This is a genomic window from Enterobacter cloacae complex sp. HYC042_NIDB (genome assembly GCF_056673315.1).
Genome location: NZ_CP109650.1, coordinates 4293122 through 4406248, shown reverse-complemented (window position 1 = coordinate 4406248; position 113127 = coordinate 4293122). Strand labels below are relative to the sequence as shown.

The 113127-nt window shown below is 55.6% G+C and carries 112 protein-coding genes, 2 tRNA genes and 1 other RNA gene (1 of these 115 running past the window's edge); 61 read left to right on the top strand and 54 right to left on the bottom strand.

Annotated features, from left to right (window positions below):
- The 5 genes from zapE to sspB all read left to right on the top strand — a co-directional run.
- Nucleotides 1–947: the 3' portion of a cell division protein ZapE gene (zapE, locus tag OKF39_RS21055; RefSeq protein WP_041907841.1), read on the top strand. The gene continues 178 nt to the left of window position 1, outside the view; only the last 947 of its 1125 coding nucleotides appear in the window; its start codon lies beyond the left edge, outside the window; the stop codon is at nucleotides 945–947.
- 292 nt (nucleotides 948–1239) lie between these two features.
- Nucleotides 1240–1668 carry a 50S ribosomal protein L13 gene (gene rplM, locus OKF39_RS21050; RefSeq protein WP_006178824.1) on the top strand — a complete coding sequence of 143 codons (429 nt, stop codon included), beginning with the start codon at nucleotides 1240–1242 and terminating at the stop codon, nucleotides 1666–1668.
- A 15-nt stretch (nucleotides 1669–1683) separates the two neighbouring features.
- On the top strand, nucleotides 1684–2076 hold the full coding sequence (gene rpsI, locus OKF39_RS21045; protein WP_003860436.1) for a 30S ribosomal protein S9: 393 nt from the start codon (nucleotides 1684–1686) through the stop codon (nucleotides 2074–2076).
- Nucleotides 2077–2383: 307 nt separating this feature from the next.
- Complete coding sequence (gene sspA, locus OKF39_RS21040) at nucleotides 2384–3022, top strand: stringent starvation protein SspA (RefSeq protein ID WP_028014589.1); 639 nt, start codon at nucleotides 2384–2386, stop codon at nucleotides 3020–3022.
- Between the two features lie 5 nt (nucleotides 3023–3027).
- Nucleotides 3028–3528 carry a ClpXP protease specificity-enhancing factor gene (sspB, locus tag OKF39_RS21035; RefSeq protein WP_028014588.1) on the top strand — a complete coding sequence of 167 codons (501 nt, stop codon included), beginning with the start codon at nucleotides 3028–3030 and terminating at the stop codon, nucleotides 3526–3528.
- 44 nt (nucleotides 3529–3572) lie between these two features.
- On the opposite strand, the gene OKF39_RS21030 is transcribed toward sspB, so the two are convergent.
- The 4 genes from OKF39_RS21030 to gltB all read right to left on the bottom strand — a co-directional run bounded on the left by OKF39_RS21030 (nucleotide 3573) and on the right by gltB (nucleotide 10569).
- Nucleotides 3573–3866 (bottom strand): hypothetical protein, encoded by a 294-nt coding sequence (locus tag OKF39_RS21030; RefSeq protein WP_032644923.1) that lies wholly within the window; start codon nucleotides 3864–3866, stop codon nucleotides 3573–3575.
- Nucleotides 3867–4186: 320 nt separating this feature from the next.
- Complete coding sequence (locus OKF39_RS21025) at nucleotides 4187–4441, bottom strand: hypothetical protein (protein ID WP_226837577.1); 255 nt, start codon at nucleotides 4439–4441, stop codon at nucleotides 4187–4189.
- 239 nt (nucleotides 4442–4680) lie between these two features.
- On the bottom strand, nucleotides 4681–6099 hold the full coding sequence (gene gltD, locus OKF39_RS21020) for a glutamate synthase subunit GltD (protein ID WP_063451012.1): 1419 nt from the start codon (nucleotides 6097–6099) through the stop codon (nucleotides 4681–4683).
- A 9-nt stretch (nucleotides 6100–6108) separates the two neighbouring features.
- On the bottom strand, nucleotides 6109–10569 hold the full coding sequence (gltB, locus tag OKF39_RS21015) for a glutamate synthase large subunit (protein WP_248070977.1): 4461 nt from the start codon (nucleotides 10567–10569) through the stop codon (nucleotides 6109–6111).
- Nucleotides 10570–11256: 687 nt separating this feature from the next.
- On the opposite strand from gltB, the gene mnmL reads away from it, so the two are divergent.
- Nucleotides 11257–12198 (top strand): tRNA modification radical SAM protein MnmL/YtqA, encoded by a 942-nt coding sequence (mnmL, locus tag OKF39_RS21010; RefSeq protein WP_102863688.1) that lies wholly within the window; start codon nucleotides 11257–11259, stop codon nucleotides 12196–12198.
- On the opposite strand, the gene OKF39_RS21005 is transcribed toward mnmL, so the two are convergent.
- A complete protein-coding gene (locus tag OKF39_RS21005) occupies nucleotides 12178–13680 on the bottom strand; it encodes a helicase HerA-like C-terminal domain-containing protein (protein ID WP_479983330.1) in 1503 nt (500 codons plus the stop codon). The genes mnmL and OKF39_RS21005 overlap by 21 nt on opposite strands.
- Nucleotides 13681–13817: 137 nt before the next feature.
- Here OKF39_RS21005 and OKF39_RS21000 point away from each other — a divergent pair, with 137 nt between their 5' ends.
- Nucleotides 13818–15455, top strand: coding sequence for a dihydroxyacetone kinase subunit DhaK (locus OKF39_RS21000; RefSeq protein ID WP_479983329.1), 1638 nt, complete (start codon nucleotides 13818–13820; stop codon nucleotides 15453–15455).
- Nucleotides 15456–15501: 46 nt separating this feature from the next.
- Here OKF39_RS21000 and ahr read toward each other — a convergent pair whose 3' ends face one another.
- From ahr to pepA, 5 genes are all read right to left on the bottom strand, one after another.
- A complete protein-coding gene (gene ahr / locus OKF39_RS20995) occupies nucleotides 15502–16521 on the bottom strand; it encodes an NADPH-dependent aldehyde reductase Ahr (protein ID WP_028014580.1) in 1020 nt (339 codons plus the stop codon).
- Between the two features lie 83 nt (nucleotides 16522–16604).
- Nucleotides 16605–17108 (bottom strand): GNAT family N-acetyltransferase, encoded by a 504-nt coding sequence (locus OKF39_RS20990; protein ID WP_063943739.1) that lies wholly within the window; start codon nucleotides 17106–17108, stop codon nucleotides 16605–16607.
- 123 nt (nucleotides 17109–17231) lie between these two features.
- Nucleotides 17232–20087, bottom strand: coding sequence for a valine--tRNA ligase (locus OKF39_RS20985; RefSeq protein ID WP_045630735.1), 2856 nt, complete (start codon nucleotides 20085–20087; stop codon nucleotides 17232–17234).
- The gene (gene holC / locus OKF39_RS20980; protein ID WP_003861884.1) at nucleotides 20087–20530 is read right to left on the bottom strand and encodes a DNA polymerase III subunit chi; all 444 of its coding nucleotides are present in this window, start codon (nucleotides 20528–20530) and stop codon (nucleotides 20087–20089) included. The genes OKF39_RS20985 and holC overlap by 1 nt, the downstream gene beginning before the upstream one ends.
- A 117-nt stretch (nucleotides 20531–20647) precedes the next feature.
- Nucleotides 20648–22159 (bottom strand): leucyl aminopeptidase, encoded by a 1512-nt coding sequence (gene pepA / locus OKF39_RS20975; RefSeq protein WP_028014577.1) that lies wholly within the window; start codon nucleotides 22157–22159, stop codon nucleotides 20648–20650.
- A 143-nt stretch (nucleotides 22160–22302) separates the two neighbouring features.
- Here pepA and OKF39_RS20970 point away from each other — a divergent pair, with 143 nt between their 5' ends.
- From OKF39_RS20970 to mtgA, 6 genes are all read left to right on the top strand, one after another.
- Nucleotides 22303–22362, top strand: coding sequence for a hypothetical protein (locus OKF39_RS20970; protein ID WP_213743486.1), 60 nt, complete (start codon nucleotides 22303–22305; stop codon nucleotides 22360–22362).
- 63 nt (nucleotides 22363–22425) lie between these two features.
- A complete protein-coding gene (gene lptF, locus OKF39_RS20965; RefSeq protein WP_479983328.1) occupies nucleotides 22426–23526 on the top strand; it encodes an LPS export ABC transporter permease LptF in 1101 nt (366 codons plus the stop codon).
- Nucleotides 23526–24608 carry an LPS export ABC transporter permease LptG gene (gene lptG, locus OKF39_RS20960; RefSeq protein ID WP_047367047.1) on the top strand — a complete coding sequence of 361 codons (1083 nt, stop codon included), beginning with the start codon at nucleotides 23526–23528 and terminating at the stop codon, nucleotides 24606–24608. Before lptF ends, lptG begins: the two co-directional genes overlap by 1 nt.
- A 135-nt stretch (nucleotides 24609–24743) precedes the next feature.
- Complete coding sequence (gene arcB, locus OKF39_RS20955) at nucleotides 24744–27077, top strand: aerobic respiration two-component sensor histidine kinase ArcB (protein WP_045260464.1); 2334 nt, start codon at nucleotides 24744–24746, stop codon at nucleotides 27075–27077.
- 232 nt (nucleotides 27078–27309) lie between these two features.
- The gene (gene elbB, locus OKF39_RS20950) at nucleotides 27310–27963 is read left to right on the top strand and encodes an isoprenoid biosynthesis glyoxalase ElbB (protein WP_049136844.1); all 654 of its coding nucleotides are present in this window, start codon (nucleotides 27310–27312) and stop codon (nucleotides 27961–27963) included.
- Nucleotides 27960–28685: a monofunctional biosynthetic peptidoglycan transglycosylase gene (gene mtgA, locus OKF39_RS20945; protein WP_126817009.1), complete on the top strand. Its 726-nt coding sequence runs from the start codon at nucleotides 27960–27962 to the stop codon at nucleotides 28683–28685. The genes elbB and mtgA overlap by 4 nt, the downstream gene beginning before the upstream one ends.
- Before the next feature lie 38 nt (nucleotides 28686–28723).
- On the opposite strand, the gene npr is transcribed toward mtgA, so the two are convergent.
- The 11 genes from npr to OKF39_RS20890 all read right to left on the bottom strand — a co-directional run bounded on the left by npr (nucleotide 28724) and on the right by OKF39_RS20890 (nucleotide 36643).
- On the bottom strand, nucleotides 28724–28996 hold the full coding sequence (gene npr / locus OKF39_RS20940) for a PTS phosphocarrier protein NPr (protein ID WP_025756690.1): 273 nt from the start codon (nucleotides 28994–28996) through the stop codon (nucleotides 28724–28726).
- Nucleotides 28993–29847 carry an RNase adapter RapZ gene (rapZ, locus tag OKF39_RS20935; protein WP_014885397.1) on the bottom strand — a complete coding sequence of 285 codons (855 nt, stop codon included), beginning with the start codon at nucleotides 29845–29847 and terminating at the stop codon, nucleotides 28993–28995. The genes npr and rapZ overlap by 4 nt, the downstream gene beginning before the upstream one ends.
- A 45-nt stretch (nucleotides 29848–29892) precedes the next feature.
- Complete coding sequence (gene ptsN / locus OKF39_RS20930; protein ID WP_008501443.1) at nucleotides 29893–30384, bottom strand: PTS IIA-like nitrogen regulatory protein PtsN; 492 nt, start codon at nucleotides 30382–30384, stop codon at nucleotides 29893–29895.
- Nucleotides 30385–30466: 82 nt separating this feature from the next.
- On the bottom strand, nucleotides 30467–30754 hold the full coding sequence (gene hpf, locus OKF39_RS20925; protein ID WP_014171818.1) for a ribosome hibernation promoting factor: 288 nt from the start codon (nucleotides 30752–30754) through the stop codon (nucleotides 30467–30469).
- Nucleotides 30755–30776: 22 nt separating this feature from the next.
- The gene (gene rpoN, locus OKF39_RS20920; protein ID WP_028014571.1) at nucleotides 30777–32210 is read right to left on the bottom strand and encodes an RNA polymerase factor sigma-54; all 1434 of its coding nucleotides are present in this window, start codon (nucleotides 32208–32210) and stop codon (nucleotides 30777–30779) included.
- Nucleotides 32211–32257: 47 nt separating this feature from the next.
- Nucleotides 32258–32983 (bottom strand): LPS export ABC transporter ATP-binding protein, encoded by a 726-nt coding sequence (gene lptB / locus OKF39_RS20915; RefSeq protein ID WP_028014570.1) that lies wholly within the window; start codon nucleotides 32981–32983, stop codon nucleotides 32258–32260.
- Between the two features lie 6 nt (nucleotides 32984–32989).
- On the bottom strand, nucleotides 32990–33544 hold the full coding sequence (gene lptA, locus OKF39_RS20910; RefSeq protein WP_028014569.1) for a lipopolysaccharide ABC transporter substrate-binding protein LptA: 555 nt from the start codon (nucleotides 33542–33544) through the stop codon (nucleotides 32990–32992).
- On the bottom strand, nucleotides 33513–34088 hold the full coding sequence (lptC, locus tag OKF39_RS20905) for an LPS export ABC transporter periplasmic protein LptC (RefSeq protein WP_028014568.1): 576 nt from the start codon (nucleotides 34086–34088) through the stop codon (nucleotides 33513–33515). The genes lptA and lptC overlap by 32 nt, the downstream gene beginning before the upstream one ends.
- Entirely contained in the window at nucleotides 34085–34651 is a 567-nt protein-coding gene (kdsC, locus tag OKF39_RS20900; RefSeq protein WP_025756695.1) for a 3-deoxy-manno-octulosonate-8-phosphatase KdsC, read from the bottom strand. The genes lptC and kdsC overlap by 4 nt, the downstream gene beginning before the upstream one ends.
- A 14-nt stretch (nucleotides 34652–34665) precedes the next feature.
- The gene (gene kdsD, locus OKF39_RS20895) at nucleotides 34666–35652 is read right to left on the bottom strand and encodes an arabinose-5-phosphate isomerase KdsD (protein WP_028014567.1); all 987 of its coding nucleotides are present in this window, start codon (nucleotides 35650–35652) and stop codon (nucleotides 34666–34668) included.
- A 13-nt stretch (nucleotides 35653–35665) separates the two neighbouring features.
- Nucleotides 35666–36643 (bottom strand): calcium/sodium antiporter, encoded by a 978-nt coding sequence (locus OKF39_RS20890; protein WP_028014566.1) that lies wholly within the window; start codon nucleotides 36641–36643, stop codon nucleotides 35666–35668.
- Between the two features lie 227 nt (nucleotides 36644–36870).
- Between OKF39_RS20890 and mlaF the strand changes: the two genes are divergently transcribed.
- The 7 genes from mlaF to murA all read left to right on the top strand — a co-directional run bounded on the left by mlaF (nucleotide 36871) and on the right by murA (nucleotide 41663).
- Nucleotides 36871–37683: a phospholipid ABC transporter ATP-binding protein MlaF gene (mlaF, locus tag OKF39_RS20885; protein ID WP_028014565.1), complete on the top strand. Its 813-nt coding sequence runs from the start codon at nucleotides 36871–36873 to the stop codon at nucleotides 37681–37683.
- Between the two features lie 7 nt (nucleotides 37684–37690).
- A complete protein-coding gene (gene mlaE, locus OKF39_RS20880; RefSeq protein ID WP_028014564.1) occupies nucleotides 37691–38473 on the top strand; it encodes a lipid asymmetry maintenance ABC transporter permease subunit MlaE in 783 nt (260 codons plus the stop codon).
- A 4-nt stretch (nucleotides 38474–38477) separates the two neighbouring features.
- Nucleotides 38478–39026, top strand: coding sequence for an outer membrane lipid asymmetry maintenance protein MlaD (gene mlaD / locus OKF39_RS20875; RefSeq protein ID WP_041911946.1), 549 nt, complete (start codon nucleotides 38478–38480; stop codon nucleotides 39024–39026).
- 17 nt (nucleotides 39027–39043) lie between these two features.
- Nucleotides 39044–39679, top strand: a complete 636-nt coding sequence (gene mlaC / locus OKF39_RS20870) for a phospholipid-binding protein MlaC (protein WP_049136841.1) — start codon at nucleotides 39044–39046, stop codon at nucleotides 39677–39679.
- A complete protein-coding gene (gene mlaB / locus OKF39_RS20865) occupies nucleotides 39679–39972 on the top strand; it encodes a lipid asymmetry maintenance protein MlaB (RefSeq protein ID WP_028014561.1) in 294 nt (97 codons plus the stop codon). The genes mlaC and mlaB overlap by 1 nt, the downstream gene beginning before the upstream one ends.
- 126 nt (nucleotides 39973–40098) lie before the next feature.
- Entirely contained in the window at nucleotides 40099–40353 is a 255-nt protein-coding gene (ibaG, locus tag OKF39_RS20860) for a BolA family iron metabolism protein IbaG (RefSeq protein ID WP_008501458.1), read from the top strand.
- Nucleotides 40354–40403: 50 nt separating this feature from the next.
- On the top strand, nucleotides 40404–41663 hold the full coding sequence (gene murA, locus OKF39_RS20855) for a UDP-N-acetylglucosamine 1-carboxyvinyltransferase (protein ID WP_028014560.1): 1260 nt from the start codon (nucleotides 40404–40406) through the stop codon (nucleotides 41661–41663).
- A 61-nt stretch (nucleotides 41664–41724) separates the two neighbouring features.
- On the opposite strand, the gene sfsB is transcribed toward murA, so the two are convergent.
- Entirely contained in the window at nucleotides 41725–42012 is a 288-nt protein-coding gene (sfsB, locus tag OKF39_RS20850) for a DNA-binding transcriptional regulator SfsB (protein WP_028014559.1), read from the bottom strand.
- A gap of 230 nt (nucleotides 42013–42242) precedes the next feature.
- On the bottom strand, nucleotides 42243–43214 hold the full coding sequence (ispB, locus tag OKF39_RS20845; protein WP_028014558.1) for an octaprenyl diphosphate synthase: 972 nt from the start codon (nucleotides 43212–43214) through the stop codon (nucleotides 42243–42245).
- Nucleotides 43215–43471: 257 nt separating this feature from the next.
- On the opposite strand from ispB, the gene rplU reads away from it, so the two are divergent.
- The 4 genes from rplU (at nucleotide 43472) to cgtA (ending at nucleotide 46309) form a co-directional block, all read left to right on the top strand.
- Nucleotides 43472–43783, top strand: coding sequence for a 50S ribosomal protein L21 (gene rplU, locus OKF39_RS20840; RefSeq protein WP_003025032.1), 312 nt, complete (start codon nucleotides 43472–43474; stop codon nucleotides 43781–43783).
- 19 nt (nucleotides 43784–43802) lie between these two features.
- Nucleotides 43803–44060 carry a 50S ribosomal protein L27 gene (rpmA, locus tag OKF39_RS20835; protein ID WP_004385076.1) on the top strand — a complete coding sequence of 86 codons (258 nt, stop codon included), beginning with the start codon at nucleotides 43803–43805 and terminating at the stop codon, nucleotides 44058–44060.
- A 95-nt stretch (nucleotides 44061–44155) separates the two neighbouring features.
- On the top strand, nucleotides 44156–45121 hold the full coding sequence (locus OKF39_RS20830) for a DMT family transporter (protein ID WP_479983327.1): 966 nt from the start codon (nucleotides 44156–44158) through the stop codon (nucleotides 45119–45121).
- 15 nt (nucleotides 45122–45136) lie between these two features.
- Complete coding sequence (gene cgtA, locus OKF39_RS20825; protein WP_479983326.1) at nucleotides 45137–46309, top strand: Obg family GTPase CgtA; 1173 nt, start codon at nucleotides 45137–45139, stop codon at nucleotides 46307–46309.
- A gap of 33 nt (nucleotides 46310–46342) precedes the next feature.
- Here the strand turns inward: cgtA and pmrB are convergent, their stop codons facing one another.
- From pmrB to dacB, 3 genes are read right to left on the bottom strand one after another with little or no spacing between them, the layout of a single operon-like run.
- Nucleotides 46343–47386, bottom strand: a complete 1044-nt coding sequence (gene pmrB / locus OKF39_RS20820) for a two-component system sensor histidine kinase PmrB (protein ID WP_041907874.1) — start codon at nucleotides 47384–47386, stop codon at nucleotides 46343–46345.
- Nucleotides 47383–48045 (bottom strand): two-component system response regulator PmrA, encoded by a 663-nt coding sequence (gene pmrA, locus OKF39_RS20815; RefSeq protein WP_028014555.1) that lies wholly within the window; start codon nucleotides 48043–48045, stop codon nucleotides 47383–47385. Before pmrA ends, pmrB begins: the two co-directional genes overlap by 4 nt.
- A gap of 2 nt (nucleotides 48046–48047) precedes the next feature.
- Nucleotides 48048–49481 carry a serine-type D-Ala-D-Ala carboxypeptidase gene (gene dacB / locus OKF39_RS20810; protein ID WP_479983325.1) on the bottom strand — a complete coding sequence of 478 codons (1434 nt, stop codon included), beginning with the start codon at nucleotides 49479–49481 and terminating at the stop codon, nucleotides 48048–48050.
- A gap of 228 nt (nucleotides 49482–49709) precedes the next feature.
- Between dacB and greA the strand changes: the two genes are divergently transcribed.
- On the top strand, nucleotides 49710–50186 hold the full coding sequence (greA, locus tag OKF39_RS20805; protein ID WP_006812122.1) for a transcription elongation factor GreA: 477 nt from the start codon (nucleotides 49710–49712) through the stop codon (nucleotides 50184–50186).
- Nucleotides 50187–50338: 152 nt separating this feature from the next.
- On the opposite strand, the gene yhbY is transcribed toward greA, so the two are convergent.
- Complete coding sequence (gene yhbY / locus OKF39_RS20800) at nucleotides 50339–50632, bottom strand: ribosome assembly RNA-binding protein YhbY (protein ID WP_003861814.1); 294 nt, start codon at nucleotides 50630–50632, stop codon at nucleotides 50339–50341.
- A gap of 127 nt (nucleotides 50633–50759) precedes the next feature.
- Here yhbY and rlmE point away from each other — a divergent pair, with 127 nt between their 5' ends.
- From rlmE to OKF39_RS20770, 6 genes are all read left to right on the top strand, one after another.
- Nucleotides 50760–51386 (top strand): 23S rRNA (uridine(2552)-2'-O)-methyltransferase RlmE, encoded by a 627-nt coding sequence (rlmE, locus tag OKF39_RS20795; protein ID WP_003861812.1) that lies wholly within the window; start codon nucleotides 50760–50762, stop codon nucleotides 51384–51386.
- A 102-nt stretch (nucleotides 51387–51488) separates the two neighbouring features.
- Nucleotides 51489–53423: an ATP-dependent zinc metalloprotease FtsH gene (ftsH, locus tag OKF39_RS20790; protein ID WP_013098921.1), complete on the top strand. Its 1935-nt coding sequence runs from the start codon at nucleotides 51489–51491 to the stop codon at nucleotides 53421–53423.
- Nucleotides 53424–53521: 98 nt separating this feature from the next.
- Nucleotides 53522–54370 (top strand): dihydropteroate synthase, encoded by an 849-nt coding sequence (gene folP / locus OKF39_RS20785; protein WP_014885377.1) that lies wholly within the window; start codon nucleotides 53522–53524, stop codon nucleotides 54368–54370.
- Nucleotides 54363–55700 (top strand): phosphoglucosamine mutase, encoded by a 1338-nt coding sequence (glmM, locus tag OKF39_RS20780; protein ID WP_041907881.1) that lies wholly within the window; start codon nucleotides 54363–54365, stop codon nucleotides 55698–55700. Before folP ends, glmM begins: the two co-directional genes overlap by 8 nt.
- Nucleotides 55701–55923: 223 nt before the next feature.
- Nucleotides 55924–56256 (top strand): preprotein translocase subunit SecG, encoded by a 333-nt coding sequence (gene secG / locus OKF39_RS20775; RefSeq protein WP_479983324.1) that lies wholly within the window; start codon nucleotides 55924–55926, stop codon nucleotides 56254–56256.
- A 9-nt stretch (nucleotides 56257–56265) separates the two neighbouring features.
- Nucleotides 56266–56352 (top strand) — tRNA-Leu (locus OKF39_RS20770).
- A 148-nt stretch (nucleotides 56353–56500) separates the two neighbouring features.
- On the opposite strand, the gene argG is transcribed toward OKF39_RS20770, so the two are convergent.
- Entirely contained in the window at nucleotides 56501–57847 is a 1347-nt protein-coding gene (gene argG / locus OKF39_RS20765; RefSeq protein ID WP_479983323.1) for an argininosuccinate synthase, read from the bottom strand.
- 287 nt (nucleotides 57848–58134) lie between these two features.
- On the opposite strand from argG, the gene OKF39_RS20760 reads away from it, so the two are divergent.
- The 12 genes from OKF39_RS20760 to mtr all read left to right on the top strand — a co-directional run bounded on the left by OKF39_RS20760 (nucleotide 58135) and on the right by mtr (nucleotide 71831).
- A tRNA-Met gene (locus OKF39_RS20760) sits at nucleotides 58135–58211 on the top strand.
- A 207-nt stretch (nucleotides 58212–58418) separates the two neighbouring features.
- Nucleotides 58419–58871, top strand: a complete 453-nt coding sequence (gene rimP, locus OKF39_RS20755; protein WP_014833432.1) for a ribosome maturation factor RimP — start codon at nucleotides 58419–58421, stop codon at nucleotides 58869–58871.
- Between the two features lie 28 nt (nucleotides 58872–58899).
- A complete protein-coding gene (gene nusA / locus OKF39_RS20750; protein WP_014885374.1) occupies nucleotides 58900–60402 on the top strand; it encodes a transcription termination factor NusA in 1503 nt (500 codons plus the stop codon).
- 24 nt (nucleotides 60403–60426) lie between these two features.
- Nucleotides 60427–63114 carry a translation initiation factor IF-2 gene (gene infB, locus OKF39_RS20745; RefSeq protein ID WP_041907885.1) on the top strand — a complete coding sequence of 896 codons (2688 nt, stop codon included), beginning with the start codon at nucleotides 60427–60429 and terminating at the stop codon, nucleotides 63112–63114.
- Nucleotides 63115–63215: 101 nt separating this feature from the next.
- Nucleotides 63216–63620 (top strand): 30S ribosome-binding factor RbfA, encoded by a 405-nt coding sequence (gene rbfA / locus OKF39_RS20740; RefSeq protein WP_041907887.1) that lies wholly within the window; start codon nucleotides 63216–63218, stop codon nucleotides 63618–63620.
- Nucleotides 63620–64570: a tRNA pseudouridine(55) synthase TruB gene (gene truB / locus OKF39_RS20735; RefSeq protein WP_136484917.1), complete on the top strand. Its 951-nt coding sequence runs from the start codon at nucleotides 63620–63622 to the stop codon at nucleotides 64568–64570. Before rbfA ends, truB begins: the two co-directional genes overlap by 1 nt.
- 154 nt (nucleotides 64571–64724) lie before the next feature.
- Nucleotides 64725–64994, top strand: coding sequence for a 30S ribosomal protein S15 (gene rpsO / locus OKF39_RS20730; RefSeq protein WP_003861789.1), 270 nt, complete (start codon nucleotides 64725–64727; stop codon nucleotides 64992–64994).
- Between the two features lie 242 nt (nucleotides 64995–65236).
- The gene (pnp, locus tag OKF39_RS20725) at nucleotides 65237–67375 is read left to right on the top strand and encodes a polyribonucleotide nucleotidyltransferase (RefSeq protein ID WP_418721941.1); all 2139 of its coding nucleotides are present in this window, start codon (nucleotides 65237–65239) and stop codon (nucleotides 67373–67375) included.
- A 108-nt stretch (nucleotides 67376–67483) separates the two neighbouring features.
- Entirely contained in the window at nucleotides 67484–68368 is an 885-nt protein-coding gene (gene nlpI / locus OKF39_RS20720; protein ID WP_028014546.1) for a lipoprotein NlpI, read from the top strand.
- Between the two features lie 107 nt (nucleotides 68369–68475).
- On the top strand, nucleotides 68476–68556 hold the full coding sequence (gene yrbN, locus OKF39_RS20715; RefSeq protein WP_100122156.1) for a protein YrbN: 81 nt from the start codon (nucleotides 68476–68478) through the stop codon (nucleotides 68554–68556).
- Complete coding sequence (locus OKF39_RS20710; RefSeq protein ID WP_041907893.1) at nucleotides 68549–70444, top strand: DEAD/DEAH family ATP-dependent RNA helicase; 1896 nt, start codon at nucleotides 68549–68551, stop codon at nucleotides 70442–70444. Before yrbN ends, OKF39_RS20710 begins: the two co-directional genes overlap by 8 nt.
- Nucleotides 70445–70586: 142 nt before the next feature.
- Nucleotides 70587–71831 carry a tryptophan permease gene (mtr, locus tag OKF39_RS20705; protein WP_063943767.1) on the top strand — a complete coding sequence of 415 codons (1245 nt, stop codon included), beginning with the start codon at nucleotides 70587–70589 and terminating at the stop codon, nucleotides 71829–71831.
- An 84-nt stretch (nucleotides 71832–71915) separates the two neighbouring features.
- On the opposite strand, the gene OKF39_RS20700 is transcribed toward mtr, so the two are convergent.
- The 3 genes from OKF39_RS20700 to ubiU all read right to left on the bottom strand — a co-directional run bounded on the left by OKF39_RS20700 (nucleotide 71916) and on the right by ubiU (nucleotide 74883).
- Entirely contained in the window at nucleotides 71916–72923 is a 1008-nt protein-coding gene (locus tag OKF39_RS20700; protein ID WP_047367057.1) for a luciferase-like monooxygenase, read from the bottom strand.
- Between the two features lie 78 nt (nucleotides 72924–73001).
- Nucleotides 73002–73880, bottom strand: coding sequence for a U32 family peptidase (locus tag OKF39_RS20695; protein ID WP_028014542.1), 879 nt, complete (start codon nucleotides 73878–73880; stop codon nucleotides 73002–73004).
- Nucleotides 73881–73887: 7 nt separating this feature from the next.
- Nucleotides 73888–74883, bottom strand: coding sequence for a ubiquinone anaerobic biosynthesis protein UbiU (gene ubiU / locus OKF39_RS20690; protein ID WP_014885366.1), 996 nt, complete (start codon nucleotides 74881–74883; stop codon nucleotides 73888–73890).
- A gap of 211 nt (nucleotides 74884–75094) precedes the next feature.
- On the opposite strand from ubiU, the gene ubiT reads away from it, so the two are divergent.
- On the top strand, nucleotides 75095–75619 hold the full coding sequence (gene ubiT / locus OKF39_RS20685) for a ubiquinone anaerobic biosynthesis accessory factor UbiT (RefSeq protein ID WP_028014541.1): 525 nt from the start codon (nucleotides 75095–75097) through the stop codon (nucleotides 75617–75619).
- The gene (locus tag OKF39_RS20680; protein ID WP_041907900.1) at nucleotides 75613–76116 is read left to right on the top strand and encodes a GNAT family N-acetyltransferase; all 504 of its coding nucleotides are present in this window, start codon (nucleotides 75613–75615) and stop codon (nucleotides 76114–76116) included. The genes ubiT and OKF39_RS20680 overlap by 7 nt, the downstream gene beginning before the upstream one ends.
- Here OKF39_RS20680 and OKF39_RS20675 read toward each other — a convergent pair.
- Entirely contained in the window at nucleotides 76103–76432 is a 330-nt protein-coding gene (locus OKF39_RS20675) for a GIY-YIG nuclease family protein (protein ID WP_045260079.1), read from the bottom strand. The two genes, OKF39_RS20680 and OKF39_RS20675, sit on opposite strands and share 14 nt — an antisense overlap.
- A gap of 14 nt (nucleotides 76433–76446) precedes the next feature.
- Between OKF39_RS20675 and OKF39_RS20670 the strand changes: the two genes are divergently transcribed.
- Nucleotides 76447–76881 carry a YhbP family protein gene (locus OKF39_RS20670; RefSeq protein ID WP_047364709.1) on the top strand — a complete coding sequence of 145 codons (435 nt, stop codon included), beginning with the start codon at nucleotides 76447–76449 and terminating at the stop codon, nucleotides 76879–76881.
- Here the strand turns inward: OKF39_RS20670 and OKF39_RS20665 are convergent.
- Nucleotides 76861–77379 carry a type 1 glutamine amidotransferase domain-containing protein gene (locus OKF39_RS20665; RefSeq protein WP_028014537.1) on the bottom strand — a complete coding sequence of 173 codons (519 nt, stop codon included), beginning with the start codon at nucleotides 77377–77379 and terminating at the stop codon, nucleotides 76861–76863. The two genes, OKF39_RS20670 and OKF39_RS20665, sit on opposite strands and share 21 nt — an antisense overlap.
- A 128-nt stretch (nucleotides 77380–77507) precedes the next feature.
- On the opposite strand from OKF39_RS20665, the gene OKF39_RS20660 reads away from it, so the two are divergent.
- Nucleotides 77508–78152 carry an NAD(P)H-binding protein gene (locus OKF39_RS20660; RefSeq protein ID WP_032644919.1) on the top strand — a complete coding sequence of 215 codons (645 nt, stop codon included), beginning with the start codon at nucleotides 77508–77510 and terminating at the stop codon, nucleotides 78150–78152.
- A gap of 40 nt (nucleotides 78153–78192) precedes the next feature.
- Nucleotides 78193–79230 (top strand): permease, encoded by a 1038-nt coding sequence (locus tag OKF39_RS20655; RefSeq protein WP_479983322.1) that lies wholly within the window; start codon nucleotides 78193–78195, stop codon nucleotides 79228–79230.
- 49 nt (nucleotides 79231–79279) lie between these two features.
- Here the strand turns inward: OKF39_RS20655 and dolP are convergent, their stop codons facing one another.
- The 4 genes from dolP to OKF39_RS20635 are packed head-to-tail and all read right to left on the bottom strand — an operon-like array spanning nucleotide 79280 to nucleotide 82977.
- Entirely contained in the window at nucleotides 79280–79855 is a 576-nt protein-coding gene (gene dolP, locus OKF39_RS20650; RefSeq protein WP_028014534.1) for a division/outer membrane stress-associated lipid-binding lipoprotein, read from the bottom strand.
- Between the two features lie 9 nt (nucleotides 79856–79864).
- Nucleotides 79865–80455: a DnaA initiator-associating protein DiaA gene (diaA, locus tag OKF39_RS20645; RefSeq protein ID WP_003861754.1), complete on the bottom strand. Its 591-nt coding sequence runs from the start codon at nucleotides 80453–80455 to the stop codon at nucleotides 79865–79867.
- 21 nt (nucleotides 80456–80476) lie between these two features.
- The gene (locus tag OKF39_RS20640) at nucleotides 80477–80872 is read right to left on the bottom strand and encodes a YraN family protein (RefSeq protein ID WP_028014533.1); all 396 of its coding nucleotides are present in this window, start codon (nucleotides 80870–80872) and stop codon (nucleotides 80477–80479) included.
- Complete coding sequence (locus OKF39_RS20635) at nucleotides 80830–82977, bottom strand: penicillin-binding protein activator (RefSeq protein WP_069732650.1); 2148 nt, start codon at nucleotides 82975–82977, stop codon at nucleotides 80830–80832. The genes OKF39_RS20640 and OKF39_RS20635 overlap by 43 nt, the downstream gene beginning before the upstream one ends.
- Before the next feature lie 61 nt (nucleotides 82978–83038).
- Here OKF39_RS20635 and rsmI point away from each other — a divergent pair, with 61 nt between their 5' ends.
- Nucleotides 83039–83902 (top strand): 16S rRNA (cytidine(1402)-2'-O)-methyltransferase, encoded by an 864-nt coding sequence (rsmI, locus tag OKF39_RS20630; RefSeq protein WP_047364705.1) that lies wholly within the window; start codon nucleotides 83039–83041, stop codon nucleotides 83900–83902.
- Nucleotides 83903–83966: 64 nt separating this feature from the next.
- On the opposite strand, the gene OKF39_RS20625 is transcribed toward rsmI, so the two are convergent.
- The 8 genes from OKF39_RS20625 to kbaZ all read right to left on the bottom strand — a co-directional run bounded on the left by OKF39_RS20625 (nucleotide 83967) and on the right by kbaZ (nucleotide 92092).
- Nucleotides 83967–85856, bottom strand: coding sequence for an alpha-galactosidase (locus tag OKF39_RS20625; RefSeq protein ID WP_479983321.1), 1890 nt, complete (start codon nucleotides 85854–85856; stop codon nucleotides 83967–83969).
- A gap of 19 nt (nucleotides 85857–85875) precedes the next feature.
- Entirely contained in the window at nucleotides 85876–86748 is an 873-nt protein-coding gene (gene kbaY / locus OKF39_RS20620; protein ID WP_063155282.1) for a tagatose-bisphosphate aldolase subunit KbaY, read from the bottom strand.
- A 12-nt stretch (nucleotides 86749–86760) separates the two neighbouring features.
- A complete protein-coding gene (locus tag OKF39_RS20615) occupies nucleotides 86761–87906 on the bottom strand; it encodes an SIS domain-containing protein (protein WP_479983320.1) in 1146 nt (381 codons plus the stop codon).
- A gap of 276 nt (nucleotides 87907–88182) precedes the next feature.
- A complete protein-coding gene (gene agaF, locus OKF39_RS20610; protein ID WP_047367065.1) occupies nucleotides 88183–88617 on the bottom strand; it encodes a PTS galactosamine/N-acetylgalactosamine transporter subunit IIA in 435 nt (144 codons plus the stop codon).
- Between the two features lie 16 nt (nucleotides 88618–88633).
- Complete coding sequence (agaE, locus tag OKF39_RS20605; RefSeq protein ID WP_047367066.1) at nucleotides 88634–89512, bottom strand: PTS N-acetylgalactosamine transporter subunit IID; 879 nt, start codon at nucleotides 89510–89512, stop codon at nucleotides 88634–88636.
- On the bottom strand, nucleotides 89502–90281 hold the full coding sequence (agaW, locus tag OKF39_RS20600; RefSeq protein ID WP_028014525.1) for a PTS N-acetylgalactosamine transporter subunit IIC: 780 nt from the start codon (nucleotides 90279–90281) through the stop codon (nucleotides 89502–89504). The genes agaE and agaW overlap by 11 nt, the downstream gene beginning before the upstream one ends.
- Nucleotides 90282–90291: 10 nt before the next feature.
- Nucleotides 90292–90765, bottom strand: a complete 474-nt coding sequence (gene agaV / locus OKF39_RS20595) for a PTS N-acetylgalactosamine transporter subunit IIB (protein ID WP_028014524.1) — start codon at nucleotides 90763–90765, stop codon at nucleotides 90292–90294.
- Between the two features lie 19 nt (nucleotides 90766–90784).
- The gene (kbaZ, locus tag OKF39_RS20590) at nucleotides 90785–92092 is read right to left on the bottom strand and encodes a tagatose-bisphosphate aldolase subunit KbaZ (protein ID WP_048960553.1); all 1308 of its coding nucleotides are present in this window, start codon (nucleotides 92090–92092) and stop codon (nucleotides 90785–90787) included.
- Between the two features lie 239 nt (nucleotides 92093–92331).
- Between kbaZ and OKF39_RS20585 the strand changes: the two genes are divergently transcribed.
- The gene (locus tag OKF39_RS20585) at nucleotides 92332–93135 is read left to right on the top strand and encodes a DeoR family transcriptional regulator (protein ID WP_479983319.1); all 804 of its coding nucleotides are present in this window, start codon (nucleotides 92332–92334) and stop codon (nucleotides 93133–93135) included.
- Nucleotides 93136–93182: 47 nt separating this feature from the next.
- On the opposite strand, the gene garD is transcribed toward OKF39_RS20585, so the two are convergent.
- Nucleotides 93183–94754: a galactarate dehydratase gene (gene garD / locus OKF39_RS20580; protein WP_047367069.1), complete on the bottom strand. Its 1572-nt coding sequence runs from the start codon at nucleotides 94752–94754 to the stop codon at nucleotides 93183–93185.
- A 358-nt stretch (nucleotides 94755–95112) separates the two neighbouring features.
- Here garD and garL point away from each other — a divergent pair, with 358 nt between their 5' ends.
- From garL to OKF39_RS20530, 10 genes are all read left to right on the top strand, one after another.
- The gene (garL, locus tag OKF39_RS20575) at nucleotides 95113–95883 is read left to right on the top strand and encodes a 2-dehydro-3-deoxyglucarate aldolase (RefSeq protein ID WP_028014520.1); all 771 of its coding nucleotides are present in this window, start codon (nucleotides 95113–95115) and stop codon (nucleotides 95881–95883) included.
- A 21-nt stretch (nucleotides 95884–95904) separates the two neighbouring features.
- The gene (gene garR / locus OKF39_RS20570) at nucleotides 95905–96795 is read left to right on the top strand and encodes a 2-hydroxy-3-oxopropionate reductase (RefSeq protein WP_047367070.1); all 891 of its coding nucleotides are present in this window, start codon (nucleotides 95905–95907) and stop codon (nucleotides 96793–96795) included.
- Between the two features lie 59 nt (nucleotides 96796–96854).
- Nucleotides 96855–97231, top strand: an RNA gene (gene rnpB / locus OKF39_RS20565) — RNase P RNA component class A.
- 688 nt (nucleotides 97232–97919) lie between these two features.
- Nucleotides 97920–98840 carry a transcriptional regulator TdcA gene (tdcA, locus tag OKF39_RS20560; protein ID WP_045260099.1) on the top strand — a complete coding sequence of 307 codons (921 nt, stop codon included), beginning with the start codon at nucleotides 97920–97922 and terminating at the stop codon, nucleotides 98838–98840.
- Between the two features lie 96 nt (nucleotides 98841–98936).
- Entirely contained in the window at nucleotides 98937–99926 is a 990-nt protein-coding gene (gene tdcB / locus OKF39_RS20555; protein ID WP_100170952.1) for a bifunctional threonine ammonia-lyase/L-serine ammonia-lyase TdcB, read from the top strand.
- A 9-nt stretch (nucleotides 99927–99935) separates the two neighbouring features.
- The gene (tdcC, locus tag OKF39_RS20550) at nucleotides 99936–101267 is read left to right on the top strand and encodes a threonine/serine transporter TdcC (protein WP_047367071.1); all 1332 of its coding nucleotides are present in this window, start codon (nucleotides 99936–99938) and stop codon (nucleotides 101265–101267) included.
- Between the two features lie 29 nt (nucleotides 101268–101296).
- Entirely contained in the window at nucleotides 101297–102505 is a 1209-nt protein-coding gene (gene tdcD, locus OKF39_RS20545) for a propionate kinase (RefSeq protein ID WP_047367072.1), read from the top strand.
- Nucleotides 102506–102520: 15 nt separating this feature from the next.
- Entirely contained in the window at nucleotides 102521–104815 is a 2295-nt protein-coding gene (gene pflB, locus OKF39_RS20540) for a formate C-acetyltransferase (RefSeq protein ID WP_047367073.1), read from the top strand.
- A gap of 273 nt (nucleotides 104816–105088) precedes the next feature.
- The gene (locus OKF39_RS20535; protein ID WP_479983318.1) at nucleotides 105089–106420 is read left to right on the top strand and encodes an SLC5/6 family protein; all 1332 of its coding nucleotides are present in this window, start codon (nucleotides 105089–105091) and stop codon (nucleotides 106418–106420) included.
- Nucleotides 106421–106440: 20 nt separating this feature from the next.
- Nucleotides 106441–107742 (top strand): L-cysteine desulfidase family protein, encoded by a 1302-nt coding sequence (locus OKF39_RS20530; RefSeq protein ID WP_479983317.1) that lies wholly within the window; start codon nucleotides 106441–106443, stop codon nucleotides 107740–107742.
- 53 nt (nucleotides 107743–107795) lie between these two features.
- Here OKF39_RS20530 and OKF39_RS20525 read toward each other — a convergent pair whose 3' ends face one another.
- Complete coding sequence (locus tag OKF39_RS20525) at nucleotides 107796–108497, bottom strand: pirin family protein (protein ID WP_028014512.1); 702 nt, start codon at nucleotides 108495–108497, stop codon at nucleotides 107796–107798.
- Nucleotides 108498–108601: 104 nt separating this feature from the next.
- Here OKF39_RS20525 and yhaJ point away from each other — a divergent pair, with 104 nt between their 5' ends.
- The gene (gene yhaJ, locus OKF39_RS20520; RefSeq protein WP_041907956.1) at nucleotides 108602–109504 is read left to right on the top strand and encodes a DNA-binding transcriptional regulator YhaJ; all 903 of its coding nucleotides are present in this window, start codon (nucleotides 108602–108604) and stop codon (nucleotides 109502–109504) included.
- A gap of 41 nt (nucleotides 109505–109545) precedes the next feature.
- Here the strand turns inward: yhaJ and OKF39_RS20515 are convergent, their stop codons facing one another.
- The 7 genes from OKF39_RS20515 to OKF39_RS20485 form a co-directional block, all read right to left on the bottom strand.
- Nucleotides 109546–109911 carry a DUF805 domain-containing protein gene (locus OKF39_RS20515; RefSeq protein ID WP_028014511.1) on the bottom strand — a complete coding sequence of 122 codons (366 nt, stop codon included), beginning with the start codon at nucleotides 109909–109911 and terminating at the stop codon, nucleotides 109546–109548.
- Between the two features lie 105 nt (nucleotides 109912–110016).
- On the bottom strand, nucleotides 110017–111003 hold the full coding sequence (locus OKF39_RS20510; RefSeq protein WP_048999509.1) for a glutathione S-transferase family protein: 987 nt from the start codon (nucleotides 111001–111003) through the stop codon (nucleotides 110017–110019).
- A 72-nt stretch (nucleotides 111004–111075) separates the two neighbouring features.
- A complete protein-coding gene (locus tag OKF39_RS20505) occupies nucleotides 111076–111468 on the bottom strand; it encodes a DoxX family protein (protein ID WP_042716298.1) in 393 nt (130 codons plus the stop codon).
- A gap of 241 nt (nucleotides 111469–111709) precedes the next feature.
- The gene (locus OKF39_RS20500) at nucleotides 111710–112006 is read right to left on the bottom strand and encodes a YqjK-like family protein (RefSeq protein ID WP_014885330.1); all 297 of its coding nucleotides are present in this window, start codon (nucleotides 112004–112006) and stop codon (nucleotides 111710–111712) included.
- A complete protein-coding gene (locus tag OKF39_RS20495) occupies nucleotides 112003–112401 on the bottom strand; it encodes a phage holin family protein (RefSeq protein ID WP_041907961.1) in 399 nt (132 codons plus the stop codon). The genes OKF39_RS20500 and OKF39_RS20495 overlap by 4 nt, the downstream gene beginning before the upstream one ends.
- 1 nt (nucleotide 112402) lies before the next feature.
- Complete coding sequence (locus OKF39_RS20490) at nucleotides 112403–112708, bottom strand: ElaB/YgaM/YqjD family protein (protein ID WP_008503141.1); 306 nt, start codon at nucleotides 112706–112708, stop codon at nucleotides 112403–112405.
- A 29-nt stretch (nucleotides 112709–112737) separates the two neighbouring features.
- Nucleotides 112738–113106, bottom strand: coding sequence for a DUF1090 domain-containing protein (locus OKF39_RS20485; RefSeq protein ID WP_028014508.1), 369 nt, complete (start codon nucleotides 113104–113106; stop codon nucleotides 112738–112740).
- Nucleotides 113107–113127: the final 21 nt, after the last annotated feature.

Below are 113127 nucleotides of genomic sequence, written 5' to 3'. Positions count from 1 at the left end.
TCGGCAAAAAAGCGCCGCAGGCTCAGGCTCCGGTGCGCGGTTTATATATGTGGGGCGGCGTCGGTCGCGGAAAAACCTGGCTGATGGATCTGTTTTATCTCAGCCTGCCGGGGGAGCGTAAACAGCGCCTCCACTTCCATCGCTTTATGCTGCGGGTGCATGAAGAGCTTACAGCGCTGCAGGGCAAAAGCGATCCGCTGGAGATTGTGGCTGACAGGTTCAAGGCGGAAACGGACGTGCTCTGCTTCGATGAGTTTTTTGTTTCTGACATTACCGACGCCATGCTGTTAGGCGGGCTGATGAAAGCGCTGTTTGCCCGCGGGATCACGCTCGTTGCCACGTCGAATATCCCGCCGGATGAACTCTATCGCAACGGCCTGCAGCGGGCGCGTTTCCTGCCGGCTATTGATGCTATCAAACAGCATTGCGACATCATGAATGTCGATGCCGGTGTCGATTATCGTCTGCGCACGTTAACGCAGGCGCACCTGTGGCTTTCGCCGTTAAACGCCGATACCGCTCGCGAGATGGATAAACTCTGGCTGGCGCTGGCGGGCGCAAAACGCGAAAACGCACCGACGCTAGAGATTAACCATCGCCCGTTACCTACCCTTGGCGTAGAAAACCAGACGCTGGCGGTCTCTTTTGCGACGCTCTGCGTGGATGCCCGCAGCCAGCATGACTATATTGCGCTTTCGCGCCTGTTCCACACCGTGATGATGCTGGATGTGCCGGTGATGACGCGGCTGATGGAGAGCGAAGCGCGGCGCTTCATTGCGCTGGTGGACGAGTTTTACGAGCGCCACGTCAAGCTTGTCGTCAGCGCCGAGGTGCCTTTATATGAGATCTACCAGGGCGAGCGGCTGAAGTTTGAGTTCCAGCGCTGCCTCTCGCGCCTGCAAGAGATGCAGAGCGAAGAGTATCTCAAGCGTGAGCATATGCCCTAATAAATGCTCCCCTCTCCCACTGGGAGAGGGGCTGGGAGTGAGGGCACCAGACCGCACAAACGCGCCCCCCGAAAAACCCATTCCAAATCACATTTAAGGGTCGATCTTTGACCTCAACTTCTCTATAATCTTGCGACCCCACGTTACGAGAAGGTTTTTTTCCCGAAACTTTCTATGTGTCGGCATGTGCTATTCGAAGGGGTAGGTTTGCCGGACTTTGTCGTGTGAACCTCAACTGACTAAACGTTTGGGTGTTCACCAACGTGTAACTTATTATTTGGGTAAGCTTTTAATGAAAACTTTTACAGCTAAACCAGAAACCGTACAGCGCGACTGGTATGTTGTTGACGCGACCGGTAAAACTCTGGGCCGTCTGGCTACTGAACTGGCTCGTCGCCTGCGCGGTAAGCATAAAGCGGAATACACTCCGCACGTTGATACCGGTGATTACATCATCGTTCTGAACGCTGACAAAGTTGCTGTTACCGGCAACAAGCGTACTGACAAAGTGTACTACCACCACACCGGCCACATCGGTGGTATCAAAGAAGCGACCTTTGAAGAGATGATTGCCCGCCGTCCTGAGCGTGTGATTGAAATCGCGGTTAAAGGCATGCTGCCAAAAGGCCCGCTGGGTCGTGCTATGTTCCGTAAACTGAAAGTTTACGCAGGCAACGAGCACAACCACGCGGCACAGCAACCGCAAGTTCTTGACATCTAATCGGGATTATAGGCAATGGCTGAAAATCAATACTACGGCACTGGTCGCCGCAAAAGTTCCGCAGCTCGCGTTTTCATCAAACCGGGCAGTGGTAAAATCGTAATCAACCAGCGTTCTCTGGAACAGTACTTCGGTCGCGAAACTGCCCGCATGGTAGTTCGCCAGCCGCTGGAACTGGTTGATATGGTAGAAAAACTGGATCTGTACATCACCGTTAAAGGTGGTGGTATCTCCGGTCAGGCAGGTGCGATCCGTCACGGTATCACCCGCGCTCTGATGGAGTACGACGAATCCCTGCGTTCTGAACTGCGTAAAGCTGGCTTCGTTACTCGTGACGCTCGTCAGGTTGAACGTAAGAAAGTGGGTCTGCGTAAAGCACGTCGTCGTCCACAGTTCTCCAAACGTTAATCCATTCTGCTTACGCAGAACGATTGGCGAAAAACCCGCTTCGGCGGGTTTTTTTATGGATAATGCGCAGGTTATCCACAGTAACATTTCATATATCTTCTCTTTTTCCACATTTCCGGCATCCCCTCACCACAAAGCCATCAAAATCTGGTAAACTATCATCCAATTTTCTGCCCAAATATCGGTGAATACTCGATTTTTGTTCGATTCTTGAACAATGTGTCTTCTCTGGGATGGGCGATACTTCATCTGGCTGGCCCCGTTGGGCTGGTAGCAGTAAAAATTCTGAATATACCTGGAGGTTTTCATGGCTGTCGCTGCCAACAAACGTTCGGTAATGACGCTGTTTTCTGGTCCTACTGACATTTATAGCCATCAGGTTCGTATCGTGCTGGCCGAGAAGGGTGTCAGTTTTGAGATCGAGCATGTGGAAAAGGATAACCCGCCTCAGGATCTGATCGATCTCAACCCGAGCCAAAGCGTACCGACGCTGGTGGATCGCGAGCTGACCCTGTGGGAATCCCGTATCATTATGGAATATCTGGATGAGCGTTTCCCGCATCCGCCGCTGATGCCTGTTTACCCTGTTGCACGTGGTGAAAGCCGCCTGTACATGCAGCGTATCGAAAAAGACTGGTACTCGCTGATGAACGTCATTACCAGCGGCTCCGCTTCTGAAGCCGACGCTGCGCGTAAGCAACTGCGTGAAGAGCTGCTGGCAATTGCCCCTGTGTTTGGTCAGAAACCGTTCTTCCTGAGCGACGAGTTCAGCCTGGTGGATTGCTATCTGGCCCCGCTGCTGTGGCGTCTGCCAATTCTGGGCGTTGAGTTCAGCGGCCCTGGCGCAAAAGAGCTGAAAGGCTATATGACTCGCGTATTTGAGCGCGACTCTTTCCTGGCATCTTTAACTGAACCGGAACGTGAAATGCGTCTCGGCCGAGGCTAATGACTGTGGAAATGTCACAACTTACCCCACGCCGTCCGTATCTGCTGCGCGCCTTCTATGAATGGCTGCTGGATAACCAGCTCACGCCGCACCTGGTTGTGGATGTGACGTTGCCGGGCGTGCAGGTTCCAATGGAATACGCACGCGACGGACAGATTGTACTGAATATCGCGCCACGTGCAGTGGGTAACCTGGAGCTGGCAAACGACGAAGTGCGCTTTAATGCGCGTTTCGGCGGCGTGCCGCGTCAGGTTTCCGTTCCGCTGGCTGCGGTTCTGGCTATCTACGCCCGTGAAAACGGTGCAGGCACCATGTTCGAGCCGGAAGCGGCGTATGATGAAGAGGTTGCCAGCCTGAATGACGATGAGGCATCCGATGAACGCGAAAGCGACCCGGTAATGTCTGTGATTGATGGCGACAAGCCCGATCGTCAGGACGACGACGAGGGTCCCGATGATGAACCGCCACCGCGCGGTGGTCGTCCCGCACTGCGCGTTGTGAAATAAACAAACAGGCCTGACGGGCCTGTTTTGCTTTCTGCCTATAGCGGTTAGCTGTTACGTTCCCGCCACTCTTTTATCATTTCAGCGGTGACTTCATTCTGGTAACAAATTGGGGAATAGCCACCAGCCTTACTCCATGCACTGCGACGCCCGCATGAACTGCCATTTCGGGCCTGATTAAAAGGGCAAGCACATACGCCGGGATAATCAGCGATAGACTCCGCAATAATTTCGTTTTTAACCTGAGAATCGGAGAGCGCGTTGGCTTTGGCGACAGCATTACCGACGCTGAAAAACAAAATGGCAAAGAGTAGCCCGGTGACGATTTTATCGAATTTCATATCTTCATTTCCGTATGTAGTAGCAATATATCAGCGGCAAAGAGGTGCCGTCCCAGGATCAGACAAGTTATTTAGATGACACTAGTTGTCGTTTCATATTTGAGAATGCAATGATATTAGCTGTGAATGTTAATTCAGATATCTATGCTGTTAGTGAATGTTATTATCGAAATGTCCGGACATAAATGTCACATTTTCGATTGTGTTTGCCCCTAAGAATCACTCCGGTTAAAGACATAATAAAAAGCCCCGAAGGGCTTTTAAATAGCGCATATTTAGGCTTTAATCCCTTGGTGTATTACAAGGAACATCTAATTGCCCTAGGGGTATACACGGAACAAAGGCGGTTGATCTAAGTCCTTAAGATGGCGCTCGCGGGCGACATGAACCGCATAACCCTTTTCCAAAGCCCAATCAGCAGCCTTTTCCTGCGTTTTCTCTGTATGTATCTCTTTGCCGTCAACAATCACCACATGATGGATAACGTCTTCATCCTCACTCGTTGATTTAGGGCGATATTCTACATAGGCATGTTTTTTGACCATTATTTCAAATCCCTTTTGTTTACGGCGCAAATATTACGCCGCTCTTCTATTACTGCGTTATATGAACTTCTGCTTCAACACTTAACCATTTATTTGTTGTGGATATACGATTGCGTTCACGATTTAAAGAAAGTTACGGACCGTTGATAAAGGTTCGTCATGTCATGGTTCGTAATAAATCTCAGGCAGAAGGAATAAGCCTGGAATTGAAGGGGGGAAAGAAGGGGGGGCGAACATGCGGTGATGATAAACCGCATGTTCAACCGGTATTACACTTCCAGGAAGTTCATGATCCCGTCAGCCGCTTTACGCCCTTCGGCAATCGCGGTAACCACCAGGTCTGAACCGCGAACGATATCGCCACCGGCGAAGATTTTCGGGTTGCTGGTCTGGAAGGCGTTGTCGCTGCCTTCCGGCGCAATCACGCGGCCCTGTGAGTCCAGCTCTACGCTGTGCTTCGCCAGCCACTCCATGCTGTGAGGGCGGAAACCAAACGCCATCACCACGGCGTCGGCCGGGATCACGTGCTCAGAGCCAGCCACGATCTCCGCGCGACGACGGCCTTTCGCATCCGGCGCACCCATCTCCGTGCGCGCCATCTTCACGCCGCTCACCTTACCGTTGGCGTTCACTTCAATGCCCAGAGGCTGGATGTTGAACTGGAACTCTACGCCCTCTTCACGCGCGTTTTTCACTTCGCGCTTAGAGCCCGGCATGTTCTCTTCGTCACGACGGTAAGCACAGATGACGTGCGCCGCGTTCTGACGAATGGACGTACGCACGCAGTCCATCGCGGTATCACCGCCGCCCAGCACGACAACGCGTTTACCTTCCATGCTGACAAACGGCTCGTCGGCAGTTTCGCCGTAGCCCATCAGCTGTTTGGTGTTAGCAATCAGGAACGGCAGCGCGTCGTACACGCCTGGCGCATCTTCGTTCTCCAGACCACCGCGCATGGACTGATAGGTACCCACGCCCAGGAACACGGCGTCGTAATCCTTCAGCAGATCGTCGAGCTGCACGTCGCGGCCCACTTCGGTGTTGAGTTTGAACTCAATGCCCATGCCGGTGAAGATTTCACGGCGGCGGGTCATCACCTCTTTTTCCAGCTTGAAGGCCGGGATACCGAAGGTCAGCAGACCGCCGATTTCCGGGTGACGGTCAAAAACCACCGCCTTCACGCCGTTGCGTGTCAGCACGTCCGCACAGGCCAGGCCTGCCGGACCCGCGCCGACGATCGCCACGCGCTTGTCGGTTTGACGCACGCCGGTCATATCCGGACGCCAGCCCATCTCGAACGCTTTATCGTTGATATAGCGTTCAATGTTGCCGATGGTCACCGCGCCAAACTCGTCGTTCAGCGTACAGGAGCCTTCGCACAGGCGATCCTGAGGACACACGCGGCCGCACACTTCCGGCAGGGTGTTGGTCTGGTGAGACAGCTCGGCGGCTTCAAAAATACGCCCTTCGTTGGCCAGCTTCAGCCAGTTCGGAATGTAGTTATGGACCGGACATTTCCATTCGCAGTAAGGGTTACCGCAGGACAGGCAGCGGTCTGCCTGTGCTTTGGCCTGGCCTTCTGAAAACGGCTCATAGATTTCAACAAATTCAATTTTACGGATCTTCAGCGGTTTCTTTGGCGGATCAACACGCTGCAGGTCGATAAACTGGTAAACGTTCTGGCTCATCTGAATTCCTTACTGCGCCTGCACGCGCAGCTCTGCTGCGCTACGACTACGGTGACCCAACAGGGCTTTAACATCGCTGGACTTCGGCTTAACCAGCGCGAATTTCGCAGAGAACGCTGGCCAGTTCGCCAGGATCTCTTCGCCGCGCGAAGAACCGGTATGCTGCACGTGTTCGGTAATTAAACCGCGCAGGTGTTCTTCGTGAATGGCCAGCGAATCAACGTCCAGCACTTCCACCAGTTCCGGGTTCACGCGTTTGCGGAACTCACCGTCTTCATCCAGCACGTAGGCAAAACCGCCCGTCATGCCGGCGCCAAAGTTCACGCCGGTTTTACCCAGGACGCACACAATTCCGCCCGTCATGTATTCGCAGCCGTTATCGCCGATGCCTTCCACCACGGTGATGGCACCGGAGTTACGCACCGCAAAACGCTCGCCCGCACGGCCCGCGGCAAACAGACGACCGCCGGTCGCACCGTACAGACAGGTGTTGCCGATGATGCTGGCTTCATGACTGCGGAAGGCTGAACCGACCGGAGGACGCACCGCCAGCAGACCGCCCGCCATGCCTTTGCCGACGTAGTCGTTGGCATCGCCGGTCAGGTATAACTCAACGCCGCCGGCATTCCACACGCCGAAGCTCTGGCCCGCGGTACCGCTGAAGTGCGCGGTAATCGGATCCGACGCCAGCCCCTGGTCACCGTGCGTTTGCGCGATGTAGCCGGAGAGGGACGCGCCGACAGAACGGTCGGTGTTGCGGATATCAAACCAGAACGTTTTGCTCTGCTTCTCGTCCACGTACGGCTTCGCCTGTTGCAGTAGCTGCGCGTTCAGCACGCCGTTGTCGAACGGCGGGTTGTTCTCGGTGCAGTAAACCGCTTTGCCAGGATGCGGCTCAGCCGTTTCCAGCAGCTTAGACAGCTCCAGCTTCTGCTGCTTGGCGGTGAAGCCTTCCAGCTCTTTCAGCAGGTCGGTACGGCCAATCAGATCCACCAGACGCTTCACGCCCAGCTGCGCCATCAGCTCGCGGGTTTCACGGGCGATGAAGTCAAAGTAGTTGGTCACCTTGAACGGCAGGCCGTGATAGTGATTCTTACGCAGCTTCTCGTCCTGGGTTGCAACGCCGGTTGCGCAGTTGTTCAGGTGGCAAATACGCAGGTATTTACAGCCGAGCGCAACCATCGGGCCGGTACCGAAGCCGAAGCTTTCCGCACCCAGAATCGCCGCTTTGATGATGTCGAGGCCGGTTTTCAGACCGCCGTCCACCTGCAAACGGATCTTGTGACGCAGACCGTTAGCCACCAGCGCCTGCTGGGTTTCCACCAGGCCAAGCTCCCACGGGCAGCCCGCGTATTTCACGGAGGAGAGCGGGCTTGCGCCGGTGCCGCCGTCATAGCCGGCAATGGTGATCAGGTCCGCATAGGCTTTCGCCACGCCGGTGGCGATGGTGCCGACGCCCGGCTCGGAAACCAGCTTCACGGAGATCATCGCTTTCGGGTTGACCTGCTTCAGGTCAAAAATGAGCTGCGCCAGATCCTCGATAGAGTAGATATCGTGGTGCGGCGGCGGGGAAATCAGCGTCACGCCCGGCACCGAGTAGCGCAGTTTGGCGATGTACGGGGTGACTTTATCACCCGGCAGCTGACCGCCTTCGCCCGGTTTTGCACCCTGAGCGACCTTAATCTGGATCACGTCGGCGTTAACCAGGTAGGCAGGGGTTACGCCAAAGCGGCCGGACGCCACCTGCTTGATGCGCGACACTTTGTTGGTGCCGTAACGGGCCGGATCTTCACCGCCCTCGCCGGAGTTGGAGTTGCCGCCGATGCTGTTCATGGCTTCCGCCAGCGCTTCGTGCGCTTCCGGGCTCAGCGCGCCGATGGACATCGCCGCGGTATCGAAGCGTTTGAACAGTTCGGATGCAGGCTCAACTTCTTCAACGCTGACCGCTTCATCGCCCGGATTGAGGGCAATAAGGTCGCGCAGCGTCGCTGCCGGACGGTTGTTCACCAGCTCGGCATACTGCTGATAATCGCTGTATTCGCCGCTCTGTACCGCCTGTTGCAGCGTGCGCACCACGTCCGGGTTGTAGGCGTGATATTCGCCGCCGTGAACGTATTTCAGCAGGCCGCCCTGTTCCAGCGGCTTACGTGCCAGCCAGGCGCGCTTCGACAGGTTCACCAGATCCTGCTGGAAGTCAGCAAAACCGGCCCCGCCGATGCGGCTGACCACGCCCTGGAAGCAGAGGTTGGCGACGTCGTCGTGCAGGCCGACTGCTTCAAACAGCTTCGAGCAGCGGTAAGAGGCAATAGTCGAGATGCCCATTTTGGACATGATCTTGTACAGACCTTTGTTAATGCCGTTACGGTAGTTCAGCATCACCGTGCGGTAGTCTTTGTCGATGGCGCGTGTGTCTACCAGGCGAGCCAGCGTTTCGTAGGCCAGGTATGGATAGATCGCCGTCGCACCAAAGCCTAACAGCACGGCAAAGTGGTGCGGATCGCGGGCGCTCGCGGTTTCCACAATGATGTTGGCGTCGCAGCGCAGGCTCTTGTCGACCAGACGCGTCTGGATAGCTCCCACCGCCATTGGCGCAGGCACCGGCAGACGGTTTTTCGCAATGTTACGGTCAGACAGCACCAGCAGAACGGTGCCGTTACGCACCATCTGCTCGGCTTTGTCACACAGCGCATTCACCGTCTCTTCGAGGCTCGTTTCGGTCACGTCGAAGGTGATATCGAGCGTGTCGGCGCGGTAGTGCTCCTCGGTCATGGTGGTGAGCTGTTTAAAATCAGAGTACAGCAGGATCGGCGATTTAAAGGTCAGACGGTGCGCCTGGCCTTCGGCTTCGCAGAAGACATTCATCTCACGGCCGATGCTGGTGGCCAGCGACATCACGTGGGCTTCACGCAGCGGATCGATTGGCGGGTTGGTCACCTGCGCAAACTGCTGACGGAAGTAGTCGTAAATAATGCGCGGCTGGCTGGAGAGCACGGCGAACGGGGTATCGTCCCCCATCGAGCCGACCGCTTCCTGGCCGTTTTCGCCGAGCACGCGAATAACCGAGTCCAGCTCTTCCGCGCTGTAGTTAAACTGCTTCTGGAAGCTCGCGAGGGTATCGTCGTCCATCTCGCGGCTGCCCACTTCGTCGTCAGACAGATCTTCGAACGGCACCAGGCGACGGACGTTTTTCGCCATCCACTCTTTATACGGATGGCGGCTTTTCAGATCGTTATCGGTTTCCGCAGAGTGCAGAATACGGCCGCCGCGGGTATCGATCACCATCAGCTCGCCCGGACCGACGCGGCCTTTCTCGACCACTTCGTCAGGCTGGTAATCCCAGATCCCCACTTCAGAGGCGCAGGTGATGAGCTTGTCTTTGGTGATGACGTAGCGCGCCGGACGCAGACCGTTACGGTCCAGGTTACAGGCAGCGAAGCGACCGTCGGACATCACGATACCTGCCGGACCGTCCCACGGCTCCATGTGCATGGAGTTAAAGTCGAAGAACGCGCGCAGCTCCGGATCCATATCCGGGTTGTTTTGCCAGGCCGGCGGCACGAGCAGACGCATGGCGCGCACGATATCCATCCCGCCCGCCAGCAGCAGTTCCAGCATGTTGTCCATGGAGCTGGAGTCAGAGCCGGTTTCGTTCACGAACGGCGCGGCATCGTGCAGGTCAGGGATCAGCGGGGTCTGGAACTTATAGGTACGAGCACGCGCCCACTGGCGGTTACCGGTGATGGTGTTGATCTCGCCGTTGTGCGCCAGGTAGCGGAACGGCTGAGCCAGCGGCCAGCGTGGTACGGTGTTGGTAGAGAAGCGCTGGTGGAACAGGCAAATGGCCGATTCCAGACGCAGGTCCGCCAGGTCCAGGTAGAAGCGCGGCAGGTCAGCCGGCATACACAGACCTTTATAGATGTTCACCAGGTTAGAGAGGCTACAGACGTAGAACTCTTTATCGTCCTGGAGACGTTTTTCAATGCGGCGACGGGCGATAAACAGACGGCGTTCCATATCGCGCGGACGCCAGCCCGCAGGCGCGTTAACGAAAATCTGCTCAATACGAGGCAGCGAGGAGAGGGCGATTTCACCGAGTACCCCTTCGTTGGTTGGCACATCGCGCCAGCCGACAATCGACAGGGTTTCGCGCTGAAGTTCTTCTTCAACGATGCGGCGTGAGGCGGCAGCCTTTTCAGGATCCTGATTCAGGAACAGCATGCCGACAGCGTAGTTTTTGGCTAAACGCCAGCCGCGCTCTTCCGCCACGATGCGGAAGAAACGATCCGGTTTTTGCAGCAGCAGGCCGCAACCGTCGCCGGTTTTACCATCGGCCAGGATGGCGCCACGGTGCTGCATACGGGCCAGTGCGTGAATAGCGGTACGCACTACCTTGTGGCTAGGTTCGCCTTCTATGTGGGCGATCAGGCCGAAACCACAGTTATCCTTCTCAAGGGATTTATCGTACAACATATCAGTGAACCTCCCCAGGCTCGTCGGGCTTCCCACTGAACTTTACCGTGGCGCACAGGCGCAGAAAGAGCATGGCGACGGGGTTAGCGTTTCATACGCGGACCTCGCATTCGCCCTCTTTTTCATCCTTTCGCGCAGGTAAACAAGTTTGAGGACTTGCTTCAGAGGGAATCTCAATTACTGCATAAATATGATGAGCAGGCCGCTCATCCAGAAAGCTTCCAGCGGATTTCCAACTTATCGGGAATTGGTACACAGGTCAAATGGCAATCTTATTTATACAAAAATGTGCTAAAGCGTAATTATCATTTTGTTTTTATTGGTTATTTGGCTAATTTTACAACCACTGAAAGCGCCAGGAAGGCGCAGGGGAGTGTGATCTGACTCACTATATGAAAGCGGTATTATTGATGCAGCATGCTGAAATGCGGATTTATGGCAGAATAATAATCTGGCGCAGTCTTCGAACCCGCATAAAATCACTGTTTTTAAGTCCTGGCGCTATAAATGAAAAAAACCATCAGAACATAAGGAAAAGTAATTACGTGGCGGGTGAATGAAATCTCGGTAATCTTGATTATTTATTCAAATGGATAAAGGCCGTCCAGGGCGATTGATCCAGGTCATCGCCGACAGAGGCTAAAAATGGCAGGCTTGTCCCCTTTCTTCGGGACGGTCTATCAGATTATGCAGTTACAGAAATTAGTCAATATGTTTGGTGGGGATCTTTTGCAGCGGTACGGTCAAAAGGTGCATAAGCTGACGCTGCACGGCGGCTTTAGCTGCCCGAACCGCGACGGCACCATCGGGCGCGGCGGCTGCACCTTCTGTAACGTTGCGTCGTTTGCTGACGAAGCCCAGCAGCATAAATCCATCGCGGAACAGCTCGCCCATCAGGCCAGCCTGGTGAACCGCGCGAAGCAGTATCTGGCCTATTTCCAGGCCTACACCAGCACGTGGGCGGAGGTGCAGGTGCTGCGTTCCATGTACCAGCAGGCGGTTGCTCAGGCGAACATTGTCGGGCTGTGCGTGGGGACGCGCCCAGACTGCGTACCGGAGGCGGTGCTGGATTTACTTAGCGAGTACAGAGAGAAGGGCTATGAGATCTGGCTGGAGCTGGGCCTGCAGACCGCGCACGATAAAACCCTGCACCGTATCAATCGTGGGCATGATTTCGCCTGCTACCAGCGCACCACGCGTCTCGCCCGCGAGCGTGGCCTGAAAGTCTGTTCGCATTTGATTGTCGGCTTGCCCGGAGAAGGGCAGCAGCATGGCCTGGAGACGCTGGAAAAAGTCGTGGAAACCGGCGTAGACGGCATTAAGCTGCACCCGCTGCATATCGTGAAGGGAAGCATAATGGCGAAAGCCTGGGAAGCCGGGCGGTTAAGCAGTATCGAGCTCGACGACTATACGGTGACGGCGGGAGAGATGATTCGCCACACGCCGCCGGAGATTGTCTACCACCGCATCTCCGCCAGCGCCCGCCGTCCAACGCTTCTGGCGCCGCTCTGGTGCGAGAACCGGTGGACGGGGATGGTGGAAATCGACCGCTATCTTCAGGAAAACGGCGTACAGGGTTCGGCGCTGGGCCGCCCGTGGGTTCCCCGTCTATCGACGGCGGCCGCCTAGCAGACTCCCCAGCATGCCGCGCACAATCTGATTGGTGACCTGCCGCGCGGCGCTTTTCGCCATAGTCTGTACCACGCCGTCGCGCTTGCCGCCGCGCGGTCCGGTTGTGCCAAACAAAATGTCTTTTAGCCTGCCGAGAATGCCGTCATCCACTGCGACTGACTGGCCCTTAGCGGGTGGAGCATCCTGCGATTCGGTGGTTGCCTGTACCCCTTTTTGCAGCATCTCGAACGCAGACTCCCGATCCACTTCGTCTTCATACTTGCCGTACACCGGGGAGTGATTAATCAGGCTGTTACGTTCATCGTCGGTAACCGGCCCCATGCGCGAGCAGGGCGCGATCACCATTGCGCGTTCCACCACGGACGGGCTGCCCTTGGCATCCAGGAACGAAATCAGCGCTTCACCGGTGCCCAGCGCCTGAATCGCGGCTTCGGTATCAAAGGCCGGATTGGCACGCATGGTTTGCGCGGCGGCTTTCACCGCTTTCTGATCCTTCGGCGTAAAGGCGCGCAGGGCGTGCTGCACGCGGTTACCCAGCTGGCCCAGCACATTGTCAGGAATATCCGACGGGTTTTGCGACACAAACCAGACGCCGACCCCTTTGGAGCGGATCAGGCGGATAACCTGTTCAATTTTATCCAGCAGCACCTGCGGCGCGTCGTTAAACAGCAGGTGTGCTTCGTCAAAGAAGAAGACCAGTTTGGGTTTTTCCAGATCGCCCGCTTCCGGTAACTGCTCGTACAGTTCGGAGAGCATCCACAACAGGCTGGCGGCGTAAAGCTTTGGCATCTGGTAGAGCTTCTCTGAACTCAGAATGTTGATGATGCCTTTGCCACTGCTGTCGGTGCGCATCCAGTCTTTAATATCTAGCATCGGCTCGCCGAAGAAGTGTTCGGCGCCCTGCTGCTCCAGCGTCAGTAGCCCACGCTGAATGGCACCGACAGAGGCGCTGCTGATATTGCCGTACTGGTTCTGGAAAGATTTGGCGTTATCGCCGATGTACTGGGTAATGGCGCGCAGATCTTTGAAATCGAGCAGCAGCAGCCCCTGATCGTCAGCGATACGGAAGATAATATTCAGCACGCCGGACTGCACGTCGTTGAGGTTGAGCAGGCGGGCCAGCAGCAGCGGGCCGAGATCGGAAACGGTGGCGCGTACCGGGTGGCCTTTCTCACCGAAGATGTCCCAGACCACCACCGGGTTGCCGTGCGGCGTCCAGTCCGTAATGCCAATATTCTTCAGTCGTTCGAGCAGTTTCTCTGACGCTGTACCTTCCTGAGCCACCCCGGTTAAATCGCCCTTCACGTCAGCCATAAAGACCGGCACGCCAATCTCTGAAAGTGACTCCGCCAGCTTCTGGAGAGTGACTGTTTTCCCTGTGCCGGTGGCGCCGGTAATCAGACCGTGGCGGTTCGCCATTGCGGGCAGTAGATACAGCTCTTTTTCCAGCGTCCGGGCAATTAACAATGGTGTACTCATGATGCGCTTCCTCTCTTAGTCCTGGGTGGAGTATAGGCAACCTGACGGCAAAATGGTTGAGTAAATTGCTGACTTTGCGGCGCATTGTCCAGCGCGGACTATGCTTTTGCATACGGTTCATAAAATAGTGGAAAACAATGTCCAGATTCTTCTTTAACGATCGCAAACAGCTGGTCAATGACGCCATTGAAGGCATACTGCTTTCTGCGCCACATGCGAATCTCGTCAAACTTGATATCGATCCAGCTATCAGGGTTGTCGCCCGCGGCGACTGGGATAAAAGCCGCGTGGCGGTGATCTCCGGCGGTGGCTCCGGGCACGAACCGGCGCACGCCGGATTTGTCGGTAAAGGCATGCTGACGGCGGCAGTGTGTGGCGATCTGTTCGCCTCCCCGAGCGTGGATGCGGTGCTGAACGCTATTGTGGCGGTGACGGGCGATCGCGGCTGCCTGCTGATCGTCAAAAACTATACCGGTGACCGGCTTAACTTTGGCCTGGCGGCAGAAAAGGCCAAACGCTACGGCCTGAAGGTCGAGATGGTGATTGTGGCAGACGATATCGCGCTGCCCGACAACAAGCAGCCGCGCGGCATTGCCGGCACGGCGCTGGTGCACAAGATTGCGGGCTATGCAGCGGAGCAAGGAAAATCGCTGAGCGAGGTGCGGGATATTGCGCAGCAGGCCTGCGATAACCTCTGGAGCCTGGGCGTTGCGATGCAAACCTGCAACCTGCCGGGCAGCGACGATGAAGAGGGGCGCATCAAGCAGGGCCATGTCGAGCTGGGGCTGGGGATCCACGGGGAGCCGGGTGCCTCGGTGGTTGATACGCAAAACAGCAAAGCGATTATCGACACGCTGGTGACGCCGCTCAAAGCGCAGGCGGGCGAGGGGCGTTTCGCGGTACTGATCAACAACCTCGGCGGCGTGTCCGCGCTGGAGATGGCTCTGCTCACCAAAGAGCTGGCACATTCAGCGCTGAAAGAGAATATTGCGTACCTGATTGGCCCTGCGCCGCTGGTGAGCGCGCTGGATATGAAGGGCTTTTCTCTGACGCTGTTAAAGCTCAACGATTACTTTGAAAAGGCGATTCACGCCGAGGTCGAGACGCTGGGCTGGCAGAAGCCTGTGGCGTTTGCCCCTCTGCGTACCGTTCCGCAAAGCGCTATTCACGATAGCGTGGAATATGACGCGTCCGACAATCCGCAGGTGAAGGAGTCTGTTTCACAGGTGACGAAGACGCTCATACAGCTTGAAAACCGCCTGAATGCGCTGGATGCCAAAGTGGGCGATGGCGATACCGGCTCTACGTTTGCGCAAGGTGCTCGGGATATTGCGCAGCGCCTGGAAGAAAACACTCTCCCGCTGAATGACGTGCCTAAGCTGCTGTTGCTGGTGGGGGAACGACTGGCCACGGTGATGGGCGGATCGAGCGGTGTACTCATGTCGATCTTCTTCACGGCGGCGGGGCAAAAGCTTCACGATGGACAGCCGCTACCTGAAGCATTGCTGAGCGGACTGGCGCAGATGAAGCAGTATGGCGGGGCAGATCTCGGCGATCGTACGCTGATCGATGCGCTGCAACCGGCGCTGGAAGCCTTGAAGAAAAAAGATCTTCAGGCGGCAGCGCAGGCTGCGCAGCAGGGAGCGGAGGCAACGGCGAAAATGGCGAAAGCCGGAGCAGGGCGCTCATCGTATGTGAATAAAGAGAATCTGGATGGGGTAATGGACCCGGGGGCGGTCGCGGTGGCGGAAGTGTTTAATACATTGGCGCAGTAGCAAAAGTAGGCCGGGTCAGGCGAAGCCGCCACCCGGCAAACTCACATCAGAAATCCGCTTTCAACACCACGCGATAACGGGCTTTGCCGTCGCGCACGTGCTGGATGGCTTCGTTAATTTTCGACATTGGATACAGCTCGGTGGTCGGCGTCACTTTGGTGCGGCCGGCAAACTTCATCAGCTTGCGCAGCTCGTATGGCGTACCGGTCGCGGAGCCTGACACGCTGCGATCCCCGCCGATCAGGGTAAAGGCCGGAACCGGCAGCGGCTTCATCACCGCACCCACGGTGTGGAAGTTACCGCCGTAGGCCAGCGCTTCAAAGTACGGCTGCCAGTTGAGATCGACGTTCACGGTGTTGATGATCAGGTCAAACTGCCCAGCCAGCGCGTTCAGCGCGTCCGGATCGCGGCTGTTCACGACTTTGTCCGCGCCCATTGCCAGCACTTCTTTCTCCTTCGCCGGATTCGAGCTAAACGCCGTCACTTCACAGCCCATCGCGTGCAGCAGCTTGATGGCGATGTGGCCCAGACCACCGATACCGATCACGCCCACGCGGCTGGTGGCGGTGACGTGGTGCATCAGCAGCGGTTTAAAGACGGTGATCCCGCCGCACAGCAGTGGACCAGCAGATTCAATATCAATGCTGTCCGGCAGCGGGATGACCCATTGCCAGTCGGCGCGCAGCTTATCGGCGAAACCGCCCTTGTTCAGGATGGTGGGCACTGCGCCTTCAAGGCAGTTGATCTGGTTGCCGCTGATACAGGCGTCGCAGTGGCCGCAACTGCGTGCTGTCCAGCCAATGCCCACGCGCTGGCCAACCTTCAGCCCTTTGTCCTGCGCGGCGCTGCCGAGCGCGACGACGCGGCCAATCACTTCGTGCCCGGCAACCAGCGGATAGCTGGAGAAGCCCCATTCGTTGTCGATCATCGAGAGATCTGAGTGGCAGACCCCGCAGTAATCAACCTGTACTTCGACGTCTTCTGCTTTTAGTTCGCCCGCATCGTACTCGTACAGCTCAAGTTCTGCACCCGCCTGCGGTGCGGCGTAGCTTTTTATCTTCGACATCGTGTTTCCCCCGTTGTGGTGTGAACTGAGAGTGTAGAGCATTCAGTTTACAGCCGCTTAACAGAAGGGGGCAGGAACGAAACTTACAGACTTTTCAGCATTCTGACTTCGCAGTCAACGTGGCCCGTGCAGCCCAGCGGCGCATCGATATGCTCAAAGCCCAGATGTTCATACAGGCCGATGGCCTCTTTGAGGAAGGCGGTGGTTTCGAGGTAGCAGCGTTTAAAACCCTGATTGCGCGCGTGCTCCAGGGCGACCAGCGCCAGCTTCTTCGCCAGACCCTGTCCACGAACCGACGGCAGGAAATACATTTTCTGCAGCTCACAGATATCCGGCTCGCTGCAGCTCAGCGGTGCAACACCGCCGCCGCCCACAACCTGGCCGTCCTGCTCAATGACCCAGTAGGCGTGGCCCGGCTGGCTGTACAGCTTAAACAGTTCGTCAAGATTCGGGTCGGCAACGGTGTAGCCTTTATCAGCCGTCAGGCCATATTCGGCAGAAACCGTACGGATAACGGCGGCGATAGCCGGATTGTCCTGCTCAGTGATCCGACGCATCGTCGTCGCGACGGGGGTAATCACGCTCATAGCATTACTCATTACAAAAATTGACACACAGTTGCTGTTAATAGCACCGCAGAAAAGGGAGTGCAAGCGAGGAGTTTTCAGGAAGGTTACCCCTTACGCCCTGAAGCGTAAGGGGTAAAAGCATTACAGGGCCGCGATAACGGCCTGCTGCTCGATCAGTTTGGTCTTCGCATCGGCGAAGGCAACCAGACGCTCACGCTCTTTGGCAATGACCGCTTCCGGCGCGCGGGCCACAAAGCCTTCGTTCGCCAGCTTGCTTTCGATTTTGCCAATTTCCACGTCGACTTTCGCCACTTCTTTCGCCAGACGCGCCAGCTCTGCGTCTTTGTCGACCAGGCCCGCCATCGGGATCAGCAGCTCCGCACCGTCGATGATTTTAGTCACGGAAACCGGACCTTTGTCATCGGCAGGCAGCACGGTGATGCTTTCCAGACGCGCCATGGTTTTCAGGAAGGTGTTGTTCTCGGTGACGCGACGAACGGCAGCGTCGCTGCAACCGCGCAGCAGCAGCTCCAGTGGTTTACCCGGGGCGATGTTCATTTCGGCACGGATGTTACGTACCGCAACGATCGCCTGCTTCAGCCACTCGGTATCCGCAGACGCGGCTTCATCAACCTTAGCCGCATCGAATTCCGGGAACGGCTGCAGCATGATGGTATCGGCGTTGATGCCCGCAATGACCTTCACGCGCTGCCAGATGGTCTCGGTGATGAATGGAATAACCGGATGCGCCAGGCGCAGCAGGCCTTCCAGAACGGTAATCAGCGTGTTGCGCGTGCCGCGCAGCTCTGCTTCAGAACCGCCGTTCATGACCGGCTTCGCCAGCTCCAGATACCAGTCGCAGAACTGGTTCCAGGTGAATTCGTACAGAATGCCCGCCGCGATGTCGAAGCGGTAGCTGTCCAGCGCCTCGCGGAAGGCTTTCACCGTCTGGTTAAATTCCGCCAGGATCCAGCGGTCCGCCAGAGACAGGGTCATCTCGCCGCCGTTGAAGCCGCAGTCCTGATCTTCGGTGTTCATCAGCACGAAGCGGCTGGCGTTCCACAGCTTGTTACAGAAGTTACGGTAACCTTCAAGACGTTTCATGTCCCAGTTGATGTCGCGGCCGGTAGAGGCCAGCGCCGCCAGGGTGAAGCGCAGGGCGTCGGTACCGTGAGATTCGATCCCGTTCGGGAACTGCTTCTCGGTACGCTTGCGGATTTTCTCAGCCAACTGCGGCTGCATCATGTTGCCGGTACGTTTTTCCAGCAGGTCTTCCAGGGAGATCCCGTCAACCATGTCCAGCGGGTCAATCACGTTGCCCTTGGACTTGGACATCTTCTGCCCTTCGTCGTCGCGGATAAGGCCGGTCATGTAGACGGTATGGAACGGAACCTGCGGCTTGCCGTCTTCGTCTTTGATGAAGTGCATGGTCATCATGATCATGCGGGCAATCCAGAAGAAGATGATGTCGAAGCCGGACACCATTACGCTGGTTGGATGGAACTGACGCAGCGCGTCGGTGTTTTCCGGCCAGCCGAGGGTAGAGAAGGTCCACAGCGCGGAGGAGAACCAGGTATCCAGAACGTCTTCATCCTGGCGCAGGGCCACGTCAGCGCTCAGGTTGTTTTCCTGACGCACTTCGTCTTCGCTACGGCCAACGTAGACGTTGCCTTCGTTGTCGTACCATGCCGGGATGCGGTGACCCCACCACAGCTGACGGGAGATACACCAGTCCTGAATGTCGCGCATCCAGGAGAAGTACATGTTTTCGTACTGCTTCGGCACGAACTGAATGCTGCCGTTCTCAACCGCTTCCACAGCCGGTTTTGCCAGCACGTCGGCACGGACGTACCACTGGTCGGTCAGCATTGGCTCAATAACCACGCCGCCACGGTCGCCGTACGGCACGGTCAGATCGTGAGGCTTAATCTCTTCCAGCAAGCCGAGGGCATCAACGGCGGCTACGATGGCTTTACGTGCGGCAAAGCGCTCAAGCTTCTGGAACTCCGCCGGGATCTCGCTGGAGTAAACGTCGGATTCGTTGCCTTTGGTGTCGTACACCTCTGCGCTTTCGCGGATATCGCCGTCGAAGGTCAGAATGTTGATCATCGGCAGGGCGTGACGACGACCCACTTCATAGTCGTTGAAGTCGTGCGCCGGGGTGATTTTCACGCAGCCGGTGCCTTTTTCCATGTCGGCGTGTTCGTCGCCCACAATCGGAATGCGGCGGTTCACCAGCGGCAGCACCACAAATTTGCCGATCAGATCTTTATAGCGCGGATCTTCCGGGTTAACGGCCACGCCGGTATCGCCCAGCAGGGTTTCCGGACGGGTGGTCGCCACCACCAGGTAATCTTTACCGTCTGCAGTTTTTGCGCCGTCGGCCAGCGGATAGCGGATGTGCCACATGGAGCCTTTGGACTCGCGGTTTTCCACTTCCAGGTCAGAAATTGCGGTGCGCAGTTTCGGGTCCCAGTTTACCAGGCGTTTGCCGCGGTAAATCAGGTCTTCTTTGTACAGACGGACGAACACTTCTTTTACGGCGTTGGACAGGCCTTCGTCCATGGTGAAGCGCTCGCGCTCCCAGTCCACGGAGTTGCCGAGACGGCGCATCTGACGGGTAATGGTGCCGCCGGATTCTGCCTTCCACTGCCAGATTTTGTCGATGAACGCATCGCGACCATAGTCGTGACGAGTTTTACCTTCTTCAGCGGCAATTTTACGCTCAACCACCATCTGGGTCGCGATACCCGCGTGGTCAGTCCCCGCCTGCCACAGGGTGTTTTTGCCCTGCATGCGCTGGTAGCGGATCATGGTGTCCATGATGGTCTGCTGGAAAGCATGCCCCATATGCAAACTGCCGGTGACGTTCGGCGGCGGGATCATGATGCAGAAGGACTCTTTGCTTTCGTCGCCGTTAGGCTTGAAATAGCCCTGCTGTTCCCAGTGCTCGTAAAGCGGCTGTTCGATATCGCGTGGGTTATATGTCTTTTCCATTATTTCCAGGTTGCCGTATTCAGGTTAAAACCGGCCAGGCGGTACGCTTTATAGCGTTCGCGCGCCAGTTGTTTCAAGGATTCTTCGTAAGGGACAAAGTCTACCACTTCTGTGAAAGCGGTGGCAAAATCTGCAAAGTCTGTCCGCAGGCTAATGAGAATATCGCGCGCGCTGCTGTTGCGCTTTTGCGGCCAGGCTATTTCGACCGGAGCCCCGCCGCGTGGACCTTCGCCCGACAGGTTATGCGGAACAAAACTTTCCGGCGGGCGCGCCCATAGCGCCTCATCCAGGCGAATCGCCTGCTGCTCATCTTCACAGGCAATCAGTACGCGTTTACCTGCGCGCCAACGTTCTGCGGCAATTTCACACACCAGCTGTTCAACGGCGCTGAGGCCATCCTGATGGGTGTCGTTGTCCAGAAGGTAGAACGTTGCATTCTTCATATATGGGGCTTCTTGTCGTGGATTTAAATGCAAAGCCGGGTGGCGCTTCGCTTACCCGGCCTACGGTTGAGCGGCGTGTAGGCCGGGTAAGGCGAAGCCGCCACCCGGCACATTACATCACTCGTCGCCGTTAAAACCCGCACGATTAAGCAGGAACTGCGACAGCAGGGCCACCGGACGTCCGGTAGCGCCTTTGGCTTTACCGGAGCGCCATGCGGTACCCGCGATATCCAGGTGCGCCCAGTTATATTTACGGGTGAAGCGCGCCAGGAAGCAGCCTGCGGTAATTGCGCCGCCAGGACGACCGCCGATGTTAGCCATGTCCGCAAAGTTAGACTCCAGCTGTTCCTGATACTCGTCACCCAGCGGCAGACGCCATGCACGGTCACCGGCCTGCTCGGACGCGCCGATAAGCTCGTGCGCCAGCGGGTTGTGGTTCGACATCAGGCCGGTGATGTGATGGCCCAGGGCAATCACGCAGGCACCGGTCAGGGTGGCCACGTCGATAACCGCTTCAGGTTCGAAGCGCTCAACGTAGGTCAACACGTCACAGAGTACCAGACGGCCTTCGGCGTCGGTATTCAGCACTTCAACGGTCTGGCCGGACATGGTGGTCAGGACGTCGCCCGGGCGATACGCGCGACCGCCAGGCATGTTTTCGCAGCCTGCCAGCACGCCGATTACGTTGATGGGCAGCTGAAGCTCCGCAACCATGCGCATGACGCCGTAAACCGCCGCCGCGCCGCACATGTCGTACTTCATCTCGTCCATGCCTTCTGAAGGCTTGATGGAGATACCGCCGGAGTCAAAGGTCAGCCCTTTACCGACGAGCACGATCGGACGCGCGTCTTCAGACGGATTGCCTTTGTATTCGATGACTGACATCAGGGATTCGTTCTGCGAGCCGTTACCCACCGCCAGATAAGAGTGCATCCCCAGCTCTTTCATCTGCTGTTCGCCGATGACGCGGGTGATGACGTTTTTGCTGTAGGAGTCAGCCAGCTGGCGCGCCTGAGAGGCGAGGTAGGCGGCGTTACAGATGTTTGGCGGCATGTTGCCGAGATCTTTTGCCGCTTTGATACCGGCGGCAATCGCCAGACCATGCTGGATGGCGCGCTCGCCGCTGGTCAGTTCGCGACGGGTTGGCACGTTAAAGACCATTTTGCGCAGCGGGCGACGCGGCTCGCTTTTGTTGGTCTTAAGCTGATCGAAGCTGTAAAGGCTCTCTTTTGCCGTTTCGACGGCCTGACGCACTTTCCAGTAGGTGTTACGGCCTTTGACGTGCAGCTCGGTCAGGAAGCAGACGGCTTCCATTGAACCGGTGTCATTCAGCGTATTAATGGTTTTCTGAATAACCTGCTTATACTGACGTTCATCCAGCTCGCGCTCTTTGCCGCAGCCAATCAGCAGAATACGCTCTGACAGGACGTTCGGAACATGGTGCAGTAACAGCGTCTGCCCAGGTTTGCCTTCCAGTTCGCCACGGCGCAGCAGGGCGCTGATATAGCCGTCACTGATTTTATCGAGTTGCTCGGCGATCGGGGAGAGTCGGCGCGGTTCAAAGACGCCCACAACGATGCAGGCACTCCGCTGTTTCTCCGGGCTACCGCTTTTTACACTGAACTCCATGCACTACGCTCCTGAATCTTAAAGACAACGGCGGCTGCTACGGATAGAATTGAAACCTTTCGTAACTCATGTCCGCTGTTGTGGTGACTTCGTGTTAATCTTACGTTACTACGGTTTCGACACGTCAGAAAAAGTCCTGAAGCGTGAATCCGCCGGATGTTTTAATCTTAGCGACGATTTCGACGACTCAAGAGAATAAATGACGTTTAAGCCATGAAACAAGCGATTTTCCAGCAAAGAGACGGGTTTTTACGGGCGTATTTAAAGTGATAATCATAAGATATCTGGTGCGGGAGACGCTCAAAAGCCAACTGGCGATCCTCTTCATCCTGCTGCTGATTTTTTTCTGTCAGAAGCTGGTGAAGATCCTCGGTGCGGCCGTTGACGGCGAAATTCCAACGAATCTGGTGCTTTCCCTGCTTGGGCTGGGGATCCCGGAAATGGCGCAGCTTATTCTGCCGCTGAGTCTATTCCTCGGCCTGCTCATGACCCTCGGTAAGCTGTACACCGAGAGTGAAATTACGGTGATGCATGCCTGCGGCCTGAGTAAAGCCGTACTGGTGAAAGCGGCGATGATACTGGCGCTGTTCACGGGCATTGTTGCGGCGGTGAATGTGATGTGGGCGGGCCCTATGTCTTCCCGTCATCAGGACGAAGTGCTGGCCGAGGCGAAAGCAAACCCCGGCATGGCGGCGCTCGCGCAGGGGCAGTTCCAGCAGGCGACTGACGGAAACTCCGTGCTGTTTATTGAGAGCGTTGACGGCAGTAAATTCAACGATGTATTTCTGGCGCAGCTGCGTCCTAAAGGTAACGCGCGTCCGTCCGTGGTGGTTGCCGATTCTGGCCAACTTTCTCAGCGCAAAGACGGTTCTCAGGTCGTCACGCTGAATAAAGGCACCCGTTTCGAAGGCACCGCGATGCTGCGTGACTTCCGTATTACGGATTTCCAGAACTATCAGGCCATTATTGGTCATCAGGCGGTGGCGCTCGATCCGACAGATACCGAGCAAATGGATATGCGCACGCTGTGGAATACCGATACCGACAGAGCGCGGGCTGAGTTCCACTGGCGTATTACGCTCGTATTCACCGTGTTTATGATGGCACTGATTGTCGTGCCGCTGAGCGTGGTGAACCCGCGCCAGGGCCGCGTGCTCTCTATGCTGCCAGCGATGCTGCTTTACCTGATCTACTTCCTGATGCAAACCTCGATTCGCTCTAACGGCGCGAAGGGTAAACTGGATCCGATGGTCTGGACGTGGTTCGTTAACAGCCTGTACATCTTACTGGCGCTGGGATTAAACCTGTGGGATACGGTGCCTGTGCGCCGCATACGTGCCCGATTCTCGCGTAAAGGAGCCATCTAATGCAGGCGTTTGGCGTTCTTGATCGCTATATCGGTAAAACCATTTTCACCACCATCATGATGACGTTGTTCATGCTGGTGTCGCTCTCCGGCATTATCAAATTTGTCGATCAGCTGAAAAAAGCCGGGCAGGGCAGCTATGACGCGATGGGTGCGGGGATGTACACCCTGCTCAGCGTGCCAAAAGATGTGCAGATCTTCTTCCCGATGGCGGCTCTGCTGGGCGCGCTGCTGGGGCTGGGGATGCTGGCTCAGCGCAGCGAGCTGGTGGTGATGCAGGCCTCAGGCTTTACCCGTATGCAGGTTGCGCTGTCGGTAATGAAAACCGCAATCCCGCTGGTGCTGTTGACCATGGCGATTGGCGAGTGGGTGGCACCGCAGGGCGAGCAGATGGCGCGTAACTATCGTGCTCAGGCAATGTACGGTGGTTCACTGCTCTCGACTCAGCAAGGTTTATGGGCGAAAGACGGGAAAAACTTCGTCTACATCGAACGGGTAAAGGGTGATGATGAACTGGGCGGGGTGAGCATCTACGCGTTCAACGACCAGCGCCGTCTGGAGTCTGTCCGACACGCCTCTTCCGCGAAGTTTGACGCTGAACATAAGCAGTGGCGTTTGTCGCAGGTTGATGAATCTGACCTGACCGATCCAAAACAGATTACCGGGTCACAGACGGTGACCGGCACCTGGAAGACCAACCTCACGCCGGATAAGCTCGGAGTTGTTGCGCTGGATCCTGACGCGCTCTCTATCAGCGGCTTGCACAACTATGTGAAGTACCTGAAGTCGAGCGGGCAGGATGCCGGACGCTATCAGCTCAACATGTGGAGCAAAATCTTCCAGCCGATGTCCGTGGCGGTGATGATGCTGATGGCGCTGTCGTTTATCTTCGGCCCGCTGCGTAGCGTGCCGATGGGCGTGCGCGTCGTGACCGGTATTAGCTTCGGCTTTGTCTTCTATGTACTCGATCAGATCTTCGGTCCGCTGACGCTGGTTTATGGCATCCCGCCGATTATCGGTGCGCTGCTGCCGAGCGCCAGCTTCTTCCTGATCAGCCTCTGGCTGCTGCTGAAACGCTCCTGATTGACCTCTCCTCGCTTCCGGTGAACCGGAGGCGAGGCTAATCTCCTGTTTCACCCCGCACTTTTTCTCACAACCTTCAACGTCCCGCCTCGAATTTGAGTATTATTGAGCGATAAAGTCGTGAAGGGATCCTCTATGAAGCAAATTCGAATGCTAGCCCAGTACTACGTCGACCTGATGATGAAGCTTGGGCTGGTGCGTTTCTCCATGCTGCTGGCGCTGGCGCTGGTCGTTCTGGCGATTGTCGTGCAGATGGCCGTTACGATGGTTCTGCATGGTCAGGTCGAGAGTATCGACGTTATCCGCTCTATCTTCTTCGGCCTGCTCATTACCCCCTGGGCGGTCTATTTCCTTTCCGTGGTGGTCGAGCAGCTGGAGGAGTCCCGTCAGCGCTTATCAAAACTGGTCGATAAGCTGGAGGAGATGCGCGAGCGCGACCTGAAGCTCAACGTTCAGCTTAAAGACAACATTGCTCAGTTGAATCAGGAAATTTCAGATCGTGAGAAGGCGGAGGCAGAGCGTCAGGCCACGCTGGAACAGCTGAAAATCGAAATGAAAGAGCGCGAGGTGACGCAGATCCAGCTTGAGCAGCAATCCTCCTTCCTGCGTTCGTTCCTGGACGCTTCGCCGGATCTGGTATTCTACCGTAACGAAGATAAAGAATTTTCAGGCTGTAACCGCGCGATGGAGCTCCTGACCGGGAAAAGCGAGAAGCAGCTGATTCACCTCAAGCCGCAGGACGTTTACTCCGAAGAGGCGGCCGCCAAGGTCATGGAAACGGACGAAAAAGTGTTCCGCCATAACGTCTCGCTGACCTACGAACAGTGGCTGGATTACCCGGACGGGCGCAAAGCCTGCTTTGAGATCCGTAAGGTGCCGTACTATGACCGCGTCGGGAAGCGCCACGGCCTGATGGGCTTCGGCCGTGATATTACCGAGCGTAAGCGTTATCAGGATGCGCTGGAGCGCGCCAGCCGCGACAAGACCACCTTCATCTCCACCATCAGCCATGAGCTTCGTACGCCGCTTAATGGCATTGTGGGGCTGAGCCGCATTCTGCTGGATACCGACCTGACCGCAGAGCAGGAAAAATACCTCAAAACGATTCACGTCTCGGCGGTCACGCTGGGTAATATCTTCAACGATATTATTGACATGGATAAGATGGAGCGCCGAAAGGTTCAGCTTGATAATCAGCCGGTTGATTTCACCAGCTTCCTTGCCGATCTGGAAAACTTGTCTGGTCTGCAGGCCCAGCAGAAGGGGCTGAATTTTGTCATGGATCCCACCCTGCCGCTGCCGCATAAAGTGATTACCGACGGCACGCGGCTGCGTCAGATTCTGTGGAACCTCATCAGCAACGCGGTGAAATTTACCCAGAAGGGGCAGGTGGCGGTGCGTATTCGCTATGACGACGGGGACATGCTGCACTTCGAGGTGGAGGACTCCGGGATTGGTATTCCGCAGGAGGAGCAGGACAAGATTTTCGCGATGTACTACCAGGTGAAGGACAGCAACGGTGGAAAACCGGCCACTGGTACCGGAATCGGCCTGGCGGTGTCTAAGCGGCTGGCGAAGAGCATGGGGGGTGACATCACCGTTGCCAGCCAGGCGGGCAAAGGGTCAACCTTCACGCTGACGGTGCATGCGCCGGCGGTGGCGGAAGAGGTAGAGGATACCTTTGAAAACGACGATATGCCGCTGCCTGCGCTGCACGTCCTGCTGGTGGAGGATATTGAGCTTAACGTGATTGTAGCGCGCTCGGTGCTGGAAAAACTGGGCAACAGCGTGGATGTCGCGATGACCGGTAAAGCCGCGCTGGAGATGTTTACACCGGGTGAATATGACCTCGTTCTGCTGGATATTCAGTTGCCGGATATGACCGGGCTGGATATCTCGCGTGAACTGACGCGTCAGTACGCGGCTGATGAACTGCCGCCGCTGGTGGCGCTGACGGCGAACGTGCTGAAAGATAAAAAAGAGTACCTCGACGCCGGTATGGACGATGTACTCAGCAAGCCTCTGGCGGTGCCTGCTCTGACCGCCATGATCAAGAAGTTCTGGGATACCCACGATGAAGAGGAGAGCACCATGACGTCTGTTGATAGCGCAAAAGCCCAAACGATACTCGATACCGCGATGCTGGAGCAGTATATCGATCTGGTCGGCCCGAAACTGATTACCGACGGCCTGGCGGTGTTTGAAAAAATGATGCCGGGTTATCTGAGCGTGCTGGAGTCAAACCTGACGGCGCGTGACCAGAAGGGCATCGTGGAAGAAGGGCATAAAATCAAAGGCGCAGCCGGCTCGGTCGGGTTACGCCACCTGCAGCAGCTGGGTCAACAGATTCAGTCGCCTGATTTACCAGCCTGGGAAGATAACGTTGGTGATTGGGTTGAAGAGATGAAACAAGAGTGGCAGAACGATGTTGCGGTGCTTAAAGCCTGGGTGGATGCCAGAAAAAAATGACCCCGGCTAGACCGGGGTGCGCGAATACTGCGCCAACACCAGGGAAATCGTGGCTGCGCCTGTTTTTTAAAGTAATTTTCTAATGGGCGCCGCCGTAAAAATTTAGGCCGCACGCAGATAAGATAGCAAATCTTAAATGGTTTGTTACATGAATCAGTGAAATGTGTGAAGCATAGCGTTTTAATCAAAATTATTAATGTGCTTCAGCGAGTTGCAAAGAAGGATCGTCAAGATGAAAAAAATTGGTGTTGTCCTGAGCGGATGCGGTGTTTTTGATGGTTCAGAAATACATGAAGCCGTAATCACGCTGCTGGCCCTGACAAAACAGGGAGCAGAGGTTATCTGTTTTGCGCCCGACAAAAATCAGTCGGATGTGATTAACCATCTGACCGGCGAGCCGATGGCCGAAACGCGTAACGTGCTGATTGAAGCCGCGCGTATTACCCGGGGAGAGATTCATCCGCTGGCGCAGGCAGATGCCGCTGAACTGGATGCGCTCATTGTGCCGGGCGGCTTCGGCGCCGCGAAAAATCTCAGCACCTTTGCTGCCGAGGGTGCCGCATGCACGGTGGACCCTGATCTCAAAGCGCTGACGCTGGCGATGCATGCCGCGGGCAAGCCGCTGGGCTTTATCTGTATTGCACCGGCCATGCTGCCAAATATTTTCGATTTTCCGTTACGGCTGACGATCGGAACCGATATTGATACTGCAGAGGTCGTCGAGGATATGGGGGGTGAACACGTTCCGTGTCCGGTCGATGACATTGTGGTGGATGAAGACAACAAAATTGTCACCACGCCCGCGTATATGCTGGCGAAGAATATTGCGGAAGCCGCCGTGGGCATTGAAAAGCTGGTCGCCCGGGTGCTGGTGCTGACGGAATGAGGCGTCAGTCTTCCGCAGGCGCATGGGTGAAACGCCTTCTTTTACGCATCGTTCTCGTCCTGGCGGTGTTCTGGGGGGGCGGCCTGGCCGTGTTCAGCATTTTGCCGGTACCGTTTTCAGCGGTCATGGTTGAGCGCCAGCTTAGCGCGTGGTTCTCCGGTGATTTCGGCTATGTTGCCCATTCTGACTGGGTGAGCATGGATGAAATTTCTCCGTTCATGGGGCTGGCGGTTATCGCGGCGGAAGATCAAAAATTCCCGGAGCACTGGGGGTTCGATGTGGCTGCGATTGAAAAGGCGCTGGCCCATAACGAACGTCACGAAAACCGCGTGCGCGGTGCGTCAACGCTGTCGCAGCAGACGGCTAAAAACCTGTTCCTGTGGGATGGCCGAAGCTGGGTGCGAAAAGGGCTGGAAGCGGGTCTGACCCTGGGAATGGAAACGGTCTGGAGCAAAAAGCGTATTCTGACCGTTTACCTTAATATCGCCGAGTTCGGCGACGGGGTATTTGGTGTCGAAGCTGCATCACAACGCTATTTTAATAAACCTGCCAGCAGGCTGAGCATGTCGGAGGCGGCGCTGCTCGCGGCTGTTCTGCCTAATCCTGTCCGCTTCAAGGCCAGCGCCCCGTCAGGGTACGTGCGAAGCCGTCAGGCGTGGATCATGCGCCAGATGCGCCAGCTGGGTGGGGAAGGGTTTATGGAGAGAAATGCGTTAATGTAGGGCGGGTAAGCGCAGCGCCACCCGCCAGAATAGCAGGCCTAATCTTCGTCGAACCCGGCGTTAAACAGCGCAACTACCGCTGCCAGAGCTTCCTCTTCCTGAGGACCGGTGGCTTCAACCTCAATCTGACGCCCTTTGGCGGAGTCCAGCATCAGCAGCGCAATCACGCTGTTGGCTTCCGCTTCGGTGCCTTCGTCATTACGCAGCAGCACTTCTGCATCGAAACCCTGCATCAGCTCAAACAGCTTCATCGCCGGGCGTGCATGCATGCCCAGCTTATTGGTGATCTCAACGGTTTGTTTTACGGTCATGTTTTACGTTTTTCCAGCGTGCGATGACGGGACTGAACGTTCTTACCGCGCGAGCGGAAATAGTCGGCCAGCTGTTCGGCGATGTAGACCGAACGATGTTTACCGCCGGTACAGCCAATCGCCACCGTCAGGTAGCTACGATTGTTTGTCTCCAGCATAGGTAACCATAGCTCAAGGTAGCTTCGCGTCTGGTAGATAAAATTGTGAACTTCTGTGTGTCGGTCGAGGAACGCCGCCACGGGCTTATCCAGACCGGTCATTGGACGCAGTTTGGGATCCCAGTGCGGGTTCGGCAGGAAGCGCACGTCGAAAACATAGTCCGCATCAATCGGAATACCGTGCTTAAAGCCGAAGGATTCGAACACCATCGTCAGCTCGCGCTCGCGTTTACCCAGCAGCCGGGTTCGCAGCATTTCCGCCAGCTCGTGAACGGACATCTCTGAGGTGTCGACAATCAGATCGGCACGAGAGCGCAGCGGCTCAAGCAGATCGCTCTCTTCGTCGATGGCGCTCTCCAGCGAGAGATTCTTGCTGGAAAGCGGGTGCAGACGACGGGTGTCGCTGTAGCGGCGGATCAGGGTATTGCGGTCGGCATCAAGGAACAGCAGCTGAGGCGAGAACGCGTCAGGCAGGTTACTCATTGCCTGTTCGAAGATCTCTGGCGATTCCGGCATGTTACGAACGTCGATACTGACGGCGGCGGAGGTTTGTCTCTCCGCTAATGTGCGTGCCAGATCGGGCAATAACACGACCGGCAGGTTATCGACGCAGTAAAAACCCATGTCTTCCAGCGCGCGCAGGGCAACGGATTTCCCCGACCCTGAACGACCGCTGACAATCATCAGCACCATGTTCCGTTTCTCCTCAGGACAACAGATGTGAAGGCCATCACCTGGTTATGCGTCATCCTGATTGCCTTCTGCTTCAGTGATAATTTGATAAAGCTCTTCATCACTTTGGGCTGAGCGCAGTCGACGGCAGATGGTTTTATCCGCCAGACGTTTAGCAACCAGCGAAAGCGTATGCAGGTGGGTCTTGGTCTGGTCTGCAGGCACCAGCAGTGCGAAGAGGAGATCGACGGGCTGGTTATCAATGGCGTCAAAAGCGATTGGGGTTTCCAGTTGCACAAACACACCGACGGCACGCAGGGTGTCCTCTTCCAGCTTGCCGTGCGGGATCGCGATGCCGTTGCCGATACCGGTACTGCCCATCTTTTCACGGGTCAGAATGGCTTCGAACACCACCTGCGGCGGCAGGCCCAGCTGTTTTGCAGCCAATTCACTGATGATCTCCAGCGCACGTTTTTTGCTCTGGCAGTGAACGGCACTGCGGGTACATTCCTGGTTAAGGACATTGCTCAGTTGAAGAGCGGAATCGTTGTTCATCATAATTTCACCTAAGCGCTAACTGTACAAATGGCCCGTTGTGTTTCACAACAGGCCGTCCTGCACCCGTTAACTGCCCGGACAATTAGTGTTGTTTCAGTTTATCTTTATGTTTATTGAGCTGTCGCGCAAGCTTGTCAATCAAGCCGTCGATAGCCGCGTACATGTCTTGCCCTTCCGCACTGGCATGGAGTTCACCCCCGTTAACATGCAGGGTTGCATCCGAGATATGAGTCACTTTCTCCACTTTTAACACAACGTAGACCTGATTGATCCTTTCGAAATACTGCTCGAGTTTCGCGAACTTAGCGTTCACGAAGTCACGTAAAGCCTCAGTAATCTCGACGTTATGTCCTGTGATATTGAGCTGCATAGTGTCTTCCTTATCGGTTGTGTCAGACCAGCTGTTTACGCTGGTTAGACGGCGGAATGGATAAAGACTCTCGATACTTCGCAACAGTACGACGTGCCACCATAATACCCTGATCGGACAGCATGGTGGTCAACTTACTGTCACTTAGTGGCTTCGCGGGGTTCTCCGCGGCGATCAACTTCTTCACCAGGGCGCGAATCGCCGTTGAGGAGGCTTCGCCGCCACCCTCGGTGTTCACGTGGCTGGAGAAGAAATACTTAAGCTCAAAAATACCGCGCGGACTGTGCAGATACTTCTGCGTAGTAACGCGGGAAATAGTGGATTCATGCATCTCGACGGCCTGGGCGATATCCGCCAGCACCATCGGCTTCATATACTCTTCGCCCTGCTCAAAGAAGGCCTGCTGCTGTTCGACGATGCAGCGGCTCACGCGAAGCAGGGTATCATTCCGGCTCTCCAGGCTCTTGATCAGCCATCGCGCTTCCTGAAGATTGCTGCGAATGTATTGATTGTCGGAGTCGTTGCGCGCGCTGGTACACATGGAGGCGTACTGCTGGTTGATTTGCAGGCGAGGGATGCTGTCAGAGTTCAGTTCAACGACCCAGCGGTCATTGTGTTTTCTGACCAGCACGTCCGGGATAACGTACTCGGGTTCGCTGGTCTGGATCGACTGACCGGGACGCGGATCGAGGGACTGGATCAGATTTACCGCCTCTTTCAGCACCTCTTCCTTCAGGCGCGTGACGCGCATCAGGGTGCGGAAATCGTGGTTAGCCAGAAGATCCAGATGATCGCTGATGATTAAGCGTGCCTCGTCGAGCCACGGCGTCTCTTTACTGAACTGAGAAAGCTGAATCAGCAGACAGTCGCGCAGGTCCTTCGCGGCCACCCCGACCGGATCGAAGCGCTGAATGCGTTTCAGTACCGCTTCAATCTCCTCAATCTCAATCTCTTCATCGCCCATGCTTTCCAGAATGTCGTCCAGCGTGACGGTCAAATAACCGGTGTCATCAACGGCGTCGACAATCGAGGTGGCAATGGCGCGGTCGGTATCGGAGAAGGGGGTAAGCTCTACCTGCCACATCAGGTAATCCTGCAGCGACTGGGTGGTTTCGCCCTGGTAGACCGGTAGCTCGTCGTCCTGGTAGTCTGCACGCGTGCCGGAAGGGGTCCCGGCGGTATAGATTTCATCCCAGCTGGCATCCAGCGGAAGCTCGTCCGGCATCTCTTTTTGTTCGAGTGCATCCGCGGTGTCGAGCGCTTCTGTGTCCTGTGACTGCTGGGTATCTACCTCGTCATGAAGATCGGCTTGCTCCAGCAGGGGATTGCTGTCCAGCGCCTGCTGGAGCTCCTGCTGGAGTTCTAAGGTGGACAGTTGCAACAGACGAATTGCCTGCTGTAACTGCGGCGTCATCGCCAGCTGTTGGCTGAGCCTTAATTGCAAACCTTGCTTCATGTTCAGAGCATTTTTCTCCGGTTCGGCGTTACGTTACCTCTACCCTATCAGAGTCTGAAGTCTTCCCCAAGATAGACGCGCTTAACATGATCGTCTTCGAGGATCTGCTGCGGCGTACCGTGAGCGATCAGATTGCCCTGGCTCACGATATACGCGCGTTCACATACCGCCAGCGTTTCACGAACGTTGTGGTCTGTGATCAGCACGCCAAGTCCGCTGTCACGCAGATGCTCGATAATGCGTTTAATGTCGATAACGGAGATCGGGTCAACGCCCGCAAACGGTTCATCCAGAAGGATAAACTTCGGATTGGCGGCCAGCGCGCGCGCAATCTCAACACGACGGCGTTCCCCCCCGGACAAGGCCTGGCCCAGGCTGTCGCGCAGGTGTTCGATATGAAACTCTTCCATCAGCTCGTTGGCGCGATCCTGACGCTGTTCGTTGGTCAGGTCGTCGCGAATTTGCAGGACCGCCATCAGGTTATCAAAGACGCTCAGACGACGAAAAATAGAGGCTTCCTGCGGCAGATAGCCGATGCCACGGCGCGCGCGCGCGTGCAGCGGCAGCAGGCTGATATCTTCATCGTCAATAATAATGTTGCCGGCATCGCGCGGCACAATACCCACCACCATGTAGAAGGTGGTGGTTTTACCCGCACCGTTCGGGCCAAGCAGGCCCACAATTTCGCCGGAGTTGACGGTCAGACTGACATCTTCTACGACACGACGGCCCTTATAGGCCTTCGCGAGATTTTTTGCAGTTAATGTTGCCATAGCGAATTAGTTACTCTTCTTCTGTGCCGGGGCCTGGCCCTTGCCTTTGTCCTGCAGCTGCGACGGAACCAGCACGGTGGTTACGCGTTTGCCTTTCTCGCTGGAGGCCTGCATTTTTTGCTCTTTCACCAGATAGGTAATCTGGTCACCGGTAATATTGCTGTCCAGCTGTTCCAGATACGCGTTTCCGGTCAGGATGACCAGGTCCTTCGCCAGCTCATAGTGCATATGCGAGGCGTGGCCCTTCACCGGCTTGCCGTTGTCCTGCATCTGGTAGAAGGTGGCCGGGTTGCCGTAACCATCAATGATCTCTTTGCCCTGCTCGCCGCCCGGACGGGTAACGACCACTTTATCGGCGTTAATTTTGATGGTCCCCTGAGTCATGACGACGTTACCCGTGAAGGTGACGACGTTACCCTGCATATCGAGAGACTGAGTGTCGGACTCGATATGGATCGGCTGGTCGGTATCGCCCGTTACAGCAAGCGCGGGGAGACTGGCCGCCAGCATCGCGCTGGCGATAATTACTTTAAGGCTGAGTTTGTTTGTTTTGAATTTCATAGGAGGTTCTAACCTTTTCAATCAGCTCGGCGTTCTTGCTGCGTAAGTTCCCGCGCATTCTTAAACCGCTGGAATTAAATGTTGTGCCATACAGTGTGACCAGATCCTGCGACGTCACGTCCTGGGTTACCAGGTTGATCTGGGCATTATCCGTCGTAATTTTTCGCAGTTGCGAGTCAGCGGTCAGGGCGTTGACTTCAACGTGGCCATACAGATAAAGCATACGGTCATTTGTCAGTTTGGCCCGATCTGACTTAATTGACCACGTCGGCACTTTGTCTTTATCGAAAGTGGTCATGACAGGTTGGGTAAACCACGAAACGCCGTCATCGGAAAAGTATTCAACGTGCTGGGCAATCAGGCGATAATTCAGCGCACCTTCCGGGCTATAGACCACGGTGTCGCTGTGATCGCTTTTATAGGTTGGATCGTTATTGTTGACGACTTCCGTTTGCGTATCGTCGCGATCGGCAAGGTTCACGCCAATCAATACCAGTGCGACAAGCGAAAGCAGAATGATAACCCAACGTCTGGTTTTACTCATATCGATTGCCCTTTGGCTTCATCAAGCTTGCCCTGCGCCAGCAGAAGCAGATCGCAGACTTCACGGACGGCACCCCGGCCACCGTTGATGTGGGTAACGTAGTCAGCGCGCGGGATCAACAGCGGATGAGCATCAGCAACCGCGATGCTGAGACCGACTTCAGCCATCACCGGCCAGTCAATCAGGTCGTCCCCGACGTAGGCCACGTTTTCCGGTGCGATAGCCAGTTTACCCAGTAAATCATTGAACGCTGCCATCTTATCGGATTGACCCTGGTAAAGATGGGTAATGCCTAAGGTTTCACAGCGGTCTTCTACCAGTTTAGCTTTTCGTCCGGTGATGATAGCAACCTCAATACCCGAGGTGAGCGCACAGCGGATACCGTAGCCGTCGCGAACGTTAAACGCTTTCAGCTCTTCACCATTATTGCCCATGTAAATCAGGCCATCGGAAAGTACGCCATCCACATCCAGAATGAGCAGACGAATATTTTCCGCCTTTGCCATCATCTGGGTACTGACCGGACCATAACAGGTTGCAAGGGATGCACCCGCATTACTCATTGTCTTATCCTTTATTACACTACGCCAGCGCGCAGCAGATCATGCATATGTACCACACCCAGCAACTGGTCGCCATCGGCAACCATAACGGAGGTGATATGGCGGGACTGCATCAGGTTCAGCACATCCACGGCCAGCGTTCCCGGACGCACGCGAATGCCGCCTGGCGTCATCACATCGGCAATGCCGAGCGTGCGGACATCTACACCCATGTCGAACACGCGACGCAGGTCGCCATCGGTGAAGATCCCCTGAATTTTCATCAGATCGTCGCACACGACCGTCATACCCAGATTCTTACGGGTGATTTCCAGCAGCGCATCACGCAGGGAGGCTTCTTTGCTGACGTGAGGGATCTCATCCCCGGTGTGCATAATATCGTTTACCCGCAGCAGCAGCTTGCGCCCCAGCGCGCCGCCCGGATGGGAGAGCGCGAAATCTTCCGGCGTAAAACCGCGGGCTTCAAGCAGCGCGACGGCAAGCGCATCGCCCATGACCAGCGCGGCGGTGGTGCTGGACGTTGGTGCCAGGCCGAGCGGGCAGGCCTCTTTCGGTACTTTAACGCACAGATGAATATCGGCTGCACGCGCCATGCTACTTTCCGGACGGCTGGTCATGCAAATCAGCGGCACCTGCAGACGCTTCAGTACGGGGATCAATGCCAGAATTTCATTGGACTCACCGGAGTTGGACAGCGCGATAACGACATCCTGCGGCGTGACCATCCCCAGGTCGCCGTGCGCGGCTTCCCCCGGGTGTACAAAGAAGGACGAGGTTCCGGTGCTGGCAAACGTTGCCGCCATTTTGCGCCCAATGTGGCCGGACTTGCCCATCCCCATCACCACGACTTTCCCGGCACAGTAGAATATCTTCTCACATGCCAGACTAAAATCCTGATTAATGTACTGATCTAACTGCGCCAGACCTTCACGTTCAATCTCCAGAACCTCTTTGCCTGCTTTCTGAAAGTCAAAACCCGGCTGCAATTCTATTTGCGACATAATGCGTTTCCGTTTACCCAGAGAGAAGAGGCGAGAGCCAGTACAGCATCGCCATCCATACGATAAATCCACCCGTCAGCAGCGCGCCTGCGCCTTTGCCGATCTGGCGTTGCCGCCGCCAGCAGAGCAGGGCAAATATCACGCTGACCAGCAACATCACCCCGTAATCGCGTGAAAACGCCAGAGGATTAAACGGCCCCGGCGTAATCAGAGCCGGCAGGCCCATGACAATCGCGATATTAAATATATTGGAGCCGATGATATTACCAATGGCGATGTCATCTTCCCCTTTACGCGCCCCCGCAATGGCGGTGGCCAGCTCCGGCAGGCTGGTGCCGATAGCAATAACCGTCAGGCCAATCGTCAGTTCGCTCATGGCAAAATAGTTCGCCAGTACCGTCGCGTTATCCACGACCATGCGCGTTGCCATCGGCATGATAATCAGCGCAACGCCAAGCCAGAGGAGGGCGACCGGCAGCGTGCCTTCCCGCGGGAGTTCGGCAACCTGTTCACGCGTCAGGCTATCCTGACCCTGTTTTTCCGCCTGGCGGGCAATTTTAACACTATACAGTAACCAGATGACGGCCAACGCCAGCAGGAAAATGCCGTCGCTATAGCTCAATACGCCATCATAAAATACGCACCCTGCCAGCAGGCTTACGACTAACATTAGCGGCAATTCACGGCGCAGAACATCAGAATGCACGCGAAATGGATGGAGCAGTGCCGCAAGGCCCAAAATCAGTAATATATTGACGATGTTAGAGCCAATCGCGGTGCCAATTGCCAGGTCTAACTGACCATGCAGCGACGCCGAGACGGAGACGATGATTTCAGGAAGTGACGTGCCAACGCTGACCACGGTCATCCCGATGACTACAGGCGGTACACCCGTCAGGCGACACAGGATAGATGCAGCAAAGACTAAACGGTCAGCACTGTAGACCACTAACAGTAAACCAATGATTAACAGTGCTGTTGCTAAAAGCATCAAAAGTCCTTTCTTCAGGTATACTTGTCGGTCCATCGCGCGGGAATGGCTGGACTGCATACGGTCTGAGGCGTAACGAATTCCTAATTTTGACTTTATGCGCCGGAAAAGTAAAACAAATGCCAGCTTTCGCTAACCTCAACGGCTAATATTCTGTAAAAATGCGGGGTTAAGGGCTGATTCAGGCTGCACGTCTTAACGTGAGCAGGGTAAGAAAGGAACTATAAATGAGCCAAACGATGGCGAATATCGTAGATGTCCGCGGTGTGAGTTTTTCTCGCGGCAATCGACTGATATTCGATGATATTTCGTTGACCGTACCGCGTGGCAAAATCACCGCCATCATGGGGCCGTCCGGGATCGGTAAAACGACCCTCCTGCGCCTTATTGGTGGTCAGATTCCACCGGATAGCGGTGAAATCCTCTTCGATGGCGAAAACGTCCCGGAGATGTCGCGCTCGCGCCTGTATACTGTCCGCAAACGTATGAGTATGCTCTTTCAGTCGGGGGCGTTGTTCACCGACATGAACGTCTTTGATAACGTGGCCTATCCGCTGCGCGAGCATACCAGCCTGCCGCCTGAGCTGCTGAAAAGCACGGTGATGATGAAGCTTGAAGCTGTGGGGTTGCGGGGAGCCGCGAAGCTAATGCCTTCGGAGCTGTCCGGCGGGATGGCGCGCCGCGCCGCGCTGGCGCGAGCCATTGCATTAGAGCCCGATTTAATCATGTTCGACGAACCGTTCGTCGGGCAGGATCCCATCACGATGGGCGTGCTGGTAAAGCTCATCTCTGAACTGAACAGCGCGCTCGGCGTCACCTGTATCGTGGTGTCTCACGATGTACCGGAAGTGTTGAGCATTGCCGATTACGCCTATATCGTGGCGGACAAAAAGATCGTTGCACACGGCAGCGCCCAGGCGCTGCAGGAAAATTGCGATCCACGCGTGCGGCAGTTCCTCGACGGTATTGCTGACGGACCCGTACCGTTCCGCTACCCGGCGGGCGATTATCGTGACGATTTACTGGGAATAGGGAGTTAAGCCACTCATGCTGTTAAATGCGTTGGCCGCTCTCGGACACCGTGGCATAAAAACCATCAGGACGTTCGGGCGTGCCGGATTGATGTTATTCAACGCGCTGGTCGGCAAGCCGGAGTTTAGCAAGCACGCCCCTCTGCTGGTGCGTCAGCTTTATAATGTCGGCGTGCTGTCGATGCTCATCATTATTGTTTCCGGTCTGTTTATCGGCATGGTGCTGGGGCTGCAGGGCTACCTTGTTCTGACAACCTACAGTGCGGAAACCAGCCTCGGAATGCTGGTGGCGCTTTCGCTGCTGCGCGAATTGGGTCCGGTTGTGGCGGCACTGCTGTTTGCCGGACGCGCTGGGTCGGCATTAACGGCTGAGATTGGCCTGATGCGTGCGACCGAGCAGCTCTCCAGCATGGAAATGATGGCGGTCGATCCGCTGCGTCGCGTGATCTCGCCGCGTTTCTGGGCGGGGGTGATCTCGCTCCCGCTACTGACTATTCTGTTTGTCGCCGTGGGGATCTGGGGCGGTTCGCTGGTTGGGGTCCACTGGAAAGGCATCGATGCCGGCTTCTTCTGGTCTGCGATGCAGGACGCCATCGACCTGCGAATGGATCTGGTTAACTGCCTGATTAAAAGCGTGGTGTTTGCCATTACGGTCACCTGGATTGCATTGTTCAATGGTTACGATGCTATCCCGACGTCGGCGGGCATTAGCCGTGCAACAACACGTACTGTCGTACATTCGTCGCTGGCCGTACTGGGCCTGGATTTTGTGCTCACCGCACTGATGTTTGGGAATTGAGTTCATGCAAACGAGAAAAAATGAAATTTGGGTCGGCGTTTTCCTGCTGCTGGCGCTGCTGGCGGCGCTGTTTATCTGCCTGAGAGCGGCAGATATTACGTCTGTGCGCACCGAGCCGACGTATCGCATCTATGCCACGTTCGATAACATCGGCGGGCTGAAGGCGCGTTCACCGGTCCGCATTGGCGGTGTGGTGATCGGCCGCGTATCTGACATTACGCTCGATGAGAAAACGTATCTGCCGCGCGTCGCGATGGATATCGAAGAACGTTACAACCACATTCCGGACACCAGCTCCCTTTCTATCCGTACTTCCGGCCTGCTGGGTGAACAATATCTGGCACTTAACGTCGGCTTTGAAGATCCTGAGCTGGGAACGACTATCCTTAAAGACGGTAGCGTTATCCAGGATACGAAGTCCGCGATGGTGCTGGAGGACATGATTGGTCAGTTCCTTTACAACAGTAAAGGGGATGATAAAAAGTCTGACGATGCCCCTGCGCAGAGTGAAGACCATACCAACGTTGCGCCGACCCCTGGTGCTGCGAATTAATTCAGGAGAAGTCATTCATGTTTAAACGACTGTTAATGGTTGCCATGCTGGTCATTGCCCCTCTCACTGCGGCACATGCTGCGGATCAGAGCAACCCGTACAAACTGATGAACGAAGCTGCGAAGAAAACCTTCGACCGTCTCAAAAACGAACAGCCAAAAATTCGCGCGAATCCTGACTATCTGCGTGACGTGGTTGACCAGGAACTGCTGCCGTATGTGCAGATCAAATATGCGGGAGCGCTGGTGCTCGGCCGCTATTACAAAGACGCCACCCCGGCGCAGCGTGAGGCCTATTTTGCCGCATTCCGTGAATACCTGAAGCAGGCGTATGGTCAGGCGCTGGCGATGTACCACGGTCAGACCTATCAGATCGCCCCGGAGCAGCCGCTGGGTGATGCGACCATCGTGCCTATTCGCGTAACGATCATCGATCCTAACGGCCGTCCGCCGGTGCGCCTGGATTTCCAGTGGCGTAAAAACAGCCAGACCGGCCACTGGCAGGCGTATGACATGATCGCCGAAGGGGTGAGCATGATCACCACTAAACAAAACGAGTGGAGCGACCTGCTGCGCACCAAGGGCATTGATGGCCTGACCGCACAGCTGCAGTCCATTGCTCGTCAGAAAATTACCCTGGACGAGAAGAAGTAATGTCGCAGCAACTCCGCTGGTCGCGTGAAGGTGAGACGTTAAGGCTGTCCGGTGAGCTGGACCAGGATCTGCTGAACCCACTGTGGGATAAACGCCAGGAAGCGATGCAGGGCGTGACGCTTATCGACTTAACCGACGTCACGCGGGTGGATACGGCAGGCGTTGCGCTGCTCGCCCATCTGGTTGCCGTGGGCAAAAAGCAGGGAACAAGCGTCATGCTTCATGGCGCGAGTGACAATGTCGTTACCCTTGCGCAACTCTACAATCTGCCTCAGGACGTACTGCCTCGTTAATATTTTCAGTGCGTTACTTCCGAAAGCCCTGACAGTTTCATCGTCGGGGCTTTTTGCTTGTTTAAGACGACGCCACTTTGCTCTAAGATGTTGGGCTTGTTTTCACTATCAGATGATTAAGAGCCCATGGAAAATCATGAAATCCAGACAGTGCTGATGAATGCACTCTCCCTTCAGGAAGCCCACGTCACTGGCGATGGCAGTCACTTCCAGGTTATTGCTGTGGGTGAGATGTTCGACGGTATGAGCCGTGTGAAGAAGCAGCAGGCTGTGTACGCGCCGCTGATGGAATATATTGCGGATAACCGCATCCACGCCCTGTCGATTAAAGCGTTCACCCCGCAAGAGTGGGCACGCGATCGCAAACTAAACGGTTTTTGAGCTGAGGGCGACAGGCCCGCAGCACGGTTGAATTTATAAGAGAGCACACAATGGATAAATTTCGTGTACAGGGGCCAACGCGTCTCCAGGGCGAAGTCACAATTTCTGGCGCGAAGAACGCCGCGCTGCCAATCCTCTTTGCTGCGCTGCTCGCGGAAGAGCCGGTAGAAATTCAGAACGTACCGAAGCTGAAAGATATCGACACGACCATGAAGTTGCTCACCCAGTTGGGCACTAAAGTTGAGCGCAACGGTTCCGTCTGGATCGACGCCAGCAACGTGAACAACTTCTCTGCGCCTTACGATCTGGTTAAAACCATGCGTGCATCTATCTGGGCGCTTGGCCCGCTGGTGGCACGTTTCGGTCAGGGTCAGGTTTCGCTGCCGGGCGGTTGCGCCATCGGCGCGCGTCCGGTTGACCTGCATATCTTTGGCCTGGAGAAACTGGGCGCAGAGATCAAGCTGGAAGAGGGTTACGTTAAGGCCTCCGTCAACGGTCGTCTGAAAGGCGCGCACATTGTCATGGACAAAGTGAGCGTAGGCGCTACCGTCACCATCATGTCTGCGGCAACGCTGGCAGAAGGTACCACCATCATCGAAAACGCCGCGCGCGAACCGGAGATCGTGGATACCGCCAATTTCCTCGTGGCGCTGGGCGCGAAGATTTCCGGCCAGGGTACTGACCGCATCACCATTGAAGGCGTTGAGCGTCTGGGCGGCGGTGTGTATCGCGTTCTGCCGGACCGTATCGAAACCGGCACCTTCCTGGTGGCTGCGGCGATCTCTGGCGGTAAGATTGTCTGCCGTAATGCACAGCCAGACACTCTGGATGCCGTTCTGGCGAAGCTGCGTGAAGCGGGTGCCGATGTTGAAACCGGTGAAGACTGGATCAGCCTCGACATGCACGGCAAGCGTCCTAAAGCGGTGACCGTGCGTACGGCTCCGCATCCGGCATTCCCGACCGATATGCAGGCACAGTTCACTCTGCTGAACCTGGTTGCCGAAGGAACCGGTGTGATTACCGAGACGATTTTCGAAAACCGTTTTATGCACGTACCTGAACTGATCCGTATGGGTGCACATGCTGAGATCGAAAGTAACACCGTGATTTGCCATGGCGTTGAGAAACTGTCCGGTGCTCAGGTAATGGCAACGGATCTGCGCGCGTCTGCAAGCCTGGTGCTGGCGGGCTGTATCGCGGAAGGCACAACGGTGGTGGATCGTATTTATCACATCGATCGTGGCTATGAACGTATTGAAGACAAACTGCGCGCGCTGGGTGCCAATATCGAGCGTGTGAAGGGCGAGTAATCGTTCCGGCAGCCCCCTGCCAGAAATGACCGGGGGGTTGCTATTCCTGTCAAAAAAACCGTTATCCCTGCGGTTCTGTTTTTGCTTTTCTCTGGCGCATCATGCGCGTTCTGTCGATAAATTCATGAGTAACAGGATCGTGATAACGTGAAGGCCAGATCACCCACGGGTGCGTCTCCAGCGCCGTCGCGATAATCAATTCTCCCTTTGGCCAGGGGCGGGTCAGGGCGTTGGCCAGGGTGGAAGAACTCAGACCATGGCGGCGGGACTCTGCTGCAAGTGACGTACCTCTTTTGCGCAGTGCCGCAATGATATCTGCCGTATGCCAGTCGATAAATTTCGTATCCATAACGCTGTCCTTAAGTTCGGATTCACCTACGCCGTTTCTTCTGAAACGACTGGCTTACTATACTCATTTCGACTTCTTGTTCTAAAAAGTTCGCGTTACTTGAAGGGATATTCAGAATAAGACATGGCTTTATTCATGCGGGCTCTAACCCGATTCATTTACATGAATGCGGAATTTACTGGTGCGTTTTTGAACCTCCCCGCGATGGATACGGGGAGGTGGGGGCAAGATTAACGGTCGCGTTGAACAGCGATGTGGGCAAGACCAATCAGGGCATCGCGCCATGGGCTGTCTGGAATAACCTGGAGAGCTTCGATGGCTTTGTCAGCCTCTTCTTCAGCACGCTGGCGGGTCCATTCCAGCGAGCCGCAGATGGCCATCGTTTCCAGTACAGGTTCCAGAAGATGGCGACCATTTCCCTGTTCGATCGCTTCACGGATCATTTTCGCCTGGTCAGCCGTTCCGTTACGCATCGCGTGAAGCAGCGGCAGGGTCGGTTTGCCTTCATTCAGGTCATCGCCAACGTTTTTGCCGAGCGTTTCGCCGTCCGCGCTGTAGTCCAGCAAATCATCAATCAGCTGGAAGGCGGTACCCAGATAGCGCCCATAATCCTGCAGTCCTTTTTCCTGCGCCTCGGAACAGCCAGCCAGGATGCCGGAACACTGGGCGGCCGCTTCAAACAGGCGCGCTGTTTTGCTGTAGATAACGCGCATGTAGTTTTCTTCGGTGATATCGGGGTCATTGACGTTCATCAGCTGCAGCACTTCGCCTTCAGCGATGACGTTGACGGCTTCGGACATCACCTCGAGCACTTTCAGAGAGCCCAGGCTGGTCATCATCTGGAAGGCGCGGGTATAGATAAAGTCCCCGACCAGAACGCTGGCGGCGTTCCCGAAGGCAGCGTTTGCCGTGGCTTTGCCACGACGCATATCGGATTCATCCACAACATCGTCATGCAGAAGCGTCGCGGTGTGAATAAATTCGATCAGCGCGGCGATCGTCACGTGGGCATTTCCCTGATAGCCAACGGCTCTGGCAGCCAGAATGGCAATCATCGGGCGAATGCGTTTACCGCCGCCGCTGACAATGTAATAGCCCAACTGATTGATCAGCTGAACGTCAGAGTTGAGTTGCTCCAGGATTGCTGCATTTACACCCGCCATATCTTGCGCGGTTAACTCGTTGATTTTTTCTAAATTCATCGCAAAAGCCGGGCTTTTTATCCTGTTGATCCCATCTTCAATGGGGTAACGAAGGGTTTCGGTTTATCAATAGTAGTGCTGATTGTACTGAAAAAACGGCTCAGATAAACGTTACCGTACGTGTTGTGTTTTTTTTCTTCATGTATTGACGGTAGCACTTGTCAAAGGCTCGCGTTTTGCGTAATATTCGCGCCCTATTGTGAATATTTATAGCGCACTCTGATTCATACGAGGACGTGCGCGGAAGCGGAGTTTATATGTACGCGGTTTTCCAAAGTGGTGGTAAACAACACCGAGTAAGCGAAGGTCAGACCGTTCGCCTGGAAAAGCTGGACATCGCAACTGGCGAATCTGTTGAGTTCGCAGAAGTTCTGATGATCGCAAACGGTGAAGAAGTCAAAATCGGCGTTCCTTTCGTTGATGGCGGCGTTATCAAAGCTGAAGTTGTTGCACACGGTCGTGGCGAGAAAGTTAAAATCGTTAAGTTTCGTCGTCGTAAACACTACCGTAAGCAGCAGGGCCACCGTCAGTGGTTCACTGATGTGAAAATTACTGGCATCAGCGCCTAAGACCTGAGGAGAGATTTAAATGGCACATAAAAAGGCTGGCGGCTCCACACGTAACGGTCGCGATTCAGAAGCTAAACGCCTGGGCGTTAAGCGTTTCGGTGGCGAATCCGTTCTGGCGGGTAGCATCATCGTTCGTCAACGTGGTACCAAATTCCACGCTGGTAACAACGTAGGTTGCGGTCGTGACCACACTCTGTTTGCTAAAGCAGACGGTAAAGTGAAATTTGAAGTTAAAGGCCCGAACAACCGTAAATACATCAGCATCGTTGCTGAGTAAGGTTTTCTCGGTCCGGTAACGGATTAAAGCCCCGCAACGTGTTGCGGGGCTTTTTACATTGGAAACCCGGAAAATTTTCTGTAGGGAAAACGGGCATGAAGCAGCAGGCCGGCATTGGTATTCTTTTGGCGCTCACGACCGCAATGTGCTGGGGTGCGCTGCCAATTGCAATGAAGCAGGTACTGGAAGTGATGGAGCCGCCTACGGTGGTCTTTTATCGCTTCCTGATGGCAAGCATTGGTCTCGGGACCATCCTTGCAGTTAAAGGCAAGCTTCCACCGCTACGGCTCTTCCGCAAACCTCGATGGCTGGTGTTACTGGCCATTGCGACGGGCGGTCTGTTCGGTAACTTTATCCTGTTCAGCTCTTCCCTGCAGTATTTGAGCCCTACGGCGTCTCAGGTGATTGGTCAGCTTTCGCCTGTGGGCATGATGGTCGCGAGCGTGTTCATCCTCAAAGAGAAGATGCGCGGGACGCAGATTATCGGGGCAAGCATGCTGCTATGCGGCCTGGTGATGTTCTTCAACACCAGCCTGATCGAGATTTTTACCCGGCTTACGGACTACACCTGGGGCGTGATCTTCGGCGTGGGTGCAGCAACGGTCTGGGTGAGCTATGGCGTCGCGCAAAAGGTGTTATTGCGTCGCCTGGCCTCACAGCAGATCCTTTTTTTGCTGTACACTTTGTGTACAGTGGCATTATTGCCGTTAGCGAAGCCGGGCGTCATTACCCAGCTGAGCGACTGGCAACTGGCGTGCCTCATTTTTTGTGGGCTTAACACGCTGGTCGGTTATGGCGCGCTGGCGGAAGCGATGGCGCGCTGGCAGGCAGCACAGGTGAGCGCATTGATCACGCTTACCCCGCTGTTTACGCTGTTATTTTCAGATTTGTTATCAATCGCCTGGCCCGATGTCTTCGTCAGACCGATGCTCAACCTGTTGGGCTATCTCGGTGCGTTTGTCGTGGTTGCGGGCGCGATGTATTCCGCCATTGGTCATCGTCTTTGGGGACGTTGGCGCAAAAATGAAGCGGTCGTAGTAGTCCCCCGCTCAGGCGAATGAGTTACGGAGAGTAAAATGAAGTTTGTTGATGAAGCGACGATACTGGTCGTGGCAGGTGATGGCGGTAACGGTTGTGTAAGCTTCCGCCGTGAAAAATATATTCCTCGTGGCGGCCCTGACGGCGGTGACGGTGGCGATGGTGGTGACGTGTGGCTGGAGGCGGATGAAAACCTCAACACGCTGATCGACTACCGCTTTGAAAAATCCTTCCGCGCAGAACGCGGACAGAACGGCCAGAGCCGTGACTGTACCGGTAAACGCGGTAAAGACGTGACCATTAAGGTTCCGGTTGGTACGCGCGTTATCGATCAGGGCACCGGTGAAACCATGGGCGATATGACCAAACACGGTCAGCGCCTGATGGTGGCGAAAGGCGGCTGGCACGGTCTGGGTAACAGCCGTTTCAAATCTTCCGTTAACCGTACCCCGCGTCAGAAAACGATGGGTACCCCGGGTGATAAGCGCGATCTGCAGCTGGAGCTTATGCTGCTGGCAGACGTGGGTATGCTGGGTATGCCAAACGCAGGTAAATCTACGTTCATTCGCGCCGTCTCTGCGGCCAAGCCAAAAGTAGCGGACTATCCGTTTACCACGCTGGTACCAAGCCTCGGCGTTGTCCGTATGGATAACGAGAAGAGCTTCGTCGTGGCTGATATCCCAGGCCTGATTGAAGGCGCTGCGGAAGGGGCTGGCCTGGGTATTCGCTTCCTGAAGCACCTTGAGCGTTGCCGCGTACTGCTGCACCTCATCGACATCGATCCGATCGACGGTTCCGATCCGGTTGAAAACGCCCGTATCATTATCGGTGAGCTGGAAAAATACAGCGAAAAACTGGCGAGTAAGCCACGCTGGCTGGTCTTCAACAAGATCGACCTGATGGATAAAGCGGAAGCCGAAGCGAAAGCCAAAGCGATTGCCGAAGCAATGGGCTGGGAAGATAAATACTACCTTATCTCCGCGGCAAGTCAGGTTGGCGTGAAAGATCTCTGCTGGGATGTGATGACCTTCATCATCGATAACCCTGTCGTTCAGGCTGAAGAAGCGAAACAGCCAGAAAAAGTCGAATTCATGTGGGATGACTACCACCGCCAGCAGCTCGAAGAGCTGGAAGCGGAAGAGGAAGACGACTGGGACGATGACTGGGATGAAGACGACGAAGAAGGCGTCGAGTTCATCTACAAGCACTAATGTCTGTCCAAAGCCCCCATCAGGGGGCTTTTTTCATTCCAGCGTTGAGGGCAGCCAGCAGCTTGCTATCAGGCCGCCTTCAGCACCATTCTCCAGCATCAGCTTACCGTGATGAAGCTGCAGGATGCGCTGTACGATACTCAGGCCAAGGCCGCTGCCGCCGTAACGCTGATCGAGGCGACGGAACGGCTCCGTGATCGACTGTCGATGCGCTTCGTCAATACCAGGCCCCTGATCGATAACGCTGAGCTGCGTACCGCCTTCGACCTCGGTAAGCGTCACGGTAATCGTGGTGCCTGTCGGGCTGTAGCGCCCGGCATTCTCCAGCAGGTTGCGCAGCATCAGCCGCAGCAGTACCGCGTCTCCCTGAACCGTGAGCGCGCTTTTAGCAGGCCAAATCACCGTATGCTCTTTGGCTTCATGCTCAAGACCAAGAGGCGTGATAATGGTGTCCGTCCAGTTGATGGTTTCATAGTGGCCGCTCGCCATTGCCTGTCCTGCACGGGCCAGCATCAGCAGTTGCTCAACGGTGTGCATTAGCTGGTCAATACGGCTGATGAGCGTCGTGGCCTGCGTAGAGCCTGACTGGGCCATGAGCTCCAGATGGAGCCTGATTCCGGCAAGAGGCGTTCGCAGTTCATGGGCGGCGTCAGCCGTGAAGAGACGCTCCTGCTGAATGGTACTGTCCAGCCTGGCGAGTAGCTGATTGAGCGAGGTGGTAACGGCGCCGATTTCTTCCATGTCGGAATACATAGGAAGTGGGGTTAGGTTATCCGCCGAACGGTTAGCCAGGCTCACGCGCAGTTTGTTCAGCGGTCGGGTTATCCAGGTGACCGCCCAGAACGAGAAAAACAACGTAAACCCAACCATCACCAGGGAAGGAACCAGCAGCGAGGCAATCGCTTCGCGTATCTCTTTCTCGACGTGGTTGTTACGCGATTTTGCCGACAGCGTTTCGTTCACCAGAAAGCCAATCTGCTCGCGGCTTTCGTGCCACAACCAAATGACGCTTATCAGCTGGAAAAATAACAGAATGACCGCCAGCAACACCATTAATCGCCGACGCATGCTGTTCATTTCTGGCTCTCCAGGCGGTAGCCAACGCCGCGGACGGTTTTAATCCGGTCTTTGCCGAGCTTACGACGCAGGTTGTGGATGTGGACTTCCAGGGTATTTGACCCCGGATCGTCCTGCCAGGAATAGATATCCTGCTGAAGGGTTTCTCTGTGTACCGTTTGTCCGCTTCGCATGATCAGACGCGTCAGCAAGGCGAACTCTTTTGGTGTGACTTCAACGGGCTGTGACTGGCGCAATACCTGTTGGGTTTGCAGATTCAGGGTAATGTCCCCGTCGGTTAGTAAGTTATCACTATGGCCCTGATAACGGCGTATTAACGCTCGCACCCGAGCCTGAAGTTCTGCAAGCGCAAAGGGCTTCACCAGATAATCATCGGCGCCAGCATCAAGGCCGGTAATACGATCTTCAATGGCGTCGCGTGCCGTCAGGATTAACACCGGATTGGCGATGCCCCGGCGACGCCACTGGGTAAGCAACGTCGCGCCGTCTTTGTCCGGCAAGCCCAGGTCAAGGATCACCAGGCTGTATTCGCCGCTCTGGATCAGGGCATCTGCTTCTGCCGCGGTGCCGGCACAGTCCAGGGCATAGCCTTCATTGGCGAGTCCCAGAGCCAGTCCTTCCTGTAATAACAGATCGTCTTCAACTATAAGTAGTTTCATCGCTAGTTATTCTGGTAGATGTCTTTATAAAGCCTGCTTTCGAAGCGAACCAGTGGAATACGGCGGTTGCGCTGGTCGGTCGGTTCGACGGCATAGCCGGAAAGATACTGCACGAATGCCATGCGCTGTCCGCTGGCGGTCGTGATGAACCCTGCCAGGTTATACACCCCCTGCAGTGAACCTGTTTTCGCGGAGACTTTGCCATCCACACCTGCCGCGTGAAGCCCGGCGCGGTATTGCAGCGAACCGTCGTGTCCGGCAAGCGGCAGCATTGAGATAAAGTTTAGCTCAGTGTCATGTTGTGCAATGTACTGAAGCACCTGCATCATGGTGGCTGGGGCAATCAGGTTATGACGCGATAATCCTGAACCATCAACGGCGATAGTATTACCCAGATCGATCCCCGCCTGCTGGCGCAGGATCTGACGAACAGCGTCTGAGCCCGCGCGCCAGGTTCCCGGCACGCCGAAACGCGCGTGGCCAATCATGCGGAACACGGTGTCGGCAATCATGTTGTCAGACTTTTTCAGCATAATTCGCAGCAAATCGTGCAGCGGTGGCGACTGTTTGCTGGCAATGACCGTTCCGGGCTGGTTGACCTGCGTCTGGCGTAGCAGCGTGCCGGAGTAGGTTATTCCCGCCTGCTTCAGCTCATCCTTGAGAATCGCACCCGCATAGCTTGCGCCATCCTGAATCGCGAAGGCCAGCGGCAGGGGATCGGCGCGCTGCGTCAGGCAGCCGGTGAGGGTGTAGCGGTTAAGATCGCCAGGCACCACGTCCAGTTCGCAGTACTGGGCATCAGGGGAGCCTTTAGCCAGCGTTCGCACCTGGCTAAACATGGTCACCGGATAGTAAGATGCCACGCGAATGAACGCTAAATCATCTGGCTTGGGCGCGCTGTAAAGGGAGATCGAGAAGCAGTTGCGGTCAACAATCGCGGCGGCTGGCGGGGCGCTAAAGCACTGCGTCATGTCGTTCCACGGCCAGCCTGGTGCTTTATCGTGGCTGGCAAAAATGGAGGTATCGATCAGCACGTTGCCATCGATTTTTGTCACGCCGGATTTTTTCAACACCGCTACCATGTTGCGGATATCCTGGCGCTTAAAGGTGGGATCGCCACCGAAACGGGCGATAAGATCGCCTTTTAGTTCGCCACCGTCGACGTTACCTTTGGTTTCAAGCGTGGTGGTAAAACGGAAGTCAGGCCCGAGTTGGAGCAGGGCGGCGAGGGCAGTGATCACCTTCTGGGTACTGGCAGGCAGCGCCATCTGTTGACTGTGATAGTCAATCTCGGGAGCCTGTGTGCCAACCTTCTGCACCATCAGGGCGAGGTTCGCGCCTGCGGGGAGCTGATTAATGTACTCATCAACATTCGCGGCCTGGGCGGTGAACGTTATACTGGTAGTCAATCCGATGATAAAACTGGAAAATCGCATAATCTCGCGCTAACAACCCGAAAACAAACCGTCATACTACGGTGCATGGCACTGCAAAGTAAACGATGACCCATAGTGAACTTCGCGGTAAAATGCGTATCAAATTGAAAAATTGCTGCTGACCTGGGGCGTCGCTCCCGGGTCGGTTTTCTTTTTGCTTCTTGCCCGCTTCGGGGGGCAGGAGCAGGGAACACTGCTCCCAACAGGAATGTTTAAGAGGTATAACAAATGCAAGCTATTCCGATGACCTTACGTGGTGCCGAAAAACTGCGCGAAGAGCTGGATTTCCTGAAATCCGTGCGTCGCCCTGAAATCATCGCCGCTATCGCGGAAGCCCGTGAGCATGGCGACCTGAAAGAGAATGCTGAATACCATGCGGCGCGCGAGCAGCAGGGTTTCTGTGAAGGGCGCATTAAAGATATCGAAGCGAAACTGTCTAATGCGCAGGTTATCGATATCACCAAAATGCCTAACAACGGTCGCGTGATCTTTGGTTCTACCGTCAGCGTTCTGAACCTCGACAACGATGAAGAGCAAACCTATCGCATCGTGGGCGATGATGAAGCAGACTTCAAACAGAACCTGATTTCGGTGAACTCACCCATTGCTCGCGGCCTGATTGGCAAAGAGCAGGACGATGTTGTCACCATCCGCACCCCTGGCGGTGAAGTGGAATACGAAATTATCAAGGTTGAATACCTGTAATTCGCTTCTCTACTAAGATGTTGATACATTGTAAAGAAAAGAAAAAGGCCGCATAGCGGCCTTTTATCAACTCAAGGAGCATGGCATTTTGCTGAGCCTGCTGAAAGAAATCCCTCGTTTCACACAGAAAATGTGATTGATTCAGGATATCCTTAGCGTGGCAGCGAGATTTTACGCTCTTTAGATGGGCGATAGAGCACCAGCGTTTTACCGATGACCTGTACATTACAGGCGCCGGTTTCGCGCACGATGGCTTCCACGATCAGGTTTTTAGTGTCTCTGTCTTCAGAGGCGATTTTCACCTTGATCAGCTCGTGGTGTTCCAGCGCTTGTTCAATCTCGGCAAGCACCCCTTCGGTCAAACCATTGTTGCCAAGCATGACTACAGGCTTGAGCGGATGTGCCAGACCTTTAAGGTGCTGTTTTTGTTTAGTACTCAGATTCATCGTATATTTTTGCTTACGTTGGGATTGAAAACGGTTCATTCTACCGCCATCTCCCTTATATCGCCAAATAGCTGCGTAGAAATTTACGTCACAGGCAAGCAACGATGAACCAGGACGGAAATGTTAAATGACAGGTAAAAAGCGTTCTGCCAGTTCCAGCCGCTGGCTTCAGGAACACTTTAGCGATAAATATGTTCAACAGGCACAGAAAAAGGGGTTACGTTCCCGTGCCTGGTTTAAACTTGATGAAATACAGCAAAGTGACAAACTTTTTAAGCCGGGGATGACGGTTGTCGACCTCGGTGCGGCACCTGGCGGATGGTCCCAGTATGCGGTAACGCAGATCGGCGGAACGGGCCGAATCATCGCGTGCGATCTTTTACCAATGGATCCCATCGTTGGTGTCGACTTCCTTCAGGGCGACTTTCGTGATGAATTAGTGCTGAAAGCGTTACTTGATCGTGTTGGTGACAGTAAGGTCCAGGTTGTCATGTCGGATATGGCACCAAATATGTGCGGAACACCGGCGGTGGATATCCCCCGCGCCATGTATCTGGTGGAGCTAGCGTTAGAAATGTGTCGTGATGTACTAGCGCCTGGTGGTAGTTTTGTTGTGAAGGTGTTTCAGGGCGAAGGTTTCGAGGAGTATCTTAAGGAAATTCGCTCCCTGTTTGCGAAGGTCAAAGTTCGTAAGCCGGACTCTTCCCGGGCCCGTTCCCGTGAAGTGTATATTGTAGCGACCGGGCGAAAATGATAACCGGGAGATTTCAGACGAAAGTTTGAATGAAACTGGATATAGAGTATCCTGACGCTGTTTTTAACACAGTTGTAATATGAGGTTAATCCCTTGAGTGACATGGCGAAAAACCTAATACTCTGGCTGGTCATTGCCGTTGTGCTGATGTCAGTATTCCAGAGCTTTGGGCCCAGCGAGTCGAATGGCCGCAAGGTGGATTATTCTACCTTCCTGCAAGAGGTCAATCAGGACCAGGTTCGCGAAGCGCGTATCAACGGACGTGAGATCAACGTTACCAAGAAAGATAGTAACCGTTACACGACTTACATCCCGGTGAACGATCCTAAGCTGCTTGATAACCTTCTGACCAAAAACGTCAAAGTGGTAGGCGAGCCGCCAGAAGAACCAAGCCTGCTGGCTTCTATCTTCATTTCCTGGTTCCCGATGCTACTTCTTATCGGCGTCTGGATCTTCTTTATGCGCCAGATGCAGGGCGGCGGTGGCAAAGGTGCCATGTCGTTCGGTAAGAGCAAGGCGCGTATGTTGACGGAAGACCAGATCAAGACCACGTTTGCTGACGTCGCCGGTTGTGACGAAGCAAAAGAAGAAGTGGGTGAACTGGTTGAATACCTGCGCGAGCCGAGCCGTTTCCAGAAACTGGGCGGTAAGATCCCGAAAGGCGTCCTGATGGTAGGCCCTCCGGGTACCGGTAAAACCCTGCTGGCGAAAGCCATCGCGGGTGAAGCGAAGGTGCCGTTCTTTACTATTTCAGGTTCTGACTTCGTTGAAATGTTCGTGGGTGTCGGTGCATCTCGTGTGCGTGACATGTTCGAGCAGGCCAAGAAGGCAGCACCGTGCATCATCTTTATCGATGAAATCGACGCCGTAGGCCGCCAGCGTGGCGCGGGCCTGGGCGGTGGTCACGATGAGCGTGAGCAGACCCTGAACCAGATGCTGGTTGAGATGGACGGCTTCGAAGGTAACGAAGGTATTATCGTTATCGCGGCGACTAACCGTCCGGACGTACTTGACCCTGCGCTGCTGCGTCCAGGCCGTTTCGACCGTCAGGTTGTTGTCGGTCTGCCGGATGTTCGTGGTCGTGAACAGATTCTGAAAGTGCACATGCGTCGCGTACCGCTGGCGCCAGATATCGACGCGGCCATCATTGCGCGCGGTACCCCGGGCTTCTCCGGTGCGGACCTGGCTAACCTGGTCAACGAAGCTGCACTGTTTGCCGCTCGCGGTAACAAGCGCGTGGTCTCCATGGTTGAGTTCGAGAAAGCGAAAGACAAAATCATGATGGGTGCGGAACGTCGCTCCATGGTGATGACGGAAGCGCAGAAAGAGTCCACGGCTTACCACGAAGCGGGTCACGCGATTATCGGTCGCCTGGTGCCGGAACACGATCCGGTACACAAGGTAACGATTATTCCGCGCGGCCGTGCGCTGGGTGTGACCTTCTTCCTGCCTGAGGGCGACGCGATCAGCGCCAGCCGTCAGAAGCTGGAAAGCCAGATTTCGACCCTGTACGGCGGTCGTCTGGCAGAAGAGATCATCTACGGTCCAGAACATGTTTCTACCGGTGCGTCGAACGACATTAAAGTGGCGACAAACCTGGCGCGTAACATGGTGACTCAATGGGGCTTCTCCGACAAACTCGGTCCGCTGCTGTATGCAGAGGAAGAGGGTGAAGTATTCCTGGGCCGCTCCGTAGCGAAAGCAAAACATATGTCCGATGAGACGGCACGTATCATCGACCAGGAAGTGAAAGCGCTGATTGAACGTAACTACGGTCGCGCGCGTCAGATCCTGAACGACAATATGGACATTCTGCATTCGATGAAAGATGCGCTCATGAAATATGAGACCATCGATGCACCGCAGATTGACGACCTGATGGCTCGCCGCGAAGTGCGTCCGCCAGCAGGCTGGGAAGACCCAGGCGCTTCCAACAATTCTGACAACAATGGTACCCCGCGCGCGCCGCGTCCGGTCGATGAACCGCGTACGCCAAACCCGGGCAACACCATGTCAGAGCAGTTGGGCGACAAGTAAGTCACTGCTGTTGAAGCGTTTGTCTGTACCCCAAACCCTGGAGCTTGCTCCGGGGTTTTTCTTTTCCGTTAAACCATACTAAAACCAGGGATTTAACCATGAAACTCTTCGCCCAGGACTCGCATCTCGATCTTTCACATCCGCACGTGATGGGGATCCTGAATGTTACCCCTGACTCCTTCTCTGACGGCGGCACGCATAACACGCTTATCGACGCGGTTAAGCACGCAAATCTAATGATCAACGCGGGTGCCACCATCATTGATGTGGGCGGTGAATCGACGCGTCCCGGCGCGGCAGATGTTTCGGTGGAAGAAGAGCTGGCGCGCGTGGTGCCGGTGGTTGAGGCAATCGCGCAACGTTTCGAGGTGTGGATCTCCGTCGACACGTCCAAACCAGAAGTGATCCGTGAAGTGGCGAGAGTGGGTGCTCACATTATTAATGATATCCGCTCGCTGACCGAACCGGGTGCGATCGAGGCCGCTGCAGAAACCGGCCTGCCGGTATGCCTGATGCACATGCAGGGGCAACCGAAAACTATGCAGGAAGCGCCGAAGTATGATGATGTCTTTGCCGACGTGAATCGCTTCTTTATTGAGCATATTGAACGCTGTGAGCGTGCAGGCATCCCAAAAGAGAAATTGCTGCTCGACCCGGGGTTCGGTTTCGGTAAAAATCTCTCACACAATTATGCGTTGCTTGCGCGCTTATCGGAATTTCATCACTTTGGTCTGCCGCTGCTGGTGGGTATGTCGAGAAAGTCGATGATTGGCCAATTGCTTAATGTAGGACCGAGCGAGCGCCTGAGTGGCAGCCTGGCCTGCGCGGTAATTGCGGCGATGCAAGGCGCGCACATTATCCGTGTCCATGACGTCAAAGAAACAGTAGAAGCCATGCGTGTGGTGGAAGCCACACTGGCAGCGAAGGAAAACAAACGCTATGAGTAACCGTAAATATTTTGGTACCGATGGTATCCGTGGGCGCGTAGGCGATGCTCCAATTACCCCTGATTTTGTTCTGAAGCTCGGCTGGGCTGCCGGCAAGGTACTGGCGCGTCATGGCTCACGTAAGATCATTATTGGTAAAGATACCCGTATTTCGGGCTATATGCTGGAATCTGCGTTGGAAGCGGGTCTGGCAGCGGCAGGGCTTTCAGCCTCTTTTACTGGCCCAATGCCAACGCCTGCTGTAGCCTACCTTACGCGCACCTTCCGCGCGGAAGCGGGAATTGTGATTTCGGCGTCTCATAACCCGTTCTACGACAACGGCATCAAGTTCTTCTCCATTGACGGCACCAAGCTGCCGGATGAGGTGGAAGAGGCCATTGAAGCCGAAATGGAAAAAGAGATCACCTGTGTTGATTCCGCCGAGCTGGGTAAAGCGAACCGTATCGTCGATGCGGCGGGTCGTTATATCGAATTCTGCAAAGGCACCTTCCCGAACGAGCTGAGCCTGGCGCATCTTAAAATAGTGGTGGACTGTGCGAACGGTGCGACCTATCACATTGCGCCGAATGTCTTCCGCGAGCTGGGTGCGAAAGTGATCGCCATCGGCTGCGAGCCGGATGGTCTGAATATTAACGAAGAAGTCGGGGCGACGGACGTGCGCGCCCTGCAGGCGCGTGTGCTGGCGGAAAAAGCCGATCTGGGTATTGCCCTGGACGGCGACGGTGACCGCGTGATCATGGTTGACCACGAAGGTAATAAAGTCGACGGCGATCAGATCCTCTACATCATTGCCCGTGAAGGCCTGCGCCAGGGTCAGCTGCGCGGCGGTGCGGTAGGGACGCTGATGAGTAACATGGGGCTGGAGCTGGCGCTGAAACAGCTCGGTATTCCGTTTGTTCGCGCGAAAGTGGGCGACCGCTACGTGCTGGAAAAATTGCAGGAGAAGGGCTGGCGTATCGGTGCTGAGAACTCCGGTCACGTGATCCTGCTCGATAAAACCACTACCGGTGACGGCATTGTGGCGGCGCTTCAGGTGGTTGCCGCGATGGCGCGCAACCATATGAGCCTGCACGATCTGTGCAGCGGGATGAAAATGTTCCCGCAGATCCTGGTGAACGTGCGTTTCACTGCGGGTAAAGGCGATCCGCTGGAAAATGACAACGTGAAAGCGGTGATGGCTGAGGTTGAAGCGGCCCTGGGCAGCCGTGGGCGCGTGCTGCTGCGTAAGTCTGGTACCGAACCGCTGATCCGCGTGATGGTGGAAGGCGAAGACGAAGCGCAGGTCACCGAATTTGCGCACCGAATTGCGGATGCCGTAAAAGCTGCATAATCTTGCATGCTAAATGTTTAAAAAGGCGGCGTTTGCCGCCTTTGTTTTAAGCAATTAATGGCTTTTTGCTGTTTTTTTCCGCAGTTGATACAATGCGTCGAAAATGCCCTTGCGAAGGTGATTCGCTTTGGTTAGTATTCACACCCGCTTCAGTGGGAAACAGAAATCCTGCTAATTGGTCGAAGCATTGGTATGCGGCAAATCCGCAAGGAACAGGTTGATTATGTACGAAGCTCTTTTAGTTGTTTTCCTTATTGTAGCCATCGCTCTCGTAGCGTTGATCATGCTGCAGCAAGGTAAAGGCGCTGATATGGGAGCCTCCTTCGGAGCAGGCGCTTCCGGTACGCTGTTCGGTTCAAGTGGTTCTGCGAACTTCATGACCCGCACGACGGCGATTCTGGCTACGCTGTTCTTCATCATCAGTCTGGTGCTTGGCAATATCAACAGCAACAAGACCAGCAAAGGAAGCGAGTGGGAAAATCTGAGCGCGCCAGCAAAAACTGAGCAGACTCAGCCAGCTGCACCGGCTGAGCCAACCAGCGATATCCCGCAGTAAGTATTCCGTACCGAGGTGGTGGAATTGGTAGACACGCTACCTTGAGGTGGTAGTGCCCTAACGGGCTTGTGGGTTCGAGTCCCATCCTCGGTACCAATATTCCAGAAGAAAGACGTCGAAAGGCGTCTTTTTTTTCGTCTGTAGCTTTTGCCTTTCGTAGGCCCGGTGGCGCTGCGCTTACCCGCCCTACAAAAGCCAAACAAAAAGGCGCCCATTGGGCGCCTTTTGCATGTGACATCAGCGATTACTTCTTATCGCTATTCTCCAGGTTTTCAACCTGCGGCAGGCCGTTAGCGGAATTCGCGGAGAGCAGACCATTCTCAACGTAGTTGAACAGCTTCTCACGGGTATCGGTGATGTCCAGGTTACGCATGGTCAACTGACCAATACGGTCGTCCGGAGAAAACACAGACTCACCTTTTTCCATGGTCAGACGCTCGGCTTTATAGGTCAGGTTATCCGACACGGTGTTAAGAATGGAGTAGTCGTTACCACGACGCAGTTCCAGCGTCACTTCACCGGTGATCGCGCTCGCTACCCAACGCTGCAGCGCGTCACGCAGCATCAGCGCCTGCGGATCGAACCAGCGACCCTGATACAGCAGTTTGCCCAGTTGACGACCATGAGAGTGATACTGCTCGATGGTGTCTTCGTTGTGAATACCGGTCAGCAGACGCTCGTAAGCGATGTGCAGCAGCGCCATCCCCGGAGCTTCATAGATACCGCGGCTTTTCGCTTCGATGATACGGTTTTCAATCTGATCGCTCATGCCCAGACCGTGACGACCGCCGATGCGGTTTGCTTCCAGCATCAGTTCAACGTCGTCAGAGAAGGTCTTACCGTTCAGGGCAACCGGATGACCACGTTCGAAACGCACGGTCACTTCTTCTGCCGGGATCTTCACGCTTTCGTCCCAGAACTTCACGCCCATGATCGGGTTAACAATTTTTACGCTGGAGTTCAGGAACTCCAGGTCCTTCGCTTCGTGCGTCGCGCCCAGCATGTTGGAGTCGGTAGAGTAGGCTTTCTCAACGGACATTTTGTAGTCAAAGCCGCAGGCAATCATAAACTCAGACATCTCATGACGACCACCCAGCTCGTCGATGAAGTCGGTGTCCAGCCACGGCTTGTAGATCTGCAGCTCCGCGTTGGTCAGCAGGCCATAACGATAGAAACGTTCGATATCGTTGCCTTTATAGGTGCTGCCGTCACCCCAGATGTTTACGCCATCTTCTTTCATGGCGGCAACCAGCATGGTGCCGGTGACGGCACGACCCAGCGGGGTGGTGTTGAAATAGGTCAGGCCGCCCGTAGTGTTATGGAACGCACCGCACTGAATAGCGGCGATACCTTCAGCAACCAGTTGCTTACGGCAGTCAATCAGTCGCGCGTTTTCTGCGCCATACTCTTTAGCGCGACGAGGAATAGCATCGTAATCGTCCTCATCCGGCTGACCCAGGTTCGCAGTATATGCATACGGAACCGCTCCCTTCTGGCGCATCCACAGCAGTGCAGCGCTGGTATCCAGGCCGCCTGAGAAAGCGATGCCAATACGTTGTCCTACCGGAAGATGCTTGAGAATCGTCGTCATAGAATAAAACCCTGCTTGATTGACTGATTAGAGACCGCTTTCGTTCTCTTGTGCATTTTTATGCAAAATAAGTGAGTATTCATTTAATCATCTTTTATCGAATACCGGAAGAGACTCATGCGTTTTTTGTAAAAAATTTGGTCTGTTCTCTCTGGCGGAAGCTGGGTTGACAGGTAGGGTCAACTATCAATATACTAAACGCCGATTTTACGTCCCGTCTTCGGTACCAAATCCCAGCATTATTTGCAAATTCTGTCCAAAACGCGTAGAATTTGCCACGTTTCAGGCGCGGGGTGGAGCAGCCTGGTAGCTCGTCGGGCTCATAACCCGAAGGTCGTCGGTTCAAATCCGGCCCCCGCAACCACTTTCCCATAAAGTTCTTTTTCAAATATACTGTGAAGACTTAGAGCCTTCGTAGCTGGATTTGAAAAAATTCTTTCGGAGAGTGCTCCAGGCCACAGTTGTGGCTATAGGGTTCAGTTATCTAAAGCCCCGATTTATCGGGGTTTTTTGTTATCTGACTACAGAATAACTGGGCTTTACGCCCTTTTTTTATGTCTTGGGGGTGGGCTTGTCCACATTAGAGCAAAAATTAACAGAGATGATTACTGCACCGGTCGAAGCACTGGGCTACGAACTGGTCGGCATCGAATTCGTTCGCGGCCGTACATCGACGCTGCGCATCTATATTGATAGTGAAGATGGCATCAATGTTGATGATTGTGCTGATGTCAGCCACCAGGTGAGTGCGGTTCTTGATGTTGAAGACCCGATTACCGTTGCGTACAACCTGGAAGTTTCCTCACCTGGCCTGGATCGCCCGATGTTCACGGCCGAGCACTATGTGCGCTTTACCGGTGAAGAAGTGGCTCTCGTTCTGCGTATGGCCGTACAGAACCGCCGTAAATGGCAGGGAATTATCAAAGCCGTTGATGGTGAAATGATCACGGTAACAGTCGAAGGCAAAGATGAAGTGTTCGCGCTGAGTAATATCCAGAAGGCGAACCTGGTTCCCCACTTTTAACAGTCTGGATTGAGGTGAAAAGCCCGCGATGAACAAAGAAATTTTGGCTGTTGTTGAAGCCGTCTCCAACGAGAAATCACTGCCGCGTGAGAAAATTTTCGAAGCGCTGGAAAGTGCACTGGCTACAGCAACCAAGAAAAAATACGAACAAGAGATCGATGTTCGCGTAGAAATCGATCGTAAAAGCGGTGACTTCGATACATTCCGTCGTTGGGTAATCGTTGAAGAAGTGACCCAGCCGACCAAAGAGATCACCCTGGAAGCGGCACGTTTTGAAGACGAAAGTCTGAACGTGGGTGACTACGTTGAAGATCAGATTGAATCTGTGACCTTCGACCGTATCACCACCCAGACCGCTAAGCAGGTTATCGTGCAGAAAGTGCGCGAAGCCGAGCGCGCGCTGGTTGTCGATCAGTTCCGCGATCAGGAAGGCGAAATCATCACTGGCGTGGTGAAGAAAGTGAACCGTGACAACATCTCTCTGGAAATTAAATCCGAAGGGATGCCGGGCAACGCTGAAGCCGTGATCCTGCGTGAAGACATGCTGCCGCGTGAAAACTTCCGCCCGGGCGACCGTATTCGTGGTGTTCTGTACGCCGTGCGCCCTGAAGCGCGTGGTGCACAGCTGTTCGTGACCCGTTCTAAACCAGAAATGCTGGTTGAACTGTTCCGCATCGAAGTGCCGGAAATCGGCGAAGAAGTTATTGAGATCAAAGCAGCAGCTCGCGATCCAGGCTCTCGTGCGAAAATTGCGGTGAAAACCAACGACAAGCGTATCGACCCGGTCGGTGCTTGCGTCGGTATGCGCGGTGCGCGCGTTCAGGCGGTTTCTACCGAACTGGGCGGCGAGCGTATTGATATCGTTCTGTGGGACGACAACCCGGCGCAGTTCGTGATCAACGCAATGGCTCCGGCTGATGTCGCGTCTATCGTTGTTGACGAAGACAAACACACCATGGATATCGCTGTTGAAGCGGGCAACCTGGCGCAGGCGATTGGCCGTAACGGTCAGAACGTACGCCTGGCGTCACAGCTGAGCGGCTGGGAACTCAACGTCATGACCGTTGATGACCTGCAGGCTAAGCATCAGGCTGAAGCCCATGCGGCGATCGATACCTTCACCAAATACCTCGACATTGACGAAGACTTCGCCACTGTTCTGGTAGAAGAAGGTTTCTCTACGCTGGAAGAACTGGCCTATGTGCCAATGAAAGAGCTGCTGGAAATTGACGGTCTGGATGAGCCAACCGTTGAAGCCCTGCGTGAACGCGCTAAAAACGCACTGACCACCCTGGCACTGGCTCAGGAAGAAAGCCTTGGCGATAAGAAGCCGGCTGATGACCTGCTGAATCTGGAAGGTCTTGATCGTGCGATTGCGTTCAAGCTGGCTGCCCGTGGTGTTTGTACGCTGGAAGATCTCGCTGAGCAAGGCGTTGATGACCTGGCCGATATCGAAGGTTTAACCGACGAGAAAGCCGGCGAACTCATCATGGCCGCACGTAATATTTGCTGGTTCGGCGACGAAGCGTAATAAACTGTAGCAGGAAGGAACAGCATGACTGATGTAACTGTAAAATCGCTGGCTGCTGAGATTCAGACCTCCGTGGACCGCCTGGTACAGCAATTTGCTGATGCAGGGATCCCGAAGTCCGCTGATGACTCGGTGACCGCGCAAGAAAAACAAACCTTGTTAACGCACCTGAACCGCGAACACGGTTCTACGCCTGACAAGTTAACGCTGCAGCGCAAAACGCGCAGCACGTTAAACATTCCTGGTACCGGTGGCAAAAGCAAATCGGTACAAATTGAAGTCCGCAAGACGCGCACCTTTGTAAAACGTGATCCGCAAGAGGCAGAACGCCTTGCCGCGGAAGAGCAGGCACAGCGTGAAGCGGAAGAACAAGCTCAGCGTGAGGCGGAAGCAGCCGCCAAACGTGAAGCAGAATTAAAAGCTGAACGTGAGGCCGCAGAAAAAGCGAAACGCGACGCCAGTGATAAAGTGAAGCGTGACGCTGCGGAAAAAGACAAAGTGAGCAATCAACAGACAGACGAAATGACCAAAACCGCCCAGGCTGAAAAAGCCCGCCGTGAAAATGAAGCTGCCGAGCTGAAGCGTAAAGCGGAAGAAGAAGCCCGCCGTAAGCTGGAAGAAGAAGCTCGCCGCGTCGCTGAAGAAGCGCGCCGTATGGCAGAAGAAAACGAGAAGAATGGCGTGAATACCGCTGAACCGACTGAAGACACCAGCGACTATCACGTGACCACTTCTCAGCATGCGCGTCAGGCTGAAGATGATAACGACCGTGAAGTAGAAGGCGGCCGTGGCCGTGGTCGTAATGCAAAAGCCGCGCGTCCGGCTAAGAAAGGTAACAAACACGCTGAATCTAAAGCTGACCGCGAAGAAGCTCGTGCAGCGGTTCGCGGTGGTAAAGGCGGTAAGCGTAAAGGTTCTTCTCTGCAGCAGGGCTTCCAGAAGCCAGCTCAGGCGGTTAACCGTGACGTCGTGATTGGCGAAACCATCACCGTTGGCGATCTGGCAAACAAGATGGCGGTTAAAGGCTCTCAGGTCATCAAAGCGATGATGAAGCTGGGCGCAATGGCGACCATCAACCAGGTTATCGACCAGGAAACCGCACAGCTGGTTGCCGAAGAGATGGGCCACAAAGTTATCCTGCGTCGTGAAAACGAGCTGGAAGAAGCAGTAATGAGCGACCGTGACACTGGCGCAGCGGCTGAACCGCGTGCACCGGTTGTGACCATCATGGGTCACGTTGACCACGGTAAAACCTCTCTGCTCGACTACATTCGTTCTACGAAAGTTGCCTCCGGCGAAGCGGGTGGTATTACCCAGCACATCGGTGCTTACCACGTAGAAACCGAAAACGGCATGATCACCTTCCTGGATACCCCAGGCCACGCAGCGTTCACCTCAATGCGTGCTCGTGGTGCTCAGGCTACGGATATCGTTGTACTGGTTGTTGCAGCAGACGATGGCGTTATGCCACAGACCATTGAAGCTATCCAGCACGCGAAAGCGGCGCAGGTGCCTCTGGTTGTTGCGGTCAACAAAATCGATAAGCCAGAAGCCGATCTGGACCGCGTGAAGAACGAACTGTCTCAGTACGGCGTTATGCCGGAAGAGTGGGGCGGCGAAGCGCAGTTCATCCCTGTATCTGCAAAAGCGGGTACTGGTATCGACGACCTGCTGAACGCTATCCTGCTTCAGGCCGAAGTTCTGGAGCTGAAAGCCGTTCGTAAAGGTATGGCGAGCGGTGCGGTAATCGAATCCTTCCTGGATAAAGGTCGTGGTCCGGTTGCAACGGTTCTGGTTCGCGAAGGTACGCTGAACAAGGGCGACATCGTTCTGTGTGGCTTCGAATACGGTCGCGTTCGTGCGATGCGTAACGAACTGGGTCAGGAAGTGCTGGAAGCAGGTCCGTCCATTCCAGTGGAAATCCTGGGTCTGTCCGGTGTTCCGGCTGCCGGTGATGAAGTGACCGTTGTGCGTGACGAGAAGAAAGCGCGTGAAGTGGCACTGTATCGTCAGGGCAAGTTCCGTGAAGTTAAGCTGGCGCGTCAGCAGAAATCTAAACTTGAGAACATGTTTGCGAACATGGCTGAAGGCGAAGTTCACGAAGTGAACGTCGTTCTGAAAGCAGACGTTCAGGGTTCTGTGGAAGCGATCTCCGACTCCTTGCTGAAACTGTCTACCGACGAAGTGAAAGTGAAGATCATCGGTTCTGGCGTAGGTGGTATCACCGAAACCGACGCAACCCTGGCTGCGGCGTCCAACGCTATCCTGGTTGGCTTCAACGTGCGTGCTGATGCATCTGCTCGCCGCGTGATCGAAGCGGAAAGCCTGGATCTGCGCTACTACTCCGTCATCTATAACCTGATCGACGAAGTGAAAGCCGCGATGAGCGGTATGCTGTCTCCTGAGCTGAAACAGCAGATCATCGGTCTGGCTGAAGTGCGTGACGTGTTCAAATCACCGAAATTCGGTGCGATCGCGGGCTGTATGGTTACCGAAGGTACCATCAAGCGTCACAACCCAATCCGCGTACTGCGTGACAACGTGGTTATCTACGAAGGCGAGCTGGAATCCCTGCGCCGCTTCAAAGATGACGTTAACGAAGTCCGTAACGGCATGGAATGTGGTATCGGCGTTAAGAACTACAACGACGTTCGCGTTGGCGATATGATCGAAGTGTTCGAAATCATCGAGATCCAACGCAGCATCGACTAATCCTTAGGGATAAGTCCATATGTAGGCCGGGATCGCCTCGTGCCACCCGGCAATAATTTTAAAAGGGGCTTTTAGCCCCTTTTTTGTCTGGAGAATTTATTATGGCGAAAGAATTTGGTCGCCCACAGCGCGTGGCGCAGGAGATGCAGAAAGAGATTGCGCTTATCCTGCAACGCGAAATCAAAGACCCGCGTATCGGTATGATGACCACCGTCTCTGGCGTGGAAATGTCTCGTGACCTGGCCTATGCCAAAGTGTTCGTGACCTTCCTGAACGATCAGGACGAAGCGGCGGTGAAGAACGGCATTAAAGCACTGCAGGAAGCCTCTGGTTTCATCCGCTCTCTGCTCGGCAAAGCGATGCGCCTGCGTATTGTTCCCGAGCTGACCTTCTTCTACGACAACTCGCTGGTCGAAGGTATGCGCATGTCCAACCTGGTGACCAGCGTGGTGAAACATGACGACGAACGTCGTGTTAACCCGACGGACGACAGCAAGGAGGACTGATGAGTCGTCCTCGTCGTCGCGGTCGCGACGTGCATGGCGTGCTGCTGCTGGATAAACCGCAGGGTGCATCCAGTAACGACGTGCTGCAAAAAGTGAAGCGTATTTATAACGCTAACCGTGCGGGCCACACCGGCGCGCTGGATCCGCTGGCGACCGGCATGCTGCCGATTTGCCTGGGTGAAGCAACAAAGTTTTCCCAGTACCTGCTCGATTCCGATAAACGCTACCGCGTTATCGCTAAACTGGGCCAGCGTACGGATACTTCCGACGCGGATGGTCAGGTGGTGGAAGAGCGCCCGGTGATCTTCAGCGCCGAACAGCTTGATGCGGCCCTGGAGAGCTTCCGCGGAGACACGATGCAGGTGCCGTCGATGTATTCGGCGCTGAAATATCAGGGCAAGAAGCTCTACGAATATGCGCGCCAGGGGATTGACGTCCCGCGCGAAGCGCGTCCGATAACCGTGTATGAGCTGCTGTTCATTCGCCACGAAGGTGACGAGTTGGAGCTGGAAGTCCACTGTTCGAAAGGGACCTATATTCGCACCATCATCGACGACCTGGGTGAAAAGCTGGGCTGCGGCGCGCATGTGATTTATCTGCGTCGTCTGGCGGTCAGTAAATATCCGGTAGAACGCATGGTGACGCTTGAGCAGCTGCGCGCGCTGGCTGAGCAGGCACAAGCGCAGGGAGTGGAACCAGCAGATTTGCTGGATCCACTGCTGATGCCAATGGACAGTCCGGCAGCGGACTTCCCGATCGTTAATCTTCCTTTAACATCGTCCGTTTACTTTAAGAACGGAAACCCGGTTCGTACGACGGATGCGCCGCTGGATGGACTGGTACGCGTGACGGAAGGTGACGAAGGGAAATTCATCGGTATGGGCGAAATGGACGGTGAAGGGCGCGTTGCGCCGCGTCGTCTGGTCGTCGAATATCCGGTCGACGCGTGACGGTGATTACGCCTCACCTTGCGATAAGCGGGGGAGACGAGTAGAATATCGCCGCTTAACGCCCGGTAAATTGTTTAACAATCTGCGGGGCGTACATGGGGTCGCTGAATTAGAGATCGGCACCCTTACATTTTTTATACTTTGGAGTTTGAAAATGTCTCTAAGCGTTGAAGCTAAAGCTAAAATCGTTTCTGAGTTTGGTCGTGGTACTAACGACAGCGGTTCTACCGAAGTTCAGGTTGCACTGCTGACTGCACAGATTAACCACCTGCAGGGTCACTTTGCAGAGCACAAAAAAGATCACCACAGCCGTCGTGGTCTGCTGCGCATGGTTTCTCAGCGTCGTAAACTGCTCGACTACCTGAAGCGTAAAGATGTTGCACGCTACACCGCGCTGATCGAGCGTCTGGGTCTGCGTCGCTAAGTCTTGCGAGTTTCAGAAAAGGGGGCCTGATGGCCCCTTTTTTCAACCAGACGGCAGCAATTCAATGGAAACTATTGTATTGTTGCTATAAATGATCTTCATTGCAGAGGTTCGCGCGGCTAATGAGAGGCTTCACCCATGGGGGTGTCGGTTGTCATTAGTCGCGAGGATGCGAAGAAGGTCGGGTTAAATCGACAGCACGCCGGCGGTGTGCTGTCATACATTTAAGAAAGGATAGAATTTTGCTGAATCCGATCGTTCGTAAATTCCAGTATGGTCAACATACCGTCACGCTGGAAACCGGCATGATGGCACGCCAGGCGACTGCTGCCGTTATGGTAAGCATGGATGACACCGCGGTATTCGTGACCGTTGTGGGCCAGAAAAAAGCTAAACCAGGTCAGGACTTCTTCCCGCTGACCGTTAACTACCAGGAGCGTACCTACGCTGCCGGCAAAATCCCGGGTGGCTTCTTCCGTCGTGAAGGCCGTCCAAGCGAAGGCGAAACCCTGATCGCGCGTCTGATTGACCGCCCGGTTCGTCCGCTGTTCCCGGAAGGCTTCGTTAACGAAGTGCAGGTTATTGCGACCGTTGTTTCCGTTAACCCACAGGTTAACCCGGACATCGTTGCGATGATCGGTGCCTCCGCTGCCCTGTCACTGTCTGGTATTCCATTCAATGGCCCAATCGGTGCCGCGCGCGTCGGTTACATCAACGACCAGTACGTGCTGAACCCAACTCAGGAAGAGCTGAAAGAAAGTAAGCTGGACCTGGTTGTTGCCGGTACTGAAGCGGCTGTGCTGATGGTTGAATCCGAAGCTGAACTGCTGAGCGAAGACCAGATGCTGGGCGCTGTGGTGTTCGGTCACGAGCAGCAGCAGATTGTTATCCAGAACATCAACGACCTGGTGAAAGAAGCCGGTAAGCCACGTTGGGACTGGCAGCCAGAAGCAGCAAACGACGCGCTGAACGCACGCGTTGCGGCACTGGCAGAATCTCGTCTGAGCGACGCTTACCGCATCATCGACAAACAGGAGCGTTACGCTCAGGTTGACGCGATTAAATCTGAAGTAACCGCGACCCTGGTTGCCGAAGACGAAACGCTGGACGCTAACGAAATTGGCGAAATTCTGCACGCTATCGAGAAAAACGTTGTTCGTAGCCGCGTACTGGCAGGCGAGCCGCGTATCGATGGCCGTGAAAAAGACATGATTCGTGGTCTGGACGTACGCACTGGCGTACTGCCGCGTACTCACGGTTCTGCGCTGTTCACCCGTGGTGAAACGCAGGCGCTGGTTACCGCAACCCTGGGTACCGCACGTGACGCGCAGATCATCGATGAACTGATGGGCGAGCGTACTGACAACTTCCTGTTCCACTACAACTTCCCTCCGTACTCTGTGGGCGAAACCGGTATGGTTGGCTCACCGAAGCGTCGTGAAATTGGTCACGGTCGTCTGGCGAAGCGCGGCGTGCTGGCAGTGATGCCGGAAGCTGATAAATTCCCGTACACCGTTCGCGTGGTTTCTGAAATCACCGAATCCAACGGTTCTTCTTCCATGGCTTCCGTGTGTGGTGCTTCTCTGGCGCTGATGGATGCAGGCGTGCCGATCAAAGCCGCCGTTGCGGGTATCGCAATGGGTCTGGTGAAAGAAGGCGACAACTTCGTTGTTCTGTCTGACATTCTGGGTGACGAAGACCACCTGGGTGATATGGACTTCAAAGTAGCGGGTTCCCGCGACGGTATCTCTGCCCTGCAGATGGATATCAAAATTGAAGGTATCACCAAAGAGATCATGCAGGTTGCTCTGAACCAGGCTAAAGGTGCGCGTCTGCACATCCTGGGCGTGATGGAACAGGCTATCAACGCGCCACGCGGTGATATCTCTGAATTCGCTCCGCGTATTCACACCATCAAGATCAATCCAGACAAGATCAAAGATGTTATCGGTAAGGGCGGTTCTGTTATCCGCGCGCTGACCGAAGAGACCGGCACCACCATCGAAATCGAAGATGATGGTACTGTGAAGATCGCAGCAACCGACGGCGAGAAAGCGAAATTCGCGATCCGTCGCATCGAAGAAATCACTGCTGAAATCGAAGTGGGCCGCGTCTACGCGGGTAAAGTGACCCGTATCGTTGACTTTGGTGCGTTCGTTGCCATCGGTGGCGGTAAAGAAGGTCTGGTTCACATCTCTCAGATCGCTGACAAGCGCGTTGAGAAAGTGACCGATTACCTGCAGATGGGTCAGGAAGTGCCGGTTAAGGTTCTGGAAGTTGACCGTCAGGGCCGTATCCGTCTGAGCATTAAAGAAGCAACCGAGCAGTCTCAACCTGCTGCGGCACCGGAAGCTCCGGCTGCTGAACAGCAAGGCGAGTAAGTTGCCATTTGCCCTCCGCTTTGCGGAGGGCCTGTTATCAGGCAGGACGCCTTGTTAAGCCGCCGGGGGACAGGACGTTCATCCAATAGTTGTCTTCGGGAGTGGGAAATGAAGCCTTTTTTGCGCTGGTGTTTCGTTGCGACAGCTTTAACGCTGGCAGGATGCAGCAACTCTGCCTGGCGTAAGAGCGAAGTCCTCGCAGTGCCATTGCAACCGACTTTGCAGCAGGAAGTGATTCTGGCACGCATGGAACAAATACTTGCCAGTCGGGCTTTAACCGATGACGAACGCGCACAGCTTTTATATGAGCGCGGAGTGTTGTATGATAGTCTCGGTCTGAGGGCATTAGCGCGAAATGATTTTTCACAAGCGCTGGCTATCCGACCTGATATGCCTGAAGTATTCAATTACTTAGGCATTTATTTAACGCAGGCAGGCAATTTTGATGCTGCCTATGAAGCGTTTGATTCTGTACTTGAGCTTGATCCAACTTACAACTACGCGCACTTGAATCGCGGTATCGCATTGTATTACGGCGGTCGTGATAAGTTAGCGCAAGATGATCTGCTGGCGTTTTATCAAGACGATCCTAATGATCCTTTCCGTAGCCTGTGGCTTTACATCGTTGAGCGGAAGCTCGATGAGAAGCAGGCAAAAGAAGCACTACAACAGCGCTTCGAGAAATCGGATAAGGAACAGTGGGGATGGAACATTGTCGAGTTCTACCTGGGCAACATTAGCGAAGCAACGCTGATGGAACGCCTCAAGGCGGACGCAACGGATAACACCTCGCTCGCTGAGCATCTCAGTGAAACCAACTTCTATTTAGGTAAGTACTACCTAAGTCTGGGGGATATGGACAGCGCTACGGCACTGTTCAAATTAGCGGTTGCTAACAACGTACATAACTTCGTTGAGCACCGTTATGCATTGTTGGAATTATCGCTCTTGGGCCAGGAGCAAGACGACCTGGCAGAATCGGACCAGCAATAGCTGACGACATAAACATCAGCCCGTAATCTTTTGATTGCCATCACCTTCACTGGTGAGGGCGTTGTTGTTCGTCAATACACCTACTTTGAGCCGGTTCACACTTTTCAATGAAAATTGCTAATCATTTTCACGATGAGCTAAGTAGACTGGCCGCCATTGACATTGAGGCACTCGTACTACATGGCTGAATTCGAAACCACTTTTGCAGATCTGGGCCTGAAGGCTCCTATCCTTGAAGCCCTTAACGATCTGGGTTACGAAAAACCATCTCCGATCCAGGCAGAATGTATCCCGCATCTGCTTTCTGGTCGTGACGTGCTGGGCATGGCCCAGACTGGTAGCGGTAAAACTGCAGCGTTCTCGCTGCCGCTGCTGAACAACATCGATCCGGACCTGCGTGCACCGCAGATCCTCGTCCTGGCTCCAACTCGTGAACTGGCTGTTCAGGTTGCTGAAGCAATGACGGAATTCTCTAAACATATGCGCGGCGTAAACGTGGTAGCCCTGTACGGCGGCCAGCGTTATGACGTGCAGTTACGCGCCCTGCGCCAGGGCCCACAGATTGTCGTCGGTACGCCGGGCCGTCTGCTGGATCACCTGAAGCGCGGTACTCTGGACCTCTCTAAACTGAGCGGCCTGGTACTGGATGAAGCAGATGAAATGCTGCGTATGGGCTTCATCGAAGACGTAGAAACCATCATGGCGCAGATCCCGGAAGGTCACCAGACCGCTCTGTTCTCTGCAACCATGCCAGAAGCGATCCGTCGCATTACCCGCCGCTTCATGAAAGAGCCGCAGGAAGTGCGTATTCAGTCCAGCGTGACCACTCGCCCGGACATCAGCCAGAGCTACTGGTCCGTGTACGGCATGCGCAAAAACGAAGCGCTGGTCCGTTTCCTGGAAGCGGAAGATTTTGATGCGGCGATTATCTTCGTGCGTACCAAAAATGCGACCCTGGAAGTGGCTGAAGCGCTGGAGCGTAACGGCTACAACAGCGCCGCGCTGAACGGCGACATGAACCAGGCCCTGCGTGAGCAGACGCTGGAACGTCTGAAAGACGGTCGTCTGGATATCCTGATTGCAACCGACGTGGCAGCACGTGGTCTGGACGTTGAGCGTATCAGCCTGGTTGTCAACTACGACATCCCGATGGACTCCGAGTCTTACGTTCACCGTATCGGTCGTACCGGTCGTGCGGGTCGTGCTGGCCGTGCGCTGCTGTTCGTTGAGAACCGCGAGCGTCGTCTGCTGCGCAACATTGAACGCACCATGAAGCTCACCATTCCAGAAGCCGACCTGCCAAACGCAGATCTGCTGGGCAAACGCCGTCTGGAAAAATTCGCCGCGAAAGTACAGCAGCAACTGGAAAGCAGCGATCTGGATCAGTACCGCGCACTGCTGTCGCAGATCCAGCCTGTCGCTGAAGGCGAAGAGCTGGACATGGAAACTCTGGCTGCAGCACTGCTGAAAATGGCTCAGGGCGAACGTAGCCTGATCGTGCCACCAGATGCACCGATGCGTCCTAAGCGTGAGTTCCGTGACCGTGACGATCGTTTCGAACGTCGTGGCGACCGTAACGACCGTGGTCCACGCGGCGACCGTCCAGAGCGTGGTGGTGAAGACCGTCCACGTCGTGAACGTCGTGACGCAGGCGATATGGAACTGTATCGCATTGAAGTGGGCCGTGATGATGGTGTTGAAGTTCGTCACATCGTTGGCGCGATTGCTAACGAAGGCGACATCAGCAGCCGTTACATTGGTAACATCAAGCTGTTCGCATCCCACTCTACCATCGAACTGCCAAAAGGCATGCCGGGCGAAGTACTGCAGCACTTTACTCGCACCCGCATCCTGAACAAGCCGATGAACATGCAGCTGCTGGGCGATGCACAGCCACGTCCTGACCGCGGTGGTGAACGTCGTGGCGGTGGTCGCGGTTTCGGCGGCGAGCGTCGTGAAGGCGGTCGCAGTGAAGGTCGCGGTGGTGAAGGTCGTCGTTTCTCCGGCGAGCGCCGCGAAAGCCGTGGCCCACGTCGTGAAGAAGGCACCAGCCGTCGTCGTTTCGGTGACGCGTAAGCCTTTCGCTTCTGACGTAAAGTAAAATATACAGCCCCGATACACGCTATCGGGGCTTTTTTTATTCCCTTTGTACTCCTGTACTGGTACAGTGCATCACACTAAAATGCAGAACCGCATGATTAACTGGAGAAAAGGCTGTATGGCGACACTAACCACCACCCAAACGTCACCTTCGCTGCTTGGCGGCGTGGTGATCATCGGCGGAACCATTATAGGTGCCGGGATGTTTTCCCTGCCCGTGGTCATGTCCGGTGCGTGGTTCTTCTGGTCGCTGGCCGCGCTGGTGTTCACCTGGTTCTGCATGCTGCATTCCGGCCTGATGATCCTTGAAGCGAACCTGAACTACCGCATTGGCTCCAGCTTCGACACCATCACCAAAGATCTGCTGGGCAAAGGCTGGAACCTGGTGAACGGCCTTTCCATCGCATTTGTGCTCTACATCCTGACCTACGCGTACATCTCAGCAAGCGGCTCGATTCTGCATCACACCTTTTCGGAGATGTCGCTGAACGTTCCGGCGCGTCTGGCGGGACTCTGCTTTGCGCTGGGCGTGGCGTTCATCGTCTGGATGAGCACCAAAGCGGTGAGCCGCATGACGGCGATTGTGCTGGGCGCGAAGGTCATCACCTTCTTCCTGACCTTCGGCAGCCTGCTGGGGCACGTTACGCCCGCCACGCTGTTTAACGTTGCGGAAGTTAATACCTCCTACACGCCGTATCTGCTAATGACTCTGCCGTTCTGTCTGGCGTCGTTCGGCTACCACGGCAACGTGCCGAGCCTGATGAAGTACTACGGCAAGGATCCGCGCACCATCGTGAAGTGCCTGGTCTACGGCACGCTGCTGGCGCTGGCGCTGTACGTCATCTGGCTGCTGGGGACAATGGGCAACATCCCGCGCCCGGAGTTTATCGGCATTGCGCAAAAGGGCGGTAACATTGACGTGCTGGTGCAGGCGCTGAGCGGCGTACTGAACAGCCGCAGTCTGGATCTGCTGCTGGTGGTCTTCTCCAACTTTGCGGTGGCGAGTTCATTCCTCGGTGTGACGCTGGGCCTGTTTGACTACCTGGCGGATCTGTTTGGCTTTGACGATTCTGCGATGGGGCGTTTCAAGACGGCGCTGCTGACCTTCCTGCCGCCGATTGTCGGCGGTCTGCTGTGGCCGAACGGTTTCCTGTACGCCATCGGCTATGCAGGGCTGGCGGCCACCATCTGGGCGGCGATTGTGCCGGCGCTGCTGGCACGTAAATCACGTAAACGCTTCGGCAGCCCGAAATTCCGTGTCTGGGGCGGTAAACCGATGATTGCGCTGATCCTGGTATTTGGGGTGGGTAACGCGCTGGTTCACGTGCTGTCGAGCTTTAACCTGTTGCCTGTGTACCAGTAAACACATTGCCCGGTGGCGCTACGCTCACCGGGCCTACAGGGACCGCGTAGGCCGGATAAGGCGAAGCCGCCATCCGGCAAAAAACTACCCCACCAATTCTTCTTTCACCTGCATCGCCAGATCAAACGAATGTAAACGCGCCTGGTGATCGAAAATCTGGCCGTTGACCATAATTTCATCCGCCTGTGTTTCACGCAGCACTGCTTCCAGCCCGTGACGCACTTTTGCCTTATCACCCACCAGCGACATGCTCAACGCCTGCTGCACGCCATACTGCTCGGAGGCCGACCACAGCTGATGCATATTTTCCACCGGAGGCGGCAACTGGCCCGTCTCGCCGCGGCGCAGCTTCACAAACGCCTGCTGCATAGAGGTAAACAGGAATTCCGCGTCGCGATTGCTGTCAGCGGCAATGATGTTGATACACACCATTGCGTACGGCTTCTCCAGACGCTCGGACGGTTTGAAGTTCGTACGGTAGAGGTGCAGCGCCTGATGCAGCATATCCGGCGCGAAGTGGGAGGCGAACGCGAACGGCAGCCCCAGCTGCGCGGCGAGCTGCGCGCTATACAGGCTCGAGCCTAACAGCCACACCGGGATCTTCTCGCCATAGCCCGGCACCGGGCGCACGTGCGGGTTCGGATCGCGCGCGTCGAACCAGTCCACCAGTTCCGCCACGTCGCGCGGGAAGTTATCGATATCGCCGCTCATATGGCGGCGCAGGGCGCGCATGGTCGGCTGGTCGCTGCCCGGCGCGCGGCCAAGCCCCAGGTCAATACGGCCCGGATAGAGGGTATTCAGCGTCCCGAACTGCTCGGCTATCACCAGCGGGGCGTGGTTCGGCAGCATCACGCCACCGGAGCCAAGGTGCAAAGTGGTGGTATTCGCTGCCAGGTAGCCAATCAGCACCGATGTAGCGGCGCTGGCAATGCCGACCATATTGTGATGTTCTGCCAGCCAGTAGCGGTGATAGCCACGCTTTTCGGCCAGCTGAGCCAGATCGAGAGAGTGCGTGAAGGCTTCTCTTGCCGAGGAGCCTTGTGGGATCGGCGCCAGATCCAGCACCGAAAACGGAATGGTTTTGTCAGTCATAACAGCTCACTTTGTCGACGGTCAATCTTTAATACTGCATTAAAAAATGATAACCGTTGTTAACAAAGTGAGCCTTTTTTAGGCCTGAAGTTCCAGCCCGGCCAGACGTTTCCAGTAACCGTTGCAGTCGCTGTTTGCCGTCAGCGGCAGCGGCGACGCGCCGTTTTCGTTGGCGCGGAAGGCGTCCAGCATCGCGAAAACGCTGGTATCCAGCGGCGACAGGCGCACCATGTCCACCAGTCCGTCCATCGACGCCAGCTCGTTGCCGAGGTTATAGACGTAACCGCTCATGGTTTGAATGCCGTTCAGGACAAACACCTGCTGGTTCTCCTGCGACAGCATGCTGCGCCCGTTCGGGTACTTGATGCAGCAGGTTTCACATTCATCTTTCGGGCGGTCTTCCGATCGCGCGGTGAAGCAGCGGGCAGAGTAGGCCAGCGGCAGATGACCGTAGCTCAGCACTTCCACTTCGAACTGATGGCGAATGCCCAGCTCGTCGCACTGATTCAGCAGGTTTGCCAGCCAGTCACGGGAGAGCTCCACCGGCATGCACCAGCGGGTCATTCCCTGTTTGAGCAGCAGGCGCAGGGTGACGGCGTTATAGCAGTTCAGCGCATGGCCTGCGACAAACGGCAGCCTGCGTTCGGCGCACATGTTCACTACCCCCAGGTCGCTCGCCTCCAGCAGAAACTCACCGTTTTCGACGTAGCGCTTCAGCTCGCCCAGTTCGGACGAAGCCTGCACCAGCGCGAGCGTTGACAGCACCACCTGCTTGCCGCTCCCGGCCAGGCTTTTCGCCATCTCCAGCCAGTCGCCCACTTTGGTGGCGCGGCGTTTGCTGCATACTGCTTCACCGAGGTAAATTACATCGGCGCTGCTGGTGGCAGCCTGTTGGTAAAAATCTTCCAGCGTCTCTTTTGGCCAGTAGTAGAGCACCGGCCCTAATGAATATTTCATGGTTATCTCACTGCCATTTACGGTGATACGCGCCCAGCGTGGTTTGCGTGCCTTCGGACATCGATCCGAGCGTCTCCATCCACGCCGCCTGTGGGGCGTAGTTCTGCGGGTCCGCCATGCAGCGGTCGATGGCCTGACGCCACACTTTCGCCACCTGGCTCACATAGGCCGGACTGCGCTGGCGACCTTCAATTTTCACCGAGGCAATATTGGCGGCCAGCAGCTCCGGCAGCAGCTCCAGCGTGTTAAGGCTGGTGGGCTCTTCCAGCGCGTGGTAGCGCTCGCCGTCGACCAGGTAGCGGCCTTTGCACAGCGTCGGATAACCCGCGTTTTCACCGTCCTGATAGCGGTCGATCAGAACTTCATTCAGACGCGACTCCAGCCCCTGCGGGGTCTGCTGCCAGCGGACGAAGCGGGCAGGGGAGCAGGCCCCGACGGTATTCGGCGATTCACCGGTTAAGTAAGAAGAAAGATAGCAACGGCCTTCGGCCATGATGCACAGACTACCAAAGGCAAAAACCTCCAGCGGCACTGGCGTGACGCGCGCGAGTTGCTTAACCTGATGAATAGAGAGCACGCGCGGCAGCACCACGCGGGCGACGTCAAAGTGTTGATGGTAAAAACGCACCGCCTCTTCGTTGGTGGCAGATGCCTGAACAGAGACGTGGCGCTCAATATGCGGATAGCGTTCTGCCGCATACTCAAGCATGGCGAGGTCGGCCAGGATTAACGCATCGGCGCCCAGCTGTGCTGCCATGTCCACCGCGCGCTGCCAGCGGGCGTAACCGTCAGGATGGGCAAACGTGTTGATGGCAATATGCAGCTTGCGGCGGTGCTGATGAACGAAGTTAACGGCTTCCTGAAGCTTTTTCTCCGTAAAGTTAAGGCCAGCAAAATGGCGGGCGTTGGTGTCATCTTTCAGCCCGATATAGACCGCATCGGCCCCATTCTCGATGGCCGCCTTAAGCGCCGGAAGGTTTCCGGCAGGGCAGAGCAGCTCCATAAATTATCCTGATGTAGTCGATAGCAAAATTGTTAACGAGCTGGGATTTTAATTAAGCCATACGCGACAATTTTTGATTTAAGGCAGCTAATGGCGTATTGATGGCACCAATAATGGGGTACGTCCGACGATGGTTTGTTGATTTACGCCGCTATGTTCTGGAACGGATGTGGCAAAATAGCGGGACTATAGCTATCAGGGAGTAAAGCTCGTGCTGGATAAACTGCGTTCACGTCTCGTACAATTCGGTCCATCAATGCTGAGCGTGCCGGTCAGGCTGGCGCCGTTCGCGCTTAAACGCCAGGTGCTGGAGCAGGTTCTGAGCTGGCAGTTCCGTCAGGCGCTGCAGGATGGCGAGCTGGAGTTTCTGGAAGGGCGCTGGTTAAGCATTGAGGTGCGTGACATCGGGCTGCGCTGGTTTACCTCCGTAGAGAACGACCAGCTGATCGTTCGTGAGTCCGCCGAGGCGGACGTGAGCTTTAGCGCCAACGCCAGTGACCTGCTGATGATTGCCGCGCGTAAGCAGGACCCGGACACACTCTTCTTCCAGCGCCGTCTGGTGATTGAGGGCGACACGGAGCTTGGCCTGTACGTTAAGAATTTAATGGATGCCATTGAGCTGGAGCAGATGCCGAAAGCGCTGCGCGTGATGTTGATGCAAATGGCAGATTTTGTTGAGGCGGGGCTGAAATCCCCGCCGGACAGTAAACACACTTCAGTAGGTGAGCCATGCTGATTCGAGTCGAAATAGGGATTGATGCACCGGGTATCGATGCGTTATTACGCCGCTCTTTTGAGAGCGATGCGGAAGCCCAACTGGTCCACGATCTCCGTGAAGACGGCCTGATCACGCTGGGGCTGGTTGCCACCGATGACGAAGGTCAGGTTGTCGGCTATGTTGCCTTCAGCCCGGTGATCGTTCAGGGTGAAGATCTTCAGTGGGTGGGCATGGCACCGCTGGCGGTAGATGAAAACTACCGCGGGCAGGGCCTGGCGCGCCAGCTGGTCTATGAAGGGCTGGACTCGCTGAATGAGTTTGGTTATGCCGCCGTGGTCACGCTGGGCGATCCGGCGTTCTATGGCCGTTTAGGCTTCGAGCAGGCCGCGCATTACGATCTTCGCTGCCGCTGGCCGGGTACCGAATCCGCCTTCCAGGTGCATCGCCTGGCGGATGATGCCCTGAACGGCGTAAATGGTCTGGTGGACTACCACGACCATTTTAATCGCTTTTAATTAGGCTCTCGCGTAGCGCCTCAAAGGAGCCGTCTCCGGTCACGAGGCGCTCCTTCTGGCGCTTCGTTAGTTGCTTAATACGGTACTCCAGCCTGAGTGCCAGCGATCTGTCCCCCACGGCGGCAGAAAAAGCCAGCTGCAGTTCGCCTTTCCCCCGCAGCGCTTTTGCCCCTTTCCCCGTTTGATGTTGTAAAAAACGCCGCGCCACATCGGTGGTGATCCCGGTGTAGAGTGCGTTATCAGCGGTTCGGACAAGATAGAGAAACCAGCACACGGTAAACAGATTCAGTATGTTAAGGTGAACGCACCATAGCATGAGAGAGAACGAAAATGGAAACACTGGCCGCCATTAACCGCTGGCTGGCAAAGCAGCACGTCGTGACCTGGTGCGTATATAGCGAGGGCGAAATGTGGTGCGCCAACGCCTTTTACTACTACGATCCTGAACGCGTCGCTTTTTACGTCATGAGTGAGGACAAAACGCGGCATGCCCAGATGACCGGCCAGCAGGCAAAAGTGGCGGGCACGGTCAACGGTCAGCCGAAAACGGTCGCGCTGATCCGCGGCGTGCAGTTCAAGGGTGAGATTCGTCGTCTGGAAGGTGAAGAAAGCGACGCACAGCGTAAACGCTACACGCGCCGCTTCCCGGTTGCTGCTGCGCTAAAAGCCCCGGTGTGGGAAATCCGCGTTGATGAGCTGAAATTTACCGACAACACCCTGGGCTTTGGCAAAAAGCTTCACTGGCTACGCGCCGAGCAGGCGTAGCGCTTCGCGGTTAAACGCCGGGAGATCGTCCGGGGTCCGGCTGGTGATCAGCTGGTCGTTATCGTTGACCACCTCCTGATCGTAAAACTCGGCCCCTGCGTTTTTCAGATCGATAACGATCGGTTTCACCGCCGTAAGCTTACGCCCGCGGACCACTTCAGCGCTGATCAGCAGCTGCGGGCCGTGGCAGATGGCAAAGACCGGCTTGCCGGTGCCGACGAAGTCACGGGTAAAGGTGACGAAACGCTCGTCCCCGCGCAGGGAATCCGGTGAATGGCCGCCTGGTAACAGCAGGGCGTCGAAATCTGACGGGCTGACGTTATCGATGGACTCGTCGATGGTCACGCTGGCTTCTCCCTTGTGGCCCTTCACGGTTTTACCCGCTTCTTTCTCAATGGTGATGACCTCGTGGCCTGCCTTGCGGAATGCCTCAGCTGGCGACGTAAATTCTGAATCTTCAAACTCGTCGGTAATCAAGACTGCGATTTTTTTACCCATGCTTCCTCCGTTGTTTTCGCTTCAGACTGTTTTTTTCCCGTTTGTGGTAAATACTTACCGGTAACAGACTTTTAAGTGTGGTAGAGCAGGTCCAGATCGCAAACGGACAATTCTGTAAAGGGGATAAGATGAGTCAGGTACTGATTACCGGCGCAACCGGGCTGGTGGGTGGACATCTGCTGCGGTTGCTGATCCAGGACCGGCATATCAACTATATTGCCGCCCCGACGCGCCGCCCGCTGTTGGATATCACTGGCGTCTATAACCCGCACGATCCCCAGCTCACCGACGCGCTGGCGCAGGTGCAGGATCCTATAGATATCGCCTTTTGCTGCCTGGGCACGACGCGGCGTGAGGCGGGCAGTAAAGAAGCGTTCGTCCATGCGGACTACACGCTGGTGGTGGATACCGCCCTGACGGCGAAAAAGCTGGGGGCAAAACATTTTCTGGTGGTGAGCTCGCACGGCGCCAGCACCGGCTCACCGTTTTTTTACAATCAGGTGAAGGGCAAAATGGAAGAGGCGCTGATTGCGCAGAAGTGGGAGCGCCTGACAATCGTGCGGCCTTCCATGCTGATGGGCCACCGCGACGAACGGCGTTTTAACGAATCCTTCTTCGCCCCGCTGTTTCGTATCCTGCCGGGTAACTGGAAGTCCATCGAGGCGCGGGACGTCGCGCAGGCGATGCTGAAAGAGGCGCTGGCTCCTTCGCAGGAGGGCGTCAATATCATCCCTTCGGCAAAACTGCGTGAAATCGCGCAGGGCGAGGCGTAAACTTCTCCGGCTTATTAAATAACACTCTCCGGGGAATGGTATGACTGGTCAGTCTTCATCTCAGGCGGCAACACCTGTCCAATGGTGGAAGCCCGCACTCTTCTTTCTCGTGGTCATCATTGGCCTCTGGTATGTGAAATGGCAGCCGTACTACGGCAAAGCCTTCACCGCCGCCGAAACGCACAGCATCGGTAAATCTATACTCGCTCAGGCTGATGCCAGCCCGCTGAAGGCGGCATGGGATTACGCCATGGTCTACTTCCTGGCGGTGTGGAAAGCTGCCGTCTTAGGGGTAATCCTGGGATCGCTGATTCAGGTACTTATTCCGCGAAACTGGCTGGTGAAAACACTCGGGCAGCCGCGCTTTCAGGGCACGCTGCTGGGGACGATTTTCTCTCTGCCGGGCATGATGTGCTCCTGCTGTGCCGCACCGGTAGCGGCGGGTATGCGCCGCCAGCGCGTATCCATGGGCGGTGCGCTGGCATTCTGGATGGGGAACCCGCTGCTCAACCCGGCGACGCTGGTGTTTATGGGCTTTGTGCTCGGCTGGCATTTTGCCGCTATCCGTCTGGTTGCCGGGCTGCTGACGGTGCTGGTGGTGGCGACGCTGGTACAAAAACTGGTGAAGGATACTGCCGTCGAACCCGCAGCCGTTGAACTGGACGTCAGCGAACCGCAGGGCGGTTTCTTCACTCGCTGGGGTAAGGCGCTGTGGCAGCTTTTCTGGAGCACCATTCCGGTCTATATCCTGGCGGTACTGGTTCTGGGCGCGGCGCGCGTCTGGCTCTTCCCGCATGCGGATGGGGCGATCGACAACGCGCTGATGTGGGTGATTGCGATGGCCGTTGCAGGCTGCCTGTTTGTGATCCCCACGGCGGCAGAAATTCCGATTGTCCAGACCATGATGCTGGCCGGTATGGGTACCGCACCGGCGCTGGCGCTGCTTATCACCTTGCCGGCAATCAGCCTGCCGTCGCTCATCATGCTGCGTAAGTCTTTCCCGGCGAAAGCGCTGTGGCTGACGGCGGGGCTGGTGGCGTTGAGCGGAGTGATGGTGGGGAGTATTGCGTTGATGTAAAAAAAGCCCGGTGGCGCTCGCGCCTACCGGGCCTTTAGTCAGACGTGGATTACTTAATGTAGGTAAACGCGGTGGTGACGTGCTTCACGCCGCTCACCCGGCTGGCGATATCCGCCGCCGCTTTCCCTTCACGATCGGTCACCAGACCCAGCAGGAACACTTCACCGTTTTCGGTCGTTACTTTTACGTTTGAGGATTTCACCTGGTCTGAACCCAGCAGCTGGGAGCGGACTTTGGTGGTGATCCAGGTGTCAGACGACGCGGTGCCCAGGCTGATTGGCTGACCCTGGCGGATTTCATTGAAGACTTCCGTGGTGCCCTCAACGCCCATTGCGATCTGCTTCGCGCGGCTGGAGAGTTCGGTATTCGGTGCCTGACCCGTCAGCAGGACTTTGCCCTGATAAGCCGTCACGTTGATACGCGCTTCTTTCTTGATTTGTTCGTCTTTCGACAGCGCACTGTTGACCCGCAGCTCCAGCGTACCGTCATCCACCTGGGTTCCCACAGAGCGCGGATCGGTCGCCGCTTTGGTGCCTACTGCGGCAGTACCCACAACGGCCGCAGCAATACATCCCTGAAGCAGTAATGCAGACATAAGGACTGCGAGGGTCGATAAAGCCTTCATAAAAACTCCTTAATCATCCTGGTGAGGGAAAAGCGTGTTATCGATCAAATCGCATAAGCAGTTCACCGTGAGCATATGCATCTCCTGGATACGTGCGCTACGGTGAGACGGAATGCGGATTTCCACATCCTGCGGCCCGAGCAGACCCGCCAGCTCACCGCCGTCATAGCCGGTTAAGGCGACGATGGTCATGTCGCGGGTAACGGCGGCTTCAACGGCTTTGACGATGTCCCGGCTGTTGCCGCGCGTGGAGATCGCCAGCAGCACATCGCCGGCATGCCCCAGGGCGCGCACCTGCTTTGCGTAAATTTCGTCATGCAGACGATCGTTAGCAATCGCTGTTAAGACCACATTATCGGTATTAAGTGCAATGGCAGGTAAACTCGGGCGTTCGGTTTCAAAACGGTTAATCATGCTGGCAGCAAAATGCTGTGCGTTGGCGGCTGAGGTTCCGTTGCCACAACAGAGGATTTTGTTGCCGTTAAGCAGGGATTGCACCAGCGTCATTGCAGCGCGAGAGATCGCGTCCGGAAGGGCTTCCGCCGCGGCAATCTGAGTCTGGATGCTTTCTGTGAAGCACACTTTAATTCTTTCGAGCACGTTATCCCTTTTAAATCTTAATTATGCGTCTTCGCCAAAAGCGTTTTTAAGCCATTCGATCTCATTTCCGGTGAAGGCTATCACATCGAAACGGCAATCCACAGTATCAAAGCTCCCATTATGGCGGGCAAGCCACAAGTGGGCAGTCTGTAATAATTTATGTTGTTTGGCGAGCGTCACGCTGGCGGCAGCACCGCCAAAACGGGAAGACTGTCGAAAGCGGACTTCTACAAACACAATCACCTGACCGTCTTTCATGATCAGATCAATTTCGCCGCCGCGCCCGCGGACGTTGGCGGCGATAAAGCGCAGTCCTTTGCCTTCGAGCCAGCGACGCGCTTTTAACTCCCACGCATCGCCGGTCTCTTTACGGCTTAACTGGCCGGGACGATTTGCCCCTGCTGGTATTTGAGCCATGATAACTTCCTGTTAATCACACAGTCCTGAGTGGCGGTCAGATCGCCGGTGTTGCCGTTAAGCTCAAAGCCCGGCACCTGACGCATCTGGGTAAAGTGGTTTGCCAGCGCCCACGCATCAACACCCATCGCATACAGACGCGCCAGAGAGTAGTCGTTACGTACGGAGCTTAGCGCCTGCTGCATCAGCGCCGGGTTGCTGCCCGCCAGCATCGGGATTTCGCTGTACTGCAGGCCGTCCATTTCCAGACGGAAATCCGGGCCTGCGGTGCCCTGTGCGCTGCGGGAGCTGGCGTAGAGCGTTGCACCGCTCTGGCTGCCGTTACGCATCGCGATCATCGGCTTGATAAAGGCGATCTCCTGCGGCGTGGCAACGATATAGGCCGCATCCACTTTACCACCACCGCTTATCTGCGCGTCGGTTGGCGGGGCAGGGATGGTCAGGCCGCCAATGGTCACGCTCTGCTGCTGCGGCAGGCTGGCGGAAACCGGACTGCCGTTAAGCGCGATACCCGCCCCACCGTTAACGCCCGCACGCAGTTCAGAGACGGAACCGAATTTCTGCTGCAGCACGATGCCGCCGCCCAGCTTCTGCCATTCATCGGCAAAAGCATTAGCCACGCGATCGCCCAGCGTACTGCGTGGGATCAGCAGCAGCGGGGCCTGTTTACCCTGCTCATGGATATGACGCGCCGCATCGCGGGCTTCATCTTCCGGAGAGAGTGCGAAGTAGCAAATATTGGCCCGGTTCTGAACCTGTTCCGGCTGGTTGAGCGCCAGTACGTTCAGCGTGGTATTGCTCTTCATCAGCTCTTCCACGTTGTTTTTCAGCAGCGGGCCGACAACGATGCTTGCCCCGTCCTGCTGAACCTGCGCCAGCACCTGGTCAAGCGGCTTCGAACTGGTGTCGTAGATTTTCAGCTCAGCGCCAGGATTCGCGCTGGCGGTCGCCACGGCCTGCGGCTGAGCGGCAGGTTGTGATGCTGGTTGTGCCGGCTGCTGTTGAGGCTGTTCTGCCGTTGCCTCTGGTGCAGGCGTCGCTTGTGCCTCAGCCGGAGCCTGTGCTGCCGGTGCGGCAGTCGCTGGTGGGGTTGTCGGTGCGGTAACCGGGTTTTGCATTGTACCCTGCGGCGGGGTTTGTGCGGTGGTCAGGTCACTGGTCTCGGCGGCAGAGGGGCTGACAACGTCGTTCACGTTGGCCGCCTGCGCTGCCTGCACCGGAACCGCACTGCCCGTTACCGGCGTGGTGCCGTTTTTCGCCGCTTCAAAGCCCTGTTGAATCGTACGGCCAAACACTGCCGCCTGGCCATTCAGCGGCAGAAGCAGCGCAATTTTGCTTGTCGACGCAGGCTTAAAGTTCTGCACATTCACCAGCTGGGTTGGCAGCATTTTCGCGCCCGGGTTCTGCGGGTAACGGGTCTGCCAGTCGGTAATACCGGCTTTCAGCATTTTTGGATCGCTGCGGTTGTTAAACCACATCTGCTGCAGATCAAGCCAGCCCTGAAGCACGTTTTCGTCCGCGTTAATGACCAGCGCCTTTGCCTGATCCTGGGTCATCGAGGCAAGCGCCTGCCAGGTGGCATCAATGTTTTTCTGCTTGTCGGCACCGGCGAGCAGCGGCTCCTGGGCAATCAAGGCACGCAGCAGGGTCAGAGAAGGACGCCCCTGCTCAGCGGTAATGCCCGCCTGCCAGAAGCGCGCCTGCTGGTTTTTATCCAGCGCGCTCAGGTCGATGCTCCCCAGGATCTTTTTCGCGCCATCATAATCTTTCTGCGCGACCTTCAGCTCGGCAGAGAGCAGGCTCTGCTCAAGTTGCTGAGTATCGTTAAGCTCTTTCGGCAGTTGGCCGAACAGCTCGGCAGCCTGCTGGGTTTTGCCCTCTTTCAGCAGTGCACGAATGGCGAGTAATTGCCAGTTGATCCTGGTATCATTTGTACTCTGCGACATTTGTTGCAGATAAAAGCCAGAATCAGCCTGAGCGGAGCCCTGAAGATGGGCGGTGCTCTGGTCAGGTGCCTGGGTGCCACAGCCTGCAAAAATCAGGGCTGCGAGCAGCAGCGGCACGCTGCGCGTGGCTTTTTTTCGAAGAAACGTTAACGGTACCATACTGTATCCAGTGATTTTTTTACGCAATGCTCAATATTAAATCGGCAATACGGACGAAACAATGAAACAACACGAAACGGCAGATAATTCTCAAGGCCAGCTTTATATTGTACCTACTCCTATCGGGAATTTGTCTGATATTACCCAACGTGCGCTGAACGTATTGCAAGCTGTTGATTTAATTGCCGCTGAAGACACCCGACACACCGGTTTACTGCTGCAACATTTCGCGATTAACGCCCGTTTGTTTGCCCTGCACGATCACAATGAGCAACAAAAAGCCGAAACGCTGGTGGCGAAGCTCAAAGAGGGGCAGAACATAGCCCTGGTCTCCGATGCCGGTACGCCGCTGATCAACGATCCGGGCTATCACCTGGTGCGCACCTGTCGCGAAGCCGGTATCCGCGTAGTGCCACTGCCGGGCCCGTGTGCCGCGATTGCGGCGTTAAGCGCCGCAGGTCTGCCGTCTGACCGTTTCTGCTATGAAGGCTTCCTCCCTGCCAAATCCAAAGGCCGTCGCGATGTATTAAAGGAACTGGAAGCCGAGCCGCGTACCCTGATCTTCTACGAATCCACTCACCGCCTGCTGGAAAGCCTGGAAGATATGGTCACCGTCTGGGGCGAATCCCGCTACGTGGTGCTGGCGCGTGAGCTGACCAAAACCTGGGAAACCATTCACGGCGCGCCAGTCGGTGAACTGCTGGCGTGGGTGAAGGAAGACGAAAACCGCCGCAAAGGCGAAATGGTGCTGATTGTCGAAGGGCATAGGGCGGAAGAGGATGCCCTGCCTGCTGATGCGCTGCGCACGCTGGCCTTGCTGCAGGCCGAACTGCCGCTGAAGAAAGCGGCGGCATTAGCAGCAGAGATTCACGGCGTGAAGAAAAATGCGCTGTATAAATATGCGCTGGAGCAGCAGGGGGAGTAATTTCTGATACTGTTTTGCCGGGTGGCGGCTGCGCCTTACCCGGCCTACAGATTTATTTACTTTTCTATTTCCCAGGCATCGCCTCAAATACCAGCGTTTCCAGCGGCTGCAGCGTAATCACCACCGCGTTTTTGTACTCCTCAGGTACGGTTGAATTACTGCCGTACACCGCTTTGAGACTAAACTTCGCCGCGTCTCCCGTGGGTATTTCGAACTCTTTCGCTAAATCAAGATAGTAGCTTTGCGGCTTGTCCGAGGGGTTACGCAAGCCGAGTATGGCTTTCTCTTTACTCCACGAAGCCCAGCCGTAAACCTGCAGCGCCGTCGGGTCTCCGCCAATCCAGTGCGTATCCACCAGCACGCTGGCATTGTCACGCGACCATTTTGCGGCCTGCGCCAGCGTATCCCACTTCGCCTTGTTCAGCATTGAAGGGGTGATATACAGTTCCTGCAACTGGGTGCCGGTGGCGAAGTAGCTCCAGACCTGATCGGCAAAATCACTGTCCGTTTGCACCTTCTCCAGCCCGTAATAGGCATTCTCAGCGCTGACAATGCCGTGATACATCAGCGAGTTCAGCGGAAACAGCGGGCCTTTGCGCACAATGGAGCGGTACGTTTCGGCATCGCGGTAGGTCATCCACTGCTGCACCGGCGTGCCGGGACCGTACAGGTTGATGTCATCACCCTGACGCCAGATGGAATCCGCATAGAACAGCCAGGACGGACTGGCGTTGGTGCCGGTCGTCAGGTTGATAAACAGATTCGGGTTGGCGCTGCGCATGTTATGCAGCAGAGCGATGGAGGCGTCAAAATCCGAGGCGAACGGGCTACCCGGGATATGCGCGTTGGCATTACCCATCCCGTCCAGCTTGAACGAGGTAATGTGCTCGTTTTTGATAAGCTTAACGATCTGCTCATTGAAGTTTTTAAAGTAGTTAGGCCCTGACAGGGCCAGCTTCCCGTCGACGGTTTCGAACCCATACTCTTTTGCATGCGAGACGCGAACGTCACGCGGTTTGTTATACCCTCCCCACGGTGAGAGCCATAGTCCGACCGAGCTGTGCAGGCTGTCGGCTTTTTCCCGTACCTTGCCAAAACCGTTGCCGAATGCCGGGCCAAACAGCCAGCGCCCGGTCAGGTCGTCCCAGCCATCGTCCAGCAGGAAGGCGTCCAGCGCCACGCCGCGTCCGGCGATAAATTCCTTATTCCATTCATCCATCCGCCCCAGCACGTCCTGTTCGGAATAGGGGGTAAAGAAGCCAATATCCATCCAGCTGTTGTAGTGCAGGTAGGGCTTATACGGACGCGGACGCACGGCATTAATAAACTGGTTTACGCTGCGGCGCAGCTGGCTGGTTTCCGGGAAAGTGCCGAAATACGTGGTATAGCTGACCGGCGTTGCGGGCTGAATCGGCGTTTTTAACTCTACGTTGAGGTTGGTCGTCGCTTCATAGGCGTAGGTGTTAACGATGGGCTTGTCCGGGAGAATAAAGAACGAGTCCGCGACAATCGGCGAGCTGTTGATCGCCCCGTCAACGTAAGGTGCCTGCGTCTGTTTTTTCGTCGGGAAGAAGGTGATTTTTGCCACGTCACGCGGCTGACTTACCGCCGCGAGGGTGTAATCGATGCTGGCGTATTTATCTTTCACCAGGTTGAGCTTTACCGTCACGTTAAAATCCGGACGCGAAAAGTCGATGACAATGGCGCTGTCCTGCTTTTCGACGTGCTTGATTTTGAAATCAGCGGTGTGGATTTTGGTTTCGTCCGGCAGCGTCAGAAAGAACAGTTCCTGCGGGGTGATGGGGTGGTTGGCCTTTTTGTCAGTTACCACCACCGTTGAATTGGCGTCATCAAAGGACAGGGCAATCTTGTCGTTAGTGAGCGTGTAGTTCGCTGCCATCGCGCCATGGGAAACGCACAGGGCAAGCATTGAGAGGGTGAGCACTTTTTTCATTAAAGTAAGATCCTCTTTGTTATGCTTCTGCCGGAAGACGCAGACGGTTAGCCGAACCGCAAACGGCGATCTTGCTTCGGACCACCTCTTTCATGGCGTCCATCCCGACGCGCATGTAGAAGCGCGGATCGTTGCCCTGCGGGTTCTCGGCAAACCAGGCTTTGACCGCATCAGAGAAGGCGATTTTCAACTCGGTTGCGACATTAACTTTGCACACGCCCAGTTCAATAGTGCGGCGCACATCATCATCCGGAACATCGCTCGCTCCGTGCAGCACCAGCGGAACCGCTACCACCTCGCGGATCTCAGCCAGGCGCTGGAAGTCAATTTTGGGGCGTTTGGTATAGAGGCCGTGCGCGGTGCCGATGGCGACGGCGAGGCTGTCCACGCCGGTCAGCTCAACGAAGCGTTTCGCCTCCTGCGGGTCGGTCAGGAATGCGCTTTCGGCGTCGACGCTCATGTCATCTTCAACACCCCCCAGACGGCCCAGTTCCGCCTCAACGCTACAGTCGTTGAGGTGGCAAAAATCGACCACCGATTTCACCAGCTTCACGTTTTCTTCAAAGGGATAGTGGCTACCGTCGATCATTGCGCTGCGTACGCCGGCATGTACCTTGCGACGAATGTCATCCAGCGATTCGTGATGATCGAGATGCAGCGCCAACGGCATGTCGTAGCTGAGAGAGTACGCGCTGCACAGAGCGTAGATCTCCTCCAGCGCAATGTGTTTAAAAGTACCCGGCGTCCCGGCGAGGATCACCGGCGATCGCATTTCGCTGCACACTTCGAGGATCGCCTGGATCGTCTCGGCGTTATGGATGTTAAAGGCCGGAACGGCATAGCCCTTTGTCTGCGCGTCCTGCAGAAGATATTTGGTCGAAATAATACTCATAATACGATCCTCTTAAGCCTGCCACGGATGAATAACCACGCCCTGTACCACACGGTTGACCGTTCCGCTGGCGGATGGTGTGTCCGGCGTGTTGCCAACATGCAGAGACTGGGTTAGCGCAAAGACCTGGGCGTAGATCAGGAAGCAGAACGCCTGCTCCATATCGTTGAACGGACGGGAAGGCGGCAGCAGGATATGCGGCCCTGCTTCAATGGCCGGATCGTTTTCGGCGGCGATGGCGACAACGCGCATGGCCTGACGATCGCGGCGCAGTTCGGCCAGCAGATCCAGATCGTACTGACGTGTATACGGATGGCTGGAGATAAACACCACCACCAGCGTTTCGTTATCCACCAGTGACTTAGGCCCATGACGAAAGCCCGTTGGTGAATCGTAGAACGCCGCCAGCTTGCCCGCGGTCAGCTCCAGCACCTTCAGCGCAGACTCGCGCGCCGCGCCCTGCAGACCGCCGCTTCCCAGGTAAACAATCCGTTTCCACGGTTCGTTGCCAAAGACGCCCTCGCTGAAATCCCCGAGCGAGGTGAGGATCGCCTGGCAGCGATCGGCTACGTCCCGGAAGCTTTGGCTGCCGATCGTTTCTGGTGCGAATACGGCCAGACAGCTCGCCATCATGGTGGTAATGCTGCTGGTCATCGCGAACCCGCGATCGTGCGTTTCGGCTGGCATCAGCAGGGCAAAGGCGTTATCGCTCTCGACGGCGTTCTGGTACAGGCTTCCCGCCTCGTTGCAGGTGATCGACAGGTGGTAGCACTCGGGCACGAACCGGTTCGCCAGCTCAACGGCGGCGACGCTCTCTGGACTGTTGCCGGAGCGGGCAAAAGAGACCAGCAGCAGAGGGTGTGCCGGGCTGAAGTAATCCATCGGGTTGGTGACCAGATCGGTTGTCGGTATGGCGGAGACGTTTTTACCGGTGTGGCTCGCAAGCCAGGGGGCAATTATCTCGCCAATAAACGCGGAGGTGCCCGCGCCGGTGAGGACGATCCGCTGGTCTCGCTTACGCAGCAGCGGCGTCAGGAAACCGTCAATCGAGGTGCGCAGATTATCGATGTTGTTGAGTGAGCGGATCCAGCAGGCAGGCTGCTGGCGGATCTCTTTTTCGGTCCAGGTGCCGGTTGTGTCGGCGGTGGTTTGTTGCATAACTCAGTCCTTAGTCGTGTGAATTCCACATCAGACGCTGGCAAACGTGTCGCTATCTTTCGTTTCGTTTCACTTATTCACATTAGCAGTTAAACAAAATCTATAGGAAAGAAATCGAAAGTTCAATAACGAAAAAGGAATAAAGCGAAAAGTGTGATCGTGAAAAGAAAGGGTAAAACCAAGGAAAAGAAAAGAAAGGCCTTACGATCTGATGCCGTAAGGCCGCCGGGACACGCAATGTAAACTACGAAGGTGAACGCTGTGAAAGTAACCGGATCATATTCCTTCCTCTACGGGGGCTTCCTCGCGACAGCGACCAAGCTCATCCACCAGGCTGGTCAGGCCGCGGTGGCCGCACTCCAGCGCCTGCAGACGAAACGCTTCGCTACTTAATCCGTCACGTTCCAGCACCATTTCCAGCAAAAGCTGCAGGTTGGTGCCGGTAATCACTTCGCTACCCGGTCTTTGCATCGCGAGCGTCGAGGCCACGCGAAACGGCGTGCCGCCGAGAAGGTCGGTGAGGAAAATAATATCCTGCTCTGGATCCAGCTCACTCACCGCCTGCTCAAGCTGAGCGGTCAGCCTGGCAGTGGTGGAGTTTTCCGGAAAATCGATGGCGATAAACTGCGGCTGCTCGCCAAGGATCTGCCTCATCGCCTGTTCAAGCCCGCTGGCAAAGCCGCCGTGACCCGTCAAAATTATGCCTAACATCGCAACCTCTTTGCTTTTACAGGAAGTGACAGAATTTACCGACAACGCCCAGCACCACGGTAATACCGATCAGCCGCAGCGGGCTCCAGCCGCGGCGCACCAGCCAGAACATGGTCAGGGTGTAGACCAGCGGCAGGAACGCGGGCATCAGCTTGTCGATCACGTCGGTTTGCAGTTTAACGACCGCATCACCCGCCTTGATTTCAAGCGTCGTATTGAGTCGGACGTAGGTCGCCACCAGCGCGCCGATCACCGTCATCCCGACAATAGAGGCCGCGTGGCCCACCTTTTTGGTGTTGGCTTTGATCAGCGGAATGGCGGCAACGCCCATTCGGTATGCGTAGTGCGCCAGGCCAAAGCGCAGGCCGAGATGCACCACGTTGAACAGCACGATAAAAACCACCGCGCCAAGAATGGAGCCTTGCAGTGCCAGGCTGGCACCAATACCGCCGCAGATGGGTAACAGGGTCAGCCAGAACATGGCGTCACCAATGCCTCCGAGCGGGGCACCGACCGCAATTTTGGTGCTCTGAATGCTGTTTACATCCTGCTTGGAACGCTCCATTGCCAGAATAATGCCGATAACGAAGGTCACCAGAAACGGATGGGTGTTAAAGAAGCCCATATGACCTTTCATCGCCCGCGCCAGGTCCCGCTTATTGGTGTGGATCTTTTTCAGCGCGGGCAGCAACCCGTACAGCCAGCCGGAGGCCTGCATACGTTCATAGTTAAACGAGGCCTGCAGCAGCATGGAGCGCCAGGCCACGCGGTTAATGTCTTTTTTGGTCAGCTCCGCGCCAATGGTCTGGTCTTCATAGACGTTTTCATTCACGCCGCTCAGCAGCGTCTCTTCACTGACAGACGCGCCCGGCAGGGTGGTTTGATTAGATGCCATCTTCAAATTCCTCTTTCTGGGCCGCGGGCGCCGTCGGTTCAGGCGATTTACGCAGCAGGTCGATCAGCGCCATCGCCAGCGCCGCTGCGGCAATCGCCAGTACCGGAAGCTTCAGCCAGGCCGCGGCGACAAAACCGATAATGAAATAAGGGATGTAAACGTTTTTCATCATGATCTTCAGCAGCACGGCGAAGCCGATCGCTGGCATGATGCCGCCCGCGACGCCGAGACCGTCAATCAGACGCTCCGGCAGGATAGCAATGGCGGTTTTCGCGTGTTCAGCGCCAAAGTAGATGGGCAGAAACGCGCACAGGAAATAAAAAATGCCGAGCGCCAGCAGCGCCAGATAGTTGACTCGCTCTATGCCGTCGGTGTCCGCGTTGGCCGCCATGCGATCGCAGCGGGACATTACGCCGGACATCACGGAGAAGAGGAAGGTGATACCCATCTGCACCGCCACGGCAAACGGCACCGCGACCCCAACGGCGACATCCGGCTTCACGCCCGTGGTAATGGCAAACGTGGTGCCAACGATGGTGCCGATAATCACGTTCGGCGGCTGCGCGCCCGCCAGCGGCGCAAGACCCATCCAGACCAGCTCTAAGGTACCGCCGGTCAGGATCCCGGTATGCAGATCGCCCAGTATCAGGCCGACCAGAGGACCAAGCACCACCGGGCGGTGCATGTGTGTTAAGCCGTTAAACATATCCAGGCCCGCGATAAAGGCAAGAAGCCCCAGCGCGAATGCCTGCAACAGACTGATTTCCATTGTGAATCCCTCAAAGCAGTTTAAAGAGATCCAAAGCGGTCTCTGTTGGGACGCCCTGAACAAAGCATTCCACCCCGGCCGCTTTCAGGCCGTTGAACGCAGCGATATCGTTCGCGTCGACAGAGACCGTTTTGGCAATTTGCTGTTTGCCACTGGCGTAGTGCATGTTTCCGACATTGATACGGGTGATGGGCACGCCGCCTTCAACCAGCTTCAGAAAATCGGCGGGTGATTTGCAGACCAGCAGAATTTTCTGGCGGTCAGCGGCGCGGTGAATGTTGTCGATCACTTTTTGCAGCGACCAGAAACGCACGGCGATCCCTTCCGCGAGCACCATTTCCATCAGGTTTTGTTGAACCGGATCGTCTGCAACCTCGTCATTTGCCACCAGCACCAGGTTTGCCCCCGCAAACCCCACCCACTGCACGCCCACCTGTCCGTGGATCAGGCGTTCATCAATGCGGCATAAGACAATGTTTGGCATAGCGTTTTCCTCTTTTTAATTATGCGTGTGGAGTCGTTACGCCTTCGCAGGCGGCATGGTACTGCTGGAGTATGTCCTGAATGTGGTCAATGATGAGTTCCCGCGGCGTTGACTTGAGAGCGCCCTCGCGAACTTTGCTGTACTGCAACGGCAAATACTGGCTGATAAGCGGCAGCGGAATAGGTTCGTCTGCCAGATTGCGCACCAGTCGTTCAAAGGCATCGTCAATCTGGCTGTCCGGCCAGTAATAGCGCACGCGGTCGGAGTAGCTGTAGCCGCGGGCCAGGCGTCGGGCGTTGCCGTCACCGTGATAGTGGCTTTGCCAGTATTCCGGGCGATCGAGCATCACGTTTTCCAGAACGTGACGCAGGCCCGAGCTGGCTTTCGCCGGCAGCAGTTCTTCTTCAATGGCGGCCAGTGAGAACAGCGCTTCACGCAGGGCAAAGGTCAGGGCAGGGCCGACTTTTAAAATAGCGAAGTGATCGTTCACCAGCTGGCGCAGCGCCTGTTGCGTCTGGTAATCGGTAGAGTGTGCTTCAAATACCAGCGTGTCATAGGCTTCAACCATCTTGCTCAGCGCGACGGCTTTATGTGGCTGATAGTCACAAACGTGCGCATGATCGAACTCAACGCCGGGCTGAACCACCAGGCCAATAATGCGCGGCCAGATGTCGCTTAATCCTTCCTTCTCGAATGCATGGCGGTGTGCCTCAAGCGTGGCGCGCGCCGCCTCTGGCGTCGTGACCTCAAGCTCGGTCAGCGTTTCGTGCGCGCCGCCGGGAACCGGAACTTCCGTGCCGATAACGTAGACCAGATCGGCTACACCAAATTGCTCAAGACAGGTTGTTTCGGCAATTTTTGCCAGACGCGCGGCGCGCCCGGCAACGATCGCATCGGTTAAAGGAACCGGATCGTCTTCGCAGGACATGCTGCAATCGAGGTGAATTTTTTTAAATCCGGCTGCCACGTAGTGCCTGATCAGATCGTCGGCGTTCGCCATCGCCTGCAAAGCCGGCAGGTTTTGCCAGCGGTTGGGCCCTAAATGATCGCCGCCGAGGATCAGCTGTGACGTCGGGAAACCAAGCGATTGCGCCAGCTTACAGACGAACCCGTGAAAGTCGGCGGGCGTCATGCCGGTATAGCCGCCAAACTGATCCACCTGGTTTGAGGTGGCTTCAATCAGCAGTGGCGTTTGGCGTGAATGGGCGTAACGAATGGCAGCTTCAAGTACCAGTGGATGTGCGGAACAGACGGCATAAATCCCGTTTGCATTCCCCCGTTTATGTTGTTCCACCATTTCTGTCAGATGTTTCACTTTCCTCTCCATTTCGGATGGTAATGATTTTTATCTTTCGTTTTGTTTCATTTAATCCTGCATTATGGCGGTGTAAAAATAAAACGAAAGATAATGGTTTTCCGATCTGTTTCACAAAAGAAACACAATGAAAGGTTTCAGCTGTTCACAGGCTTGCGTAAGTCCTCCAGACAGCGCTTGCATTCGCTAAAAAGAAAGGCGTTAATAGACAAAACGAAATGAAATGAAAGTTTATTGATTAAGGATCTCGTATGAGCAGCAGCGATTCATCCGCAGAGAAGCGCATCACCGGCACCAGTGAAAGGCGGGAGCAGATCATTCAGCGGTTGCGGGCGCAGGGAAGCGTGCAGGTTAACGATCTGTCTCATCTGTACGGCGTATCGACGGTGACGATCCGTAACGATCTGGCGTTTCTGGAAAAGCAGGGCATCGCCGTTCGTGCCTACGGCGGGGCGCTGATCTGCGAAGGGAATGCGCCTGGCATCGAGCCTTCCGTTGAGGATAAAAGCTCGCTCAATACGGCGGTGAAGCGCAGCATCGCCCAGGCCGCCGCCGCGCTGGTAAAACCCGGGCACCGTATCATTCTCGATTCCGGCACCACGACTTTTGAGATCGCTCGTATGCTGCGCCAGCACACGGATGTCATTGCGATGACTAACGGGATGAACGTGGCGAATGCGTTGCTGGAAGCTGAAGGGGTAGAGCTGCTGATGACCGGCGGGCACTTGCGGCGTCAGTCGCAGTCCTTCTACGGCGACCAGGCGGAACAGTCCTTACAGAATTATCACTTTGATCTGCTGTTCCTGGGCGTCGATGCTATCGATCTCGATCGCGGTGTGAGCACGCACAACGAGGATGAAGCACGCCTGAACCGCAAAATGTGCGAGGTGGCAGAGCGTATTATTGTCGTGACCGACTCCAGCAAGTTTAACCGCTCAAGCCTGCATAAAATCATTGATACGCAAAGGATTGATATGATTATCGTTGATGGAGGCATTCCGGCGGAGAGTCTGGAAGGATTACGGAAAAGCGGGATTGAGGTGGTGTTGGTTTAAGGTTTTTTACCCTCTCCCCTATGGGGAGAGGGAAGGCTGAGGGGCCATTACGTCACCGGTGCCGGGTTAAATACCGCCAGCTGGTTATGCAATCCCCACTGGTCCGAGAAAGTTTTCTTCCTCCCGCTCGCTACGTCCAGAATAAAATGGAACAGCTTCCAGCCCACGTCCTCAATACTCTCTTCCCCGGTGGCGATGGTGCCCGCGTTGATATCCATTAAGTCATACCAACGGTTTGCCAGCTCGGTGCGCGTCGCCATCTTGATCACCGGGACCGCCATCAGGCCGTACGGCGTGCCGCGCCCGGTGGTAAAGACCTGCACCGTAATACCGGATGCGACCTGCTGCGTGCCGCACACAAAATCGCTGGCCGGCGTTGCCGCGTAGATCAGGCCGCGTTTCGTCGGGCGCTGTCCCGGAGAGAGCACCTCTGCAATGGCGCTCTGACCGGATTTGGCGATGGAGCCGAGGGCTTTTTCCACCACGTTTGCCAGGCCGCCTTTCTTGTTACCGGGAGAGGGATTGGCGCTGCGGTCTGTTTTGCCCATATCGAGATAGCTATCGTACCAGGCCATTTCCTCCAGCAGGCGCCTGCCGACCTCTTCATTAACGGCGCGCGGCGTCAGCAGGTGGATGGCGTCACGGACTTCGGTCACCTCGGAGAACATCACCGTGGCGCCGCAGCGAACGAGCAGATCGGACGCATAGCCCACCGCCGGGTTGGCCGTTACGCCGGAGAAGGCATCGCTGCCGCCGCACTGGGTTCCGACCACCAGCTCCGATGCCGGGCACGTTTCGCGCTGGCGGCGGTTGAGCTTGTCCAGATGTCGCTCTGCCACCTGAAGAATATCGTCGACCATTGAACGAAAACCAACGTGGCGCTCGTCCTGCAGGCGCACGATGCTGGCCCCGTCTGCCGGGATGGCTTTGACATCCTCGGTGCCCTGAAGCAGGCGCTCTGGCTGCAATTTTTCACAGCCGAGGCCAATGACCATCACCTCGCCGCCAAAGTTCGGATTCAGGGCGATATTGTGGATAGTACGGATCGGCACGACCGCCGCGGGCGCGTTGATCGCTACGCCGCAGCCGTACAGGTGGTTAAGACCCACTACGCCGTCGACGTTCGGGTACTTTGGCAGCAGATCGCGTTCAATGATTTTCACCACGTAATCCACCACGCCCGCCACGCAGTGCACGCTGGTGGTAATGCCGAGCAGGTTTTTGGTGCCGACGCTACCGTCCGCATTGCGGTACCCTTCAAAGGTATAGCCCTCCAGCGGCGGCAAAGCTTCAGGAACGCGGGTCGCCAGCGGAAGCGTATTCAGCGGCGGTGCTTCTGGCAGCGCCACCAGCGACTCCTCAATCCAGCTACCCTGCGGAATAGCGCTTACCGCATAGCCGATGACTTCGCCGTAGCGTACGATTTCACCGTGGGCAGGAATATCGACCAACGCGACCTTGTGCCCCTGCGGAATATGCTCAATTAGCTCCAGCCCGTCCGGGAAGCGGGTGCCTGCTTTTAAGCCATTGTCGTTGACAATAATCGCCACGTTATCCGTATCGTGAACCTTAATATAAAACGCCGTCGGGGGTGCCTCTCTAATTGCAATATCGGTCATTATTCACTCTTCTCCGGCAAAGTTTCAGCTATGAAAAATAACTCGTTGGATAATCGTTTTCTTAACGTAGAAATAAAGCATGTCAGGAGAAGAAAAGTGAAAATGTGATCGCGATCGTTTCAGGCGGACTAATCCTTGATTCTGTGCATTAGCGCCCACTGCTTTGTGCATATGCTCAAAATAGCATTGAGATGTAACGCAATACTTGAGCATCAAAACAATGTGCTGACGTGTAGAGCCGATTATACTGAATGACGATTTTATAACGCCACCATTCAGTCAGAGAAATAAATATAAAGAATCTGTTCTGGAATAAATATTACTGGCTAAAACTGCGGAATTAAAAAAGGGTTAAGTGATGAATAACGATATCTTCCCGAATAAGTTTAAAGCTGCCCTCGCGGCGCACCAGATTCAGATTGGCTGTTGGTCCGCGCTGGCAAACCCTATCAGCACCGAAGTGTTAGGCCTGGCCGGATTCGACTGGCTGGTGCTGGACGGCGAACACGCGCCGAACGATATCAGCACCTTTATTCCGCAGCTGATGGCGCTGAAAGGTAGCCCCAGCACTCCGGTAGTGCGCGTGCCAACTAACGAGCCGGTGATTATCAAGCGTCTGCTGGATATCGGTTTCTACAATTTCCTGATCCCGTTTGTGGAAACGGAAGAACAGGCGGCGCTGGCCGTGGCCTCAACGCGCTATCCGCCGGAAGGGATCCGCGGCGTCTCGGTATCGCACCGCGCCAACATGTTTGGCACCGTGCCGGACTATTTCGCCCAGTCCAATAGCAACATCACTATTCTGGTTCAGATTGAAAGCCAGCAGGGCGTTGATAACGTCGATGCGATTGCAGCCACAGACGGCGTGGACGGTATCTTTGTCGGTCCAAGCGATCTGGCTGCGGCGTTTGGGCATCTGGGCAACGCCAGCCACCCGGACGTACAGCGCGCAATCCAGCACATCTTTGCCCGCGCCAAAGCGCACGGCAAACCGTGCGGCATTCTGGCGCCGGTTGAAGCCGATGCCCGCCGCTACCTGGAGTGGGGAGCCACGTTCGTTGCCGTCGGCAGCGACCTCGGCGTGTTCCGCTCAGCGACGCAGAAATTAGCGGACGCTTTTAAAAAATAACCATCATTGAGGAAACAGATTATGACGCTGAAAGTGGGTTTTATTGGTCTTGGGATCATGGGTAAACCAATGAGTAAGAACCTGATTAAAGCGGGTTACTCACTGGTGGTATCCGATCACAATCCACAGTCTGTGGCTGAGGTGATGGCGGCGGGCGCGGAAACAGCTACTACCCCTAAAGCCATTGCTGAGCAGTGCGATGTCATCATCACCATGCTGCCAAATTCCCCTCACGTCCAAGAGGTCGCGCTTGGGGAGAACGGCATCATCGAAGGTGCGAAGCCAGGCCTGGTGCTGATTGATATGAGCTCTATTGCCCCGCTCGCGAGCCGTGAAATCAGCGAGGCGTTAAAAGCGAAGGGCGTAGAGATGCTGGATGCGCCCGTCAGCGGCGGCGAGCCGAAAGCCATCGACGGTACCCTGTCGGTGATGGTGGGCGGCGATAAGGCCGTGTTCGACAAATACTATGACCTGATGAAAGCGATGGCAGGCTCCGTAGTGCATACCGGAGACATTGGCGCGGGCAACGTTACCAAGCTCGCGAACCAGGTGATTGTGGCGCTGAACATTGCCGCCATGTCTGAAGCGCTGACGCTGGCAACGAAGGCGGGCGTCAATCCGGACCTGGTTTATCAGGCAATCCGTGGCGGTCTGGCGGGCAGTACGGTGCTGGATGCCAAAGCGCCGATGGTGATGGATCGTAATTTCAAACCCGGTTTCCGAATTGATCTGCACATCAAAGATCTGGCGAACGCGCTGGATACGTCTCACGGCGTGGGTGCACAGCTGCCGCTGACCGCTGCGGTTATGGAGATGATGCAGGCGCTGCGGGCGGATGGCCTGGGTACGGCCGATCACAGCGCGATTGCGTGCTACTACGAAAAACTGGCGAAGGTGGAAGTGGCGCGTTAATAGCATCTTGCCCGCACCTGAGGGTGACAGCGGCGCGCAAACCCTCTATACTGCGCGCCGAAGCTGACCAGACAGTCGCCGCTTCGTCGTCGTCCCTTTCGGGGGAGACGGGCGGAGGGGAGGAAAGTCCGGGCTCCATAGGGCAGGGTGCCAGGTAACGCCTGGGGGGGAAACCCACGACCAGTGCAACAGAGAGCAAACCGCCGATGGCCCGCGCAAGCGGGATCAGGTAAGGGTGAAAGGGTGCGGTAAGAGCGCACCGCGCGGCTGGTAACAGTCCGTGGCACGGTAAACTCCACCCGGAGCAAGGCCAAATAGGGGTTCACATGGTACGGCCCGTACTGAACCCGGGTAGGCTGCTTGAGCCAGTGAGCGATTGCTGGCCTAGATGAATGACTGTCCACGACAGAACCCGGCTTATCGGTCAGCTTCAACTTCTTCCAGAACCCCGCTTCGGCGGGGTTTTTGCTTTTAGAGTTTCGTAGCCCAGGTATGCGCATCGCCACCGGGCAACTCGCACAAACGACATCAATTCTCATATTTGCGACATTAAGCACATTTCACTGCATGACCCTTTCAGGCATCGCTATGCCTACCGCAAACGATCGTTATCACAAAATTTCACCCTAAAAAATGGTGAATTTACAGTATTGTTAATTTGTTGCGAATGTTAACTGAACGATCGCAAATATTTTCTTATTTGATATAAACATATTGAAATTAAAAACATTCAGGCTATGAATGTGTGACGTATTCCACTGTTTATAAAAAGCTGTCCAAAAATCCTCTGCAAAATTTGATAATTTGAAAGAATGTTTAAAAGGAATAACGGTTATTTATTGGCCTTTAATTGTCTGAAAGTTCGTCTTTATTGATTTATTTAACGCAGAGAAATTTATCAAGGTTATCGCCATAAAATAAATTTATTACTGCAGATTTTATTGATCGATATCAGCGTAATGGTGTGCTTTTAATTTTGTATGGCATTGATTATAAAGTATTTTTTAGGTTATTGTTGTGCCCGTAAAATGCGCGGGGAAGCAAATTGTGAGTAACAGCACATACCCCCTGAAACATTATTGGGTAGAATCCGCTGCGTCATAGGGAAATAAGCGCAGAATATTATGAATACTATTATTCTACCGAAAACTCAGCACCTCGTGGTATTTCAGGAAGTCATTAAAAGTGGCTCCATAGGTTCTGCCGCAAGACAACTAGGCCTGACGCAACCCGCCGTCAGCAAAATCATCAGCGACATCGAATCCTACTTCGGGGTGGAAGTGATGGTGCGTAAAAACACCGGCGTAAAACTCACTGCCGCTGGTCAGGTGCTGCTGTCATACGCTGAGTCGATCACCCGCGAAATGAAAAACATGGTGAGCGAAATCAACAGCCTCAGTTTCAGTACCGTCATGGACGTCTCCTTTGGCTATCCGTCGCTGATTGGCTTCACCTTCCTGTCTGAGATGATCAAAAAATTCAGGGAAGTGTTCCCGAAAGCGCGCGTCTCCATGTATGAAGCGCAGCTCTCTTCATTCCTGCCCGCCATTCGCGACGGTCGGCTGGATTTTGCCATCGGCACCCTGAGCGACGGAATGTTGCTTCAGGATCTTCACGTTGAGCCACTGTTTGAATCTGAGTTTGTGCTGGTGGCGAGTAAATCACGAACGTGCACCGGCCCGACCAGACTGGCATCACTTACGCACGAGCAGTGGGTGATGCCGCAAACCGATATGGGCTACTACAACGAACTCCTGACCACCCTGCAAGACAACCGCATCAGCATTGAAAACATCGTCCAGACCGATTCCGTCGTCACCATTTATAACCTTGTCCTGAATGCCGATTATCTGACGGTGATCCCCCGCGACATGATTGCGCCGTTCGGCTCAGACCAGTTTATTGTGCTGCCGGTGGAAGATGAATTACCCGTGGCGCGCTATGCCGCCGTGTGGTCGAAAAATTACAGTATTAAAAAATCGGCGTCAGTATTAGTTGAACTGGCAAAACAATATTCGTCGATGGATATCGATAAACGACGATAGAAATAATTAAGTTTTAAAACACCCGGAGCGACGCTTTTTAACGCTCTGATACCCTGACTTTGCCTGAAAAGAATGAATTATTATAACGAGGATATTATGCACATTACTTACGATCTCCCGGTGACCATTGAAGATATTCAGGACGCCAGAAAACGCCTGGCGGGGAAAATTTATAAAACCGGCATGCCGCGCTCAAATTATCTCAGCGAACGCTGTAAGGGTGAGATATTCCTGAAATTTGAAAATATGCAGCGTACCGGTTCGTTTAAAATACGCGGGGCGTTTAATAAGTTAAGTTCATTGACGGACGCAGAAAAACGCAAAGGGGTAGTGGCCTGCTCCGCAGGAAACCACGCTCAGGGGGTGTCGCTCTCTTGCGCCATGCTCGGTATCGACGGCAAAGTGGTGATGCCGATGGGCGCGCCAAAATCCAAGGTCGCCGCTACCCGCGACTACTCCGCCGAAGTGGTGCTGCACGGCGAGAACTTCAACGACACCATAGCTAAGGTGAGCGAAATCGTCGAGATGGAGGGGCGCATTTTTATCCCGCCTTATGACGATCCGAAAGTCATTGCCGGCCAGGGCACCATCGGCCTCGAAATTCTTGAAGATCTTTACGACGTGGATAATGTGATTGTCCCTATCGGCGGCGGCGGCTTAATTGCCGGTATTGCGACAGCAATTAAATCCATCAACCCGACAATCAATATTATCGGCGTACAGTCTGAAAACGTTCACGGCATGGCGGCTTCCTGGCAGGCCGGAGAAATAACCAACCATCGCGTTACCGGCACATTAGCCGACGGCTGCGACGTGTCTCGTCCGGGTAAATTAACCTTCGAAATTGTTCGTGAACTGGTCGATGACATTGTGCTGGTGAGCGAAGACGATATTCGCAACAGCATGATTGCCCTTATTCAGCGAAATAAAGTGGTGACGGAAGGTGCGGGCGCGCTGGCCTGCGCGGCGTTATTAAGCGGCAAGCTTGACCCCTATATTCAGGGCCGTAAAACCGTCTGCATTATTTCCGGCGGCAATATCGATCTCTCCCGTGTTTCCCAAATTACCGGCTTCGTTGACGCATAAAGGTGACCTATGAGCAACACAGAAAGCATTATCGTTGGCCAGACAAAAACGTCCTCCTGGCGTAAGTCTGACACCACATGGACGCTCGGCCTGTTTGGTACCGCCATCGGCGCAGGCGTGCTGTTCTTCCCCATTCGCGCAGGCTTTGGCGGACTGATCCCCATCCTGCTGATGCTGGTACTTGCCTTCCCGATTGCGTTTTACTGCCACCGCGCGCTGGCGCGCCTCTGTTTGTCCGGCAGCAACGTCTCCGGCAACATCACCGAGACGGTGGAAGAGCACTTCGGGAAAACCGGTGGGGTGGTGATCACCTTCCTCTACTTCTTCGCCATTTGCCCGCTGCTGTGGATTTACGGCGTCACCATTACTAACACCTTTATGACCTTCTGGGAAAACCAGCTCCAGATGCCTGCGCTGAACCGCGGCGTGGTGGCGCTGTTCCTGCTGCTGCTGATGGCCTTTGTGATCTGGTTCGGGAAAGACCTGATGGTAAAGGTGATGAGCTACCTGGTGTTCCCGTTCATTGCCAGCCTGGTGCTAATTTCCCTGTCGCTGATCCCGTACTGGAACTCGGCGGTAATCGACCAGGTCAACCTGAGCGATATCGCCTTTACCGGTCATGACGGCATTCTGGTCACGGTGTGGCTGGGGATCTCCATCATGGTCTTCTCCTTTAACTTCTCGCCCATCGTCTCCTCGTTCGTGGTCTCCAAGCGCGAAGAGTACGAGCCGGAGTTCGGGAAAGCATTCACCGAGCAGAAATGTTCCAAAATCATCGGTCGCGCCAGCCTGCTGATGGTGGCGGTGGTGATGTTCTTCGCCTTTAGCTGCCTGTTTACGCTCTCTCCGCAGAACATGGCGGATGCCAAAGCGCAGAACATTCCGGTGCTCTCTTACCTGGCGAACCACTTTGCCTCGATGTCGGGCAGTAAATCCACGTTCGCCACGGTGCTGGAATACGGCGCCTCCATCATCGCGCTGGTCGCTATCTTTAAATCCTTCTTCGGCCACTACCTGGGCACGCTGGAGGGGCTGAACGGCCTGATCCTCAAGTTCGGCTACAAGGGCGATAAGAAGAACGTCTCCGTCGGCAAGCTGAACACCATCAGCATGATTTTCATCATGGGCTCCACCTGGATTGTGGCCTACGCCAACCCGAACATTCTCGACCTTATTGAAGCCATGGGGGCGCCAATTATCGCTTCTCTGCTGTGTCTGCTGCCGATGTACGCCATTCGTAAAGCGCCCGCGCTGGCGAAATACAAAGGCCGGACCGAGAACATCTTCGTGACCGTGGTCGGCCTGCTGACCATTCTGAATATCGTTTACAAACTGTTCTAACCCAAAGCTCAGGAAGAGCGGAGTAACACATGACTGAATTTCCGGTAGTACTGGTTATTAACTGCGGATCGTCCTCCGTTAAGTTTTCGGTGCTGGACGCAGCAGGCTGCGATGCCCTGCTGACGGGCATTGCGGACGGCATCAACACTGAAAAAGCCTTTATTTCTGTGAACGGGGGTGAACCGGTCAGACTGGCTCACCAGGACTACGAAGGGGCACTGGCCGCCATCGCCCTCGAGCTGGAGAAGCGCGACCTGATGAGCAGCGTGGCCTTGATTGGCCACCGCATCGCTCACGGCGGCGATCTCTTCAGCGAGTCGACCCTCATCACGGTAGAGGTCATTGAGCAGATCCGCCTGGTTTCCCCGCTGGCGCCGCTGCATAACTACGCCAACCTGAGCGGCGTGGAAGCTGCAGAGCGCCTGTTCCCCGGCGTGCAGCAGGTGGCGGTATTTGACACCAGCTTCCACCAGACCATGGCGCCGCAGGCGTATCTGTACGGTCTGCCGTACCGCTATTTTGAAGAGCTGGGCGTGCGCCGCTACGGCTTCCACGGCACCTCTCACCGCTACGTGTCCGCGCAGGCGCACGCGCTCCTCGGGCTGTCCCCCGATGACAGCGGCCTGGTGATTGCCCATCTCGGCAACGGGGCGTCCATCTGCGCGGTGCGCAACGGTAAAAGCGTCGATACCTCAATGGGGATGACGCCGCTGGAGGGGCTGGTGATGGGCACGCGCTGCGGCGACGTGGACTTCGGCGCAATGGCGTGGATTGCCCAGCAGACCGGTCAGTCGTTCGAGGATCTGGAGCGCGTGGTCAACAAAGAGTCCGGGTTGCTTGGCATCTCCGGTATCTCCTCCGATTTACGTGCGCTGGAGAAAGCCTGGCATGACGGCAATGACCGGGCGCAGCTGGCGATAAAGACCTTTGTCCACCGCATAGCGCGGCATATCGCCGGTCACGCCGCGTCTCTGCACCGTCTGGATGGCGTGATCTTCACTGGCGGCATCGGTGAAAACTCCACGCTGATCCGCGCGCTGGTGGCGGAACATCTGAAGGTGTTTGGCATCGCGCTCGACGAGGCGAAAAACGCTCTGCCGGGCAGCGCGGGTGAGCGCGTCATCTCCACCGAGTCGTCCCGCGTGACCTGCGCGGTTATCCCTACCAACGAAGAAAAAATGATCGCGCTGGACGCCCTCCGTCTTGGGAAGGTCACCCCGGCTGCGGCTTACGCCTGATAAAGCGAGAATCTGATGAAAGTAACAATCGATACGGGCATCGCGCCCTACAGCGACGCATGGGCCGGGTTTCGCGGTGAAGAATGGAAAAACGCCGTTAACGTCCGCGATTTTATTCAGCATAACTACACCCCTTATGAAGGCGATGAAGCTTTCCTCGCGCAGGCGACGCCAGCAACGACGGCGCTGTGGCAGAAGGTGATGGTCGGCATTCGCCAGGAGAATGCCACCCACGCCCCGGTGGATTTCGACACCAACATTGCCACCACCATTACCGCCCACGGACCGGGCTACATCGACCAGGATCTTGAGACGATCGTCGGCCTGCAAACCGACAAACCGCTCAAGCGCGCCCTGCATCCGTACGGCGGGATAAACATGATCCGCAGCTCGTTCGAAGCCTACGGCCGCGAGATGGATCCGCAGTTCGAATACCTGTTTACCGACCTGCGTAAAACCCACAACCAGGGCGTGTTTGACGTTTACTCCCCGGAGATGATGCGCTGCCGTAAATCTGGCGTGCTGACCGGTCTGCCGGACGGCTACGGGCGCGGGCGCATTATCGGCGACTACCGCCGCGTGGCGCTGTACGGCATCAGCTATCTGGTGCGCGAGCGTGAACTGCAGTTTGCCGATCTGCAGGGGAGGCTGGAGCGCGGCGAAGATCTGGAGGCAACGATCCGCCTGCGCGAGGAGCTGGCGGAGCATAAGCGTGCGTTGCTGCAGATCCAGCAGATGGCGGCGAACTATGGCTTTGATATTTCACGTCCGGCGATGAACGCGCAGGAAGCGGTGCAGTGGGTCTACTTTGCCTACCTTGCCGCAGTGAAATCCCAGAACGGCGGGGCGATGTCGCTGGGGCGTACGGCCTCGTTCCTTGATATCTACATTGAACGCGACATGCAGGCGGGGCGGCTGAACGAGGTGCAGGCCCAGGAGCTGATCGACCACTTCATCATGAAGATCCGCATGGTGCGCTTCCTGCGCACGCCGGAGTTCGACACGCTCTTCTCCGGCGATCCGATCTGGGCCACGGAAGTGATCGGCGGCATGGGGCTGGATGGCCGTACGCTGGTGACCAAAAACAGCTTCCGCTACCTGCATACCCTGCACACCATGGGGCCCGCGCCGGAGCCGAACCTGACGATCCTCTGGTCTGAACAGCTGCCGATCGCGTTTAAGAAATACGCCGCGCAGGTGTCGATCGTCACCTCGTCGCTGCAGTATGAGAACGACGATCTTATGCGCGCCGACTTCAACAGCGACGACTACGCCATTGCCTGCTGCGTCAGCCCAATGGTGATCGGCAAGCAGATGCAGTTCTTTGGCGCACGCGCCAACCTTGCTAAAACGCTGCTGTACGCGATCAACGGCGGGGTGGACGAGAAGCTGAAGATCCAGGTCGGCCCGAAAACCGAGCCGCTGCTGGATGAGGTGCTGGATTACGACACCGTGATGGCGAGCCTCGACCACTTTATGGACTGGCTGGCGGTGCAGTACATCAGCGCGCTGAATCTCATTCACTACATGCATGATAAGTACAGTTACGAAGCCTCGCTGATGGCGCTGCACGATCGTGACGTCTATCGCACCATGGCCTGCGGCATTGCCGGGCTGTCGGTGGCGGCGGATTCCCTGTCGGCGATTAAATACGCCACGGTGAAACCAGTGCGCGACCACACCGGCCTGGCGGTGGACTTCGTCATCGAAGGCGACTATCCGCAGTACGGCAATAATGACGATCGCGTGGACAGCATCGCCTGCGACCTGGTGGAGCGATTTATGAAGAAGATCCAGGCGCTGCCGACGTATCGCAACGCGGTGCCGACTCAGTCGATCCTGACTATCACCTCCAACGTGGTCTACGGCCAGAAAACGGGCAACACGCCGGACGGACGCCGCGGCGGCACGCCGTTTGCGCCTGGCGCCAACCCAATGCACGGTCGCGACAGGAAAGGGGCGGTGGCTTCGCTAACGTCGGTCGCCAAGCTGCCGTTTACCTACGCGAAAGACGGGATCTCCTATACTTTCTCCATTGTGCCGCAGGCGCTGGGCAAGGATGAACTGGTGCGCAAAACCAACCTGGTGGGGCTGCTGGATGGGTACTTCCATCACGAAGCGTCTATTGAGGGCGGGCAGCACCTGAACGTCAACGTCATGAACCGGGAGATGCTGCTGGATGCCATTGCCCATCCGGAGAACTACCCGAACCTGACAATTCGCGTATCCGGCTATGCAGTACGGTTTAACGCTCTGACGCGCGAGCAGCAGCAGGACGTGATTTCGCGGACGTTTACGCAAGCGATGTAATTCCAATTGCCATTGTGCCTCCTCCTTAGAGGAGGCTTTTAATTTCGTGAATATTGTCACATTTAGAAAATACCCTCCTCGTTTCCACCTCCAGTAGCAATTTTTCCTCCAGTGTCAGGAAATCCCTATAAAACTTGTGACTTTTTTCTCCTTTGCTCCGGCTATGATTTTCTCACACCAATAACAAACACCTGCTGCTCTCTGACTCGCAATCGCTGGCGATCGGAACCTAATAAAAACAACTGTTTACCCTACAAAATAAGCGAGTGCCCAATGAATATGGCAACAAACAGCAGTGTGATTGTGAGTGATTCCCCTGCGGCAAGGCGGGCGGGAATGAGCGAAAGCGAATGGCGAGAGGCGATCAAATTCGACAGCACCGACACGGGCTGGGTCATCATGAGTATCGGGATGGCTATCGGCGCGGGTATCGTTTTTCTTCCGGTGCAGGTTGGATTAATGGGGCTGTGGGTCTTTTTGCTCTCCTCGATTATTGGCTATCCGGCCATGTACCTCTTCCAGCGGTTATTTATTAATACGCTGGCGGAATCCCCGGAATGTAAAGACTACCCGAGCGTGATTAGCGGTTATTTAGGTAAAAACTGGGGCATCTTATTAGGTGCACTTTATTTCGTGATGCTGGTCATCTGGATGTTTGTCTATTCCACGGCTATCACCAACGACAGCGCATCCTATTTGCACACCTTCGGGGTCACCGAGGGGTTGCTGTCGGAAAATCCCTTCTACGGCTTATTCCTGATCTGTATTCTGGTCGCCATCTCTTCGCGCGGTGAAAAGCTGCTGTTTAAAGTCTCCAGTCTGATGGTGCTGACCAAATTATTTGTGGTGGCGGCGCTGGGGCTTTCGATGATTGGTCTCTGGCATTTAGCCAACGTCGGCATGCTGCCGCCGATGGGGTTGCTGATAAAAAATGCCATTATTACGCTGCCCTTTACCTTAACCTCCATTCTGTTTATCCAGACATTAAGCCCGATGGTGATTTCCTATCGTTCACGGGAAAAATCCGTTGAGGTGGCGCGTCATAAGGCGCTGCGGGCGATGAATATCGCCTTTGGCATACTGTTTGTCACGGTCTTCTTCTACGCCGTCTCTTTCACCCTGGCGATGGGACACGACGAAGCGGTGAAAGCCTACGAGCAGAACATTTCCGCCCTGGCGATTGCGGCGCAGTTTATCAGCGGCGACGGCGCGGGCTGGGTCAAAATCGTCAGCGTGATCCTCAATATTTTTGCCGTGATGACCGCCTTCTTCGGCGTCTATCTCGGCTTCCGCGAAGCCACGCAGGGGATCGTGATGAATATCCTGCGCCGTAAAATGCCGGCTGAACGTATTAATGAAAGCATCGTCCAGCGCGGGATCATGCTGTTCGCTATCCTGCTGGCCTGGAGCGCGATCGTGTTAAACGCGCCGGTACTGAGCTTCACCTCTATCTGTAGCCCCATCTTCGGCATGGTGGGCTGCCTGATCCCTGCGTGGCTGGTCTACAAGGTACCGGCGCTGCATAAATATAAGGGCGTATCGCTGGTGATTATTGTCATCACCGGGCTGCTGCTTTGTGTTTCTCCTTTCCTCGCATTTTACTGAGGGCAAATAAGGTCGTAACGATGTCTGAGCAAACTCATCCTTTTTGGAATCATTTTATTCGCGTAGTGCAGGAAGAAGTTAAGCCTGCGCTGGGGTGCACCGAGCCCGTTTCTCTGGCCCTTGCCTGTGCGATTGCCGCAGAGCAACTGCCCGGCGACGTCACGAAGATTGAGGCGTGGGTATCGCCGAATCTGATGAAGAACGGGCTTGGCGTAACGGTGCCGGGCACCGGCATGGTCGGGCTGCCCATTGCGGCGGCGCTGGGTGCCATCGGTGGCAATGCGCAGGCGGGGCTGGAAGTGCTGAAAGATGTCACCGCCGATGCGCTGGCGCGGGCCAAAGCAATGCTTAACGCCGGTCTGGTGCAGGTGAAATTGCAGGAGCCATGCGATGAGATCCTCTATTCACGTGCCTGCGTCTACGCCGGTGAGGCCTCGGCCATGGTGACCATTGCGGGCGGACATACCCGCGTGGTGGAGGTGGTTTGTCACGGCGAAACGCGCTTCAGTCTTGACGAGCGGCAGGCCGAGGTAAGTAACGATCCGCTGGCTGTACTGTCAAACACCACGCTCACGCAGATCCTGGAGTTTGTGGAGCAGGTACCGTTCGAGGCGATCCGCTTTATCCTGGAAGCAGGGCAACTGAACGACGCGCTCTCTCGTGAAGGGCTTAGCGGGAAGTGGGGGCTACACATTGGCACCACCCTCAATAAGCAGCGCGCACGCGGATGGATGGCGCAGGATCTGGGTTCAGACATCGTTATCCGCACCAGCGCGGCCTCGGATGCCCGCATGGGCGGCGCGACGCTGCCGGCGATGAGCAACTCGGGCTCCGGGAATCAGGGAATTACAGCCACCATGCCGGTTGTCGTGGTCGCTGAACATGTTCAGGCCGATGACGAACGGCTGGCGCGGGCGCTGATGCTCTCGCATCTGTCGGCTATCTACATCCATTACCAGCTTCCGCGTTTGTCCGCGCTGTGTGCGGCGACAACGGCCGGTATGGGGGCCGCCGCAGGGATGGCGTGGCTGATGGGCGGAAGCTATCAGACGATTGCAATGGCCATCGGCAGTATGATCGGTGACGTCAGCGGGATGATCTGCGACGGGGCGTCTAACAGCTGCGCCATGAAAGTCTCGACCAGCGTCACCAGCGCCTGGAAAGCCGTGATGATGGCGCTGGATGAGTCGGGCGTGACGGGCAACGAGGGGATTGTAGCGCACGACGTGGAACAGTCTATCTCTAACCTGTGCGCCCTGGCGTGCCGCTCAATGCAGGCAACGGACCGGCAGATTATTGAGATTATGGCGAGTAAGGTGTAGCGATTGGCATTCGTCCCTCTTCCCAAAGGGGAGAGGGACCGATCGAGCAACTCTTACACCGGCAAATCAATCAGCAGCGCGCGCAGCGGCGTATCTGCCACCAGGGTGATATTCGCTTCGTCACGAATAAACGCCCCGTCGCCGCAGGTGAGCGCTTCTTTCTCTTCCGCGTGCGTTACCGCATGCACCGTACCGTGAATGGACTGCAAATAGGCGCGCGGGCCGTGCAGCTGGAAGCTTGCCTGTTCACCTTTTTTCAGTTCGATATGGTGCAGCCATACCTGCTGTCGCAGCTGCAAGCTGTCCTTGCTGCCGTCAGGCGAGGCAATCAGCTGCTGTTTATCGCCCTTCAGATCTATTTTCTGCACCAGCGGGTTTTCTCGCTCAGGGCAGGCGTCGAGCCACAGCTGCATGCGCGTCAGCGTTTTGTCTTTGCTGAGGTTATGCTCGCTGTAGCTGATGCCCGGCTGCGTGGAAATTAACAACGCTTCGCCAGCCTTTGCCTGGACATGATTGCCCTCGCTATCGCGGTATTCTGCCTCGCCTTCCAGGATCAGGTTCAGGATATCGACTTTCGGATACGTACGCGGCTGGAAGGAGGCGCCCGGGGCGAGCACTTCCTGGTTCAACACGCGCAGTGAAGCGTAACCGAGGAGTTTAGGGTCAAAGTAGTGTCCAAAGGAAAAGGTGTAGCGGGCCTGCAGCCAACCGAAATCGGCTTGTCCGCACTGTTTCGCTGTTCTTGTCGTAATCATAAACTTGACCTCTCTTTACACTAAAACAATGGTAAAGGTATGGACGCTGCATTGTTAGCCAGATATTCTGCCCGGTATGTTCAAATTTCCTGAATGAGAACGAGATGGCTAAAGAGAGAGCATTGACGCTTGAGGCGCTTCGCGTCATGGACGCGATTGACCGGCGCGGCAGCTTTGCCGCGGCGGCAGATGAACTGGGGCGCGTTCCGTCTGCGCTAAGCTACACCATGCAAAAACTGGAGGAAGAGCTGGACGTCGTGCTCTTCGATCGCTCCGGTCATCGAACAAAATTCACCAACGTGGGGCGGATGCTGCTGGAGCGAGGTCGCGTGCTGCTGGAAGCGGCGGACAAGCTCACCACGGACGCCGAAGCGCTGGCGCGAGGTTGGGAAACCCACCTGACGTTAGTCACCGAAGCGCTGGTGCCGACCGAAGCGCTGTTCCCGCTGGTAGACCGCCTGGCGGCGAAGGCCAATACGCAGCTGTCGATCATCACCGAGGTGCTGGCCGGGGCGTGGGAGCGTCTGGAGACGGGCAGGGCGGATATCGTCATTGCGCCTGACATGCATTTCCGCTCATCGTCAGAAATCAACTCGCGCAAGCTCTACAGCGTCATGAACGTTTACGTCGCCGCGCCGGATCACCCGATTCACCAGGAGCCGGAGCCGCTCTCTGAAGTGACGCGCGTGAAGTACCGCGGCGTGGCGGTGGCGGATACCGCGCGCGAGCGTCCGGTGCTGACGGTTCAGCTGCTGGATAAACAGCCGCGTCTGACGGTCACGTCACTGGAAAACAAGCGGCAGGCGCTGCTGGCCGGTTTGGGCGTGGCGACGATGCCCTACCCGTTTGTGGAAAAAGATATTGCGGAAGGGCGACTGAGGGTGGTGAGCCCGGAGTACACCAGCGAAGTGGACATTATTATGGCGTGGCGCCGCGACAGCATGGGCGAAGCCAAATCGTGGTGCCTGCGCGAAATTCCAAAGCTCTTTGCGCATCATAATAAATAAGCGAGCAGGCCCGGTAAGCGTAAGCGCCACCGGGCAGTAATTTACGCGCCGATCTTAGGATCCGGACCAAAGCGGTTTTCGCCCGGCGTCCCGCTCTGACAGTTGAAAATTAAAATCACGATCCAGCCGACAAGCGGGATTAACAGCAACAGCAGCCACCACGCCGAACGATCGGTGTCGTGGAGACGACGAAACAGCACGGCCCATGAAGGCAGCAAAACCAGCAAGCCATAAATCGTAGTGAGTACGCCTTCACCGCCAGCGCGCTCCCAGCCGAGGATTTTATCCACGATGCCCAGCACCATAATCAGGACGAAGTTCACCAGAACGAACATCCAGTACTCTTTGCGGCGGGCGCGGCCACCAAATCCAACGTAGTTGCGCAGTACTTTTAAATACCAGTCCATTTTCCTTGCCTCTTAATCAGTCAATCACTTGTTTTCTAAGCGATCGAGGTAAGGATAGATGTATGCTGTGAATTAAAAAAGGGAATCAATTGATTCCCTAAATAATTATCCGAAACGCACGTCGCGCCCGTGCGGTTCATCCAGATCCTGCCACGGGCCAATGGAGATGATGCCCGTCGGGTTGATGGTCTTGTGGCTGCGGAAATAGTGGGTGCGAATATGGTCAAAATCGACCGTCTCCGCGATCCCCGGCATCTGGTAGATGTCTCGCAGGAAACCATACAGGTTCAGGTAGTCGCTGATGCGGTGTTTATCGCACTTAAAGTGGGTGACATAGACCGGGTCAAAGCGAACCAGCGTGGTCCACAGGCGAATGTCCGCTTCCGTCAGGCGATCGCCCGTCAGGTAGCGATGCTGGCCCAGGATCTGCTCCAGGCGCTCCAGCGATTCAAACACCTTTCCGACCGCTTCGTCATACGCTTCCTGGCTGGTGGCGAAACCGGCCTTATAGACGCCGTTGTTGACGTTGTCGTAAATCCAGCTGTTCAGCTCGTCAATCTTATCGCGTAGTTCAACCGGGTAGTAATCCCCGGCGCGGGCGCCGTGCGCATCAAACGCGGTATTGAACATGCGGATGATTTCCGCGGACTCATTGCTGACTATCGTCTGGTTTTTCTTGTCCCACAGCACCGGCACGGTCACGCGTCCGGTGTAGTGCGGATCGGCACGTAGATAGAGCTGGTAGAGGAAATCGTGGTGATACAGGTCATCACCGGTCGCAGCGGGGAAATCACTGTCGAACGTCCAGCCGTTTTCCAGCATCAATGGGTTGACGACTGAAACCGGAATGAAGGATTCGAGGCCTTTTAGCTTGCGCACGATCAGCGTGCGGTGCGCCCACGGGCAGGCGAGGGAAACATAAAGATGATAACGATCTTTCTCCGCCGCGAAGCCCCCTTCGCCACTCGGGCCGGGTGCGCCGTCGGCGGTCAGCCAGTTACGGAAGGCCGAAACAGAGCGCTTAAAGCGTCCACCGGTGGATTTGGTGTCATACCAGACATCCTGCCAGACGCCGTCTACGAGTTGTCCCATTTTTTACTCCTCCGTCAGATAGCAAAAGCGAGGAGATGTCTCCTCGCTTTGTGTTTATTCAGTATAGCGTGCTTACCATTTCTTATTCAGAACGCGGTCGATGCTGTATGCGCCTGGGCCGGTAATCGCCAGCAGCAGGAAGCCACCCGCGATGGTCAGGTTTTTCATAAACATCAGTGAGTTCACGCCTTCAGCAAAGTTGCTGTGAAACAGGAACGCGGTCAGCAGGGTGAAGCCTGCGGTAAACAGCGCGGTGGTGCGGGTCAGGAAGCCGAACAGAACCGCCAGGCCGCCGCCAAACTCAAGCAGAATGGTCAGCGGCAGCAGGAACCCCGGAACGCCCATGGCTTCCATATACTGCTGGGTACCCGCATATCCGGTGATTTTGCCCCAGCCTGCCACGATAAACAGAATTGGCATCAGAATACGCGCGACCAGTACACCAACATCTTCTAATTTTTTCATTTTACTCTCCAGGAAACCACATAAGCGGCTGAACATTATTTGTCTGCAATTCCGGGTAGATACCGCGGCTCTGCTGTCGATGGAGAGGAGTGTAAACGGGGCGGGTAGCAATTGTTAGCAAGGAAAACTGTCAATCTTCTTCAAAGATATTGAGTAAGGGCAGGTGCGCGCTGGTGCCCTCAGCCCACGGGGAGAAGGGCAGAAACAAAAAACGGTAACCTGAGTTACCGTTTTGCGTTTATCACCGCAGCTGTTGTTGCCGCAACGTTGCTTTGACCAGACGCCAGGCGCTCCATGCACCAAAACCGCGTCGGGCCCAGCGGATGAGCATATTCGGATGACGAACCGTCCAGATAGCCATCACGCTGCTGCCGACCAGCGCCCACGAACGCAGGCTCAGGAAGGTATTCCAGCCACGGTCAAACCGTCGCGTCGCGTCGATCCAGTCACGGCGGCTGGCAGACAGATCCAGCCGCTGCTGCTGGATCTGACTTAACAGGTACGCTTTTCGCTTCTGACGTTCCGCTTTATCGCTCACGGCTTGTCATCCTCCAGCAGGGCGCGATCGTTAGCCAGTTCCTGGCGCGTGTGGCGCAGGAAAGTGGACCTGCGCGCTTTACGCATCGTCCATATGCCGCCAATCAGCGCCGCGACCAGCAGAACGACGGTCGTGGCAATCATCGCGTTAAGTCGATACTGCGGGTCAATTGCCCAGATGATTAACACCATCAGGCTCATCAGACCAAACGCGGCGAAGAGCATGGTCAGCCCGAGCATCAGCAGCATCTGGAAGAGGTTCGCTTTCTCCTCTTCCAGTTCGACCACTGCCAGCCGGACGCGCGTTTCGGCAATCCCAACCAGCGTCGTTAAAATACGCTGGCCGATGCCGAGGACGTTATTAGCAGGCCCTTGTGCGTGACGAGGATCTTCCATATCAACGACGCGTCAGCAGGACACCCAGTACCACACCCACTGCGGCACCAATACCAACTCCCGTCCATGGATTGTCGCGCACATATTCATCTGCACGCGCAGCCGCTTCACGGGTCTGTTTCGCCAGTGCATCACCGGTTTCACCCAGGCGGTAGCGGCTCTCTTTCAGCGCCTGCTCCGCTTTGCTGCGCAGCTTGCTTACTTCTTCTTTCGACTTATCGGCAGAGGAGTTCAGCACCTCTTCAAGGGTATCGGCCAGGGATTTCAGTTCAGCGCGCAGATGTTCAGACGTCGTATCTTTTGACATGATTCTCTCCTGTTGAGATTTCCGTTAACTCAATAATCGCGAGCTTCCAGCGCTTTCAGGTCGTCCTGCGCCTCTTTCAACTTCTTCTCGCGCTTAGCAATTTTTTCCGCATCCCCTTTCTCTTTCGCTTCCTGCAGGTCTTGACGGCGCTCGGCTATCTCGTCCTTCTGTTCAGCGATTTTCTTTTGGTGATCGGCACGCAGCTTGCTGTCTGAACAGTTCGCTTTCACTTCGCTCAGCGCTTTTTTGAGACCATCAACACGGTGCTGATTGTTATGCTTTTCGGCATAACCGATCTCACGCTGAATATCCTGTTCTTTCTCCTGACAGAGAGAGTTTGCGAAGGTCGTTGTGCTTAAAGAAAAAAGGGCCAGAGCCAGGGTCATGCGGAATTTCATTATCGAAACCTTCCATTGTGC

Excerpts from the sequence above, each read along its gene's own strand:
- rplM (WP_006178824.1), top strand. The coding sequence starts at position 1,240 with ATGAAAACTTTTACAGCTAAACCAGAAACCGTACAGCGCGACTGGTAT.
- rpsI (WP_003860436.1), top strand. The coding sequence starts at position 1,684 with ATGGCTGAAAATCAATACTACGGCACTGGTCGCCGCAAAAGTTCCGCA.
- sspA (WP_028014589.1), top strand. The coding sequence starts at position 2,384 with ATGGCTGTCGCTGCCAACAAACGTTCGGTAATGACGCTGTTTTCTGGT.
- OKF39_RS21030 (WP_032644923.1), bottom strand. The coding sequence starts at position 3,866 with ATGAAATTCGATAAAATCGTCACCGGGCTACTCTTTGCCATTTTGTTT.
- gltD (WP_063451012.1), bottom strand. The coding sequence starts at position 6,099 with ATGAGCCAGAACGTTTACCAGTTTATCGACCTGCAGCGTGTTGATCCG.
- gltB (WP_248070977.1), bottom strand. The coding sequence starts at position 10,569 with ATGTTGTACGATAAATCCCTTGAGAAGGATAACTGTGGTTTCGGCCTG.
- mnmL (WP_102863688.1), top strand. The coding sequence starts at position 11,257 with ATGCAGTTACAGAAATTAGTCAATATGTTTGGTGGGGATCTTTTGCAG.
- OKF39_RS21005 (WP_479983330.1), bottom strand. The coding sequence starts at position 13,680 with ATGAGTACACCATTGTTAATTGCCCGGACGCTGGAAAAAGAGCTGTAT.
- OKF39_RS21000 (WP_479983329.1), top strand. The coding sequence starts at position 13,818 with ATGTCCAGATTCTTCTTTAACGATCGCAAACAGCTGGTCAATGACGCC.
- ahr (WP_028014580.1), bottom strand. The coding sequence starts at position 16,521 with ATGTCGAAGATAAAAAGCTACGCCGCACCGCAGGCGGGTGCAGAACTT.
- OKF39_RS20990 (WP_063943739.1), bottom strand. The coding sequence starts at position 17,108 with ATGAGCGTGATTACCCCCGTCGCGACGACGATGCGTCGGATCACTGAG.
- OKF39_RS20985 (WP_045630735.1), bottom strand. The coding sequence starts at position 20,087 with ATGGAAAAGACATATAACCCACGCGATATCGAACAGCCGCTTTACGAG.
- holC (WP_003861884.1), bottom strand. The coding sequence starts at position 20,530 with ATGAAGAATGCAACGTTCTACCTTCTGGACAACGACACCCATCAGGAT.
- pepA (WP_028014577.1), bottom strand. The coding sequence starts at position 22,159 with ATGGAGTTCAGTGTAAAAAGCGGTAGCCCGGAGAAACAGCGGAGTGCC.
- lptG (WP_047367047.1), top strand. The coding sequence starts at position 23,526 with ATGCAGGCGTTTGGCGTTCTTGATCGCTATATCGGTAAAACCATTTTC.
- arcB (WP_045260464.1), top strand. The coding sequence starts at position 24,744 with ATGAAGCAAATTCGAATGCTAGCCCAGTACTACGTCGACCTGATGATG.
- elbB (WP_049136844.1), top strand. The coding sequence starts at position 27,310 with ATGAAAAAAATTGGTGTTGTCCTGAGCGGATGCGGTGTTTTTGATGGT.
- mtgA (WP_126817009.1), top strand. The coding sequence starts at position 27,960 with ATGAGGCGTCAGTCTTCCGCAGGCGCATGGGTGAAACGCCTTCTTTTA.
- npr (WP_025756690.1), bottom strand. The coding sequence starts at position 28,996 with ATGACCGTAAAACAAACCGTTGAGATCACCAATAAGCTGGGCATGCAT.
- rapZ (WP_014885397.1), bottom strand. The coding sequence starts at position 29,847 with ATGGTGCTGATGATTGTCAGCGGTCGTTCAGGGTCGGGGAAATCCGTT.
- ptsN (WP_008501443.1), bottom strand. The coding sequence starts at position 30,384 with ATGATGAACAACGATTCCGCTCTTCAACTGAGCAATGTCCTTAACCAG.
- hpf (WP_014171818.1), bottom strand. The coding sequence starts at position 30,754 with ATGCAGCTCAATATCACAGGACATAACGTCGAGATTACTGAGGCTTTA.
- rpoN (WP_028014571.1), bottom strand. The coding sequence starts at position 32,210 with ATGAAGCAAGGTTTGCAATTAAGGCTCAGCCAACAGCTGGCGATGACG.
- lptB (WP_028014570.1), bottom strand. The coding sequence starts at position 32,983 with ATGGCAACATTAACTGCAAAAAATCTCGCGAAGGCCTATAAGGGCCGT.
- lptA (WP_028014569.1), bottom strand. The coding sequence starts at position 33,544 with ATGAAATTCAAAACAAACAAACTCAGCCTTAAAGTAATTATCGCCAGC.
- lptC (WP_028014568.1), bottom strand. The coding sequence starts at position 34,088 with ATGAGTAAAACCAGACGTTGGGTTATCATTCTGCTTTCGCTTGTCGCA.
- kdsC (WP_025756695.1), bottom strand. The coding sequence starts at position 34,651 with ATGAGTAATGCGGGTGCATCCCTTGCAACCTGTTATGGTCCGGTCAGT.
- kdsD (WP_028014567.1), bottom strand. The coding sequence starts at position 35,652 with ATGTCGCAAATAGAATTGCAGCCGGGTTTTGACTTTCAGAAAGCAGGC.
- OKF39_RS20890 (WP_028014566.1), bottom strand. The coding sequence starts at position 36,643 with ATGCTTTTAGCAACAGCACTGTTAATCATTGGTTTACTGTTAGTGGTC.
- mlaF (WP_028014565.1), top strand. The coding sequence starts at position 36,871 with ATGAGCCAAACGATGGCGAATATCGTAGATGTCCGCGGTGTGAGTTTT.
- mlaE (WP_028014564.1), top strand. The coding sequence starts at position 37,691 with ATGCTGTTAAATGCGTTGGCCGCTCTCGGACACCGTGGCATAAAAACC.
- mlaD (WP_041911946.1), top strand. The coding sequence starts at position 38,478 with ATGCAAACGAGAAAAAATGAAATTTGGGTCGGCGTTTTCCTGCTGCTG.
- mlaC (WP_049136841.1), top strand. The coding sequence starts at position 39,044 with ATGTTTAAACGACTGTTAATGGTTGCCATGCTGGTCATTGCCCCTCTC.
- mlaB (WP_028014561.1), top strand. The coding sequence starts at position 39,679 with ATGTCGCAGCAACTCCGCTGGTCGCGTGAAGGTGAGACGTTAAGGCTG.
- ibaG (WP_008501458.1), top strand. The coding sequence starts at position 40,099 with ATGGAAAATCATGAAATCCAGACAGTGCTGATGAATGCACTCTCCCTT.
- murA (WP_028014560.1), top strand. The coding sequence starts at position 40,404 with ATGGATAAATTTCGTGTACAGGGGCCAACGCGTCTCCAGGGCGAAGTC.
- sfsB (WP_028014559.1), bottom strand. The coding sequence starts at position 42,012 with ATGGATACGAAATTTATCGACTGGCATACGGCAGATATCATTGCGGCA.
- ispB (WP_028014558.1), bottom strand. The coding sequence starts at position 43,214 with ATGAATTTAGAAAAAATCAACGAGTTAACCGCGCAAGATATGGCGGGT.
- rplU (WP_003025032.1), top strand. The coding sequence starts at position 43,472 with ATGTACGCGGTTTTCCAAAGTGGTGGTAAACAACACCGAGTAAGCGAA.
- rpmA (WP_004385076.1), top strand. The coding sequence starts at position 43,803 with ATGGCACATAAAAAGGCTGGCGGCTCCACACGTAACGGTCGCGATTCA.
- OKF39_RS20830 (WP_479983327.1), top strand. The coding sequence starts at position 44,156 with ATGAAGCAGCAGGCCGGCATTGGTATTCTTTTGGCGCTCACGACCGCA.
- cgtA (WP_479983326.1), top strand. The coding sequence starts at position 45,137 with ATGAAGTTTGTTGATGAAGCGACGATACTGGTCGTGGCAGGTGATGGC.
- pmrB (WP_041907874.1), bottom strand. The coding sequence starts at position 47,386 with ATGAACAGCATGCGTCGGCGATTAATGGTGTTGCTGGCGGTCATTCTG.
- pmrA (WP_028014555.1), bottom strand. The coding sequence starts at position 48,045 with ATGAAACTACTTATAGTTGAAGACGATCTGTTATTACAGGAAGGACTG.
- dacB (WP_479983325.1), bottom strand. The coding sequence starts at position 49,481 with ATGCGATTTTCCAGTTTTATCATCGGATTGACTACCAGTATAACGTTC.
- greA (WP_006812122.1), top strand. The coding sequence starts at position 49,710 with ATGCAAGCTATTCCGATGACCTTACGTGGTGCCGAAAAACTGCGCGAA.
- yhbY (WP_003861814.1), bottom strand. The coding sequence starts at position 50,632 with ATGAATCTGAGTACTAAACAAAAACAGCACCTTAAAGGTCTGGCACAT.
- rlmE (WP_003861812.1), top strand. The coding sequence starts at position 50,760 with ATGACAGGTAAAAAGCGTTCTGCCAGTTCCAGCCGCTGGCTTCAGGAA.
- ftsH (WP_013098921.1), top strand. The coding sequence starts at position 51,489 with ATGGCGAAAAACCTAATACTCTGGCTGGTCATTGCCGTTGTGCTGATG.
- folP (WP_014885377.1), top strand. The coding sequence starts at position 53,522 with ATGAAACTCTTCGCCCAGGACTCGCATCTCGATCTTTCACATCCGCAC.
- glmM (WP_041907881.1), top strand. The coding sequence starts at position 54,363 with ATGAGTAACCGTAAATATTTTGGTACCGATGGTATCCGTGGGCGCGTA.
- secG (WP_479983324.1), top strand. The coding sequence starts at position 55,924 with ATGTACGAAGCTCTTTTAGTTGTTTTCCTTATTGTAGCCATCGCTCTC.
- argG (WP_479983323.1), bottom strand. The coding sequence starts at position 57,847 with ATGACGACGATTCTCAAGCATCTTCCGGTAGGACAACGTATTGGCATC.
- nusA (WP_014885374.1), top strand. The coding sequence starts at position 58,900 with ATGAACAAAGAAATTTTGGCTGTTGTTGAAGCCGTCTCCAACGAGAAA.
- infB (WP_041907885.1), top strand. The coding sequence starts at position 60,427 with ATGACTGATGTAACTGTAAAATCGCTGGCTGCTGAGATTCAGACCTCC.
- rbfA (WP_041907887.1), top strand. The coding sequence starts at position 63,216 with ATGGCGAAAGAATTTGGTCGCCCACAGCGCGTGGCGCAGGAGATGCAG.
- truB (WP_136484917.1), top strand. The coding sequence starts at position 63,620 with ATGAGTCGTCCTCGTCGTCGCGGTCGCGACGTGCATGGCGTGCTGCTG.
- rpsO (WP_003861789.1), top strand. The coding sequence starts at position 64,725 with ATGTCTCTAAGCGTTGAAGCTAAAGCTAAAATCGTTTCTGAGTTTGGT.
- nlpI (WP_028014546.1), top strand. The coding sequence starts at position 67,484 with ATGAAGCCTTTTTTGCGCTGGTGTTTCGTTGCGACAGCTTTAACGCTG.
- yrbN (WP_100122156.1), top strand. The coding sequence starts at position 68,476 with ATGAAAATTGCTAATCATTTTCACGATGAGCTAAGTAGACTGGCCGCC.
- OKF39_RS20710 (WP_041907893.1), top strand. The coding sequence starts at position 68,549 with ATGGCTGAATTCGAAACCACTTTTGCAGATCTGGGCCTGAAGGCTCCT.
- mtr (WP_063943767.1), top strand. The coding sequence starts at position 70,587 with ATGGCGACACTAACCACCACCCAAACGTCACCTTCGCTGCTTGGCGGC.
- OKF39_RS20700 (WP_047367057.1), bottom strand. The coding sequence starts at position 72,923 with ATGACTGACAAAACCATTCCGTTTTCGGTGCTGGATCTGGCGCCGATC.
- OKF39_RS20695 (WP_028014542.1), bottom strand. The coding sequence starts at position 73,880 with ATGAAATATTCATTAGGGCCGGTGCTCTACTACTGGCCAAAAGAGACG.
- ubiU (WP_014885366.1), bottom strand. The coding sequence starts at position 74,883 with ATGGAGCTGCTCTGCCCTGCCGGAAACCTTCCGGCGCTTAAGGCGGCC.
- OKF39_RS20680 (WP_041907900.1), top strand. The coding sequence starts at position 75,613 with ATGCTGATTCGAGTCGAAATAGGGATTGATGCACCGGGTATCGATGCG.
- OKF39_RS20675 (WP_045260079.1), bottom strand. The coding sequence starts at position 76,432 with ATGCTATGGTGCGTTCACCTTAACATACTGAATCTGTTTACCGTGTGC.
- OKF39_RS20670 (WP_047364709.1), top strand. The coding sequence starts at position 76,447 with ATGGAAACACTGGCCGCCATTAACCGCTGGCTGGCAAAGCAGCACGTC.
- OKF39_RS20665 (WP_028014537.1), bottom strand. The coding sequence starts at position 77,379 with ATGGGTAAAAAAATCGCAGTCTTGATTACCGACGAGTTTGAAGATTCA.
- OKF39_RS20660 (WP_032644919.1), top strand. The coding sequence starts at position 77,508 with ATGAGTCAGGTACTGATTACCGGCGCAACCGGGCTGGTGGGTGGACAT.
- OKF39_RS20655 (WP_479983322.1), top strand. The coding sequence starts at position 78,193 with ATGACTGGTCAGTCTTCATCTCAGGCGGCAACACCTGTCCAATGGTGG.
- dolP (WP_028014534.1), bottom strand. The coding sequence starts at position 79,855 with ATGAAGGCTTTATCGACCCTCGCAGTCCTTATGTCTGCATTACTGCTT.
- OKF39_RS20640 (WP_028014533.1), bottom strand. The coding sequence starts at position 80,872 with ATGGCTCAAATACCAGCAGGGGCAAATCGTCCCGGCCAGTTAAGCCGT.
- OKF39_RS20635 (WP_069732650.1), bottom strand. The coding sequence starts at position 82,977 with ATGGTACCGTTAACGTTTCTTCGAAAAAAAGCCACGCGCAGCGTGCCG.
- rsmI (WP_047364705.1), top strand. The coding sequence starts at position 83,039 with ATGAAACAACACGAAACGGCAGATAATTCTCAAGGCCAGCTTTATATT.
- OKF39_RS20625 (WP_479983321.1), bottom strand. The coding sequence starts at position 85,856 with ATGAAAAAAGTGCTCACCCTCTCAATGCTTGCCCTGTGCGTTTCCCAT.
- kbaY (WP_063155282.1), bottom strand. The coding sequence starts at position 86,748 with ATGAGTATTATTTCGACCAAATATCTTCTGCAGGACGCGCAGACAAAG.
- OKF39_RS20615 (WP_479983320.1), bottom strand. The coding sequence starts at position 87,906 with ATGCAACAAACCACCGCCGACACAACCGGCACCTGGACCGAAAAAGAG.
- agaF (WP_047367065.1), bottom strand. The coding sequence starts at position 88,617 with ATGTTAGGCATAATTTTGACGGGTCACGGCGGCTTTGCCAGCGGGCTT.
- agaE (WP_047367066.1), bottom strand. The coding sequence starts at position 89,512 with ATGGCATCTAATCAAACCACCCTGCCGGGCGCGTCTGTCAGTGAAGAG.
- agaW (WP_028014525.1), bottom strand. The coding sequence starts at position 90,281 with ATGGAAATCAGTCTGTTGCAGGCATTCGCGCTGGGGCTTCTTGCCTTT.
- agaV (WP_028014524.1), bottom strand. The coding sequence starts at position 90,765 with ATGCCAAACATTGTCTTATGCCGCATTGATGAACGCCTGATCCACGGA.
- kbaZ (WP_048960553.1), bottom strand. The coding sequence starts at position 92,092 with ATGGAGAGGAAAGTGAAACATCTGACAGAAATGGTGGAACAACATAAA.
- OKF39_RS20585 (WP_479983319.1), top strand. The coding sequence starts at position 92,332 with ATGAGCAGCAGCGATTCATCCGCAGAGAAGCGCATCACCGGCACCAGT.
- garD (WP_047367069.1), bottom strand. The coding sequence starts at position 94,754 with ATGACCGATATTGCAATTAGAGAGGCACCCCCGACGGCGTTTTATATT.
- garL (WP_028014520.1), top strand. The coding sequence starts at position 95,113 with ATGAATAACGATATCTTCCCGAATAAGTTTAAAGCTGCCCTCGCGGCG.
- garR (WP_047367070.1), top strand. The coding sequence starts at position 95,905 with ATGACGCTGAAAGTGGGTTTTATTGGTCTTGGGATCATGGGTAAACCA.
- tdcA (WP_045260099.1), top strand. The coding sequence starts at position 97,920 with ATGAATACTATTATTCTACCGAAAACTCAGCACCTCGTGGTATTTCAG.
- tdcB (WP_100170952.1), top strand. The coding sequence starts at position 98,937 with ATGCACATTACTTACGATCTCCCGGTGACCATTGAAGATATTCAGGAC.
- tdcC (WP_047367071.1), top strand. The coding sequence starts at position 99,936 with ATGAGCAACACAGAAAGCATTATCGTTGGCCAGACAAAAACGTCCTCC.
- tdcD (WP_047367072.1), top strand. The coding sequence starts at position 101,297 with ATGACTGAATTTCCGGTAGTACTGGTTATTAACTGCGGATCGTCCTCC.
- pflB (WP_047367073.1), top strand. The coding sequence starts at position 102,521 with ATGAAAGTAACAATCGATACGGGCATCGCGCCCTACAGCGACGCATGG.
- OKF39_RS20535 (WP_479983318.1), top strand. The coding sequence starts at position 105,089 with ATGAATATGGCAACAAACAGCAGTGTGATTGTGAGTGATTCCCCTGCG.
- OKF39_RS20530 (WP_479983317.1), top strand. The coding sequence starts at position 106,441 with ATGTCTGAGCAAACTCATCCTTTTTGGAATCATTTTATTCGCGTAGTG.
- OKF39_RS20525 (WP_028014512.1), bottom strand. The coding sequence starts at position 108,497 with ATGATTACGACAAGAACAGCGAAACAGTGCGGACAAGCCGATTTCGGT.
- yhaJ (WP_041907956.1), top strand. The coding sequence starts at position 108,602 with ATGGCTAAAGAGAGAGCATTGACGCTTGAGGCGCTTCGCGTCATGGAC.
- OKF39_RS20515 (WP_028014511.1), bottom strand. The coding sequence starts at position 109,911 with ATGGACTGGTATTTAAAAGTACTGCGCAACTACGTTGGATTTGGTGGC.
- OKF39_RS20510 (WP_048999509.1), bottom strand. The coding sequence starts at position 111,003 with ATGGGACAACTCGTAGACGGCGTCTGGCAGGATGTCTGGTATGACACC.
- OKF39_RS20505 (WP_042716298.1), bottom strand. The coding sequence starts at position 111,468 with ATGAAAAAATTAGAAGATGTTGGTGTACTGGTCGCGCGTATTCTGATG.
- OKF39_RS20495 (WP_041907961.1), bottom strand. The coding sequence starts at position 112,401 with ATGGAAGATCCTCGTCACGCACAAGGGCCTGCTAATAACGTCCTCGGC.
- OKF39_RS20490 (WP_008503141.1), bottom strand. The coding sequence starts at position 112,708 with ATGTCAAAAGATACGACGTCTGAACATCTGCGCGCTGAACTGAAATCC.
- OKF39_RS20485 (WP_028014508.1), bottom strand. The coding sequence starts at position 113,106 with ATGAAATTCCGCATGACCCTGGCTCTGGCCCTTTTTTCTTTAAGCACA.